General features: G+C 68.3%; 90 protein-coding genes, 1 tRNA gene and 2 pseudogenes. 50 read left to right on the top strand and 43 right to left on the bottom strand.

Translation table 11 applies throughout. From position 1 onward, the window contains the following. Positions 1 to 178, top strand: a pseudogene (locus N177_RS22190) (IS3 family transposase); the annotation flags it as partial. On the opposite strand, the gene N177_RS22185 reads toward N177_RS22190, so the two are convergent. The 3 genes from N177_RS22185 to N177_RS20330 form a co-directional block, all read right to left on the bottom strand. Continuing rightward, positions 124 to 393 (bottom strand): protein NO VEIN domain-containing protein, encoded by a 270-nt coding sequence (locus tag N177_RS22185; RefSeq protein WP_244444327.1) that lies wholly within the window; start codon positions 391 to 393, stop codon positions 124 to 126. The pseudogene N177_RS22190 and the gene N177_RS22185 overlap by 55 nt on opposite strands. Before the next feature lie 204 nt (positions 394 to 597). Next, positions 598 to 954 (bottom strand): hypothetical protein, encoded by a 357-nt coding sequence (locus N177_RS22180; protein ID WP_023434322.1) that lies wholly within the window; start codon positions 952 to 954, stop codon positions 598 to 600. Between the two features lie 389 nt (positions 955 to 1,343). Next, positions 1,344 to 1,433 (bottom strand) — tRNA-Ser (locus N177_RS20330). 339 nt (positions 1,434 to 1,772) lie between these two features. Here N177_RS20330 and N177_RS22290 point away from each other — a divergent pair. From N177_RS22290 to N177_RS20295, 7 genes are all read left to right on the top strand, one after another. Then, positions 1,773 to 2,588 (top strand): septal ring lytic transglycosylase RlpA family protein, encoded by an 816-nt coding sequence (locus N177_RS22290; protein ID WP_051402506.1) that lies wholly within the window; start codon positions 1,773 to 1,775, stop codon positions 2,586 to 2,588. 107 nt (positions 2,589 to 2,695) lie between these two features. Beyond that, entirely contained in the window at positions 2,696 to 3,943 is a 1,248-nt protein-coding gene (locus tag N177_RS20320; protein WP_023434320.1) for a D-alanyl-D-alanine carboxypeptidase family protein, read from the top strand. Positions 3,944 to 3,952: 9 nt separating this feature from the next. Continuing rightward, positions 3,953 to 4,624, top strand: coding sequence for a dTMP kinase (tmk, locus tag N177_RS20315; protein WP_023434319.1), 672 nt, complete (start codon positions 3,953 to 3,955; stop codon positions 4,622 to 4,624). Continuing rightward, complete coding sequence (locus N177_RS20310; RefSeq protein ID WP_051402504.1) at positions 4,614 to 5,666, top strand: DNA polymerase III subunit delta'; 1,053 nt, start codon at positions 4,614 to 4,616, stop codon at positions 5,664 to 5,666. The genes tmk and N177_RS20310 overlap by 11 nt, the downstream gene beginning before the upstream one ends. Further along, positions 5,663 to 7,219 carry a methionine--tRNA ligase gene (metG, locus tag N177_RS20305; RefSeq protein WP_023434317.1) on the top strand — a complete coding sequence of 519 codons (1,557 nt, stop codon included), beginning with the start codon at positions 5,663 to 5,665 and terminating at the stop codon, positions 7,217 to 7,219. The genes N177_RS20310 and metG overlap by 4 nt, the downstream gene beginning before the upstream one ends. After that, positions 7,216 to 8,001 (top strand): TatD family hydrolase, encoded by a 786-nt coding sequence (locus N177_RS20300; protein ID WP_023434316.1) that lies wholly within the window; start codon positions 7,216 to 7,218, stop codon positions 7,999 to 8,001. The genes metG and N177_RS20300 overlap by 4 nt, the downstream gene beginning before the upstream one ends. Beyond that, entirely contained in the window at positions 7,998 to 8,798 is an 801-nt protein-coding gene (locus tag N177_RS20295; RefSeq protein ID WP_023434315.1) for an MBL fold metallo-hydrolase, read from the top strand. Before N177_RS20300 ends, N177_RS20295 begins: the two co-directional genes overlap by 4 nt. Before the next feature lie 253 nt (positions 8,799 to 9,051). Here the strand turns inward: N177_RS20295 and N177_RS22170 are convergent, their stop codons facing one another. Together N177_RS22170 and upp are read right to left on the bottom strand one after the other, a co-directional pair. Beyond that, positions 9,052 to 9,243: a hypothetical protein gene (locus tag N177_RS22170; RefSeq protein WP_023434314.1), complete on the bottom strand. Its 192-nt coding sequence runs from the start codon at positions 9,241 to 9,243 to the stop codon at positions 9,052 to 9,054. A 40-nt stretch (positions 9,244 to 9,283) separates the two neighbouring features. After that, positions 9,284 to 9,913, bottom strand: a complete 630-nt coding sequence (gene upp, locus N177_RS20285) for a uracil phosphoribosyltransferase (protein WP_023434313.1) — start codon at positions 9,911 to 9,913, stop codon at positions 9,284 to 9,286. Between the two features lie 224 nt (positions 9,914 to 10,137). On the opposite strand from upp, the gene N177_RS20280 reads away from it, so the two are divergent. Beyond that, the gene (locus tag N177_RS20280) at positions 10,138 to 10,581 is read left to right on the top strand and encodes a cupin domain-containing protein (RefSeq protein WP_023434311.1); all 444 of its coding nucleotides are present in this window, start codon (positions 10,138 to 10,140) and stop codon (positions 10,579 to 10,581) included. A gap of 18 nt (positions 10,582 to 10,599) precedes the next feature. On the opposite strand, the gene N177_RS20275 is transcribed toward N177_RS20280, so the two are convergent. The 11 genes from N177_RS20275 to N177_RS20225 form a co-directional block, all read right to left on the bottom strand. Then, complete coding sequence (locus N177_RS20275; RefSeq protein WP_023434310.1) at positions 10,600 to 11,850, bottom strand: Zn-dependent hydrolase; 1,251 nt, start codon at positions 11,848 to 11,850, stop codon at positions 10,600 to 10,602. Between the two features lie 144 nt (positions 11,851 to 11,994). Further along, complete coding sequence (locus tag N177_RS20270) at positions 11,995 to 12,264, bottom strand: usg protein (protein WP_023434309.1); 270 nt, start codon at positions 12,262 to 12,264, stop codon at positions 11,995 to 11,997. A 110-nt stretch (positions 12,265 to 12,374) separates the two neighbouring features. Beyond that, a complete protein-coding gene (locus N177_RS20265; RefSeq protein WP_023434308.1) occupies positions 12,375 to 13,997 on the bottom strand; it encodes an NTP transferase domain-containing protein in 1,623 nt (540 codons plus the stop codon). Next, the gene (locus tag N177_RS20260) at positions 13,994 to 14,683 is read right to left on the bottom strand and encodes an XdhC family protein (RefSeq protein WP_023434307.1); all 690 of its coding nucleotides are present in this window, start codon (positions 14,681 to 14,683) and stop codon (positions 13,994 to 13,996) included. The genes N177_RS20265 and N177_RS20260 overlap by 4 nt, the downstream gene beginning before the upstream one ends. Before the next feature lie 5 nt (positions 14,684 to 14,688). Then, on the bottom strand, positions 14,689 to 15,015 hold the full coding sequence (locus N177_RS20255; RefSeq protein ID WP_023434306.1) for an XdhC family protein: 327 nt from the start codon (positions 15,013 to 15,015) through the stop codon (positions 14,689 to 14,691). Then, entirely contained in the window at positions 15,012 to 16,238 is a 1,227-nt protein-coding gene (locus tag N177_RS20250; protein WP_023434305.1) for a vWA domain-containing protein, read from the bottom strand. Before N177_RS20250 ends, N177_RS20255 begins: the two co-directional genes overlap by 4 nt. 6 nt (positions 16,239 to 16,244) lie before the next feature. Further along, positions 16,245 to 17,180 carry an AAA family ATPase gene (locus N177_RS20245; RefSeq protein WP_040486317.1) on the bottom strand — a complete coding sequence of 312 codons (936 nt, stop codon included), beginning with the start codon at positions 17,178 to 17,180 and terminating at the stop codon, positions 16,245 to 16,247. A gap of 90 nt (positions 17,181 to 17,270) precedes the next feature. After that, positions 17,271 to 18,062 carry an FAD binding domain-containing protein gene (locus N177_RS20240; protein ID WP_023434303.1) on the bottom strand — a complete coding sequence of 264 codons (792 nt, stop codon included), beginning with the start codon at positions 18,060 to 18,062 and terminating at the stop codon, positions 17,271 to 17,273. Positions 18,063 to 18,074: 12 nt separating this feature from the next. Continuing rightward, positions 18,075 to 20,471 (bottom strand): xanthine dehydrogenase family protein molybdopterin-binding subunit, encoded by a 2,397-nt coding sequence (locus tag N177_RS20235; protein ID WP_023434302.1) that lies wholly within the window; start codon positions 20,469 to 20,471, stop codon positions 18,075 to 18,077. Between the two features lie 46 nt (positions 20,472 to 20,517). Continuing rightward, positions 20,518 to 21,009, bottom strand: coding sequence for a (2Fe-2S)-binding protein (locus N177_RS20230; RefSeq protein ID WP_023434301.1), 492 nt, complete (start codon positions 21,007 to 21,009; stop codon positions 20,518 to 20,520). Between the two features lie 152 nt (positions 21,010 to 21,161). Next, on the bottom strand, positions 21,162 to 21,656 hold the full coding sequence (locus tag N177_RS20225; RefSeq protein ID WP_244444329.1) for an SRPBCC family protein: 495 nt from the start codon (positions 21,654 to 21,656) through the stop codon (positions 21,162 to 21,164). 135 nt (positions 21,657 to 21,791) lie between these two features. On the opposite strand from N177_RS20225, the gene pcaB reads away from it, so the two are divergent. The 10 genes from pcaB to N177_RS20175 all read left to right on the top strand — a co-directional run bounded on the left by pcaB (position 21,792) and on the right by N177_RS20175 (position 31,135). After that, complete coding sequence (gene pcaB, locus N177_RS20220) at positions 21,792 to 23,153, top strand: 3-carboxy-cis,cis-muconate cycloisomerase (RefSeq protein WP_023434299.1); 1,362 nt, start codon at positions 21,792 to 21,794, stop codon at positions 23,151 to 23,153. Next, on the top strand, positions 23,150 to 23,938 hold the full coding sequence (gene pcaD, locus N177_RS20215; protein WP_023434298.1) for a 3-oxoadipate enol-lactonase: 789 nt from the start codon (positions 23,150 to 23,152) through the stop codon (positions 23,936 to 23,938). The genes pcaB and pcaD overlap by 4 nt, the downstream gene beginning before the upstream one ends. Then, positions 23,935 to 24,324, top strand: coding sequence for a 4-carboxymuconolactone decarboxylase (gene pcaC / locus N177_RS20210; protein ID WP_023434297.1), 390 nt, complete (start codon positions 23,935 to 23,937; stop codon positions 24,322 to 24,324). Before pcaD ends, pcaC begins: the two co-directional genes overlap by 4 nt. 200 nt (positions 24,325 to 24,524) lie before the next feature. Beyond that, entirely contained in the window at positions 24,525 to 25,463 is a 939-nt protein-coding gene (locus N177_RS20205) for an ABC transporter permease subunit (RefSeq protein ID WP_023434296.1), read from the top strand. A 7-nt stretch (positions 25,464 to 25,470) separates the two neighbouring features. Continuing rightward, positions 25,471 to 26,796, top strand: coding sequence for a high-affinity branched-chain amino acid ABC transporter permease LivM (livM, locus tag N177_RS20200; protein WP_023434295.1), 1,326 nt, complete (start codon positions 25,471 to 25,473; stop codon positions 26,794 to 26,796). Next, positions 26,796 to 27,698, top strand: a complete 903-nt coding sequence (locus N177_RS20195; RefSeq protein ID WP_051402510.1) for an ABC transporter ATP-binding protein — start codon at positions 26,796 to 26,798, stop codon at positions 27,696 to 27,698. The genes livM and N177_RS20195 overlap by 1 nt, the downstream gene beginning before the upstream one ends. Next, positions 27,695 to 28,426: an ABC transporter ATP-binding protein gene (locus N177_RS20190; protein ID WP_023434293.1), complete on the top strand. Its 732-nt coding sequence runs from the start codon at positions 27,695 to 27,697 to the stop codon at positions 28,424 to 28,426. Before N177_RS20195 ends, N177_RS20190 begins: the two co-directional genes overlap by 4 nt. A gap of 14 nt (positions 28,427 to 28,440) precedes the next feature. Then, positions 28,441 to 28,788, top strand: a complete 348-nt coding sequence (locus N177_RS20185) for a DUF6867 family protein (protein ID WP_023434292.1) — start codon at positions 28,441 to 28,443, stop codon at positions 28,786 to 28,788. A 143-nt stretch (positions 28,789 to 28,931) separates the two neighbouring features. Next, positions 28,932 to 30,041: a branched-chain amino acid ABC transporter substrate-binding protein gene (locus N177_RS20180; RefSeq protein ID WP_023434291.1), complete on the top strand. Its 1,110-nt coding sequence runs from the start codon at positions 28,932 to 28,934 to the stop codon at positions 30,039 to 30,041. 86 nt (positions 30,042 to 30,127) lie between these two features. Beyond that, positions 30,128 to 31,135, top strand: a complete 1,008-nt coding sequence (locus N177_RS20175; RefSeq protein WP_023434290.1) for a P1 family peptidase — start codon at positions 30,128 to 30,130, stop codon at positions 31,133 to 31,135. Between the two features lie 3 nt (positions 31,136 to 31,138). Here N177_RS20175 and N177_RS20170 read toward each other — a convergent pair whose 3' ends face one another. Then, positions 31,139 to 32,401, bottom strand: coding sequence for an NAD(P)/FAD-dependent oxidoreductase (locus N177_RS20170; protein WP_023434289.1), 1,263 nt, complete (start codon positions 32,399 to 32,401; stop codon positions 31,139 to 31,141). A 143-nt stretch (positions 32,402 to 32,544) separates the two neighbouring features. On the opposite strand from N177_RS20170, the gene N177_RS20165 reads away from it, so the two are divergent. The 4 genes from N177_RS20165 to N177_RS20150 all read left to right on the top strand — a co-directional run bounded on the left by N177_RS20165 (position 32,545) and on the right by N177_RS20150 (position 35,976). Then, complete coding sequence (locus N177_RS20165) at positions 32,545 to 33,513, top strand: hypothetical protein (RefSeq protein WP_023434288.1); 969 nt, start codon at positions 32,545 to 32,547, stop codon at positions 33,511 to 33,513. Positions 33,514 to 33,587: 74 nt separating this feature from the next. After that, positions 33,588 to 34,037, top strand: coding sequence for a hypothetical protein (locus N177_RS20160; RefSeq protein WP_023434287.1), 450 nt, complete (start codon positions 33,588 to 33,590; stop codon positions 34,035 to 34,037). A 56-nt stretch (positions 34,038 to 34,093) separates the two neighbouring features. Beyond that, positions 34,094 to 35,416, top strand: coding sequence for an adenylosuccinate lyase (gene purB / locus N177_RS20155; RefSeq protein WP_023434286.1), 1,323 nt, complete (start codon positions 34,094 to 34,096; stop codon positions 35,414 to 35,416). Beyond that, positions 35,416 to 35,976, top strand: a complete 561-nt coding sequence (locus N177_RS20150) for an RBBP9/YdeN family alpha/beta hydrolase (protein WP_023434285.1) — start codon at positions 35,416 to 35,418, stop codon at positions 35,974 to 35,976. The genes purB and N177_RS20150 overlap by 1 nt, the downstream gene beginning before the upstream one ends. Before the next feature lie 81 nt (positions 35,977 to 36,057). On the opposite strand, the gene N177_RS20145 is transcribed toward N177_RS20150, so the two are convergent. Further along, positions 36,058 to 36,822 (bottom strand): HpcH/HpaI aldolase family protein, encoded by a 765-nt coding sequence (locus N177_RS20145; protein ID WP_023434284.1) that lies wholly within the window; start codon positions 36,820 to 36,822, stop codon positions 36,058 to 36,060. A gap of 8 nt (positions 36,823 to 36,830) precedes the next feature. Next, positions 36,831 to 37,154 carry a DUF1476 domain-containing protein gene (locus tag N177_RS20140; RefSeq protein ID WP_023434283.1) on the bottom strand — a complete coding sequence of 108 codons (324 nt, stop codon included), beginning with the start codon at positions 37,152 to 37,154 and terminating at the stop codon, positions 36,831 to 36,833. A gap of 289 nt (positions 37,155 to 37,443) precedes the next feature. Between N177_RS20140 and purC the strand changes: the two genes are divergently transcribed. From purC to N177_RS20105, 7 genes are all read left to right on the top strand, one after another. Further along, positions 37,444 to 38,208, top strand: a complete 765-nt coding sequence (purC, locus tag N177_RS20135; RefSeq protein WP_040486316.1) for a phosphoribosylaminoimidazolesuccinocarboxamide synthase — start codon at positions 37,444 to 37,446, stop codon at positions 38,206 to 38,208. Positions 38,209 to 38,216: 8 nt separating this feature from the next. Further along, the gene (gene purS, locus N177_RS20130; protein ID WP_023434281.1) at positions 38,217 to 38,456 is read left to right on the top strand and encodes a phosphoribosylformylglycinamidine synthase subunit PurS; all 240 of its coding nucleotides are present in this window, start codon (positions 38,217 to 38,219) and stop codon (positions 38,454 to 38,456) included. Positions 38,457 to 38,621: 165 nt separating this feature from the next. Beyond that, positions 38,622 to 39,311 carry a phosphoribosylformylglycinamidine synthase subunit PurQ gene (purQ, locus tag N177_RS20125; protein ID WP_023434280.1) on the top strand — a complete coding sequence of 230 codons (690 nt, stop codon included), beginning with the start codon at positions 38,622 to 38,624 and terminating at the stop codon, positions 39,309 to 39,311. A 20-nt stretch (positions 39,312 to 39,331) separates the two neighbouring features. Further along, the gene (gene purL, locus N177_RS20120) at positions 39,332 to 41,551 is read left to right on the top strand and encodes a phosphoribosylformylglycinamidine synthase subunit PurL (protein WP_023434279.1); all 2,220 of its coding nucleotides are present in this window, start codon (positions 39,332 to 39,334) and stop codon (positions 41,549 to 41,551) included. Between the two features lie 21 nt (positions 41,552 to 41,572). Then, positions 41,573 to 41,806 carry a BolA family protein gene (locus N177_RS20115; RefSeq protein ID WP_023434278.1) on the top strand — a complete coding sequence of 78 codons (234 nt, stop codon included), beginning with the start codon at positions 41,573 to 41,575 and terminating at the stop codon, positions 41,804 to 41,806. Between the two features lie 59 nt (positions 41,807 to 41,865). After that, on the top strand, positions 41,866 to 42,204 hold the full coding sequence (gene grxD / locus N177_RS20110) for a Grx4 family monothiol glutaredoxin (protein WP_023434277.1): 339 nt from the start codon (positions 41,866 to 41,868) through the stop codon (positions 42,202 to 42,204). 151 nt (positions 42,205 to 42,355) lie between these two features. After that, positions 42,356 to 42,709, top strand: coding sequence for a nuclear transport factor 2 family protein (locus tag N177_RS20105; RefSeq protein WP_023434276.1), 354 nt, complete (start codon positions 42,356 to 42,358; stop codon positions 42,707 to 42,709). A 33-nt stretch (positions 42,710 to 42,742) separates the two neighbouring features. On the opposite strand, the gene N177_RS20100 is transcribed toward N177_RS20105, so the two are convergent. The 7 genes from N177_RS20100 to N177_RS20070 all read right to left on the bottom strand — a co-directional run bounded on the left by N177_RS20100 (position 42,743) and on the right by N177_RS20070 (position 49,747). Beyond that, entirely contained in the window at positions 42,743 to 43,816 is a 1,074-nt protein-coding gene (locus N177_RS20100) for a dipeptidase (protein WP_023434275.1), read from the bottom strand. Between the two features lie 31 nt (positions 43,817 to 43,847). Continuing rightward, entirely contained in the window at positions 43,848 to 44,603 is a 756-nt protein-coding gene (locus N177_RS20095) for an ABC transporter ATP-binding protein (protein WP_023434274.1), read from the bottom strand. Next, positions 44,603 to 45,442: an ABC transporter ATP-binding protein gene (locus tag N177_RS20090; RefSeq protein ID WP_023434273.1), complete on the bottom strand. Its 840-nt coding sequence runs from the start codon at positions 45,440 to 45,442 to the stop codon at positions 44,603 to 44,605. Before N177_RS20090 ends, N177_RS20095 begins: the two co-directional genes overlap by 1 nt. Next, the gene (locus N177_RS20085) at positions 45,439 to 46,371 is read right to left on the bottom strand and encodes an ABC transporter permease (RefSeq protein WP_023434272.1); all 933 of its coding nucleotides are present in this window, start codon (positions 46,369 to 46,371) and stop codon (positions 45,439 to 45,441) included. Before N177_RS20085 ends, N177_RS20090 begins: the two co-directional genes overlap by 4 nt. Then, positions 46,368 to 47,348: an ABC transporter permease gene (locus N177_RS20080; protein WP_244444328.1), complete on the bottom strand. Its 981-nt coding sequence runs from the start codon at positions 47,346 to 47,348 to the stop codon at positions 46,368 to 46,370. The genes N177_RS20085 and N177_RS20080 overlap by 4 nt, the downstream gene beginning before the upstream one ends. A gap of 91 nt (positions 47,349 to 47,439) precedes the next feature. Further along, positions 47,440 to 49,026 carry an ABC transporter substrate-binding protein gene (locus N177_RS20075; RefSeq protein WP_023434270.1) on the bottom strand — a complete coding sequence of 529 codons (1,587 nt, stop codon included), beginning with the start codon at positions 49,024 to 49,026 and terminating at the stop codon, positions 47,440 to 47,442. Between the two features lie 142 nt (positions 49,027 to 49,168). Beyond that, positions 49,169 to 49,747: a biotin transporter BioY gene (locus N177_RS20070; protein WP_023434269.1), complete on the bottom strand. Its 579-nt coding sequence runs from the start codon at positions 49,745 to 49,747 to the stop codon at positions 49,169 to 49,171. Positions 49,748 to 49,984: 237 nt separating this feature from the next. On the opposite strand from N177_RS20070, the gene N177_RS20065 reads away from it, so the two are divergent. Continuing rightward, on the top strand, positions 49,985 to 50,743 hold the full coding sequence (locus tag N177_RS20065) for an NAD kinase (protein ID WP_040486314.1): 759 nt from the start codon (positions 49,985 to 49,987) through the stop codon (positions 50,741 to 50,743). A gap of 5 nt (positions 50,744 to 50,748) precedes the next feature. Here the strand turns inward: N177_RS20065 and N177_RS20060 are convergent, their stop codons facing one another. The 5 genes from N177_RS20060 to N177_RS20045 all read right to left on the bottom strand — a co-directional run bounded on the left by N177_RS20060 (position 50,749) and on the right by N177_RS20045 (position 55,913). Continuing rightward, complete coding sequence (locus N177_RS20060) at positions 50,749 to 51,870, bottom strand: DUF2336 domain-containing protein (RefSeq protein ID WP_051402503.1); 1,122 nt, start codon at positions 51,868 to 51,870, stop codon at positions 50,749 to 50,751. Positions 51,871 to 51,971: 101 nt separating this feature from the next. Beyond that, positions 51,972 to 52,964 carry a transglycosylase SLT domain-containing protein gene (locus N177_RS20835; RefSeq protein ID WP_023434266.1) on the bottom strand — a complete coding sequence of 331 codons (993 nt, stop codon included), beginning with the start codon at positions 52,962 to 52,964 and terminating at the stop codon, positions 51,972 to 51,974. 169 nt (positions 52,965 to 53,133) lie between these two features. After that, positions 53,134 to 55,086 carry a threonine--tRNA ligase gene (gene thrS, locus N177_RS20050; RefSeq protein ID WP_023434265.1) on the bottom strand — a complete coding sequence of 651 codons (1,953 nt, stop codon included), beginning with the start codon at positions 55,084 to 55,086 and terminating at the stop codon, positions 53,134 to 53,136. A 78-nt stretch (positions 55,087 to 55,164) separates the two neighbouring features. After that, complete coding sequence (yidD, locus tag N177_RS21225; protein WP_081718725.1) at positions 55,165 to 55,473, bottom strand: membrane protein insertion efficiency factor YidD; 309 nt, start codon at positions 55,471 to 55,473, stop codon at positions 55,165 to 55,167. After that, positions 55,470 to 55,913 (bottom strand): iron-sulfur cluster assembly scaffold protein, encoded by a 444-nt coding sequence (locus tag N177_RS20045; protein WP_023434264.1) that lies wholly within the window; start codon positions 55,911 to 55,913, stop codon positions 55,470 to 55,472. Before N177_RS20045 ends, yidD begins: the two co-directional genes overlap by 4 nt. A gap of 219 nt (positions 55,914 to 56,132) precedes the next feature. Between N177_RS20045 and folE the strand changes: the two genes are divergently transcribed. Then, positions 56,133 to 56,780, top strand: coding sequence for a GTP cyclohydrolase I FolE (gene folE, locus N177_RS20040; RefSeq protein WP_023434263.1), 648 nt, complete (start codon positions 56,133 to 56,135; stop codon positions 56,778 to 56,780). A 78-nt stretch (positions 56,781 to 56,858) separates the two neighbouring features. Next, complete coding sequence (hisI, locus tag N177_RS20035; RefSeq protein WP_023434262.1) at positions 56,859 to 57,260, top strand: phosphoribosyl-AMP cyclohydrolase; 402 nt, start codon at positions 56,859 to 56,861, stop codon at positions 57,258 to 57,260. 139 nt (positions 57,261 to 57,399) lie between these two features. Here hisI and N177_RS20030 read toward each other — a convergent pair whose 3' ends face one another. From N177_RS20030 to N177_RS20015, 4 genes are all read right to left on the bottom strand, one after another. Next, a complete protein-coding gene (locus N177_RS20030) occupies positions 57,400 to 58,863 on the bottom strand; it encodes a catalase (RefSeq protein WP_023434261.1) in 1,464 nt (487 codons plus the stop codon). Between the two features lie 125 nt (positions 58,864 to 58,988). Continuing rightward, positions 58,989 to 59,993, bottom strand: a complete 1,005-nt coding sequence (gene cydB, locus N177_RS20025) for a cytochrome d ubiquinol oxidase subunit II (protein ID WP_023434260.1) — start codon at positions 59,991 to 59,993, stop codon at positions 58,989 to 58,991. Between the two features lie 2 nt (positions 59,994 to 59,995). Next, positions 59,996 to 61,399, bottom strand: coding sequence for a cytochrome ubiquinol oxidase subunit I (locus N177_RS20020; RefSeq protein ID WP_023434259.1), 1,404 nt, complete (start codon positions 61,397 to 61,399; stop codon positions 59,996 to 59,998). A 111-nt stretch (positions 61,400 to 61,510) separates the two neighbouring features. Beyond that, entirely contained in the window at positions 61,511 to 62,662 is a 1,152-nt protein-coding gene (locus N177_RS20015; RefSeq protein ID WP_023434258.1) for a DUF3616 domain-containing protein, read from the bottom strand. A gap of 134 nt (positions 62,663 to 62,796) precedes the next feature. On the opposite strand from N177_RS20015, the gene N177_RS20010 reads away from it, so the two are divergent. From N177_RS20010 to N177_RS19995, 4 genes are all read left to right on the top strand, one after another. Then, positions 62,797 to 64,575 carry an SLC13 family permease gene (locus N177_RS20010; protein WP_023434257.1) on the top strand — a complete coding sequence of 593 codons (1,779 nt, stop codon included), beginning with the start codon at positions 62,797 to 62,799 and terminating at the stop codon, positions 64,573 to 64,575. Between the two features lie 79 nt (positions 64,576 to 64,654). After that, on the top strand, positions 64,655 to 65,581 hold the full coding sequence (locus N177_RS20005) for an aldo/keto reductase (protein ID WP_051402502.1): 927 nt from the start codon (positions 64,655 to 64,657) through the stop codon (positions 65,579 to 65,581). Position 65,582: 1 nt separating this feature from the next. After that, on the top strand, positions 65,583 to 66,251 hold the full coding sequence (locus tag N177_RS20000) for a DUF6064 family protein (protein WP_023434255.1): 669 nt from the start codon (positions 65,583 to 65,585) through the stop codon (positions 66,249 to 66,251). A 132-nt stretch (positions 66,252 to 66,383) separates the two neighbouring features. Next, positions 66,384 to 66,749 (top strand): hypothetical protein, encoded by a 366-nt coding sequence (locus N177_RS19995; protein WP_023434254.1) that lies wholly within the window; start codon positions 66,384 to 66,386, stop codon positions 66,747 to 66,749. A gap of 41 nt (positions 66,750 to 66,790) precedes the next feature. On the opposite strand, the pseudogene N177_RS19990 reads toward N177_RS19995, so the two are convergent. Beyond that, positions 66,791 to 67,808, bottom strand: a pseudogene (locus N177_RS19990) (serine hydrolase domain-containing protein). 201 nt (positions 67,809 to 68,009) lie between these two features. On the opposite strand from N177_RS19990, the gene N177_RS19985 reads away from it, so the two are divergent. From N177_RS19985 to N177_RS19975, 3 genes are all read left to right on the top strand, one after another. Beyond that, entirely contained in the window at positions 68,010 to 69,623 is a 1,614-nt protein-coding gene (locus tag N177_RS19985) for an alpha-amylase family glycosyl hydrolase (protein WP_040486313.1), read from the top strand. A gap of 21 nt (positions 69,624 to 69,644) precedes the next feature. Beyond that, complete coding sequence (locus N177_RS19980; protein ID WP_023434251.1) at positions 69,645 to 71,288, top strand: alpha-amylase family protein; 1,644 nt, start codon at positions 69,645 to 69,647, stop codon at positions 71,286 to 71,288. 102 nt (positions 71,289 to 71,390) lie between these two features. Continuing rightward, positions 71,391 to 72,212, top strand: coding sequence for a manganese catalase family protein (locus N177_RS19975; protein ID WP_023434250.1), 822 nt, complete (start codon positions 71,391 to 71,393; stop codon positions 72,210 to 72,212). Positions 72,213 to 72,244: 32 nt separating this feature from the next. On the opposite strand, the gene N177_RS19970 is transcribed toward N177_RS19975, so the two are convergent. From N177_RS19970 to N177_RS20830, 6 genes are all read right to left on the bottom strand, one after another. Further along, positions 72,245 to 72,958, bottom strand: coding sequence for a helix-turn-helix transcriptional regulator (locus tag N177_RS19970; RefSeq protein WP_023434249.1), 714 nt, complete (start codon positions 72,956 to 72,958; stop codon positions 72,245 to 72,247). 270 nt (positions 72,959 to 73,228) lie between these two features. Next, positions 73,229 to 74,719: a pyruvate kinase gene (locus N177_RS19965; protein ID WP_023434248.1), complete on the bottom strand. Its 1,491-nt coding sequence runs from the start codon at positions 74,717 to 74,719 to the stop codon at positions 73,229 to 73,231. Positions 74,720 to 74,823: 104 nt separating this feature from the next. Beyond that, positions 74,824 to 75,630: a fructosamine kinase family protein gene (locus N177_RS19960; protein WP_023434247.1), complete on the bottom strand. Its 807-nt coding sequence runs from the start codon at positions 75,628 to 75,630 to the stop codon at positions 74,824 to 74,826. After that, entirely contained in the window at positions 75,627 to 76,124 is a 498-nt protein-coding gene (locus N177_RS19955; protein WP_023434246.1) for a low molecular weight protein-tyrosine-phosphatase, read from the bottom strand. Before N177_RS19955 ends, N177_RS19960 begins: the two co-directional genes overlap by 4 nt. Further along, on the bottom strand, positions 76,124 to 77,782 hold the full coding sequence (gene ettA, locus N177_RS19950; protein WP_023434245.1) for an energy-dependent translational throttle protein EttA: 1,659 nt from the start codon (positions 77,780 to 77,782) through the stop codon (positions 76,124 to 76,126). The genes N177_RS19955 and ettA overlap by 1 nt, the downstream gene beginning before the upstream one ends. Before the next feature lie 169 nt (positions 77,783 to 77,951). After that, on the bottom strand, positions 77,952 to 78,776 hold the full coding sequence (locus tag N177_RS20830; protein ID WP_023434244.1) for a PRC-barrel domain-containing protein: 825 nt from the start codon (positions 78,774 to 78,776) through the stop codon (positions 77,952 to 77,954). A 200-nt stretch (positions 78,777 to 78,976) separates the two neighbouring features. Here N177_RS20830 and N177_RS19940 point away from each other — a divergent pair, with 200 nt between their 5' ends. The 10 genes from N177_RS19940 to N177_RS19895 all read left to right on the top strand — a co-directional run bounded on the left by N177_RS19940 (position 78,977) and on the right by N177_RS19895 (position 90,596). Next, positions 78,977 to 80,677: a phospholipase D-like domain-containing protein gene (locus tag N177_RS19940; RefSeq protein ID WP_244444326.1), complete on the top strand. Its 1,701-nt coding sequence runs from the start codon at positions 78,977 to 78,979 to the stop codon at positions 80,675 to 80,677. Between the two features lie 152 nt (positions 80,678 to 80,829). Continuing rightward, positions 80,830 to 81,081: a (2Fe-2S)-binding protein gene (locus N177_RS19935; protein ID WP_023434241.1), complete on the top strand. Its 252-nt coding sequence runs from the start codon at positions 80,830 to 80,832 to the stop codon at positions 81,079 to 81,081. Positions 81,082 to 81,184: 103 nt separating this feature from the next. Next, positions 81,185 to 81,673, top strand: a complete 489-nt coding sequence (gene bfr, locus N177_RS19930) for a bacterioferritin (protein WP_023434240.1) — start codon at positions 81,185 to 81,187, stop codon at positions 81,671 to 81,673. Between the two features lie 219 nt (positions 81,674 to 81,892). After that, the gene (locus tag N177_RS19925) at positions 81,893 to 82,828 is read left to right on the top strand and encodes a TAXI family TRAP transporter solute-binding subunit (protein ID WP_040486312.1); all 936 of its coding nucleotides are present in this window, start codon (positions 81,893 to 81,895) and stop codon (positions 82,826 to 82,828) included. 131 nt (positions 82,829 to 82,959) lie between these two features. Then, positions 82,960 to 85,062 (top strand): TRAP transporter permease, encoded by a 2,103-nt coding sequence (locus tag N177_RS19920; protein ID WP_023434237.1) that lies wholly within the window; start codon positions 82,960 to 82,962, stop codon positions 85,060 to 85,062. Continuing rightward, positions 85,062 to 85,466, top strand: coding sequence for a DUF1850 domain-containing protein (locus N177_RS19915; RefSeq protein ID WP_023434236.1), 405 nt, complete (start codon positions 85,062 to 85,064; stop codon positions 85,464 to 85,466). The genes N177_RS19920 and N177_RS19915 overlap by 1 nt, the downstream gene beginning before the upstream one ends. A gap of 106 nt (positions 85,467 to 85,572) precedes the next feature. Beyond that, entirely contained in the window at positions 85,573 to 86,844 is a 1,272-nt protein-coding gene (locus tag N177_RS19910; protein ID WP_023434235.1) for an imelysin family protein, read from the top strand. A gap of 52 nt (positions 86,845 to 86,896) precedes the next feature. After that, a complete protein-coding gene (locus N177_RS19905; RefSeq protein ID WP_023434234.1) occupies positions 86,897 to 88,417 on the top strand; it encodes a di-heme oxidoreductase family protein in 1,521 nt (506 codons plus the stop codon). Between the two features lie 3 nt (positions 88,418 to 88,420). Beyond that, on the top strand, positions 88,421 to 89,500 hold the full coding sequence (locus tag N177_RS19900; protein WP_023434233.1) for an imelysin family protein: 1,080 nt from the start codon (positions 88,421 to 88,423) through the stop codon (positions 89,498 to 89,500). Next, complete coding sequence (locus tag N177_RS19895; RefSeq protein WP_023434232.1) at positions 89,481 to 90,596, top strand: DUF1513 domain-containing protein; 1,116 nt, start codon at positions 89,481 to 89,483, stop codon at positions 90,594 to 90,596. Before N177_RS19900 ends, N177_RS19895 begins: the two co-directional genes overlap by 20 nt. A 90-nt stretch (positions 90,597 to 90,686) precedes the next feature. On the opposite strand, the gene N177_RS21800 is transcribed toward N177_RS19895, so the two are convergent. Further along, positions 90,687 to 91,308, bottom strand: a 622-nt coding sequence (locus tag N177_RS21800; protein ID WP_051402501.1) for a hypothetical protein, incomplete at its 5' end; no start/stop codon positions are given.

The raw sequence follows: 91,308 nt of genomic DNA, 5'->3' as shown, positions 1-91,308 counted from the left end.
CTACAACACCGAGAGGCCTCACTCGGCCTTGGGCTACGCCACTCCGGCCGAGTTCGCGACCACCATCACCGCAATCGCCACCGACGCTCCGCCGGATGAAAGCTCCGCGGCGGCGCCGATCGCTCACGCCGCGCCATATGGTGCATCAACAGCCGAGACTCCAGTCGCCGCTGGATGAACCTTCAGTGGCAGGTCATCGCGTGAGAAATTCCACAGGCGGAACAGACGCCATTCCGACCGGCGCTCCTCGGCCACGGCCAGCTCGTTGCGGGTGATGTGGAAGGGCGTGCGCTCCCATCCGTTCGTCGTCTTGACCTCGATCAGCCGAGGTCGCCCCTCCAAAGCGAAGCTGGCGATGTCGTAGCCCGCGCCGTCGCCATCCTCCTCCGACACCCCGCGCACCTTGCGCGCCAGATCGTCCCGTCCCGCTGTCCGCAAGGCCGCGCGCTAATGCGCCAGCACACGTTCCTCGCCCGCGCGCCCGAGGGCCCGGTTGCGCTCGTCCCAGCCCGCCACGTCGAACTTGCGGGCGATGTGCAGCATCTGGTCCAGTTCCTGCGGCGGCGTCTGGTTCGACAGCGTCGGCGGCGGTCCGATCTAGACCTGCGCCGCCTCGCGTAGAGGCCAGCGGCGGATTGCAGCCCCGGTTGGCGCCCGAGCCCAGGCCGGGTTCAGCGCCAGCCGCCGCGCCACGGCATCCACCAAGGTCATCTGGAAGTTGAACGCGCGCTTGTAGCCGGGGATCCAGGCCTCGCCGAGGCCCTTCAGCACCGCACTGATGTTCTGGTGCTTGAACTCGCCGGCCCCCTCGGACCGGTCGTGCAGCAGCGGGAGGAGCACGCGGCGGTGTTCAGCCTTGCTGTAGCGGCGCCCGGAGATGTCGTCGGCCAGCATCGCGAAGTAATCCGCGACGATCAGGTCGTTCTCTTCATCCGTCCAGGGCCCGTTAGACATTGCGGCCCAGGCTATGGGCGCGAAGTCTGTTTGTCATCAGAGACTTCCGGCAGGGTCCTGGCTCGCATTGAACGCTGCCGCCTGTTTTGGGGATCGGCCGCCACGAAGCCGTCCTTCTGACCGCCCTGCGCCTTCGTGTCGGTCTCTGTCACCGGATTATCTCGCGAACGGGGCGACCCCATGACCGCGGCAACCCATTGGAAATACGAGGATGTCTTACGCCGTCCCGTGACCGTCGAGGGGCGCTCGAAGAGAGACACAGGCCATTCGGAGACCCATTCGACGTCAAGCACCCAGTCTCCGAAGGGGGATGGCGCGGCCAACGCCCTTTGAAACAAGAAGAAAAAAGGCCCCACTCGGGGCCCTTGGACGGATTTAGTGTCTGAATGTGGCGGAGGAGGTGGGATTCGAACCCACGAGACGGTTGCCCGCCTGCCGGTTTTCAAGACCGGTGCCTTCAACCACTCGGCCACTCCTCCCGCGCGGGGCGCACCATGGCGCAAGCGGGCTTCTGCTGCAATCCCGGCTCGTCCCTGGGCAGGAAGTCCGGAAGTGTTGCGCCGCCGCACCACTTCGCGCCACTTTTTGGTCCGATTTCGGCTGGATCTATGACACGCGGTCCTGGACCCGCTAGGGGATAATGCGGACAGGGCCTTCAGACGGGGATCCATCCGAGCCCGGGTCGAGGGCGGCGGCAGAGCCGGCCGGTCGGGAGACGGATGCGCGCGGTCGCCACGGACCCGCCTTCCTTTCGCCACGGAGCGTGAGGCGGCGGCCGACGAGGGCGGCGGCGTCGTAGACACGAGAGGGACGGGCGCTTGCAAGGGGCAGCCAACCCATTCCGGCGCATCGCATGTGCCGGCTTCGCACTGACCGGGGCGCTGATGCTGACCGCCTGCAACGGCAGCACGACCGCCAAGGTGGATCCCAAGCTCGGATACGCGGCGAGCGACCCCCTCTTCACGACGGGCCCGATCGCCGAGGCCGACGGCACCTACAAGGTCGGCAAGCCCTACAAGGTCGCCGGCAAGTGGTATACGCCCGCCGAAGATCCGAGCTACGACAAGACCGGGCGCGCCTCGTGGTACGGGCGGGACTTCCACGGGAAGCAGACCGCCAACGGCGAGGTGTTCGACATGGCAGGGCTCTCGGCGGCGCACCCGACACTTCCTCTGCCTTCCTACGCCCGCGTCACGAACCTGGAGAACGGACGCTCCGTCGTCGTCCGGCTCAACGATCGCGGCCCGTTCGCCCACGGGCGTCTGATCGACGTCTCCGCCAAGACCGCCGAGGTGCTCGGCTTCAAGCAGGACGGGGCAGCGGACGTTCGGGTGCAGTTCGTCGGCCTCGCGCCCTCCGACGGAGATGATTCCTGGCTCACGACCACCGTCCGCAACGGGGACGATGGCGTGGCGCCGACCATGGTGGCGTCCGGCGCCCCGGCGGCCGGGGAGGGGCAGGCGACGCAGCAGCCGGACGTTCCCGCTGCGGTTCCGAGCCTCGCCTGGGCCGCGACCGGCGGGCCGGATGCGGACGCCATGCGGAGCTTCTCCTCGATTTCCGGCTATCAGCCCGTGACGGTGACGGGGCGGAACGTCGTCGAGCGCGCCTTCGCCGTCTTCGACGGGTCCTGAGAACGGCCCTGGCCTTTCGCCCGAGATGAACGGTCGGTGGCGCTTTCTTTACCGGCGTGCAGGAGCTTGCTATCACATTCGCTCAACGGCTTAACGACGAGCGAAACATGGCGGCTATGTCTCGGCTGCGCCCCGCACTGACGAGGTGGCGCAAGCGCTTCGCGCGAGGCGTCACCATCTGCGTCGCCATATCGGTCGCGGCGTTCGCGCCGCTCGGGCCCGCCCATGCGGCGGCGTTCGAAACGTCGGCCGAACACGCCTATCTCGTCGACATGGGGACGGGGACCGTCCTGCTCTCCAAGAGTGCGGACGTGCCCGTGGCGCCGGCGAGCATGGCGAAGCTCATGACGCTCGAGATCGCCTTCGACGCGATCGCCAACGGGAGGCTCTCGCTCGACGAGACGCTGGTCGTCAGCGAGCATGCCTGGCGCACCGGCGGTGCGCCCGCCCGCACCGCCACGATGTTCGCCAAGGTCAACTCCACCGTCGAGGTCTCGAACCTGCTGCGCGGCATCATGGTGCAGCAGGCGAACGACGCCGCCATCGCCATCGGCGAGGGCATGGCCGGATCGGAGGCGGCCTTCGCCGAGCTCATGAACGAGCGGGCGAGGGAACTCGGCCTCGAGACCATGCGCTTCGTCAATGCGAGCGGCCTCGCGGGCCCGGACGGGGAGACGGGCGCGGCCTCCATGCGCGACCTCGTCAAGCTGACGATCCACATCATCGAGACCTATCCCGACCTCTACGGGATCTTCTCCGAGCCGGAATTCACCTGGAACAACATCCGCCAGACGAACCGCAATCCCGTCATCGGGCTGCCGATCGGAGCGGACGGGCTCATCCCGGCCTTCCACGAGGGCACGGGCTTCGGGATGGTCGCGTCCGCCGTCGACAAGGGGCAGCGCCTGGTCCTGGCGGTCCATGGGCTGCCGAACGCCAGCGCCAGGCTCTCCGAGGTGCAGAAGCTGATCCTCTGGGGCTTCCGCGGCTTCGAGAAGGTGCGTCTGTTCAACGCCGGCGAGGTCGTCGGCGAGATCGGCGTGTTCGGCGGAGCCAAGGGCAAGGTGCGGCTGGCGGGACGCAGGCCGATCGAGGTCCTCCTGCCCAAGGGGCAACGCGACGCGGTCCGTGCCCGCATCGCCTATGTCGGTCCGCTCGCCGCTCCGGTCGAGGAAGGCGCCGAGGTCGCGGTGCTGCGCGTCGTGGACGGCGACACGGTCGTCGCGGAGATCCCCCTTCACACGATCGAGGGCGTTTCCCAGGGCGCGCTCTACCAGCGCGCTTTCGATGCGGCCGTCGAACTGATGATCGGCCTCGTCCATTCCGGTGTGGAGGCGGCCTCAGCCGCGCGTTAGAAAGCGGCCATGGCACGCGGACGTTTCATCACCTTCGAGGGCGGCGAGGGCACGGGCAAGTCGACCCAGCTGCGGCGGTTGGCGGCGCGGCTGCGCGGCCTCGGGATCGAGGTGCTCGAGACGCGGGAGCCCGGCGGCACGCAAGGGGCGGAGCTCATCCGGCACGCCGTCCTCTCCGGCCGGGTCTCCGAATACGGCGCCTTCGCCGAGGCGCTGCTGATGAACGTCGCCCGCGACGACCACCTGCGTCACGTCATCCTGCCGGCGCTGGAGGAGGGGCGGTGGGTGCTGTCCGACCGCTTCCACGATTCCACCCGTGCCTATCAGGGCGCATCGTGCACGGTCGACGAAGGGCTGCTCCAGGCGATGGAGGAGATCGTCCTCTCGGACACCCGTCCCGACCTCACGGTCGTGCTCGACCTCGACGTCGAGACGGGGCTCGGGCGCGCCCGGAAGCAGACGAAGGCCGAGGCGAAGTTCCTGCGCGACCGGTTCGAGGATGCCGACCTCGATTATCACAGGCGGGTGCGGGAGGTGTTCCTGGCCCGGGCGAGGGCGGAGCCGGAGCGCTGCGTCGTCGTCGCGGCAGACGGCGACGCGGACGAGGTGGCGGAGCTCGTCTGGCGGGCCGTCGCCTCGAGGCTCGGCCTGAAGGAGCGGAGCGGGACCGATGACGGCTGAGAGCGCCGGGATGCCACCCGAGGCGACGCATCATCTCGTCGGACACGCCGAGGCGGAGCTGTGGCTGCTCGATGCGTACCGGGAACGCCGGCTGCATCATGCCTGGCTGCTCGATGGCCCGGAGGGCGTCGGCAAGGCGACGCTCGCCTACCGGTTCGCGCGGTTCCTCCTCGCGCATCCCCGACCCGAGGATCCGGAGATCCATGCGGCCACCGACCTTTCGGTCTCCCCAGACGCGCCGGTGGCGCGGCAGGTCTCCTCCCGCGTGCACCCCAACCTCTTCGTCCTCGAGCGCCCCCGCGACGACAAGGGCAAGCCGACCGCAACCGTCATCCCGGTCGACCAGGTTCGCCGGCTCGGCCAGTTCCTCGGCGGCACGGCGGGTGGGGAAGGCTGGCGCATCGTGATCGTCGACGCGGCCGACGACCTAAACCGCGCCTCGGCGAACGCCCTCCTGAAGATGCTCGAGGAGCCGCCCGGCGACACGATCTTCCTCGTCGTCGCCCACCAGGCGGGCCGCCTCCTCCCGACGATACGCTCGCGCTGCCGCAGGCTGAGGCTCAATCCGCTCACCGACGAGGCGATGCGGGCCGCGCTGCCCGACGTCGAGGGCGACCTCGACCGGCTCGTCGCCCTGTCGAACGGCAGCCCGGGCCGTGCCCGCCGGCTCGTGGAGCAGGAGGAGGACGGCATGCTCGGCCAGCTCACGGCGATCCTCGACGGCCTGCCGCGCACACAGCCGCGCCAGATCCTCGGCTTCGCCGAGAGATATGGGAGGCGCGACCGGGAGGCCTTCCTCCTCGCGCGGGGCATCGTGCTCGACTGGATTGCCGGCCGCGTGCGCCGGCGGGCGGAGGAGGGCGCTTCTGCGGGTGCGCTTGCACCCTGGTCGGAGGTGTGGGAGAAGGTCGAGCACGCATTCGCGCAGGCGGAAATCCTCAATCTCGACCGGACGCAGACGTTTCTCGGCGTCTTCCATGCGCTCAGCGAGTGCGCGGCCGGCGAGGCGAGGGCCCGCGCTTCCACACCGGCCGAGCCATGAAGCCCAAGTTCTACATCACCACCGCGATCTCCTATCCGAACGGCACGCCCCATATCGGCCACGCCTACGAAGCGATGGCGACGGATGCGATCGCGCGCTTCATGCGGCTCGACGGGCACGACGTCTACTTCCTGACCGGGGTGGACGAGCACGGCCTGAAGATGGTGCAGACGGCGGAGAAGCAGGGCATCAGCGTGCGCGAGCTCGCCGACCGGAACACGCCCGTGTTCAAGCGCATGGTCGAGGCGCTCGGCTGCACGAACGACGACTTCATCCGCACGACGGAGCCGCGCCACCACGCCGCGAGCCAGGCGATCTGGCAGAAGATGGTCGATGCCGGCGACATCTATCCGTCGACCTATGCCGGCTGGTACTCGGTGCGCGACGAGGCCTATTACGCCGAGACCGAGACGGTCGTCGGCGAGGACGGCGTGCGGCGGGGGCCGCAGGGCACGCCGGTCGAGTGGACCGAGGAGGACAGCTACTTCTTCCGCCTCTCGAAGTTCGAGCAGCCGCTGCTCGACCACTACGAGAAGAACCCCGACTTCGTGCTGCCGCGCGAGCGGCTGAACGAGGTCCGGAGCTTCGTGCGTTCGGGCCTGCAGGATCTCTCGATCTCGCGGACGACCTTCGACTGGGGCGTGAAGGTGCCCGGCGCCGAGAGCCACGTCATGTATGTCTGGGTGGACGCGCTGACGAACTACATCACGGGCGTCGGCTATCCCGACACCGGGAGCGAGAGCTTCAAGCGCTGGTGGCCGGCCGATCTGCACGTGATCGGCAAGGACATCGTGCGGTTCCACGCGGTCTACTGGCCGGCCTTCCTCATGTCGGCCGGCCTCGACCTGCCGAAACGCGTTTTCGCGCACGGCTTCATGCTGAACCGCGGCGAGAAGATGTCGAAGTCGGTCGGCAACGTGATCGATCCGTTCGACCTGATCGAGCATTTCGGACGCGACCAGGTGCGCTACTTCTTCCTGCGCGAGGCGCCGTTCGGCCAGGACGGCAACTACAGCCCCGAGGCGATCGGGACACGGATCAACGCGGATCTCGCGAACGACCTCGGCAACCTGGCCCAGCGCTCGCTCTCGATGGTGGCGAAGCACTGCAATGCGGTCGTGCCGCAGCCGGGCGAGCTTCGGCCGCAGGACGAGACGATGCTGGCCGCCGCGGACGCGCTGTTCGGCAAGGCCCGCGAGGCGATGAAAACGCAGTCGCTTCATACGGTTCTTGCGGAAACCTGGAGCGTGGTGGCAGACGCGAACCGCTACTTCGCCGGCGAGGAGCCGTGGGCCGTCCGGAAGACCGACGACGCGCGGTTCAGGACAATTCTCTACGTGACCGCCGAGGTGCTTCGGCAGGTCGGGATCCTGGCCCAGCCGTTCACGCCGGAGGCCGCCGCGAAGCTTCTCGACCTCGTGGGGGCGCCGAAGGACGAGCGCGAGTTCGTCCATCTCGGCTCGGGGCACCGCTTGAAGCCCGGCGCGCCGCTTCCGAACCCGACCGCGATCTTCCCGCGCCACGTGGAGGCTCGCCCGGAGGGGCAGGCGTGACGCTCGTCGACAGCCACTGCCACCTCGACTTCCCGGACTTCGCGGCCGAGCTCGACGACGTCGTCCAGCGGGCCCGGGATGCGGGCGTGACGCGCCTCGTGACGATCTCGACCAGGCTCAAGCGCTTCGACGAGATTCGCGCCATCGCCGAGCGGTACGACGACGTCTACTGCTCGGCGGGCACGCACCCGCACAATGCCTCCGAGGAGGTCGAGCTTCTTCCCGAAGCCTATGTGGCCGCCGCCGCGCATCCCAAATGCGTGGCGATCGGGGAGGCGGGTCTCGACTTCTTCTACGACAACGCGCCGCGCGCGGACCAGGAAGCCGGCTTCCGAACCCAGATCGAGGCGGCGCGCCGGACGGGGCTGCCGCTCGTCATCCACAGCCGCGACGCGGAGGACGACACGGCGAGGATCCTGCGCGAGGAGATGGCGGCGGGACGCTTCGACGCGATCCTTCACTGCTTCTCCTCGAAGCGCGAACTGGCGGAGGCCGGCGTCGAGCTCGGGCTCTACGTCTCGTTCTCGGGGATCCTGACGTTCAAGCGCTCCGAGGAGCTGCGGGCCATTGCGGCAGACATCCCCGCGGACCGGCTGCTCGTCGAGACGGACGCGCCGTATCTCGCGCCGATGCCGCACCGGGGCAAGCGCAACGAGCCGGCCTTCGTCGTCGAGACGGCACGCGTGCTGGCGGAGACGCGCGGCGTCGCACCGGAGGAGATCCACCGCGTCACGAGCGAGAACTTCTTCCGGCTCTTTCCGGCCGTGAGCCGGCCGGAATGAGCCTCGTCGCGACGATCCTCGGCTGCGGAAGCTCGGCCGGCGTGCCCCGCCTCGGTTCCGGCTGGGGAGCCTGCGAACCCGCCGAGCCGAAGAACCGGCGCCGCCGCTGCGCGCTGCTGGTGGAGCGCCACGGGGCCGGCGGCACGACGCGCGTCCTGGTCGACACCGGGCCGGATCTGCGCGAACAGCTCCTGGCCGCCGAGGTCGATCGGCTGGACGGCGTTCTCATCAGCCACGACCACGCCGACCACACACACGGGATCGACGACCTCAGACCGCTCGTCATCCACGGCCGGCGGCGCATCCGCGTCCACATGGAGGATGCGACGCGGGCCGTGATGCTCGATCGGTTCCGCTACTGTTTCGAGGCGCCGCCGGACAGCCTGTATCCGCCGATCCTCGACATGGCGGAGATCCGGCCGCCGCACGCAGTGCTGGTGGAAGGGCCGGGCGGTTCCGTCGAGGCGCTTCCCATTCCCGTGGAGCACGGCCCGACGCCGGCCCTGGGGTTCCGCTTCGGCGATCTCGCCTACATGCCGGACGTGAGCCACATCCCCGAGAGCAGCGCCAGGCTGCTCCAGAACCTCGACGTGTTCGTCGTGGACGCGCTCCGGTACTCGCAGCACATCAGCCATTTCTCCGTGGCCGACGCGCTATCCTGGATCGAACGGCTGAAGCCGCGCCGCGCCGTCCTGACGAACCTCCATCACGACCTCGACTACAACGCGCTGAAGGCCGAGCTGCCCGAACACGTGGAGCCGGCCTATGACGGGATGAGGCTGACGCTCTCCGAATAGGTCCATCTCCATCCAGGCGCCCTACTGCGTTTCGTTCCATAATATATCTTATGCGACTCATGGGGGCGGTGTCAGGGGGCTCGCGGCGAGCGGTCTGGGTCGCGCCGCAGACGCCGCCGTCACCTCCGCGTGAAGGCGAGCCACGTCCAGTGAACGCCCTCCGCGCGGTTCGCCTCCTGCAGCGACTGTCGCTCTCGGCGGCGCAGGAGCTGGAGGCCGGATGCCTGCGCCAGCCCGTGGCGCAGCGAGAGGATCAGGAGCCCGGTCGGCGCCAGCAGCGCGGCGAGGCGCGGCCGGTGCCGGCACCGATATCGGCGGCGCGCGCCGGACCAGGCGGGAGCAGATCGCGCACGAGCGCGTAGATCTCGGCCGAAGGAACCGCTTCATAGAGCGCGATAAGCTCCGGCCCTGCGGTGGCGTAGCCTTCCAGAATCTCGCTCTGCATCCGGGGTGCTCCGCCGCGCCGAGACCCTGTCGTGGGAGCTTCACTTCGTGCCGAACATGCGGTCTCCGGCATCGCCGAGGCCCGGCACGATGTAGCCGTGGTCGTTCAGGTGGCTGTCGATCGCAGCTGTGAAGATCGCCACGTCGGGGTGCTTTTGCGCGAGCGCCTCGACGCCCTCGGGAGCCGCGAGCAGGCAGAGAAAGCGGATGTCCTTCGCGCCGGCCTCCTTGAGAAGCGTGATCGCGTGCGCGACGGAATTGCCGGTGGCGAGCATCGGGTCGACGACGATCACCGGCCGGTCGGCGATGTCCGACGGCGCCTTGAAGTAGTACTGGACCGGTTTCAGCGTCTCGGGATCGCGGTAGAGCCCGATATGGGCGATGCGAGCCGAAGGCATCAGCTCCACGAGGCCCTCGAGCATGCCTTCGCCGGCCCTCAGGATCGAGGCCAGGACGAGCTTCTTGCCCTTCAGCTTCGGCGCATCCATGCCGCAGATAGGCGTCTCGATATGCTCCATCGTCAGCTCGAGGTCGCGCGTCACCTCGTAGCCGAGGAACAGCGCCACCTCCTTGATGAGGCGGCGGAAGCCCGCGGTCGAGCGGTTCTTGTCGCGCAGCAGGGTCAGCTTGTGCTGGACGAGTGGGTGGTCGACGACGGTGACCTTGCTCATGCGGTTGCTTCTCCGAAGGACGTTTCAGGCGTCATAGCGGGCGCAGTTGAGATGGCCAAGCGAAACGAGGCCCGACGGCAGAAGGGACGCGCGATGCGGGAGCTTCGCCGAAGCGCCCTGCCCCGGCCGGTTGGCGCGGAGCTGCCAGGCCATTGCCATCGCGCCTACCCGGCGCGATCCTGTCTCGAGCCGCATCGCGCGCGGCACTGCGAGGAGTTCGCGCCATGACCCGTTCGCCCGAGCCGACCTGCCGCGTCATCCGGCCCGGCAGCACCTATGACGGCAAGCAGGGGTTCAGCTATTTCGAGGGCATCGCCACGGAGACCGTCGGATCGACGGGCATCTGCATGCATCTCCTCACGATTCCGCCCGGCGGCCGCGCGAAGGCCCACATGCACGAGAGCCACGAGACGGCGATCTACATGATCGCCGGCGAGGCGCATACCTGGTACGGCGCGCGGCTCGAGGACCACGTCGTCGTGCGCGAGGGGGAGATGTTCTACATCCCGCCCGGGGTGCCGCATCTGCCCGCCAATCTCGGCGACCGCCCCGCCACGGCCGTGATCGCCCGCACCGACCCCAACGAGCAGGAAAGCGTCGTGCTGCTCCCCGAGCTCGACGCGCTCGTGGCGGACAAGCTCGCCATGCCTCTGGCGCCGATCACCTGACGGGGGCGTCCGGCACCCTCACTCGACGATTTCCGCCGTCTCCACGACGGCGTGGAAGAGCACCTCGGCGCCGGCGGTCGCCCATTCCCGCGTGATCTCCTCGTCCTCGTTGTGGGAGAGGCCGCCGACGCAGGGACACATGACCATGGCGGTCGGCGCCACGCGGTTGATCCAGCAGGCATCGTGGCCGGCGCCGGAGACGATGTCGCGGTGCGAATAGCCGAGCCGGTCGGCCGCGGCCCTGATCGTCCGGATGCAGCTCTGGTCGAACGCGACGGGGTCGAAATGGCCGACCTGCTCGACCTGCGCCCCGAGGCCGATCGCATCCGCGATCTCGACGATACCGGCGCAAATGCGATCGTCCATGTCATCGAGCACCTCCTGCCTCGGCGAGCGGATGTCGATCGTGAAGACCGCCCTCCCCGGAATGACGTTCCGCGAGTTCGGGAAGATCTCGACATGGCCGACCGCCCCGACCGCGTGCGGCGCGTGGCGCCAGGCGACCTCGTCCACGAGCTCCATCACCCGCGCCATCCCCAGAGCGGCGTTGCGACGCTTCGGCATGGGCGTGGAGCCGGTGTGGCTTTCCCGGCCGGTGAGGCTCACCTGCAGCCATTTCAGCCCCTGGCCGTGCGTCACGACCCCTATATCGATGTCCTCGTCCTCGAGGATCGGTCCCTGCTCGATATGCAACTCGTAATATGCGTGGATCCTGCGCCGGCCCGCGGGTGCTTCGCCGAGATAGCCGATGCGCCTGAGCTCGTCGCCGAAGCTCCTGCCCGAGGCGTCCTGCCGGGCATGGGCCCAGGCCTCGTCGTGGACGCCGGCGAAGACCCCCGAGGCGAGCATGGCCGGCGCGAAGCGGGTGCCCTCCTCGTTCGTCCAGTTCACGACCTCGATCGGCCGGCGCGTCCTGATGCCGAGATCATCGAGCGTGCGGACGATCTCGAGGCCCGCGAGGACGCCGAGGACGCCATCGTATCTGCCGCCGGTCGGCTGGGTGTCGAGGTGGCTTCCGACCATCACCGGGGCGAGGGTGGGGTCAGTTCCTTCGCGGCGCGCGAATATGCTGCCCATCGTGTCGACGGCGACCTTCATGCCTGCCCCCTCGCACCACGACCTGAAGAGGTCCCTGCCCTCCCTGTCGGCGTCGGTCAGGGCCTGGCGGTTGTTGCCGCCCCGCAGGCCCGGCCCCACCTTCGCCATCGCCATGAGGGATTCCCACAGGCGAAGACCGTCTATGCGCAGATTGTCGGCCGGTGCCGTCATGCTTGCCCTTCTCCCCCGCGCGTCCGGGAACTCCGCGGCACCCTTGCGGCCATGGGCGGCACGCTAGGTGGGCGCCGCGGGGCGGTCAACATCACGAAGGCGGCATGACGACCGATGGCTAGCCGCAGGGCCGGAGGTGCGGCGTCAGTGCAGGCCGAAGCTGTGATCGGCCTTTCGCCATTCGCTGGGGCCGATGAGCTTGTGGTGGGCGATCTGTACCGAGTGGATGGGCCCCTCGATCGACTTGTCCCAGAATTCGAGGAACTTGAAGAGCTCGGGAAAGTCCGGCGCCAGGTCGTAATGCTGCCACAGGAACTGCTGCAGCAGGCCCGGGTGATCAGGGAAGCGGTAGATGATCTCCGCGGTGGTCAGACCATAGCCCTTGAGCTGCGCCTCGAATTCGACTGCGACCATGAGGAATCCCCTTGCCGTTGCCACTCCGATATGAGAAGCCCACGACACTTAACCAATCAATAAAAGAATAGATCCTTCAATGTGTTAGCAGCAGATCGACCGGAGTGCTGCTAAATTCCCCGGTTAAGCCTTTCGTGCAGCTCCGCCAGAGCGTCCGGCGTGTCGACGTCGATAAGCACCGAATCCCGCGGCGCCTCCACCTCGAACACCATGGCGCCCGCCTCGCCGATCAGGTGGCGCGCGCCCACGTCGCCCTTCAGGCTCCTGAGGTCGTCGAAGTAGCGCCGCGCCCAGAGCACGGGGTTCCCCCGCTTGCCCTGATGGACGGGGACGACGATCTGCCGCCCCTCCTCCGGCGCGAAGGCCGCCACGAGCGCATCGATCAGCCCGGGCTCCACGCGCGGCATATCGCCCAGGAGGACGAGGGCTCCTTCGCTGCCGTCCGACAGCGCGCCGATGCCGGCACGGAGCGAGGTCGAAAGCCCTTCGCCGTAGTCCGGGTTCCAGACGAAGCGGACGTCGAGGCCGGCGAGGACCTCCTCCACCTCCTCCCGCTGATGGCCGGTGACGACGACCACCTCGCGGCACGAGCTCGCCAGCGCCGCCTCGACGACATGGCGGACGATCGGCTTTCCGGCGACCGGCTGCAGCAGCTTGTTGACGGCGCCCATCCGTCGCGACTGCCCGGCCGCCAGTATCAATGCGCTGATCCCCGCCTGCGGCGCCTCTTCCTGGGCCCGCGGCTGAGGGCGTGACACGATCTCCTGCAACAGCCCGCCCACCCCCATCTGCCTCAAGTCGGCCGCACCGACATCGAAATCGGCCATAAGCCGGTCGAGCACCCAGTCGAAGCCGTTCTCCTTGGGGCTGCGCGCGCAGCCCGGGGCGCCGAGGACGGGGCACCCGTCGAGCTCGCCGAGGAGCAGCAGGTTGCCCGGATCGACGGGCATGCCGAAATGTTTGATCGCGCCGCCCGCAGCCTCGACGCCCGCGGGGATCACGTCCGCCCGGTCGACGATCGCCGAGGCGCCGAAGACGATCAGCAGCTCAGCCCCCTGCCCCCGCAGCGCCAGCAGCGCGTTCGCTATGGCGTCTTCCTCGTGCGCCACCCGGACCTCGCGGATGATCCGGCTGCCCGAACGGGAGAGCCGCTCGGCCAGGATACGCGCGGTCTTGTCGAGCATCTTGTCCGTCGTGCCCGGGAGCACGGTCGCGACGACACCGACGGAGCGCGGGCGGAACGGGTGGAGGCGCACCGGCGAGCCGTCGCCGGCGATCTTCTCGGCTTGCGTCACGTGGCGCTGCTCCGCCGCGAAGGGGATGATCTTCACGGTCGCGAGCATCGTTCCCGGCTCGACCGGCGCATGGCTCGGCAGCGTCGCGAGGGTGATCGCCTCGTCGACCGAGTTGAAGCCCTCGACCGCGTCCCGGTCGACGACGAGCAGGCCGGCCACCTCCGCGAAGAGGTTCGCGCGGCCGGTGAACGCCTTCTCCGCCCGCAGGCCGGGCCGCACCAGCGCGGCGGCGAGGCGGTTCGCGGCCGTGTCCTCGTGCACGTCGTCCGGACCGAGAGACGCCGCGACGACCTCCTCGACCCCGGCCGCCTGCAGCCGCGCGACCGCCTCGGCGTCGAGGCGGGTGCCCTTCTTGATCGAGCTGCCTTTGCCGAGCCTCGCCGTGTGGGCGAGGATCGCGCCCTCGGCGCGGTCGACGAGGATCGCTCCGAACTTCATCTGGGTTGCGGCTTCAGCCGCCGCACGGCCGTGATCTCGGACAGGATCGACAGCGCGATCTCGGACGGGCTCTGGGCTCCGATCGGCAGGCCGATCGGGGCGTGGATGCGGGCGATCTCGTCGGCTGCGAAGCCCGCCTCCGTCAGGCGCTCGACCCTGCGCCCGTGCGTCTTGCGGCTGCCGAGCGCGCCGATATAGAAGCAGCCCGCGCGCAGCGCGGCGTGGAGGCCCGGATCGTCGATCTTCGGGTCGTGCGTCAGCGCGCAGAACGCCGACCACCGGTCGAGGCCGATCTCGGGCAGCGCCACGTCGGGCCACTCCGCGCGCAGGTCGACGCCTTGGAAGCGCTCCGTGGTGGCGAACGCCTCGCGCGGATCGACGATCGTGACGTCGAGGCCCACGAGGCGCGCCATCGGGGCGAGCGCCTGCGAGATGTGGACGGCGCCGATGCAGACGAGCTTCACCGGGGGCAGGTAGACGCCCGCGAACAGCGCCGTGCCGCCGAGCTCGACGGAGCCGCTCCGGCCGTTGCGCAGGAGCGTCTCGAGCGCCTCCCTCTCGATATGCGCCTCGACCTGCCGTTCGAGCAGGAGATCCTGCCCGCCGCTCGCGAGGTCCGTGAGGACGATCGCCGCCTCGCGCGCGGCTCTCGCCTCGTTCAGGCGCTGGAGAAGCTCGAGCCGCATCGCCGTCAGCTCACCGGCTCGACATAGACGCTGATGCGCCCGCCGCAGGACAGGCCGACCTCCCAGGCCGTCTCGTCTGCCACGCCGAAGGAGAGGGTCTTCGGCTGACCCGTGCCGATCACGTCGATCGCCTCGGCGATCACGGCGCCCTCCACGCAGCCGCCGGAGACGGAGCCCATGAAGTTGCCCTCGCCGTCGATGACGAGATGGCTGCCGACCGGCCGCGGGGCGGATCCCCACGTCTCCACGACCGTGGCGAGAGCCACCTCGCGCCCCTCGCTCCGCCAGCCCTGCGCGATCGCCAGCACGTCGTCCCCTTCGGCTTCGTTCATGCCGCATACTCCTTCAGCCAGTCGCGCGGGCTCCGCGGAGCCGATACGGCCGATCCGTCGAGCGCCGCGACGAGCTCCCGCATCGCCGCCAGATTGTGCACCGGGCGGAACTCGTCGACATGCGGCAGGATCGCCCGTATGCCGCCCGCCCGGGGCTCGAACCGGTCGAAGCGGAGGAGCGGGTTCAGCCAGACGAGACGCCGGCAGGACCGTTTCAGCCGCTCGACCTCGCGCGCCAGATCCGCGTCGGGGTCGCGCTCCAGACCGTCCGTCACCAGGAGTACGACCGCCCCCTGCCCCAGGACCCGCCGCGACCAGTCGTGGTTGAAGCGCCTGATACAGGTGGTGATGCGCGTGCCGCCCGACCAGTCCGATACCGCGCATGCCGTGCGCTCGAGGGCGACCTCCGGGTCGCGGGCGGCGAGCTGCCGCGTGACGTTCGTGAGCCGCGTGCCGAAAACGAAGCTGTGCACCCTGCCGCGCGCCTCGGTGAGGGCGTGCAGGAAGTGCAGCACCATCCGGCTGTACTGCGCCATCGAGCCCGAGATGTCGCAGAGCGCGACGACCGGAGGATGCCGCTCGGCCGGCGCCCGTCGCTCGAGCGTCACGCCGTGGCCGCCGGTCCTCAGGCTCGCCCGCAGGCTGCGCCGCATGTCGATGCGGCCGCCCCTGCCCGAGGGGACCAGCCGGCGCGTCCGCACCTTGTCGTCCGGCATCACCAGCCGCCGGACGAGCTGCCGTGCGACGGCGATCTCGGCGGCGCTCATCGCCTCGAAGTCCTTCGTCTGGAGAAGCTCGGTCTGCGACATCGTGAGACGGGCATCGAGCTCGACCTTCGGCTTCTGCTCCCTTGGAAGCTCCGCCTCGCGCTTGCCGTGCAGCGCGTCGGCGACGCGGGAGCGAACCTCGTTCGACCTGTCGGCGTTCGGCGTCGGCGGCAGGAGCTCGGACATCATCCGCTCCTGCAGGCCCCGCCGGCGGAAGAACAGGCGAAACGTCTGGTCGAACACCTCGTGATCCTCGTGCCGCTTCACGAGGCAGGCGTGCAGCGTCCAATAGACGTCGCCGCGGCCGCCGACGCCCGTCGTCGCGAGGGCCTGAAGCGCATCGGCGATCGCACCGGGCCCGACCCGCATGCCCGCTGCCCGCAACGCCCGCCCGAAGTGGACGACGTTCTCCGCGAGCCGGCCGGATGCGACGCCTGGACCTCCCTGCCCGCTCATGCCGGTTCAGCCTCGTGCCGCCTTGAGGTCGGCCCGCACCTCGTCGAGAAGCTGCTTCGCGCGGCCTTCCTGCATGCGCGCGACGTCCTCCTGGTACTTCAAGAGAACCCCGAGCGTGTCCTCTACGGTGGCGGGATCGAGCGACATGGCGTCGAGCTCCGTCAGCGCCGTCGCCCAGTCGAGCGTCTCCGCCACGCCGGGCGACTTGAAGAGATCCTCCCGGCGCAGCGCCTGCACGTAGGCCACGACCTCGCGCGTCAGGGCCTCGGACGCGCCGGGGACCCGGCTCCGGACGATCCTGAGCTCCCGTTTCGCATCGGGATAGTCGACCCAGTGATAGAGGCAGCGCCGCTTGAGCGCGTCGTGGATCTCGCGCGTGCGGTTCGACGTGATGACGACGATCGGCGGCGTCTCCGACCTGACGGTGCCGAGCTCGGGGATCGTCACCTGGAAGTCGGAGAGGACCTCGAGAAGGAACGCCTCGAACGCCTCGTCGGTGCGGTCGAGCTCGTCGATGAGCAGGACCGGGGCTCCGCCCTCGTGTGGCTCCAGCGCCTCCAGGAGCGGCCGGCGGACGAGGAACTTCTCGGCGAACACGTCCTCCGCCAGGCGCTGGCGGTCGGCGATCCCTTCCGCCTCGGCCATCCGGATCTCGATCATCTGCGCCGCGTAGTTCCACTCGTAGACGGCGGTCGAGACGTCGAGGCCCTCGTAGCACTGCAGGCGGATCAGCCGGCGGCCCAGCGCCTGCGAAAGCACCTTGGCGATCTCGGTCTTGCCGACGCCGGCCTCGCCCTCGAGGAAAAGCGGCCGCCCCATCCGGAGGGCCAGGAACAGCACGGTCGCCAGCGCCCGGTCGGACACGTATCCGTGGTCCGCGAGAAGCACTGACGTCTCGTCGATTGTCGCGGGAAGGCCCCGCGCAGCTTCCGTCTCGGCCATCCCACCACCGCAGTTGACGCTCGCGAAGGAAAGCCCGCCGTGGCCGGACCGCGGCGGACTCCCGAACCTATGCGCCTTCGACGCCGCCTATCAAGCGGCGGACGCGGCCCGCTTCGCCATCACGACGATCAGGTGGGCCCGGTAGTCGGCGCCCGCATGCATGTCGCTGTTGAGCCCGTCCGTCGGGACGGTGACGCCGTCGAGCGACTTCGGCGCGAAGCGGGCGTTCAGCGCGTCTTCCACCTCCTTGCACCGGAAGACGCAAGTTGCGGCGCCGGTCACCGCCGCGCGGACCGTCCCTCCCCGCTTGGCGAGGAACACACCGACGAGCGGATAGCGCGAGGCGGGATTGCGGAACTTCGCGTAGCCCGCCCTGCGCGGCACCGGGAACTGGATCTTCGTGATGATCTCCCCGGGCTCGAGCGCGGTCTCGAACATGTCGACGAAGAACTCGTCGGCGTCGATCCGGCGCCTGTTCGTGACGATCGTCGCCTCGAGCGCGAGGCAGGCGGCGGGGTAGTCGGCGTTGGGGTCGTTGTTCGCCACCGAGCCGCCGATCGTGCCGCGGTGGCGGACATGGGGGTCGCCGATGGAGGCGACGAGCTCGGCGAGCGCCGGGATCGCCTCGCGCACGACGTCCGAGGCGGCAACCTCGGCGTGCGTCATCATGGCGCCGATCTGCAGGGTTCGCCCCTTGAGCTCGATGCCGCGCAGGCCCTCGACCAGGCCGAGATCGATGAGGTCGCTCGGCTGCGCGAGGCGCTGCTTCATCATCGGCAGGAGCGAGTGCCCGCCCGCCAGCAGGCGCGCGTCCTCCGACTTTCCGAGGAGAGCGGAGGCCTGCCGGACGCTCGTGGGGCGGTGATAGTTGAAGGGATACATCGTCCTCGCCTCCTATTCCGCCGCTGCGGGCATCTTGGATTTCTGCAGGGCGCGCCACACTCTTTGCGGTGTCGCAGGCATCGTTATGTCCTCGTGGCCGAGGGCGTCGGTGATCGCGTTGACCAGCGCCGCGGGGGCCGCGATCGCGCCGGCCTCCCCGCAGCCCTTGATCCCCAGGGGGTTCGAGGGGCACGGCGTCACCGTCACGTCGACCTGGAAGTTCGGCAGGTCGTCGGCGCGGGGCATGGCGTAGTCGTTGAAGGAGCCGGTGACGAGCTGCCCCGCCTCGTCGTAGACGCAGCCCTCGAGCAGTGCCTGGCCCACCCCTTGCGCGATGCCGCCATGGACCTGACCCTCGACGATCATCGGATTGATGATCACACCGAAATCGTCGACGGCCACCCAGTTCACGACCTCGGTCTTGCCGGTCTCGAGGTCGATCTCGCACTCGCAGACGTGGCAGCCGGCCGGAAACGTGAAGTTCACGGGGTCGTAGAACGCGCCTTCCTTCAGACCCGGCTCGATCTCGTCGGACGGAAATCCGTGCGCGACGTAGGCGCCGAGCGAGACGGCGCTCCAGTCGAGCGACTTGTCGGTGCCGGCGACCGTGAACTTGCCGTCCTTGAACTCGATGTCGGCCTCGGCCGCCTCCAGGAGGTGGGAGGCGACCTTCTTGGCCTTCGCGACGACCTTGTCGAGGGCCTTCGAGATCGCCGACATGCCGACGGCACCGGAGCGGGAACCGTAGGTGCCCATGCCGAACTGCACCTTGTCGGTGTCGCCGTGCACGATCGACACCTGGTCGAGCGGGATGCCGAGCCGGTCACAGACGAGCTGCGCGAAGGTCGTCTCGTGCCCCTGCCCGTGGCTGTGCGACCCCGTCAGGACCTCGACGGTGCCGACCGGATTGACCCGCACCTCGGCCGATTCCCACAAGCCCACACCTGCTCCCAGGGAGCCCACGGCCTTCGACGGAGCGATGCCGCAGGCCTCGATATAGGCGGAAAGCCCGACACCCAGCAGCTTGCCGCGCTTCAGGGCCTCGCGCTTGCGCTTGCCGACGCCCTTGTAGTCGATCAGCTCGAGCGCCTTGTTGAGGGACGCCGCGTAGTCGCCGATGTCGTAGCTCATGATCACTGGCGTCTGGTGCGGGAACTTCTTCACGAAGTTGCGCTTTCGGAAGCTCGCGGGATCGATGCCCATCTCGCGCGCCGCGACCTCCACGAGCCGTTCCACCACGAAGGTGGCCTCGGGGCGCCCCGCCCCGCGATAGGCGTCGACGGGCGCGGTGTGCGTGTAGACCGCGTCGACCTCCGCGTGGATCGCCGGGATGTCGTACTGGCCGGAGAGCAGCGTCGCGTAGAGATAGGTCGGCACGGCGGACGCGAAGGTCGAGAGGTAGGCCCCCATGTTCGCGGTCGTGTGCACGCGAAGCCCGAGGATCTTGCCCTTCTCGTCCATGGCGAGCTCGGCATCGGTCACGTGGTCGCGGCCGTGGGCGTCGGTGAGGAAAGCCTCGCTCCTGTCGGCGTTCCACTTCACCGGGCGCGCGAGGCGGCGTGCCGCCCAGAGGCAGACGACCTCCTCGGCGTAGATGAAGATCTTCGAGCCGAAGCCGCCCCCGACATCCGGCGCGATCACCCGAAGCTTGTTCTCGGGCGCGATGCCGACGAAGGCGGAGAGGACGAGCCGCGCCACGTGCGGGTTCTGGCTCGTCACGTAGAGCGTGAAGACGCCCGTGCCCGGATCGTAGTCGCCGATCGCCGCCCGCGGCTCCATCGCGTTCGGCACGAGGCGGTTGTTGACGATGTTCAGCTTCGTCACGTGGTGGGCGTTCCGGAACGCCTCGTCGGTCTTCGCCTTGTCGCCGAGCTCCCACTCGTAGACGAGGTTGCCCGTCGCCACATCATGAACCTGCGGCGCCCCGCTCGCCCGCGCCTTCAGCGGATCGGCGACCGCGTCCAGAACCTCGTAGTCGACCTCGACGAGCTCGGCGGCATCGCGCGCCTGGCGCTTCGTCTCCGCGATCACGACCGCCACCTGGTCGCCGACATGGCGGACCGTGTCGCGGGCGATCGCGGGATGCGAGCCCGCCTTCATCGGCTCGCCGTTCTTGGAGTGTATGAGCCAGCCGCAGATCAGGTCGCCGATCGGGCTTTCCTCGAGGTCGTCGCTCGTCGGCACGAACTTCCTGAGGTCGTTGCCGGTGTACACGGCGACGACGCCGGGAGCCGCCTGCGCCTCGGCGATGCCGACGCTCCGGATGCGGGCGTGGGCATGCGGCGATCGCACGAAGTGAGCGTGCAGCTGGCCCGGCCTGTTGATGTCGTCGGTGTAGTTGCCCTTGCCGGTGATGAATCGCCGGTCCTCCACCCGCTGCACGCGGGCGCCGATGCCACTCTCTCCCATGGCGTCTCTCCTCCCAAAGAAGCTCGCTCAGGCGACGGTGAGGGGTCTATTCGGCAGCGATCGGCTGCCCCGCCCCTTGCATCTTCTCCGCCGCTGCCAGGATCGCCTTGACGATGTTGTGGTAGCCCGTGCAGCGGCAGAGATTGCCGTCGAGCTCCTCGCGCACGGTCTTCTCGTCGGGCATGCCATGCCGGTTCACGATGTCGACCGCCGCCATGATCATCCCAGGCGTGCAGTAGCCGCACTGCAGGCCGTGGTGCTCGCGGAAGGCCTCCTGCATGGGATGGAGCACGCCGTCCCTGGCCAGGCCCTCGATGGTGGTGACCTCCGCCTGGTCGCACTGGACGGCCAGGGTGGTGCACGACTTCACGGCCCTGCCGCCGACATGGACGACGCAGGCGCCGCACTGGCTCGTGTCGCAGCCGACATGGGTGCCCGTGAGCCGCAACTGCTCGCGCAGAAACTCCACGAGAAGCGTTCGAGGCTCGACCTCCGAAGTCACTTCCCGACCGTTCACGGTGATGGTGATGCTGGGCACGTTTCCTCCTCCGGCGTTCTGTTCCGGTCGCCACCTGCCTCGGCCGGGCCGAGCTCGGGGTGATACGGGGCTGGAACCCGCCAGAGCCGAGGATTTGCCGTTTCGATTTTTATCTTCGTTGGGGAAAAGTGTTGCTTGAACGCCGAAATCGGTCAAGAGCCCAGATTGGGAGCGCGATCTTTTTCGTCTGCCTCGCGCGCCCGGTTATCCTGCAGGTAGGCGCGGAGGTCACCGAAGATGCGATCCGCGACCGATCGTGCCGCGCCCTCGACCAGCCCCTCCGCCAGGTAGGCGAGCCTGCCTCCGAGCGCTCCCCCTCCCTCGAAGATCAGCCGCGTCGTGCCTTCGCCGGCGGCCTCGAGCCGCACGTGGCTGCTGCCTTCGGCGAAGCCGGCGAGCCCGCCCCGCGCCTTCGCCACCATGCGGTAGGACCGCGGAGGGTCGAGTTCGGACAGCGTCAGCACGCCGCGCAGGCGGACCGTCAGCGGGCCGAGCTTGAGCGCCACGATGCCCTCGAACTCGGTCTCGCTCAGCCTGTCGACGGCCTCGCAGCGGGGAATGCAGCGCTGCAGGACGACCGGATCCGTCAGCGCCTCCCAAACCTCCTGCCGCTCCGCCGGCAGCAGGTACTCGCCCTCGATGATCATCGTCACACCGGTTGTCCTCAAAGCCCGTCGGTTTCCGTTCAAGTGGGGCACCGGCGCGGCGGCCGCCACCGTGACACCGTCCAAACCCGCCACTATGGTCCCGCCCCATCACCACCTCCTCCACGGAACGACCCGATGCAACACCTGCTGCGCTCGCTGTTCTCGACCCCCGATGTGGCGGAGGTCTTCTCGGACGAGGCGGAGCTCCGCGCCATGGCGGCCTTCGAGGTGGCGCTCGCGGCCGCGGAAGCCGAAGCCGGCGTCATCCCTCACGAGGCTGCCCGAGCCATCGCCGAAGCCGCCGAGGGCTTCCGGCCGGATATCGGGGATATCGCCGAGAAGGCCCGCCTCTCCGGCAACCCCGCGTTCCCGTTCGTGGCCGCGTTCGGCGAGGCCTGCAGCCCGGAGGGCCGCCCCTGGGTGCACTGGGGCGCGACGAGCCAGGACGTGCTGGACACGGCGCGAGCGCTGCAGCTCAAGAGCGTCCGCCCGCACGTCCGGAGCGACCTCGAGCGCATTTCCGCCGCTCTCGCGAAGCTGGCCGAGCGTTACAGGACGACGCCCATGCCCGGGCGCACGCTCCTGCAGCCGGCCATGCCGACGACCTTCGGCATGAAGGCCGCCGGCTGGCTCGACCAGATCGATCGCAGCGCCAGGCACCTCGATCTCGCCTTCGAGGAGGCCGCGACGCTGCAGTTCGGGGGAGCCGTGGGCACGCTCTCGGCCCTGGGGGAGAGCGGTCCGGCCGTGCGGGCGGCGCTCGCGCGCCGGCTGGGCCTCCACGAGCCTGACGTGACGTGGCATGTCGGCCGCGACCGCTTCCTCAGGCTGGCGTCGGAAGCCGTGATCCTGATGGCGGGGCTCGCGAAGATCGCCCGCGACATCGCGCTCCTCATGCAGGCCGAGATCGCGGAGGCAGCCGAGCCCGCCGGCCCCGGCCGGGGCGGCTCCTCCACGATGCCGCAGAAGCGCAACCCGGTCGCCGCCCCGGCCATCGTCGCGGCCTACCACGCGGCTCAGGGAGCGCTCGGTGGGCTGCTCTCCGGCCAGCTGCAGGAGCACGAGCGGGGCGTCGGCGGCTGGCACGCGGAGTGGCTGACGCTGCCCCAGATCATGGAGTGCCTCGCCGGCGCCCTTTCCCAGACGGCGGAGACAGTGGAGGGCCTCGAGGTCGACGAGCGGCGGATGCGGCAGAACCTCTCCCTCGGCAACGGCACGATGATGTCGGAGGCGCTGATGATGAGGCTCGCGGGGACGATGGGGCGGGGCGAGGCGAAGACGCTCGTGGGCAAGCTCGCGGCGACAGCCATGGCCGAAGGCCGACCTCTCCGGGAGGTCGCCGTGGCGGACCCGACGGTGACCCGCCACCTCTCGCAGGACGAGATAGAGGCCGCGCTCGCGCCCGAGAACTACCTCGGTGTCGCCCCCCATGCCGTCGATCGGGTCGTCGCGCGTTGGAAGGAGACGGCACGGAACCGGCAGGAGGAGCACCGGTGAGCACGCTCGACATCGAAAACGCGACGATCCACTACGAGTTGTCGGGACGTGAGGGCGCCCCCCTCCTCGTCCTCTCGAACTCCCTCGGCACGAACCTCTCGATGTGGGACGCGCAGGTGGCGCATTTCGGGGACCGCTACCGGATCCTGCGCTACGACCAGCGCGGCCACGGCCGCTCGTCCGCGCCGCCCGGAGAGTACAGCTTCGGCCAGCTGGGTCGGGACGTCGTGGCGCTGATGGACTATCTCGGCGTCGAGAAGGCCCATTTCTGCGGGCTTTCCATGGGCGGGATGACCGGCATGTGGCTCGGCGTGCACGCGCCGCACCGGGTCGACCGGCTGGTGCTCGCAAACACGGCGGCCTTCCTGCCGCCGAAGGAGCTCTGGGACGGCCGCGTCCGCACCGTCACCGAGAAGGGCATGGGCGCCATCGTCGACGCCGTCGTCGAGCGCTGGTTCTCGCCCGAGTTCCAAGCCTCCGATCCCGATGAAGTGGCCAGGGTCCGGGCCATGATCCTCGCGACGCTGCCCGCCGGCTATGCGGGCTGCTGCGCCGCGATCCGCGACATGGACCAGCGCGAGGACATCCGCTCCATCCGGGTCCCGACGCTCGTCATCTGCGGGTCGAAGGACCCGGCCACTCCGCCCGCGCAGGCCGAAGAGATCGTGGGTCACGTCCCGCAGGCCCGCCTCGTCACCCTCGAGGCCGCTCACCTCTCGAACATCGAGGATCCGGCGGGCTTCAACCAGGCCGTCGCGCGATTTCTTTCGGAGGAACAGGGATGAACGAAGACGATCGCCACGCCGCGGGCATGAGGAACCGTCGCAGTGTCCTGGGAGACGCGCATGTCGACCGGGCCGAGGCGAGGAAGACACCGTTCGACGAACGCTTCCAGCACTTCATCACCCGGAACGCCTGGGGCGATATCTGGGAAAGCAGGACGATCGACCGGAAGACGCGCAGCCTCCTCACCATGGCGATGCTTCTCGCCATGGGGCACGAGGAGGAGTTCGCGATGCATGTGCGAGCCTCCGTCAACTGTGGCGTGACCGAAGAAGAGCTGTCGGACCTGCTGATGCAGGCGGCGATCTATTGCGGTGTCCCCGCCGCCAACAGCGGCTACCGCATCGCAAAATCCGTGCTCGCGGAGAGGGCGGCAGACTCCGGCTGAGCCAAAAGTTGCATGCCCTTGCGGCATCCTGCTGCCGCTGCTGCAATGCACAAAAGCGCGTCTGCCAATCTTGTTGTCACAGCTGAAGCTGCTTGCTACCAATTCTCCAAATGGGGCGGCATTCGTGCCGTGATTCCTGCCGCCGGTCCCGAGGTGGGGACCTGGACAAGAGCAGGGTGCGTAAGGGGTACCGGCGCGGGATGGAGTATTTCGTCCAGCAGCTCATCAACGGGCTGACACTCGGATCGATCTACGGGCTGATCGCCATCGGCTACACGATGGTCTACGGCATCATAGGGATGATCAACTTCGCCCACGGCGACATCTTCATGGTGGGGTCGTTCATCGCGCTGATCGCGATCATCGCCTTCGGCCTGACGGCGGGCAGCTCGCTCGCCGTCCTCATCCTGGCCCTCATTCTCGTCCTGCTCATCGCGATGGCGCTCACGTCAGTCTACGGCTGGACGGTCGAGCGGCTCGCCTACCGGCCCTTGAGGGGCTCCTTCCGGCTCGCGCCTCTGATCACCGCGATCGGCATGTCGATCGTCCTGCAGAACTTCGTGCAGATCGCCCAGGGCGCCCGCGTGAAGCCGCTGCAGCCGCTGTTCTCCGGCGGCTTCACGCTGATGGAGCTCGAAGGGCCGACCGGCGCGGTGTTCAGGGTCAACCTCTCCTTCGCGCAGATCCTCATCATCGTCACGACGGTCGTCCTGATGACGGTGTTCACGCTGATCATCGCGAAGACCTCTCTCGGCCGCTCGCAGCGGGCCTGCGAGCAGGACCGCAAGATGGCCGCGCTCCTCGGCGTGAACGTCGACCGGACGATCTCGCTCACCTTCGTGATGGGCGCCGCCCTCGCCGCCGTCGCGGGCCTCATGTACCTGCTCTACTACGGCGTGATCGACTTCTACATCGGCTTCATCGCCGGCGTTAAGGCGTTCACCGCGGCCGTGCTCGGCGGCATCGGCTCGCTGCCCGGCGCGATGCTCGGGGGGCTGCTGATCGGCCTGATCGAGACCTTCTGGTCCGCCTATTTCTCGATCGAATACAAGGACGTGGCGGCGTTCTCCATCCTCGCCATCGTGCTGATCTTCCTTCCGTCCGGCATTCTCGGGCGCCCCGAAGTCGAGAAGGTCTGATCGTCTCGTGGCCACGACATCCCCATCCAGGCGCCCCGCCGCGGAACTCGTCAAGGACGCCGCCTATTCCGCGCTGATCGCGCTGGCCCTCGCCGCCCCGATCATCGGCCTGCAGACGGTGACGGCGCGCGGGGGCCTGGGCCTGAACGCCCGGTGGGACGACGTCTTTCTCATCGTCCTGGCGGTCTTCGCCGGGCGACTCCTCCTGAACTTTACGATCTGGCGGCACCAGGGCGCGCGGCCGATCGGCCAGAAGTGGTTCCAGCGCGCGGGCGGCCGACCCTTCGCCAGGCACGGCCACACCCTCTCGAAGATCATCGGGCCGCTGGCGCTCGCCGTCGCGCTGCTCCTGCCCGCCCTGCCCTTCTCCGACCGCTACGTGATGGACCTCTCCATCATGGTGCTGACCTACATCATGCTCGGGTGGGGCCTGAACATCGTCGTCGGCCTCGCCGGACTGCTCGACCTCGGATATGTCGCCTTCTACGCGATCGGCGCCTACTCCTTCGCGCTGCTCGCGACGCATTTCGACCTCGGCTTCTGGATCTGCCTGCCGCTCGCGGGCATCCTCGCCGCCTTCTGGGGCGTGATCCTCGGGTTCCCGGTGCTGCGCCTGCGCGGCGACTACCTCGCGATCGTGACGCTGGCCTTCGGCGAGATCATCCGCGTCGTGCTCCTGAACTGGTACGAGTTCACCGGCGGGCCGAACGGCATTCTCGGGATCCCCGACCCGACCCTGTTCGGCCTCGAGTTCGCGCGGCGCGGGGACAACACGTTCCACGAGTTCTTCGGGCTGTCCTACAGCTCGATGCACAAGATCATCTTCCTCTACTACATCATCCTCTGCCTCGCCCTGATCACGAACTTCGTCACGCTGCGGCTCCGGCGGCTTCCCGTGGGCCGTGCCTGGGAGGCGCTGCGCGAGGACGAGATCGCCTGCCGGTCGCTCGGCATCAACACGACGAACACGAAGCTCACCGCCTTCGCCATCGGCGCGATGTTCGGCGGCTTCGCGGGCTCGTTCTTCGCCACGCGGCAGGGCTTCATCAGTCCCGAATCCTTCACCTTCATCGAGTCCGCCCTCATCCTGGCCATCGTCGTCCTCGGCGGGCTCGGCAGCCAGGTCGGCGTGGTGATCGCGGCGATCGTGATGATGGGCGGCTTCGAGTACTTCCGCGAGTTCGAGCAGTACCGCATGCTGATCTTCGGCCTCGCCATGGTCTTCATCATGGTGTGGCGCCCGCGCGGGCTGATCTCCACCCGCAGCCCGTCCGTCATCCTGAAGGAACGCAAGGCCATCGGCGCCGACCTCGTGGGACAGGGGCACGGATGATGAGCGAGACAGCCATCGCCGCACCCTCCCCCACGCCGCGCTGGGAGGCGGATCCCGTGCTCGACGTCGAGCATCTCACGATGCGCTTCGGCGGTCTCGTGGCGGTCGACGACCTGAGCTTCGCGGTGGGACGCGGCGACATCACGGCCATCATCGGCCCGAACGGTGCCGGCAAGACCACCGTCTTCAACTGCATCACGGGGTTCTACAAGCCGACGGAAGGCCGGTTGACGATGCGGCGCGCCGAGGGGGAGGAGTTCCTGCTCGAGCGCATGCCCGACTTCCAGATCGCGGCGCGCGCGAAGGTCGCCCGCACCTTCCAGAACATCCGGCTGTTCGGCGGCATGACGGTGCTCGAGAACCTCATGGTGGCGCAGCACAACCCGTTGATGAAGGCCTCCTACTTCACCTTCGGCGGCGTGCTGGGGCTCTCGCACTACCGCCGCTCCGAGAAGGAGGCGATCGGGTTCGCCACCTCCTGGCTCGAGCAGATCCGCCTGATCGACCGCGCGGACGACCCCGCCGCGGACCTTCCCTACGGCGCCCAGCGCCGGCTCGAGATCGCGCGGGCGATGTGCACGCGCCCCGAGATCCTGTGCCTCGACGAGCCGGCTGCCGGCCTCAACCCGCGCGAATCCGCGGAGCTGAACGACCTCCTCCGCCTCATCCGCGACGAGTACCAAACCTCGGTGCTGCTGATCGAGCACGACATGAGCGTGGTGATGGAGATCTCCGATCACGTCGTCGTTCTCGACTACGGCAAGAAGATCGCCGACGGGCCGGCCGACGTGATCCGCAACGATCCTGCGGTCATAGCCGCCTATCTCGGCGTGGAGGACGACGAGGTCGAGGCCGCGGAGGAAGAGGTCGAGGAGATCAAGGAAGAGGCCGAGCGCCGATGAACGCGGCATCCCCCCTCCTCTCGGTCCGCGGCGTCGAGACCTACTACGGCAACATCATCGCCCTGCGCGGCGTCGACCTCGACGTGCATGTCGGCGAGATCGTGACGCTGATCGGCGCGAACGGCGCCGGCAAGTCGACGCTGATGATGACGATCTGCGGCAGTCCGCAGGCCCGCACCGGGTCCGTGACGTTCGACGGCACCGACATCACGCGCATGCCGACGCACGAGATCATGCGCATGGCGATCGCCCAGTCCCCCGAGGGACGGCGGATCTTTCCGCGCATGACGGTGCTCGAGAACCTGCAAATGGGCGCGGGCGTCACCGACCTCTCCCATTTCGACGAGGACCTCCAGAAGGTCTACGAGCTGTTTCCGGTCCTGAAGGCGCGCCGCAACCAGCGAGGCGGCACCCTTTCGGGCGGCGAGCAGCAGATGCTCGCTATCGGCCGTGCGCTGATGAGCAGGCCGCGCCTTCTGCTCCTCGACGAGCCGTCGCTGGGGCTCGCGCCGCTCGTCGTGAAGCAGATCTTCGCGGCGATCGCGGAGTTGAACCGGACGGAAGGGCTGACGGTCTTCCTCGTCGAGCAGAACGCGTTTCACGCGCTGAAGCTCGCGCATCGGGGCTACGTGATGGTGAACGGCAGCATCACGATGAACGGCACGGGCGCCGAGCTCCTCGCGCGCGAGGAGGTCCGGGCGGCCTATCTCGAAGGCGGACGGCACTAGAGGGCGACGAGAGCATGACCGGCATCCTCTACGAAGAGCAGTCCTTCGGCACCTTCCTCCTCGTTACCATCCTGCTCGGGGGCGGTGCGGCGTGGCTGTCCGGGCGCGCCATCGCGATGACGTGGCGCCCCTATCTGCAGCTCGTCGCCTACGTGTTCCTGCTGGCAGCCTTCGTTCGCTTCCTGCACTTCGCGCTGTTCGAGGGAACGCTTCTGTCGCTCCACTACTACCTGGTCGACCTGGTGGTGCTGCAGATCGCCGGATGGCTCGGCTTCCGGCTCAAGCGGGTGAAGCAGATGGTGACGCAGTACCGCTGGATCTACGAGCGCGCGGGCCCGTTCGGGTGGCGCGCGAAAGGTTGATGCCGGAGACGAGGGAAGCACGCGAAGATGATGTTCTTCCTCGTCGACCCGTGCATTATTGGGGACAACCGGACTTCGTCCGGACGAGATCGCGGCGGCCGCGGAAGACGGGCGCTTGCGGGTAGCAGAGAGGGAATAGTTTGATGAAGAAGCATCTCCTTGCGGGCGTGGTACTCGTCGGCCTGGCGGCCGCTCCCGGCGCCGCACTCGCCGAAATCGCGATCGCGACGGCCGGCCCGATGACCGGCCAGTACGCGACGTTCGGTGCGCAGATGAAGGCCGGCGCCGAGCAGGCCGTGAAGGACATCAACGCCGCCGGCGGCGTGCTGGGCGAGCAGCTCGTCCTGCGGATCGGCGACGACGCGTGCGATCCGAAGCAGGCCGTCGCGGTGGCGAACCAGTTCGCCGGCGGCGACGTGGTCTTCGTGGCGGGCCACTTCTGCTCCGGCTCCTCGATCCCGGCGAGCCAGGTCTACGCCGAGGAGGGGATCATCCAGATCTCGCCGGCTTCGACCAATCCGACCTTCACCGAGAACCGCCCCGGCGACGGCATCTTCCGCGTCTGCGGTCGTGACGACCAGCAGGGCCAGGTCGCCGGCGAGTATCTCGCCGAGCACTTCGGCGACAAGAACATCGCGATCGTCCACGACAAGACCGCCTACGGCAAGGGCCTGGCGGACGAGACGAAGAAGTACCTGAACGAGGCCGGCAAGGAAGAGGTCATCTACGAGGCCTACACCGCCGGAGAGAAGGACTACACGGCCCTCGTCTCGAAGCTGAAGCAGAGCAATGTCGACGTGCTCTATGTCGGCGGCTACCACACCGAGGCCGGGCTGATCGTGCGCCAGATGCGCGACCAGGGCATGGACACGATCCTCGTCTCGGGCGACGCTCTGGTGACCGACGAGTACTGGTCGATCACCGGCGACGCCGGCGCCGGCACGCTGATGACGTTCTCGCCCGACCCGCGCAAGAGCGAGAAGGCGGCCCCGGTCGTGGAGGAGTTCCGCGGCCAGAACATCGAGCCTGAAGGCTACGTCCTCTACACCTATGCCGCGATCCAGGCGTGGGTCCAGGCCGTCGAGGCGGCCGGCTCGACCGACTACGACGCGGTCGTCGACGCCCTCAACGAGGGCACGTTCGACACGGTGCTGGGCGAGCTCGAGTTCGACGACAAGGGCGACGTCACCCTGCCGGGCTATGTCTTCTACGAGTGGAAGGACGGCGAGTACGATTACCTCGAGAGCATGTGATCGCCTGACGGACGCGATCTGAGCCTCTAGCCTCTGGGCCCGCGCCGGAATGCGCGGGCCCTTTTCGCATTCTGGGAGATCCGCCCATGCGCCCCGGCCCACGCAACGCCCTCACCGACGTGCACGGCCTCGCCGTCGGTCATGCCGAAGACGCCGCCCTCCTCTCCGGCACGACCGTCGTTCTGTGCGACGCGCCGGCGACCGCCGGCGTCGACGTGCGTGGCGGAGGACCGGGCACCCGCGAGACGGCCCTCCTGGCCCCCGAGATGACGGTTCCGGGGGTCGACGCGATCGTGCTGTCGGGCGGCTCGGCCTTCGGGCTCGACGCGGCCTCGGGCGTGCAGGCCTTCCTCCGCGCGGCCGGGCGCGGCTTCGAGGTGGCGGGCCACCGCGTGCCGATCGTGCCGGGTGCGATCCTCTTCGACCTCGCGAATGGCGGCGACAAGGGATGGGGGCGCTATCCGCCCTACCGGGATCTCGGCTGGCGCGCGGCCGAGGCCGCCGGGGCAGATTTCGCTCTCGGCTCGGTGGGCGCGGGACTGGGGGCCACGACCGCGAATTACCGAGGCGGTGTGGGGAGCGCCTCGCTTGTCCTCGACAATGGATGCACCGTCGCCGCCCTTGCCGTGGTGAACGCTGTCGGCCGCGCGACGGTCGGCGAGGGCCCGCATTTCTGGGCCGGCGCGTGGGAGATCGGCGGCGAGTTCGGCGGTCACGGCCTGCCCTGCCCCGTTCCCGCGGAGGCTCTCCTTCCGCTCACGAAGGGCGAGACGCCCGGCGCCGCCACAACGCTCGCGGTCGTGGCGACCGACGCGGCGCTGTCCAAGCCGGAGACCTCGCGCCTCGCGACGATGGCGCAGGACGGCATGGCGCGGGCGCTTCATCCGATCCACACGCCGCTCGACGGCGACATCGTCTTCGCCCTCGCCACCGGGCGGCGCGAGCTCGTCTCGCCGCTGCGCGACATGGTGAGGATCGGCAGCGCCGCCGCCATCTGCCTCGCCCGTGCGATCGCGCGCGGCGTCTACGAGGCGGGCGCGGCCGGCGCCGGATCGGCCCTGCTGCCGGCCTATCGCGACCGCTTCAGCCGCTGAACGTCAGTTCGGTGCGCCGAACCGGTCGGCCGCGAAGGGCGCCGGGTCCACAAGGGGCGCCTCGCCGGTCATCATCTGCGCGATCAGCTCGCCGCTCACCGGCCCGAGGGTGAAGCCGAGATGGCCATGGCCGAAGGCGAGCCACAGGCCCTCCTGACCAGGGGCGGGCCCCAGAACCGGGCGGGAATCCGGCAGGCACGGCCGGCGGCCGAGCCACGGCTCCTCGGAGATCGCCTCGCCGAGCGGAAAGAGTTCGCCCGCCTTTGCCCGGGCCTTGCGCAGCTGAACGGGGGTCGGCGGCGTGTCCATGTGGCCGAACTCCACCCCCGTCGTGATGCGATAGCCCTTCGCCATCGGCGTCAGCACGTAGCCCTCGTCCATGTCCAGCACCGGGCGGGTCAGAGTGGCATTGCCGCGTGCCTGGTAATGCTGGTGGTAGCCGCGCTTCACGGCGAAGGGAAAGCGCAGTCCGAGCGGCGCCAGAGCCTGCGGCGTCCACGGCCCCAAGGCGACGACCGCCTCGTCCGCGGCAATGCTCTCGCCGTCGGTGACGACCGACCAGCGCTCCCCCTCGCGGCGCAGCGTGCGGACCGACGCGCGGCGGAAACGGCCACCCTCGCGCGCGAAGAGCTCGAACGACGCCTGCGTGACGGCGCCCGGGTCGGAGACCGACGCGTGGCTCGGCCAGTGAAGGGCGCGCGCGAAGTTCGGCTCGAGATGCGGCTCGAGCTCCTGCGCCTCCTTCGGGCTCATCACCTGATAGGGAAAGCCGCGCCCGTCGGCGAGGTCGCGGTCGAAGGCGGAGGCGGCGAAGCTCTTCTCGCTCCGGTAGAGGTGGAGCCAGCCGGTCTCCCGGAGAAGGTCGAGCCGCCCGGCCTCGGCAAGCCGCGCCTTGTGCAGCGCGAGCGCGCTCTCCAGGAGCGTGTTGACGGCATCGCCATTGGCCTTGATCGCCGCAGGCGTCGACTGGCGCGCGAGGGCGAGGAGCCAGGGCGCCACGCGCGGCATCGCGGCCCAGTGGAAGTTGAGGGCGTTCGACTGCTTGAGGCCGTACTGGACGAGCTTGAGCGGGTTCAGGGGAAACGCGATCGGGATGTAGTTGCCGGCCTCGATGATCCCGGCATTCCCGTAGGAGGTCTCCTCACCCGGCTCCCGCCGGTCGATCAGCGTCACCTCCCTCCCCCGTCGAAGGAGTTGGAGCGCGCAGGAGACCCCGACGATACCTGCCCCGAGTACGACGACGGTGCGTCCGCGCGATTCGCCCATTCCACTCCCCCATTGAACGAAAGCACCGATTCCTCGGCCATTCCGGGACACCGCGCAAGCCGGGACCTCCCATGCGCGTCCCCGCCTTGCATCCCCCTCTCGCGATGGAAGATAATGAGAGCCTTGCCCCTCAAGGTCCCGCCGTGCTCGCCTTTCTACGTCCCGTGAGATGGATCGGCCGCCACGGCAGCCGCGCAGTCGCGCTCAGCCTGTTCGTGGGCATGGCGCTGCCACCTCTCTCAGCTCTCGCCAAGCCGCTGCTGCCGTTCGCCGTGTTCCTGCTCCTGCTGCTCGCCTTCCTGCGGATCGGGCTCGATCGCGTGGTGCCGTGGGCGAGGCGGCCACGCCTCGTCATCCTGGCGACGCTGTGGATGCAGGTGGCGTGGCCGGTGCTCATGGGGGCCGGCATCTGGGCGCTCGGCCTCAAGGCCGCCGCGCCGGAGCTCGCGCTCGCGGTCATGATCGTCGCGGTCGCCCCGCCGCTCATGTCGGCGCCGGCCTTCGCGTTGCTCGTGGGGCTCGACGGCTCCCTCTCGCTCGCGGTCCTGCTGGCCGGCCTCGCGGCCGCACCCGTGCTCGCCCCGCTGATGGCGGAGCTCATGCTCGGGGCGGCGCTGCCGCTCGACACGGCCGAAATGGCGCTGCGGCTCGCGGTTCTGGTGGCCGGCGCGGGAATAGGAGCCCTCGTTCTGCGGCGCCGGCTCGGCGAAGCCCGCATCGCCGGCTCGGCCGACCTGCTCGACGGCCTGAACGTGATCGTGCTCTTCGTCTTCGCGGTCGCCATCATGGACGGCGTCGCCATGCGGTTCCTCGTCGAGCCGTGGCTGGTTCTCGGTCTCCTGGGGCTCACGATCGCCCTGGCACTGGCGATGGCGGCGGTGACATGGGCCGTTTTCCGGCCCGCGGGCGCCGATCGGGCGCTCGTCGTCGCGCTCGCGGTCGGCAACCGCAACATGGGCCTCATGGCCGCGGCGATGGCGGCACAGCTTCCCGAGATCGCTTGGATTCTCTTCGCCGTGGGCCAGCTACCGATCTATATGACCCCGCTCCTGGTGCAACTGGCCGGGCGGCGGCTTCGCCGCGCGTCGAGCCGCGGCCGGCATCCAGCCTGACGAGAGACAGGATCAGACCCCTGGCGCACACGAATGCCCTCGACGACAGACCGGCCACGGCACGATCGCGGCCGGTGGGACTCGTCTTCGCTGCCACGAGCCTGCCGCTCGTGACGATGGCCGTGGCGGCTTGCCTCATCGGCGGCGGTTACCCGCCGACGGTGCGGACGGCATGGGCGGTGCTGCTCCTCGCCGCACCCCAGGTTGCCGGGATCTGGCTCGCCGTCCTGTTTCAGTCCCTGGTGCTGCGGCGGGCAGGCGCCTTCCTGAGAGCCGCTGCGGTGGTTCTGGGGGCGACCGTGATCGCCATCCCGCTCGGCGCCGCCGCCTTCGTGGTCCAGCACATCGCGACCTACCCCGAGCCGTTCCCGTTCACCTTCTCCGAGAGCGGCCTATATGTCCTCATGTGGTCGTCCCTCGTCGCGCTCTATCTCTACACCTCCGACCTGCAGCTCTACCTGCCGTGGACGCCGCTCGCGGTCCTCGTTGTCGCCGCGCTCCGCGCCCGGGGTGGACGGCGTTGAGGGTCGTCGGCGCCTCTGCTACCTACCCATTTCGCAATCCACCGGAGAGACGAACGATGATCCCCCGCTACACGCGGCCGCAGATGGCCGAGATCTGGGCGCCCGAGACCCGCTTCCGCATCTGGTTCGAGATCGAGGCGGCGGCGACCGAGGCGATGGCGGATCTCGGCTACGTGCCGCGGGAGGTGGCGACGGTCGTGCGCGAGAAGGGCGACGCGGCCGTCTTCGACATCGACCGGATCGACGAGATCGAGCGCGAGGTGAAGCACGACGTCATCGCCTTCCTCACCCACCTCGCCGAGCATGTCGGGCCGGAGGCGCGCTACGTCCACCAGGGCATGACGTCGTCGGACGTGCTCGACACCTGCCTCGCGATCCAGCTCACCCGTGCGAGCGACCTCCTGATCGACGATCTCGACAGGCTGCTTGCCGCGCTGAAGCGGCGCGCCTTCGAGCACAAGATGACGCCGACGATCGGCCGCAGCCACGGCATCCACGCCGAGCCGACGACGTTCGGCCTGAAGCTCGCCTTTGCCCATGCCGAGTTCGAGCGCGCGAGGAAGCGGCTCGTCGAGGCCCGCGAGGAGATCGCGACCTGCGCCATTTCGGGCGCCGTCGGCACGTTCGCGAACATCGATCCGCGAATCGAGGAGAAGGTCGCGGAGAAGCTCGCCCTCTCGGTCGAGCCGATCTCGACCCAGATCATCCCGCGCGACCGGCACGCCATGTTCTTTGCGACGCTCGGCGTCGTCGCCTCGTCGGTGGAGAGGCTCGCCACCGAGGTGCGCCACCTGCAGCGGACCGAGGTGCTGGAGGCGGAGGAGTTCTTCTCGGAGGGCCAGAAGGGCTCGTCCGCCATGCCACACAAGCGCAACCCGGTGCTGTCCGAGAACCTCACCGGCCTCGCGCGCATGGTGCGGGCCTACGTGACCCCGGCGCTCGAGAACGTGGCACTCTGGCACGAGCGCGACATCTCGCATTCCTCGGTCGAGCGGATGATCGGGCCGGACGCGACCGTGACGCTCGACTTCGCGCTCGCCCGCCTCACCGGGCTGGTCGACAAGCTCGTCGTGCACCCCGAGCAGATGCAGGCCAATCTCGACAGGCTGAAGGGCCTGCCGAACTCGCAGCGCGTGCTCCTCGGCCTCACCCAGGCCGGCATGAGCCGCGAGGACGCCTACCGCAAGGTGCAGCGCAACGCGATGCGCGTGTGGAACGGCGACGGCGCCTTCGTCGATCTCTTGAAGGCCGATCCGGAGGTCACGGCCCTCATCTCCGACGCCGAGCTCGAGAAGCTCTTCGACCTCGACTACCACCTGAAGCACGTCGACACGATCTTCGCCCGCGTCTTTCCGGCGGGGGCGGGCCAGGAGGCCTGATGCGAATCTCCGACACCGACATCCTCATCATTCCGGGCTACTCGAACTCGGGGCCGGAGCACTGGCAGACGCGCTGGGAGGAGAAGATCCGCACGGCGCGCCGCGTCGAGCAGGAAGACTGGGAGCGTCCGGAGGTCGAAACCTGGGCGGCGCGGATCATCGAGGCGGTGGAGGCAGCGGAGAGGCCGGTCGTGCTGATCGCCCATTCCGCGGGGGTGGCGGCCGTCGCGCACGCGGCCGCCCGGCATCCGCTGGACAAGGTGAAGGGTGCGTTCCTCGTCGGGCTGCCCGACGTGGAGGCCGACGAGAAGGTGCCGGAGGCGGTGAAGGTATTCTCGCCGCTGCCGACGGATCCCCTGCCCTTCCCCTCGATGATGATCGCGAGCGAGGACGATCCCTATTGCCGGCGCGTGCGAGCGGAAGACTTCGCCGCCGCCTGGGGATCCGACTTCTACAGCGCCGGCACGGCCGGCCATTTCAACACCGAGAGCGGGCACGGGCCGTGGCCGGAAGGCCTGATGATGTTCGCCCGCTTCATGCAGCGCCTGCCCGCGCGCTGAGGCGCGGTCGCGAGAGCGGGATGAGGAAAAGTGGGGACCGGTTTTCCGCCCGCATCCCGCTCTCAACCTCCAGAACGTGATCTAGGCGCCCTTCAGCGCCTTCAGTGCCGTGGCCGATCCCGCCTGCACCATCGCGAGGTCGGAGCCGTGCGCGATCATCGCGTAGCCCATCTCGCGGTAGCCGTGCGCGAGCTCGGCCGTGTTGGCGAAGATCGTCGCGATCTTTTTCGCCGCGAGCGTCTGCCGGCAGATCTCGGCGACCGCCTCGGCCGTCGAGGCGTCGGCCGGGTCGGGGGCGCGGCCGCCGGTCAGCGCCACGGAGAGGTCGTTCGGGCCGACGAGCACGCCGTCGATCCCCGGCGTGGCGAGGATCTCCGGGAGGTTCGCGATGGCCTCGCGCGTCTCGACCATCGCGAGTGCGAGTAGGCGGTCGTTCGCCTGGCCGATATAGCCGTCGTTCCCGGTGCCCCAGAGCATGTTCGCGCGATGCGGCCCCCAGCTCCTCGTGCCGAGGGGCGGGAACTTCATCGCCGAAGCCAAGCGACGGGCATCCTCGGCCGTGTTGACCATCGGGCAGATCACGCCCTCCGCCCCCATGTCGAGCGCGCGGCTCACCTCGGGCCAGGCCCCGTGGGGCACGCGCACGAGCGGGGCGGATCCCGCCGCCGAGACGGCTGTGACCGCGGCGGCGAGGTCGCGGAAGCCGAAATAGCCGTGCTGCGTGTCGAGGCAGACCGCGTCGAATCCGGCCCGCGCCACGGCCTCAGCGGTCAGCGGGTCGCCGACGACCGACCAGCCGCAATACGCAGTCTCGCCGGCGCGGAGCCGGTCGGCGAGCGGTGCCATGGCGGGCCTCAGACCTCTTTCTGCACCTGCTCGGCCGCCTGGACGAGAAGCTCCTCCATCCTGCGGCGGATCTGATGGTCCGACTGCTCGACGCCCTTCGCGTCGAAGTCCCGGCGCACCTTGCGGAACACGTCCTCGTCGCCCTTTTCCTCGAAGTCGGCCAGAACGACCTCCTTCGCGTAGGCGTCCGCGTCCGGGCCGGAGAGGCCCATCTTCTCGGCCGCCCAGAGGCCCAGCAGCTTGTTACGCCGGGCCGTCGCCTTGAAGCGAAGCTCCTCGTCGTGGGCAAACTTGCTCTCGGCGGCGTTCTTGCGCTTCTCGAACTCGTCCATGGTCTGCAACAGTCCTCTGGGTCATGCGGGTCGGCCGTCTGGTCTCGAGCATTGAATACGCGGGCGCCGATCCCAAATCAATCGAAGCAGGTCAGCCATGCCATCGGCAGCTCGCATTGTGTTGCGGTGCCGGATGCGCTACGGTTTCGCCGTTTTCAGCGGACGGCCCACCTGCCAGACGACCGGGCGGGCCTGTCTTGTTTTTGATGCCACTCGACCATGGGAACGCCCGCACGGCCGATTGGGCCGCCCGCGAGGCGTCGCGTCCTTGATGTCAGGTTATATCCGCATGAATCGCCGCCGCAAGATCTACGAAGGCAAGGCCAAGATCCTCTATGAGGGCCCGGAGCCCGGCACCCTCGTCCAGCACTTCAAGGACGACGCGACGGCGTTCAACAAGCAGAAGCATGCGCAGATCGAGGGCAAGGGCGTCCTCAACAACCGCATCTCCGAGTTCATCTTCCAGAACCTGAACGCGATCGGCGTTCCGACCCATTTCATCCGCCGCCTGAACATGCGGGAGCAGCTGATCCGCGAAGTCGAGATCATCCCGCTCGAAGTCGTCGTGCGGAACGTCGCGGCCGGCTCGCTGTCGAAGCGGCTCGGCATGGAGGAAGGGGTCCAGCTTCCGCGCTCGATCATCGAGTTCTACTACAAGAACGACGAGCTCGGCGACCCGATGGTCTCCGAGGAGCACATCACGGCCTTCGGCTGGGCGAGCCCGCAGGAGATCGACGACATGATGTCGCTCGCCCTGCGGGTGAACGACTTCCTCGTTGGCCTCTTCCTCGGCGTCGGGATCAGGCTCGTCGACTTCAAGATCGAGCTCGGCCGCCTCTACGAGGGCGACATGATGCGGATCGTGCTCGCCGACGAGATTAGCCCCGATTCGTGCCGGCTCTGGGACATGAAGTCGGGCGAGAAGCTCGACAAGGACCGTTTCCGGCGCGACATGGGCGGATTGGTCGAGGCGTACCAGGAAGTGGCGCGCCGCCTGGGCATCATGACGGGCGGCGAAGCGAACCCGCCCCGCGGCCCCGTCCTCGTGAAGTGAGCGCTCCAGTGAAGGCGAACGTGACGATCACCCTGAAGAAGGGCGTCCTCGATCCTCAGGGCAAGGCCATCGAAGGCGCGCTGCACTCGCTCGGCTTCGACGGCGTCGAGAACGTGCGGCAGGGCAAGCTCATCGAACTGGAACTGCCCGAGACGGACCGCGAGGCGGCGCGCGCCCAGGTCGAGGCGATGTGCGAGAAGCTGCTCGCGAACACCGTCATCGAGAGCTATCGCATCGACCTCGTGTGAGAAGCCGCCCGCCGGATGGCCTCCCGGGTCCCGGATCAAGTCCGGGACACGCCTCAGCGGGGCGCGGGGCCGTGCCACGGGAACGAAATCGTGCCTCGGACTTGATCCGGGGCCCAGGGGCGGCACCAAACGGCGCCTGAACATCTTCACGTCGGTCCAGCGCACATGAAATCAGCCATCATCCTCTTCCCCGGCATCAACCGCGAGCGCGACATGGCGCGGGCCTTGAGGCTCGCCGGCAGCGAGGAGCCGGTCATCGTCTGGCACAAGGAGACGAGCCTGCCCCAGGTCGACCTCATCGTCCTGCCGGGCGGCTTCTCCTACGGCGACTACCTGCGCTGCGGCGCGATCGCGGCACGCTCGCCGATCATGCGCGAGGTGGTGGCGAAGGCGGAGGCGGGCACGCCGGTGCTCGGCGTCTGCAACGGCTTCCAGATCCTGATCGAGGCGGGGCTTCTGCCGGGCGCCCTGATGCGCAACCGCGAGCTGAAGTTCATCTGCCGCGACGTCCACCTCAAGGTCGAATCGAACGACACGCGCTTCACCCGGCAGTACGCCACCGGCGACGTGATCCGCGTGCCGGTGGCGCATGGCGAGGGCAACTATTTCGCCGACGACGAAACGCGGCGGCGCCTCGACGGTGACGGCCGGATCGTCTTCCGCTACTGCGAGGCCGACGGCTCGTTCTCCACGGAGGCGAACCGCAACGGCTCCGTCGACAACGTCGCGGGCATCCTCAACGAGCGCGGCAACGTGCTCGGCATGATGCCCCACCCCGAGGACCACGTGGAGCCGCACCAGGGCTCGACCGACGGCGTCGGCATATTCCGTTCGATCGTATCCGCCGCCGCCTGACCGACGAGCTTCCGCGCCCGATGAGCATCCCCAACGACATCAAGATCACGCCCGAGCTCGTCGCAGAGCACGGCCTGAAGCCCGACGAATACGAGCGGATCCTCGAGCTGATCGGGCGCGAGCCGACGATCACCGAGCTCGGGATCTTCTCCGCGATGTGGAACGAGCACTGCTCGTACAAGTCGTCGCGGGTCTGGCTCAAGACGCTCCCGACGGAAGGCCCGCAGGTGATCCAGGGCCCCGGCGAGAACGCCGGCATCGTCGACATCGGCGACGGCCAGTGCGCCGTCTTCAAGATGGAGAGCCACAACCACCCCTCCTTCATCGAACCCCACCAGGGCGCGGGGACGGGCGTCGGCGGCATCCTCCGCGATGTCTTCACGATGGGCGCACGTCCGATCGCGGCTTTGAACGCCCTGCGTTTCGGGGACCCGGATCATCCGAAGACGAGGCACCTCGTGTCGGGCGTCGTCGCCGGCATCGGCGGCTACGGCAACTCCTTCGGCGTGCCGACCGTCGGCGGCGAGGTGAACTTCCATCCCCGCTACAACGGCAACATCCTCGTCAACGCGATGGCCGTCGGCATCGCGGAGACGGACAAGGTGTTTTATGCCGCCGCCTCGGGCGTCGGGAACCCGATCGTCTATCTCGGCTCGAAGACCGGGCGCGACGGCATCCACGGCGCATCGATGGCGAGCCAGGAGTTCGGCGAGGATTCCGAGGAGAAGCGCCCGACGGTGCAGGTGGGCGATCCCTTCGCCGAGAAGCTGCTGCTGGAGGCCTGCCTCGAGCTCATGGAGTCGGACGCGGTGATCGCGATCCAGGACATGGGCGCGGCCGGCCTCACCTGCTCGGCGGTGGAGATGGGGGCCAAGGGCGATCTGGGCGTCGAGCTCGACCTCGACATGGTGCCCTGCCGCGAGGCTGCGATGACGGCCTACGAGATGATGCTGTCGGAGAGCCAGGAGCGCATGCTGATGGTGCTTCGCCCGGGCTACGAGGACCATGCGCGGGCGATCTTCGAGAAGTGGGACCTCGACTTCGCGATCGTCGGTCGCACGACGGACGACCTGCGCTTCCGCGTGAAGCATGGCGGCGACGTCATGGCCGACCTTCCGATCAAGGAGCTCGGCGACGAGGCGCCCTGCTACGACCGGCCCTGGACGGAAACGCCGCTGCCTGCGGAGCTCGGCGCGAGCGACGTGCCGGCGCCGAACTCGCTCGCCGAGGCACTCGTGAAGATGATGGCGTCGCCACACCTCTGCTCGCGCCGCTGGATCTGGGAGCAGTACGACCACCTGATCCTCGGCAACACGATGCAGCGCCCGGGTGGTGACGCGGCCGTCGTGCGCGTCGACGACGGGCCGAAGGCGCTGGCGATGTCGGTCGACGTCACGCCTCGCTACTGCGAGGCGCATCCCGAGACCGGGGGCAAACAGGCTGTCGCCGAGGTCTGGCGGAACATCACCGCGGTCGGCGCCCGGCCGCTCGCCATCACCGACTGCCTGAACTTCGGCAATCCGGAGCGGCCCGAGATCATGGGCCAGCTCGTCGGCGCGATCAAAGGCATGGGCGAAGCCTGCCGCGCCCTCGACTTCCCGGTCGTGTCCGGCAATGTCTCGCTCTACAACGAGACGTCGGGCAAGGCGATCCTGCCGACCCCTGCGATCGGGGGAGTCGGGCTTCTCGACGACATCGACCGGATGGCGACGATCGCGTTCAAGGGCGAGGACGAGGCGATCCTGCTCGTCGGTGAGACGAGGGGACATCTCGGCCGGTCGATCTTCCTGCAGGTGATGCACGACCGCGAGGACGGTGCCCCTCCCACGGTCGATCTCGCGGCCGAACGCCGCAACGGCCAGTTCGTGCGGGCGCTGATCCGCGACCGCTCCGCGACGGCGGTCCATGACCTCAGCGACGGCGGCCTGGCGGTCGCCGTGGCCGAGATGGCGCTCGCCGGCGGGATCGGGGCGACGCTCGACGAGGCGCCGGACGGCGTTTCCTCACACGCCTTCTTCTTCGGCGAGGACCAGGCGCGCTACGTCGTCACCTGCAGCCGGGGAAGCACGGCCCGCATCCTCGAGACGGCCGGCAAAGCGGGCGTGCCCATGTCGGCGATCGGCTGGACGGGCGGCGACGCATTGAACCTTGCGGGCGAAGATCCGATCTATTTGGATGAGCTGAGGCGCCGACATGAAGCCTGGCTGCCCGACTACATGGCCGGCTGGATAGAAGACTAGGAAACCCGGGGGAGCACCGTCATGCCGATGGACGCCAACGAGATCGAGAAGCTCATCAAGAGCCACATCCCCGACGCGAAGGTCACCATCCGCGACCTTGCCGGCGACAACGACCATTACGCCGCCATCGTCGTATCGGAAGCGTTCCGGGGGAAATCCCGCGTCCAGCAGCACCAGATGGTCTATCAGGCGCTGCAGGGGCAGATGGGCGGAGCCCTGCATGCGCTGGCGCTCCAGACGAGCGCGCCGGAATAGCTGCCCGGGGACATTCCGGAGCGGCCCGATGGCCAAGCCAAACGAAAGGTATTCTTGAGATGAGCGATATCAACGCCTGGATCGACAACGCCGTGAAGACGAACGACGTCGTCGTCTTCATGAAGGGGACGCCGAATGCCCCGCAATGTGGCTTCTCCGGCCAGGTCGTCCAGATCCTCGACTATGTCGGCGTGCCCTATCAGGGGGTGAACGTGCTCGAGGACGACCAGATCCGCCAGGGCATCAAGGACTACACGAACTGGCCGACCGTGCCGCAGCTCTACGTGAAGGGCGAGTTCGTCGGCGGCTGCGACATCGTACGCGAGATGTTCCAGTCGGGCGAGCTGCAGTCCATGTTCGCCGAAAAAGGGCTCGTCGCCAAGGAGCAGACGGCCTGAGGCGGGTCTCCGAGACCCGAGTGGAAAAGGGCGCCGCGGCGCCCTTTTTTCATACCCCCATTCCAGCGTTGGGAATGTTGGGATCATCTTCTTCCCGGCTCCTCGTTCCCGCCCTATGTTCCCGCTGCGGAAGATTCCGTAAGGGAAGCATATGCACACCGAGATCGAGCTCGTGGTCCGGGACTATCTGGACGGCATGAGCTATGCGGACGCGGAAAAGCTGCGGGCGGCGTTCCACCCGCGGGCGAGCGTGGTCGGCCGATGGGCGGGGCTGCTCGAGTGGCTCAGCCTCGAGGAGTTCGTGACCGCCTGCCTCGAGGCGCCCGCACTCCCGGCCGGCGCAGGGTACTACTCGCAGATCCTCTCGATCGACATCCTGGAGAACGTGGCCGCTGTGAAGCTCGAGGACGACTATCTCGGAAACCGCTTCACCGACTACCTCACGCTGATGAAGGACGATGGGCGGTGGCTCATCGTCAACAAGGTCTACCACCACCACGCCTGAAGGCGCCTGATGGGGCGGCTGCGACCTCCCCCCTCACGCGCCCCATGTGCGCTCGAGCACGTTCAGCCAATTCTCGTGACAGATCTTGCGGAGCGTCGCCTCGTCGTATCCGTGCCGGCGCATCGCCGCGACGAGCGCCGGGAGGCCCGCCGCATCCTTCATCGCCGCCGGAATCACGGCGCCGTCGAAGTCCGAGCCGAGGCCGACATGGTCGACGCCCAGGCGCTCGATCAGGTGGTCGGCGTGCCGCAGCAGGTCGTCGAGCGGCGTGTCCGCGATCATCCGGCCGTCCTGGCGCAGGAAGGCACAGGCGTAGTTGATGCCGACGATACCCCGCGACTCGCGGATGGCGTCCAGCTGCCGGTCGGTCAGGTTGCGCGAGTGCGGGGTGACGGAATGGGCGTTGGAGTGGCTGGCGACGAGCGGCTTGGTCGACTGCCGCGCGACGTCCCAGAAGCCCTTCTCGGTGATGTGCGAGAGGTCGATCATGATCCCGAGCCGGTCGCAGGCCTTCACGAGCCGCTCCCCCGCCTCGGTCAGGCCGGGCCCGGTGTCGGGGGACGAGGGAAAGCGGAACGGGACACCGTGGCCGAAGATGTTCGACCGGCTCCAGACGGGCCCGATCGACCGGAGGCCGGCCTCGACGAGGACGTCGAGCGCGTAGAGGTCCGGATCGATCGCCTCGGCGCCCTCGATGTGCATGACGGGTGCGAGGACGCCCCGCGCCATGCAGTCGCGGATCCCGGCTGCGGTCGTGCACACCTGCACCTGCCCGCGCGACGCCCGCTCGATCCGCACCAGCAGAGCGGCAAGGGCGAGCGTGACCGGCAGCGCGTCGGGGATCTTCACCTCCGGCGGCAGCGGCATGTCGTACTGCGTCTGCCGCATCGCCGCGTCGCCATCGCTTCCACGTTCCATGCCGGGCACGAAGATCGCGAAGAGCCCGCCCGCAAAGCCTCCCTTGCGGATGCGGGGCAGATCGAGGTGGCCCGTCACCTCGCCGTTCAGGAAGCGCTCCTCCGCGCCGACGGGCCCCTGCCGCCATAGCCGGAGGAGAACGTCGTTATGGCCGTCGAAAACGGGCATCAGGTCGTCGGAAGGCGCCATGAAACACTCCGGCTGAAGGAGATGACGGGACTCATGCGCCGGCGCGGGTGAACCCTTGCGTCGCGCGGATGAGAGTGCGGGTATAGTCGCTCGTGACCTCGCCCGAACGCAGCGCCTCGGCGGAGGTCTCCTCGACGGCGCCGCCGCGCCACATGACGAGCAATCGCTCGCACAGATGAGCGACGACGGCCAGGTCGTGACTGACGAGGATATAGGTCAGACCGCGCTCCGCGCGCAGGCGCTCGAGCAGATTGAGGATCTCGGCCTGCACGGACGCGTCGAGCGCGGAGGTCGGCTCGTCGAGGAGGAGGACGCGCGGCTCGAGGATGATGGCGCGGGCGATCGCGATGCGCTGCCGCTGCCCGCCGGAGAGCTGGTGGGGATAGCGGAAGCGGAAGGACGCGCCGAGCCCCACCTGCCTCAGCGCCTCGACGATCCTGTCCTTGCGGTCGCGCAGCCGGTGGATCGCCAGCGGCTCCGACAGGATCTGGTCGACCGTGTGGCGCGGGTGAAGCGAGCCGTAAGGGTCCTGGAAGACCATCTGGACCTGCGAATAGAAGACCTTGTCGCGCCGCTTCGGAACCTCCCGACCCGCGACACGGATCGTCCCACCGGACACCGGAGCAAGACCGGTGATCGCGCGAAGCACCGTCGACTTGCCCGAGCCCGACTCGCCGACGAGACCGAAGCTCTGGCCCTCCGCGACCCCGAAGGACACGCCGTCGACGGCGACCGTCCGCAGTGCGCCGGCTCCATAGACGACCCTCAGATTCTCGATCTCGATCATCACCGGGCCCAGGCGGGGTCGCGGGTGAGGACGGGAAGCGGATGCCGCGACACGTGAAGGTCTGGCAGGCAGCCCATCAGGCCGCGCGTATAGGGGTGCTGGGCGTTGCCGAGCTCCCCGGCCGCGAGCTCCTCCACCACCCTGCCCGCATACATTACGAGGACGCGGTCGCAGAACGAGGACACGAGACGAAGGTCGTGGCTGATGAAGATCAGCCCCATGCCGCGCTCCGCCACCAGCCGGTCGAGGATGCGAAGGATCTCGAGCTGCACCGTCACGTCGAGCGCCGAGGTTGGCTCGTCGGCGATCAGCAGGTCGGGATCCGTCACGAGCATCATCGCGATCATCGCGCGCTGGCCCATCCCGCCCGAGACCTCGTGCGGATAGAGCCCGAAGACCCGCTTCGGCTCGTGCATGCGCACCGCCTCCAGCATGTCGAGCGCCTTCTCCTCGGCTTCCCGCCATCCCGACCGGATGTGCGCCCGGTAGGCCTCGACGATCTGCTCGCCGACGGTCATCACCGGGTTCAGCGAGAATTTCGGGTCCTGCATGACCATCGTCATCCGCTGGCCGCGGAGCTGACGGAGGTCCCGCCGGCGCATGGACAGAAGGTCGCGCCCGTCGAAGGCGAGCTTCCGGGCGATCACCTCTCCCGGCGGCGGCGTCAGCCCGAGGATGGACCTGCCGGTCTGCGACTTGCCGGACCCGGATTCGCCGACGATCCCGAGGCGTTCGCGCCCGAGGCTGAAGGTGACGCCCCGCACGGCGTCCACCGTGCCGGTCGGCAGGTGAAAGCGGACGTTGAGATCCTCGACCTCCAGGAGCGGGCTGTCGCTCATTTCGCAGCCTTCGGGTCGAGAACGTCGCGCAGGCCGTCGCCCAGGAGGTTGAACCCGAGCGAGACGACGAAGATCGCGACGCCCGGCATGGTGGCGACCCACCACTGGTCGACGATGTAGCGCCGGCCGGAGGCGATCATCGCGCCCCATTCCGGCAGTGGCGGCTGTGCGCCGAGGCCGAGGAAGCCGAGGCCGGCCGCGGTCAGGATGATGCCGGCCATGTCGAGCGTCACGCGCACGATCACGGAGGACAGGCACAGCGGCACGATGTGCTTCCAGATGATGCGGCCCGAGGAGGCGCCCTGCAGCTGGACCGCGGCGATGAAGTCGGAATTGCGCACCGTCAGCGTCTCGGCCCTGGCGATGCGGGCGTAGGGCGGCCATGCGGTGATCGCGATGGCGATGATGGCGTTCTCGATCCCGGGCCCCAGCGCCGCGACGAAGGCCAGAGCCAGGACCAGCCTCGGAAAGGCGAGGAAGATGTCGGTGATCCGCATCAGCAGCGCGTCGATCCAGCCTCCCATGTAGCCGGCGACCGTGCCGACCAGAAGCCCGATCGGCATGGCGATCACCGTGACGAGTACGACGACGAGCAGCGTCAGCCGCGAGCCGTAGACGAGGCGCGAATAGATGTCGCGCGCCTGGTCGTCGGTGCCGAGCCAGAACTCGTCCCCGGGCGGCAGAAGACGCTGGGTCCTCAGGTCGCCGCCGACGATGGGATTGTGGGTCGCGAGCCAGGGCGCGAAGGCCGCCGCCAGAAGCAGCAGCACCACGATCGTGAAGCCCACCATCGCCAGCGGGTTTCGAACGAAGCTGCGCCAGCCGCGGTAGAGGTTGCCGATCCGCGCCTGCGTCCTGGACGTCGGCTCGGGATCGGTGAGCCAGCCGCGGATCCCCGGTTCGGCGGCAGGATCGTTCACGATCGTCATCGCTTGCGCGTCCTCGGGTCGAAGAGCCGGTAGAGAAGGTCGGAGAAGAGGTTGAGGGCCACGAATGCCGCCCCGATGACGAGCGTGCCGCCGAGCACGGCGTTCATGTCGGCGTTCTGGAGCGAGTTCGTGATGTATCGGCCGAGGCCCGGCCAGGCGAAGACCGTCTCGGTGAGCACGGAGCCCTCCAGGAGGTTCGCGTAGGAAAGCGCGATCACGGTGATGAGCGGCACCGCCGCATTCCTCAGCGCGTGGCGCCAGATCACGCGCCGCTCCGACAGCCCCTTCACCCGCGCCGTCGTGACATATTCCTGCGCGAGCTCGTTCAGCATGAAGGAGCGCGTCATCCGGCTGATATAGGCGAGCGAGAAGTAGCCCAGGATGCCCGCCGGCAGCACGATGTGCGAAACGGCGTTGCGGAACACGGCCATGTTGCCCTGAAGGAGCGAGTCGACGAGCACCATGTTGGTGACCGCCTTCAGCTGGTATTCGTAGACGACGTCGAGCCTGCCGGGACCGGCGGCCCAGCCGAGCTTGGCGTAGAAGAGCAGGAGCGCAAGCAGGCCGAGCCAGAAGATCGGTGCTGAATAGCCCACGAGGCCGATCACGCGCACGACCTGGTCGATCAGGCTGCCGCGCTTCACCGCCGCCAGCACGCCGAGCGGTACCCCGAAGATCGTGCCGATGAGCGTGCCCAGCGTCGCGAGCTCGATGGTGGCGGGAAAGAAGCGCGCGATGTCCTCGACGACGGGCTTCGTCGTCAGCACGGACCTGCCGAAGTCGCCTTTCAGGACATCCCCGAGATAGATGAAGAACTGCTGCCAGAGGGGCAGGTGGAGCCCCATCTCCTCGCGGACGCGGGCGTAGACCGACGGCGAGGCGCGATCCCCGACCACGGCCAGCACCGGATCGATGGGCACGACGCGGCCGATGACGAAGGTGACGGCGACGAGCCCCAGGAGGGTCGCCAGCACCATACCGACGAAACGGGCCACCGCCGTGGAGGTGGACAGGAGGGCGCGGCCGCGCCCTCCCCCCGTTGCCGTGTCGACCGAAGCCATCCGCCCGTCAGTTCTTGCTGGTCTGGGCGAAGGAGTTGGAGTCGAAGGACGGGCCGAGCACGAAGTTCTCCACCTTCGTGCGCATGGCGGCGTTCTCGATCTCCTGGAACATGATGACGAACGGCCCCTCGTCCATCACCGTGCGCTGCAGCTCCTCGTAGATCTCCGCACGCGCATCGGGGTCGCTTTCCAGCACGGCGCTCTGGGTCTTCTCGGTGAGCTCCGGGATGTCCCAGGCGTTGCGCCAGGCGAGCGGTTTCGCGGACGCATCGTCGGAATTGTCCGGATTGGCCGCGAACGTATCGGCGTTCGTGTGAGGGTCCTGATAGTCGGGGCCCCAGCGGCCGATATAGATGTCGTGCTGGCGCGCCCGGTACTTCGTCAGCGTCTGCTTGCCGTCGCCGGGGATGATCTCGAGGTCGACGCCCCCTTGCGCGAAGGTCTGCTGGATCGCCTCGGCCATGCCGGTGATGTCCGGCGTGTTGCGCGTGTCCATCGTCACGCTGAAGCCGTCGGCGAGGCCCGCCTCTGCCAGAAGCTCCTTGGCCTTGTCGACGTCGAGCGCGAACGGGGTTTCGTTGACGGCACCCAGGAAACCTTCCGGGAGGAAGGCCTGGTGGACCTTCACACGGTCCTTCATGATGGTGTCGGCGATGGCCTCGTAGTCGACGAGGTACTTCAGAGCCTGGCGAACTTCGGGCTTCGCGAGGTTCTCGTTCTTCTGGTTGAGCCCGAGATAGTAGACCGCGCCCTTCACGTTGCTCTCGACCTTGATGTCGTCGCGAGAGGCAACCGACGCGAGATCCTCCGGGCTGAGGTTGCGCGCGATGTCGACGTCGCCCTGCTCGAGCAGCAGGCGCTGCGTGGAGCCTTCGGGGACGTGCTGGTAGATCACCCGGGCGAGCGGCGCAGGCTCGGAATAGTTGTCGTTCCGCTCCAGCACGACCGCCTGGTTGGCGCTCCAGTTGACGATCGCGTAGGGCCCGGAGCCGGCGTAGTTCGTCTTCATCCACTCGTGGCCGAGGTCGCCATCCTGCTCGTGCTCCATCACGAGGGCCTTGTCGACGACGGAGGCGACGGTCGCCGTCATGCAGTAGAGCACGAAGGTCGGCGCATAGGCCTGGTCCATCTCGAAGGTGAGCTCGTAGTCGCCCGTCTGCTGGATCTTCTCCTCGACATTCTCCTTCGTCAGGCCGAACTGACCCAGGATGAAGGCCGGCGACAGGTCGAGCTTCACGGCGCGCTGGAGCGAGAAGACGACGTCCTCGGCGGTCAGGTCATTGCCGGACGCGAATTTCTTCCCTTCGCGGATCTTGAAGGTGATCGTCTTCCCGTCCTCGGAAACGTCCCAGGATTCGGCGACGACGCCGAACATGTCCGAGACGTTCTCAAGGTCGTATCCGATCAGGCGCTCGTAGGAGTTGCCGATCATCTCCGCCGAGGAGAATTCGAAGACCTCGGCCGGATCGAGCGAGATGATGTCGTCGAACTGCCACGCGATCACGAGTGTGTCGTCCGGAGTTTCTGCCTTGGCGCCGGGCACGGCGGCCGCGAAAAGCGCGGCAGCCAGTGCGAGCGAACGGAAATGCTTCATCTACCCTTGCCTCCCAATGACGCATGGTGCCGGATGCGGCAGATGCGACTATGGGGGTCTCCCCCGACCGGTGTCCAGATGCCGCCGGGGGAGCTCGTCGAAGCTTCCGATCCGTGGAGCGCAGGCCCGGATCGCGGCGGCTCTAGCGCCGCGAGAGGGCCTTCCAGGCGAGCGGCAGGCTCGCCATGGCCAGGGCGACCTTCAGCGCCTCGCCCGGAAGGAACGGCACGAGCCCCCCGGCGATGGCCTTCTCCACACCGATCAGCGTCGCGAGCCAGCCGAGGCCAAGCGCGAAGATGGCGATGTTTCCGAGGAGGAACATGGCGAGCGCCGAAACGAAGCGCCGCCCAAACCCGCGATCGGCGAGGACTCCGGTGACGGCCGCGGCCGCGAGGAAGCCCAGGAGATAGCCGCCGGTGGGGCCGGCCAGGTAGGCGAGCCCTGCGCCGCCCGCGAAGACGGGCAGGCCGATCGCGCCCTGGGCGAGATAGGCGGCGACCGACGCAGCGCCGAGCCGGAAGCCGAGCACGGCGCCGAGCATGAGCGCGACATAGGTCTGCATGGTGATCGGCACCGGCCAGAACGGCACCTGGATCTTCGCCGAGATCGTCATCAGCGCGCTGCCGACGAGCACGATCGCGATGTTGCGCATGACCCGGCCGTCGGCCCGCGCCGGCCAGATCCGGTCGATGAGTGTCGTTCCCGTCGCGTCGATCGCCATCACGTGTCTCCTGCTCTCGGCAGCCGCCGGCACGGCGGCGCCCAATACCGTCCATCCTGCTCTATGCCCCGAGCGGGCCCTGCCGCAAGCCGATACCGACAGAGGCGTGCCCCCATGAACGACCAGGACGTCGTCACGCGGTTCTCAGCCACCTGCTGCCGTGTATAGTCGCGGGCCCCGACGCCTGGCTCCCGAGAGAGGCCGACAGTGACATCCGAATCCGAGCCCTCCAGCCCGATGAAGCTCGCCTTCGTGGCCAGCCCCATGCCGGAGGCCATGGAAGCCGCGCGGCATCTCGAGGAACGATACGGCGCGTCCTCACCCGAGGAGGCCGACGTGATCGTGGCGCTCGGTGGCGACGGGCTGATGCTGCAGGTCCTCCACCGCTACATGGACGGCGGCCGACCGATCTACGGCATGCACCGGGGCTCGGTCGGCTTCCTCATGAACGACTACGAGGAGGACGGCCTGATCGACCGCATCCGGCAGGCCGAGCGCAGCATCATCCACCCTCTGCTCATGCGCGTGACCGATCTCGAGGGCGAGGAGCACACCGCCCTCGCCATCAACGAGGTCCACATGCTGCGCCAGACCTTCCAGGCCGCCAAGCTGCGCGTGATGGTGGACGGCAAGGTCCGGCTGCCGGAGCTCATCTGCGACGGCATACTGGTGGCGACGCCGGCAGGCTCGACGGCCTACAACCTCTCGGCGCACGGGCCGATCATCCCGATCGACGCCCCGATGCTCGCCCTCACGCCCATCAGCCCCTTCCGGCCGCGGCGCTGGCGCGGCGCGCTCCTGCCGAACGAGGCGAAGATCGCCATCGACGTGATGGAGGCGGACAAGCGCCCGGTGAACGCGGTGGCCGACCACACCGAGTTCCGCTCGGTCCTGCGGGTCGAGGTCCAGGAATCGCACGCCCACAAGGCGATCATGCTGTTCGACCACGGCCACAACCTGCGCGAGCGCATCCTCGCCGAACAGTTCGGATACTGAGCCGCTCAGGCGGCGTGGAAATATCCCCCGGTTCCGGCACGTGCGGCCATAAGCGCATGCTCGTGCGCCAGCCGCGAGAGCGCGTGGCGCACCATTTCGCTGCCCTCCTCCACGGCATCCCGGCAGAGATGCAGGGCCGCCTCCACGTCCGCCTCCCCCGGCCTCGCGCCGCGCTGGCAGGCCTGCAGGAGCCGCGTGAAGGGCGGGAGAGCGAAGGCCGGCAGGCCGGCGCGCCGCCAGATCGAGCGGAGCGAAGCGTCGCTCGGATCCTGCAGCAGGGCCTGAACGCGGCGCAGCGGCAGGTCCGCCAGGAGGCTGAGGGCTTCCGCGACGAGCGGCAGGTTCCCGCCCGCCAGGGCCCGGATCAGGACCGTGGGGCCGAGACGGTCCGCATCGTGAAGGGCAGCGACGTGCTGGCGCAGCGCCTTCTCGCCGCAGGAGCCGGCAAGCTCGACCGCGGCCTTGTCGCGCGCGTCCGACAGGATCCGGCGGGTCTTGTCCCTGGAGAGGTAGGCGAGGATGAGCGGGCTCTCCTGCAGCTCCTCCGAAAGGCCGTCGACGAGCATCTGGCGGAGCACAGGCGGCAGGTCGTCGCGCTCGAGCAGCGCGTTGCGCACGCTGCCGTCCCGCCGGTGGCGCTCGACGAGCCGCCGGAAGCTCGAACTGGCGATCATCGCGCCCGGGTTCTCGAGGAGCGCGAGGCAGCAGCGGGGCCCAGACACCTCGATCAGCGCCGCCGACAGCGGCACGCCGACATGCGGACGCCCGGCGACCGCCATCCGCTGCGCCTCGTCGAACCCGTCGACGAGCGCGACGAGGTCCTCGTCCGCCAGGAGAGGCGAGGAGCGCAGGAGCGGCTCGGCGATGTCCGGGCGGTCGGCGAGAAGCGCGCGCACCAGGCTGCGCGGCGCCCGGCTCGCCGGGGCGATGGCCTGGGCGAGCGCGCGCCTGACGCGCGGGGCGGGATCGTCGAGGATGACGAGGAAGGTGCGCTCGATATCGGTGCGCTGCTCGTCGTCGAGCTCCACCTCGACATAGACCCGAGCGAGAGCCCTGACGATCTCGGCACGCTCCTCCGGGCTTCCCTGCGCCAGCCTGTCGAGAAAACGCCTAACGAGCATGCTCATCCGCTCCGTCACCCTCGGAAGCTCTTCCGTCTCCGGAGAATGGTGACGCGGCAAGGCTTAAGGAAACGTTCACCATGCCCCGCCGGAGCACGGACGCGCGCCTAGAACAGCCCCCCCACCATGGGCCCCTGCCCATCCGGGCCGATCGGCAGCGGCTTTCCGTCGGATCGGGCGAGAGCCTCCTGCAGCCGCGCCATCTGAAGGCGCGCGGCCTCCGAGGGCTGCGGAGCCGCAACAGCCTCCGCGGGTTCGGCGGAGGCCGTATCGTCATGGCCCTCCGATCTCCACATGCTCGTCACGGCGCCGGCGATCGGGCCCATGCCGCGACTCACGTCGGAGAACATGCTGTGGAACGGCTGCGACGGGTTGTTGCGCGCCGTGAAGAGGCCGTGCCCGGCGGGAGGCGACACAGGCTCGGCATCGCCGCCCTCTCCCGTGGCGGCGACCGCCTGGGGGAGCTGCGTGAGCGCCTGATAGACCTCCGAGGCCGAGCGGGGCCGTCCGTCGGGGGCATAGAAGATCGTGTGGTTCGCCTTGGCCGCCTGCGGGAATGCCTCGGCTGCGTTCGCCCCCGGCTGCCTGTCGGCGAGCCTCACGAGATCCACCGCCCCCTTCGAGCCGAGGAAATGCGCGATATAGAGCTCGCCCCGCGTCGGGGTTCGCCCGATGCCGTCGGACATGGCATCCGCGTTCTGCTGCGCGAGCGCCGCCGCCATCATGGCGGCTGCCTGCGGATCGTCGCGCAGGCGCAGGATCTCGTCCCGCGCGGCCTGGTCCTTCACGACAGGTCGGCCGCTCCGGTCGCTGCCGATCTTCTCGGCATACTCGGCATAGCCTAGGGCGCTGCCGGCATCCCTCACCGTCGCGAGCCAGGTCGACTCGATGAACTGGAAGAGCCCCCGCGCCGAGGAGGTCGGCGCCTTCGCGGTCGTGTTCAATCCCGATTCCCGCTGGGCCGTGCCCAGCAGGTAGTCGAAGTCGACGCCGGTGCGGCGGCTGGCCTGCTGCAGCGCCTGACGCACATCGCCCGTGCCCCCACCCGGAGCCGGAAGATGGGTGCCGGTCGGGCGGGTGAGAGTGGTGAAGAACTTCATCGCTGGCGGCCGCGCCCCGGGGTGGGTGAACGCGAGAGAGTAACGGCCCGTTATGGTTAACCACAGGTTAACAATCCGGTGCGGTTCCCCCGATGCCGGGGCCACGCGGCAGCAAAAAAGGGCTGCCGATATTCCGGCAGCCCCTGGACGGCACTGGCAGTTCGCCGCGCTACTCCGCAGCGACCGCCACGTCCGACCCCTCGCGGCGCCTGTCCGGAGGCATCGCCTCCTCGACCAGCCGGGCGATCGCCTCGTCGAGCGGCATCAAGACCTGGTCCTTGGAGCCCAGGCGACGGATGGACACTGTCCGCTCCTCGGCCTCCCGCTTTCCGCACACGAAGAGCGCCGGCACCTTCGCCAGCGAGTGCTCGCGGACCTTGTAGTTGATCTTCTCGTTGCGAAGATCGATGCCAGCTCGAAGCCCGGCGGCCGTCAGCGCCGCCTGCACCTCGCCGGCGTAGCCGTCGGCATCGGACGTGATCGTGGCGGCGACGACCTGCACCGGGGCCAGCCACAGCGGCAGGTGACCGGCGAAGTTCTCGATCAGGATGCCCGTGAAGCGCTCGAGCGAGCCGAAGATTGCCCTGTGCAGCATCACGGGGACGTGCTTCTCGCCGTCCGCGCCGATGTAGAAGGCGCCGAGGCGGCCCGGCAGGTTGAAGTCGACCTGGAGGGTGCCGCACTGCCAGTCGCGACCGATCGCGTCGCGCAGCACGTATTCGAGCTTGGGCCCGTAGAACGCGCCCTCGCCCGGGTTGAGCTCCGGCTCGATGCCGGCCGCCCGGCAGGCGTTCATCAGGGCTTCCTCGGCGCGGTCCCACACCTCGTCGGTGCCGACCCGCTTCTCCGGCCGGTCCGAGAACTTGATGCGCACCTCGTCGAAGCCGAAGTCCCTGTAGATCGACAGGAGCAGCGCGTTGACCTCGAGGCACTGCTCGGTGATCTGCTCCGGCGTGCAGAAGAGGTGGGCGTCGTCCTGCGTGAAGTGGCGCACGCGCATGAGCCCGTGCAGCGCGCCGGACGGCTCGTAGCGGTGAACCTTCCCGAATTCACCAATTTTCAGAGGCAGTTCGCGGTAGCTCTTGAGGCCGTGCCTGAAGATCTGGACGTGGCCGGGGCAGTTCATCGGCTTGCAGCAGTACACCCGCTCGTCGGGCGTCTGCGTGGTGAACATGTTCTCCCCGAACTTCTCCCAGTGGCCCGATTGCTCCCAGAGCGAGCGCTCCATCATGTCGGGGCTGTTCACCTCGAGATAGCCGGCCGCGTTCTGCCGCCGGCGCATGTAGTCGATGAGCGCCGTGAAGACCGCCCAGCCCTTCGGGTGCCAGAAGACGGAGCCGGGCGCCTCCTCCTGGAAGTGGAAGAGATCCATCTCGCGTCCGAGCCGGCGGTGGTCGCGCTTCTCCGCCTCCTCGAGCATATGGAGGTGGGCCTTCAGGTCGTTGTCGTTGGCGAAGGCCGTCGCGTAGATGCGCTGGAGCATCGGCCGGTTCGAGTCGCCGCGCCAGTAGGCGCCCGCGAGCTTCAGGATCTTGAAGGCCGTGCCGATCTGCCCGGTCGAGACGCCGTGGGGACCGCGGCAGAGGTCGAGCCATTCGCCCTGCCGGTAGATCTTCACGTCCTGATCCTCGGGGATCGCGTCGACGAGCTCGACCTTGAAGGCCTCGCCGCGCTTCTCGAAGAAGTCGCGGGCCCTGTCGCGCGGCCAGACCTCGCAGGTGAAGGGCGCGTTGCGCTGGACGATCTCGCGCATCTTCGCCTCGATCGTCTCGAAGTCGTCGGGCGTGAACGGCTCCTCGCGCCAGAAGTCGTAGTAGAATCCGTTCTCGATGACCGGCCCGATCGTGACCTGCGTGCCGGGGAACAGCTCCTGCACCGCTTCCGCCAGCACGTGGGCCGCGTCGTGGCGGATGATCTCGAGGGCTGCGGGATCGTCACGCGTGATGATGGCGAGCGAGGCGTCCTGGCGAAGCGGCTGGCTCATGTCGACGAGGTTGCCGTCGACCCGGGCGATCATCGCCTTCTTGGACAGCGACTTCGAGATCGACGCGGCGACATCGGCCGGGGTCACGCCCTCGTCGTACTCGCGCACGGCGCCATCGGGGAATGTCAGGGAAATCATGGTGTCTCTCCGGCTCAACTCCTGCCAACCAAGCAGGTAAGCGGTTAAATCCCGCGGAACGGCCTCGCCGCCCGCCGTTCAGTCGCGGTCGGGGCGCAGCGTGATGTGCCGTCCGCTCCATCGACCGTAGCGCCACGGTCTATACCACCGCCCGGTCTCCGGCAACGCATCCGGCACCGGATCGAACCCGGCGGAGCCCAGCGGATTGCAGCGGGCGATGCGGGCGAGGCCGACCCAGCCGCCGGCCCAGAGGCCGTGGCGGCGGATCGCGGTCGCGGTGTAGTCCGAGCAGGTTGGGAGATGCCGGCAGCCGCGCCCGACGACTGACGAGAGGGTCAGCTGGTAGAGGCGGATCGCGGCGACGGCGCCGCGCTGCGCGAGGCTCAGGCGCTCTCGGTCTGGCTCTGCAGGGCCTTCTCCATCGCCTCCACCGTCGCGTCGAAGGTCAGGAGCGTCGAGGCGTGACGGGCCTTGAAGTCGCGGACGGGCTCCAGCACCTGAAGGTCCGCCCACCTGCCCGTGGGCGCCGGCCCGTTCTCCTTCAGCATCGCGTGCATCGTCTCCCGCAGCTCCTTGAGCTCGGGGAGGGTCGATCCGATCACCTTCGACGCCATCACCGACGACGATGCCTGGCCGAGCGCGCATGCCTTCACCTCGTGCGCGAAATCCGTCACTCTCTCGCCGTCCGTATCGACGTCCACCGTGACCGTCGAGCCACAGAGCTTCGAGCGCGCCGTCGCCGTGCCCGCCGGGTGGGAGAGGCGCCCGGCACGCGGGATATTCCCCGCGAGCTCTAGGATGCGCTTGTTGTAGATATCGTTCAGCATGGAATAAGCGCCTACCTTCGGGCCTCAATTGGGGACGCGGCCCAGTTGCGGCGAGAGCCTGTGTGACTATATATCGAAGCGGACCAGACGGTTGGCAAGCCGTCGGCATCGCGTGCGGCGCATGGGCGGAATGATCCGGGAGTTGATCCGTGCGCTGCGCCCGAGCGTATTTTCGCACGGGCAGCCCAGATATTCCCCGTTACGAAGGGTAGAAGGTTCATGGTCGAGCGCTCCGGGAGCAAGTCGGCGGAAGCGACGGTCCACGCGCTGGTTCCGCCGGGCGAGAGGACGCCTCTGAAGCGCCCGACACGTGAGGAAGCCGAGGCCGCCGTCCGGACGCTGATCGCGTGGACCGGCGACGATCCGCTGCGCGAGGGCCTGCTCGAGACGCCGAAGCGCGTGACGAAGGCCTTCCAGGAGTTCTACCGCGGCTACGACGACGACCCTGTCGAGGTGCTGTCGCGCACCTTCGAGGACGTCGGCGGCTATGACGACATCGTGCTCCTGCGCGACGTGCCGTTCAACTCGCACTGCGAGCACCACATGGTGCCGTTCATCGGCAAGGCGCACGTCGCCTACCTGCCGTCCGGGCGCGTCGTCGGCCTCTCCAAGCTCGCCCGGGTCGTCGAGATCTACGCGCGCCGGCTGCAGACGCAGGAGAACCTCACGGCCCAGGTGGCCGCGACGATCGACGAGGTGCTGAAGCCCCGCGGCGTCGCCGTGATGATCGAATCCGAGCATATGTGCATGACCCTGCGCGGCGTGCAGAAGAACGGCTCCTCGACGGTCACGACGATGTTCACGGGCGAGTTCCGCGACGACCGCGACCAGAAGCGGCGCTTCCTCGAGCTCGTCAACGGCCGCTAGGGGCACCAGACAGTCGCCACGCCGCGTAAGCGGGCCCTCTCAGGTGGGCGCCGCCATCGAGCTTGCCGAGGCACAACCATGCCGTTTCCCCCTCCCCCCGCCGACAAGACGGAGATCGAGGAAGGCGCGATCTTCGCGCCGCGCTTCGACGAGAAGGGCCTGATCACCTGCGTCACGCTCGACGCGTCGACGGGCGAGGTGCTGATGGTCGCCCACATGAACGACCAGGCGCTCGAGGCCACGCTGACGACCGGCATCGCCCATTACTGGAGCCGCTCGCGCGGAGAGCTCTGGAAGAAGGGCGAGACCTCGGGGCAGATCCAGCGCGTGAAGGAGATGCGCGCCGACTGCGACCAGGACGCGATCGTCCTCAGGGTCGAGGTCGGTGGCGACGGCGGCGCCTGCCACACGGGACGCAAGAGCTGCTTCTACCGCGTCGTCGATCCAGACGGCGGTCTCCGGATCACTCCGGACGAATAGGCCGAATACGGCCTTTCGGGCCGCGCGGCCACGGCGCGATCCCTCTCCAGCGACAGTCGGTCCCAATGAAGAAGGGCCGGCCCCTTGCCGGAGCCGGCCCCCTCGGGCGAGCGGCACGAAGGCTGCTCTTGGCTACCCCTTACTCCGCGGCTTCCGCGGCGCTCATCTCAACGCCCACGGCCTTGGCCACGCCCTCTCCATAGGCCGGGTCGGCCTTGTAGAAGTGGGCGAGCTGGCGGCGGATGATCTCCTCCGGCACGCCCTGCATGGCGCCGGCGATGTTCCTGAAGAGCTGCGCCTTCTGCTCCTCGCTCATCAGGCGGAAGAGATCCCCCGGCTGGCGGTAGTCGTCGTTGCCGTCGCGGTGGTTGTAGCGGTCGGCGTCACCGGAGATCTTCAGCGGCGGCTCGCGGAAGGCCTCGTCCTGGGCGGGGCCGCCCATCGTGTTCGGCTCGTAGTAGTGGTTCGGGTTCGCCGGGCCCTGAAGCCGCATCGATCCGTCCATGTGGTAGGTATGTGCCGACGTCGCCTTCGGCTGGTTCACCGGGATCTGGTGGTGGTTGATCCCGAGACGGTAGCGATGGGCGTCGGCGTAGGAGAAGATGCGTGCCTGCAGCATCTTGTCGGGCGAGTGACCGACACCCGGGATCACGTTAGCCGGCGTCAGGCCCGCCTGCTCGACCTCGGCGAAGTAGTTCTCGGGATTGCGGTTCAGCTCGAGGACGCCGACCTCGATCAGCGGATAGTCGCCGTGCGGCCAGACCTTCGTCAGGTCGAACGGGTTGTACCAGTGCTTGTCGGCATCGGCCTCCGGCATGACCTGCACGCAGAACTTCCAGCGCGGATAGTCGCCCTGCTCGATCGACTCGAAGAGGTCGCGCTGGGCCGACTCCCGATCGGCGCCGACGACGTCGTGGGCCTCATCGTTCGTCCAGTTCCGGATGCCCTGCATGGACTTGAAGTGGAACTTCACCCAGAAGCGCTCGCCGTCCTTGTTCCAGAACGAATAGGTGTGCGAGCCGAAGCCGTGGATGTGGCGATAGGTCTGCGGCAGGCCGCGATCCGACATCAGGATCGTCACCTGATGGAGGCTCTCGGGGCTCAGCGACCAGAAGTCCCACATCGCAGTGGCGGAGCGCAGGTTGGTCTTCGGATGGCGCTTCTGCGTGTGGATGAAATCGGGGAACTTCAGCGGATCGCGGATGAAGAACACGGGCGTGTTGTTGCCGACGATGTCCCAGTTGCCCGCATCCGTGTAGAACCGCAGGGCGAAGCCGCGCACGTCGCGCTCCGCGTCCGCCGCGCCGCGCTCGCCGGCGACCGTCGAGAAGCGCAGGAACGCCTCGCACTCGTTGCCGACCTTCGAGAAGATGCTGGCGCAGGAATATTTCGAGATGTCGTTCGTGATCGTGAGCTTGCCGTAGGCGCCCGATCCCTTGGCGTGCACGGTCCTCTCGGGGATGCGCTCGCGGTTCTGGTGGGCGAGCTTCTCGAGGAGGTGGAAGTCCTGCATCAGGACGGGGCCACGCGGACCGGCGGTCTGCGAGTTCTGGTTGTCGGCGACCGGCGCTCCGCTCGCGGTCGTCATGGTGGGCTTCGACATCGACCCTCTCCCTGGAAGAATTCTAAACAGGGGTCGTATAGCTTCTTCCAGGGTACGGTGGCAAGCCTCGGGAACCCGATAGTGGCACTTTTTTTGAAGGATTCAAATCTGGGGGTTCAAGCGCCCTAGTGATAGCCCTCACCCGGCCGAACCTTGCCGCGGAACGTGTAGTAGACGAACACGATGTAGCCGAGGATGACGGGCAGCAGGATCAGCACGCCCCACAGCATGAACATCTGCGTCGACGGCGAGGAAGCCGCCTGCACGATCGTGATGTCCGGCGGCACGATGTAGGGGTAGGTCGATATCCCCAACCCGACGAACGCCAGCAGAAACAGGCCGATGACCGCGACGAACGGCCACGCCGACCATTCGAGCCTCAGCTTCGCCCAGGCGAACCACGCGAGCGCCGCCGTCGCGAGCGGCACCGGCCAGAGCCACAGGATGCGCTCCATCGCGAACCACCGTCCGGCGATGCGTTCGGAACTCAATGGCGTCCACACGCTGACGATCACGATGAAGGCGAGCACGATCAGAAGCAGGATCTGCGACTGCTTGACCGCCCGCTCCATGACGCGGCCCTCTGTGCGCATGATGAGCCACGTGGCGCCGATGAGCGCGTAGCCGGCGACGAGGCCGAAGCCGCACATGATGGAGAATGGCGTGAGGAAATCGAGCGCGTTGCCGGAGAAACGCTCGTCCGTGACGCTGATGCCCTGCAGGAAGCCGCCGAGCACGAGGCCCTGGCAGAAGGTCGCCACGGTCGAGCCCGCCCAGAACGCGAAGTCCCAGGCCTTGTGGTTCGGCTTGGAGACCCACCGGAACTCGAAAGAGACGCCGCGGAAGATGAGCGCGAGCAGCATCAGGATCAGCGGCACGTAGAGCGCCGGCATGATGATCGAGTAGGCGAGCGGGAACGCGACGAGAAGCCCGCCTCCGCCGAGCACGAGCCAGGTCTCGTTACCGTCCCAGAAGGGGGCGACGGAGTTCATCATCACGTCCCGGTCCTCCTCGTCGGAGGTGAAGGGAAAGAGAATGCCGATGCCGAGGTCGAACCCGTCCGCGATCACGTAGAACACGACGGCGAGACCGATGATCCCCGCCCAGACGAAGGGCAGCCACTCCTCCATGATCACGCCTCCCCTGCCCGCGTGAGCTCGTTGCCCGGCCGCCCCGCGCCGGTCAGCGGCCGGCTCGGGGTCCCGCCCGTATCATAGGGCTTGGGTCCGGTCACGATGAGCCGGTTCATGTAGTAGATGCCGGTCGCGAAGACGACGCTGTAGACGAGCACGAACATGACGAGCGAGGTGAGCACCGTCGCGAAGCCGAGATTGGACGCCGCGTCTTCCGTCCTCAGGACCTGCCAGACGACCCATGGCTGACGCCCCGTCTCCGTCGTGATCCACCCCGCGAGGATGGCGATGAAGCCGACGGGCCAGGACCATGAGGCAAGGCGCAGGAAGCGGGGGCTCGTCGTCAACCTGCCTCTCCACCAGAGCCAGGCACCCCACCAGGAGATCCCGATCATGAGGAAACCGAGCCCCACCATCAGGCGAAAGCCGAAGAACGGCCACCACAGTGGCGGCCGGTCCTCCGGCGCGAACTCCTTGAGGCCGGGAAACTGGCCCGTCCAGCTGTGGGTCAGGATGACGCTGCCGAGATTCGGGATCGCCACCTCGTAGTCGTTCGACTCCGTCTCGGCGTTCGGCAACGCGAAGAGGACGAGAGGAACGCCTCCCTCTGCCGCCTCCTCGCCGCCCCAGTGAGCCTCCATCGCTGCGATCTTGCTCGGCTGGTATTCGAGCGTGCTGAGCCCGTGGAAGTCGCCGATCACCGCCTGCAGCGGGGCGAGGACCGCAGCCATGCCGAGCCCCATTCGGAGCATCGTCCACGACTGGCGCGGATGCTCGTTCTTCAGCGCGTAGCGGGCGCCGACCCCGATGACCACGAAGGCGGTGGTGAGGTAGGCCGCGGTGACCATGTGGGCGAAGCGGTAGGGAAAGGTGGGATTGAAGATCAGATCCCACCAGTCGGTCGGATAGGCCACCCCGTCCACAATCTCGTGCCCGGCAGGATATTGCATCCAGCTGTTGGCCGACAGGATCCAGAAGGCGGACATGAGGGTGCCGACGGCGACGCAGATCGCCGCCGTCACATGGAGCCAGGGCGGCACCCGGTTCCAGCCGAACAGCATGACGCCGAGGAAGGTCGCCTCCAGGAAGAACGCCGTGAGCACCTCGTAGCCCATCAGCGGCCCGATCGTGTTGCCGACGGCGCGGGAGAACTCGCTCCAGTTCGTGCCGAACTGATAGGACAGCACGATGCCCGACACCACGCCCATGGCGAACGAAACCGCGAAGATCTTCGTCCAGAACTGGGCGAGATTCCGGTAGCGGTCGCGCTCGGTGATCCGCCACATCACCAGGAGCGTCGCGATCCAGGCGGAGAGGCCGATCGTGAAGGCGGGAAAGATGATGTGGAACGAGATGGTGAAGGCAAACTGGAGGCGCGCCAGAAGCGTCGCATCGGCATCCATCGCTGAGCCCCTCCGCTGGCGGCCCCGGAAGGGACCCGGCATTCCTCCTGCAGAAGGATAGGTCGTTCGCGCCGCACCTCAACCGTGCGATGCGCCGCGGGGCACTTCGTCTCACCCGCGAGGCCGCGGCGGCACGTCCACGAGATCTGCCCAGAGGGCAAAATCTCCCTTATCCAGCCGATGCTCTGCCGGCGCGTCATGGACGACGAGGAGCATCGTCCTGCCTCCCTCCCGCCAGGTCTCGATGCCTTCCGGGTGGTCCCGGTCGAGGCCGTACTCCAGCTCGAAGAGGTCCTCCACCCGATCCGCGTGCACGACCCCCGACGTCGCGTGCGCCGTGGCATCCAGCCAGCGCAGGACGTGGCAGTGACCGTCGAGCGCCATCGTCGGGCCGATCAGCATCAGCATGTCCTGCCCGTCGCGGCGAAGGTCGCGGATCCCGAGGCCACGCGTGTCGAAGAAGTGCTTGCGATACCTGCGCTCCCCGTCGATCCGGCGCGCCTTCAGGACACCCTCCGACTTCTCCTTGAGCTCGAGCTCGAGGATGACGCCGTGCCCCCGGAAGACCGGCCCGCGCAGGCCGAGCCAGACCCGGTTCTCCTTCACGGCTATGCCTTCGATGTCGAACCCGTTCTCCTTCGAGGGGATGTCGAAGAACGGGGCGAGATGCGGGTCGTCGTGCAGCCATTCGATGAGGATGCTCTTTCGTCTCGAGAGCTTGAGCGAGGCAGCCCGACGGCCGCCGGCCTCCCTCACCGGCGCATACAGACCCGGCGACTCTTCCAGGAGGGGCACCCGGCCGAGAAAGTAGCGGTTCGGCTCACGTTCGATCTCCGTCATGCGATCGAGCGCGTCCGACGCATCCTTCTTCTCCCGTTTCGGCTTCGTGCGCTTCAGCGAGTGCGATCCGACGATCCAGAGGTAGCCCGAATCGGTGGCCAACCCCTCGATGTCCATCTCGCCTTCGGGCCCTGCGGGAAGGTCGAAGATGTCGCCGAGGGAGAAGCTGCGGTGATTGCCGAAGCGGTCGTCGTCCAGCCGCACGACCCGCTCCACCGTCGCAGTCTCGTCGCAGGCGAGAAACAGGCTGTTCCCCGCCTTGGCGACGGCCGAAATGTCCTCGTGGAGCGGGTCGTCCACGTGGCGAAGATGCTCCTTCGAGGCGAGCTCGAGCTTGACCTGCCGCCTCGCCACGGCGGTCTCGGCGGGCACCGTGGTCTCGTTGTCCCGTCCGCCGGGCGTGTCGGCTCCCGCGTCATTCATGTCTTGCATCCCTCGCACGAACTGGATTTGCTCGCCGACCGGGCTTCCCGAGTCAACGGCGTCGCACCGCCCTCTCGGGGCGGCGTTCCCCACGCGGCCACAGCGGCTCCGGACAGACGAGGATAACGAGGCGCATGCCCTTCATCGAAGGTTTCGAGGCCTATATCGGCCTCGCGCTGCTGATCGCGCTGTTTGCGCTCTTCGTGACGGAGCAATTTCCCCCGGCGGTCGCCGCCTCGACCGGCGCCATCATGTTCCTGTTGCTCGGCATCGTCTCGACGGAAGATGTCATGTCGGTATTCTCGAACAGCGCGCCGATCACGATCGCGGCGCTTTTCGCGATCTCCGGCGCGTTGATCCGGACCGGCACGATCGACTGGGTGGCGAAGTTCGCCATCGAGCACTCCTCGAGCCGGCCGACGCTGGCTGTCCTGCTCGTTCTCGGGGGCACGCTCGTCGCCTCCGCCTTCATGAACAACACGCCGGTCGTGATCGTCATGATCCCGATCATCATCCGCCTCGCCTCCGCGATCGGCTTCGCGCCTTCGCGCCTCCTGATCCCGCTCTCCTACGTCTCGATCCTGGGCGGAACCTGCACGCTGCTCGGGACATCGACGAACATCCTGGTCGACGGCGTCGCGCGCGGCGCCGGGCTCGAGCCGTTCTCGATCTTCGAGATCACACCCGTGGGCCTCGTGACGGCGACGACGGGGACGGTGTTCCTGCTGCTCGCCGGCCGGTATCTGTTGCCGGACCGCACGACGTTCGGCGAGGCGCTTTCGGGGCCGGATCAGCAGTTGTTCCTCACCGAGCTCGTGCTGCAGGAGGGCTCGGACTTCACCGGACGCCGGGTCGCCGACATCGCCGCCTTCAAGCGGCAGGGGATCAAGGTCCTCGCGGTCCGCCGCCGCCGCGAGACGATGAGGGTCCGGCTGGGGGAGATCGAGCTTCAGACCCACGACCGGATCGTTCTGAGCGCTCCCGCCCCGGAGATCCTGACGCTGCGGGGGCGGCCGGGGGTCACCGTCGGCACGGCCCAGCGCCCGCAGGAGGGGGCGGACCGCGTGGTTGTCGAGGCGCTGATCGCGCCGAGCACGCGCGGCACGCTGCGCACCCTCAACGAGTATGCGCTGAGAACGCGGTTCGGCGTCACCCCGATCGCCGTGCATCGCCACAACCACACGCCGGGGCCCGATCTCGGGAACACGAGGCTGCGGCCGGCGGACAGCGTGCTTCTGGAAGGATCGGCATCCGGCCTTGCGGCGCTCGCGGCAGAGCCCGAGTTCGTCAATATCAGCCAGAGCCGCTTCCGGGCATTCCGACGGTCCAAGGCGCCGATCGCGATCGGCGCGCTCGTCGGTGTGGTCGTCCTCGCGGCGTTCAACGTCATGCCGATCGGCGGGCTCGCCCTGATCGCCGCGGCGGCCATTCTCGCGCTCGGCTGCGTCGATCTCGACGAGGCACTCGGGTCGCTCGACGGCAACATCCTGCTCCTGATCTTCGCCATGCTCGCCTTTGCCATCGGCCTCGATCGGGCGGGCACGATCGAGCTCCTCGTCGGCTGGCTCGGGCCGTTCCTGACGAACGCCCCGCCGGTCGTGCTCCTGTTCGGCGTCTATCTCCTCACCTCGCTCCTGACCGAGACGATCACGAACAACGCCGTCGCCGTCATCCTGACGCCCATCGCGATTGGCCTCGCGGTCCAGCTCGGCCACGATCCCCGGCCCTACGTCATCGCCGTGATGTTCGGGGCGAGCGCGACCTTCGCCACTCCCATCGGATACCAGACGAACACGCTCGTCTACGGCGCGGGCAACTACCGCTTCGTCGACTTCGTGAAGGTCGGCCTTCCCATGAACATCCTGGTCGGCATCGCCACCTGCCTCGCCATCATGATGTTCTTCGGGATCTGACGCGCAGGAGCAGCGGCCGGGCTTGCCGTCGGCGGACGAGGTCCCAGATCCCGGGCATCTGCAACGCGACGAGGATTCCATGACGAACCGTCACCCGACGCGCCGCGCGGTCGTCGCCGGGGCCGCCGCCGTCGCGGCCGCCATGCCCCTCCGCACGGCAGGCCCGGCCCATGCGGCGGAACCACTCCGGCGAGTGATCCCGTCGTCCGGCGAACCGGTGCCGGCGGTGGGGCTCGGCACGTGGATCACCTTCAATGTCGGCAACGATCCGATGCTGCTCGACCGGTCGGCCGCCGTCATGGCGGCCTTCTTCGCGGCGGGAGGACGGATGATCGACTCCTCGCCCATGTACGGCTCGTCGCAGGACACGGTGGGACACGGCCTCGAAAAGCTAGGCCCGCCCGAGCGGCTCTTCGCGGCCGACAAGGTGTGGACATCGTCCGGAAACGAAGGGCCGACCCAGATCGAGGCGTCCCGGCGGAAGTGGAACGTCCCTCGATTCGATCTGATGCAGATCCACAACCTCCGCGCCTGGAGCGAGCACCTGCCCACGTTGTTGGTCATGAAGGAGCGGGGCGAGATCCGCTACATCGGCATCACCACCTCGGAAGGGCGTCGGCACGACCTCTTCGAGGAGATCATGCGGAACGAGCCGCTCGACTTCGTACAGGTGACCTACAACGTCCTCGACCGCGAGGTCGAACGGCGGATCCTGCCGCTGGCGGAGGACCGGGGCATGGGCGTGATCGTCAACAGGCCGTTCCGGCAGGGCGCGCTGACGCGGTCGCTCGAGGGCCGGCCCCTGCCGGGCTTCGCGGCCGAAATCGGTGCGCGGACCTGGGCGCAGTACATCCTGAAGTTCATTCTCTCCCATCCGGCAGTCACCGTCGCCATTCCGGCGACCACGAGGCCGGATCACGCGACGGAGAACCTGGCCGCGGCGTCCGGTCCCCTGCCCGACGCAGCGCTTCGCGAGCGCATGTCGGACCACGTGCGTTCGCTGTGACATGTCGGAGTGGTGGACCTACCGGCCGGAGGACTTTCTCCTGTTCTCCGAGACCGTTTACTGGCGGCTCTTCGAACTGCACAACGAGGCGTTCTGGCCGGCCGCGCTCATCGCGCTGCCGGCGGCCGCCTGGGTGCTCCATCGGCTCCTCGCTCCGCGGCCGGGAACGGCGCGCGGCATCGGGTTCCTCCTGGCGGCTGCCTGGTGCTTCGTGGCCTGGGCGTACCTGTGGAACCGGTACGCGGCCGTCAACTGGGCCGTCGTCTACGTCATACCCGCCTTCCTGGCAGAGGCTGCTCTCCTCATCGGGATCGGCCTGGGCGGATGGCTCCGGCTCGGGCCGGAGCGGCGTCTTCACGCCCGAATTGGCATCTCGCTCTTTGCCTATGCGCTCCTCCTCCACCCGCTCCTGCCGCTTCTGGGAGACCGGTCGATCAGGACGGCGGAGATCCTGGGCCTGGCACCCGATCCCAACGCCATCGCGACGCTCGGCGTGATCGCCGCCAGTCGCGGGGCCGGCCGGTGGGTGCTCCTGCCCGTTCCGGCGCTGTGGTGCCTGGTGAGCTGGCTCACGCTTCGGACGATGGGAGCTTGGGAGGCGTGGATACCGCTTGCGGCGTTCGTGCTGGCGTTGGCGGCGGTCGCGACCTCGCCGCGCCGGAGCCGCTGACGCGCCGAGGCACTCCGCACGGGAAACATTGTTTCCGGGGCCGGGACATCGCGGGGAAATCCGGAAACGGCAGGGTCTCTCGCCATGAAGCACCCCGGAGCGACCGGCGTGCCATCTCGTGGAGACCGACAGATGATCCGCAAAGTTCTTCTCGCCGCTGCCGCTGCCAGCACGCTCGGCTTCGCCCCCTCGGAGGCTTCCGCGGAGGCGATCACCCTCACAGATCCTCTCGCGGGCGCCTCGCTCCACACGGCCGGCATCGACATGGCCGTCTATTTCACCGAAGCCGACGGCCTCTTCCACGTCGTCGGCACCTATGCCCCACGCGACCTGTCCGCGGCACCGGCGCGGCTCCGCATGGAGCTTGCCGATGGCGACAGGACGAGATTCAGCCTGCCCGGCCGGCAGGGCGTCCGCTACTCGTTCACGCGCGGCGGTTCGGCGCTCCACGTCGAGGCGGAGGAAGTCGGGCGCGAGACGGCGCGGCTCGAGAAGTAGACCCTATCTCGAGGCGAAGCGGCGCGCGCGACCTGGATCGCTCAGCGCCGCTCCTCCGCCACAGGAACGATCCTCTCCGCCACGAGCGCGTGCAGCGCTTCGTCGAAGCCCGTCCGACCGGAGGGCCTGTCCGGATCGGAGGTGATCGCAACGGTCAGCGCGAGGTCGGGCAGGACGTAGATCATCTGCCCGCCATAGCCCCAGCCGAAATAGGCGCGGTGCCCGGCCAGATCGCGCACGAACCAGCCATAGCCATATTCGCCGTTCCCGAAAGCCGACCGCGTCCGCGGCTGCCACGACTGCTCGATCCAGGATTCCGGGATGATCTCCTGCCCGTCCTCGGTGCGTCCCCCACGGCGGTAGAGCTCGCCGAAGGCAAGGAGCGAGCGCGGGCTCATCGCCATCTGGTTGCCGCCGAGATAGATCCCCTGCGGGTCGCGCTCCCAGCTCGAGACACGCACCCCCGCCGGACCCAGCCAATCGTTCAGAAGGGCGAGCGTGGAGCGGCCGGTCTCCTTCGTCAGGATCGCCGAGAGGAGGTGGCTGTTGCCGGTGGAGTAGAGCATCCTCCCGCCGGGATCCTCGACGAAGGGCTTGTCGAGCGCGGCCGCCACCCAGTCGCGGCTTGCGAATCCAGGCGCCGTAATTCGCGCCGGACGTTCGTTCCAGTCCCGCCTGCATCGAGAGCAGGTTGCCGATCGTCACCTCCCTAAGCCGCGGATCGGGATCCGCCGGAAGGCTCTCTTCGAGAAGCGGGGCGATCCGCTGGTCCGGGCCCTCCAGCACCCCCTGTTCGATGGCGATGCCGATAAGGGCCGAGATGACCGATTTCGACGCGGATTTTATGTTCGTCGCCCCCGTCGTCTCGTGCCCGCGAAAGCCGCGGTCGACGAGAATCTCACCCTCCTGCGCGACCATGAGCGTGCGGAGCTGGTCGTAGCTCCCGGCCCTTTCGATCGCCGCCGCGAAGGGCCCGTTCGCCTCCTCGCTCGCAGCGATCGCCGGCGCCGGCGCGAGGTGAAGAAGAAGTGCCAGTCCTATGGCTTTGACGACGGTCATGGTCGATGCGGGTCTCCCGTGCCCGGGGGGCGAGCGTGGAACATCTGTCCGACACGGACGGACGACAAGAGCGGTGAAAGCGGAGGCCCCTCACAACGGGGTGAGCGCTATCGTGCCGAATCTGGGCGGTTTGCCCGAACCGAAGGCCGCGACGGCGGTTTTCCGTCAGGAGCCCGACGGGAACGCGACGAGGGGCACGCGATGAGCGGCGCAGTGTGGTGGAAGAGCGGCACGATCTACCAGATCTACCCCCGCTCCTTTCAGGATTCGAACGGCGACGGCATCGGCGACCTTCAGGGTATCCGCCGGCGTCTGCCCTATCTCGATTGGCTGGGCGTCGATGCGATCTGGCTGTCACCGATCTTCCCCTCTCCGATGGCGGATTTTGGCTACGACGTCGCCGACTATTGCGGCGTAGACCCGATCTTCGGCTCGATGGCGGACTTCGACGCGCTGATCGGGGACGCTCGCGCATCCGGCCTGAAGCTGATCCTCGATTTCGTGCCCAACCACACGTCCGACCAGCACGCGTGGTTTCGCGAGAGCCGGTCGTCACGCGAGAACGCGAAGCGCGACTGGTACATCTGGCGCGATCCCGCCCCCGACGGCGGGCCTCCGAACAACTGGATCTCGAATTTCGGCGGGCCCGCCTGGACCTTCGACGAGGCGACCGGCCAGTACTACCATCACGCCTTCCTCAAGGACCAGCCCGACCTCAACTGGCGCAATCCCGAGGTTCGGGCGGCCATGTATGACACGTTGAGGTTCTGGCTCGACAAGGGCGTCGACGGCTTCCGGGTCGACGTTATCTGGCACCTCATCAAGGACGCGAACTTCAGGGACAACCCTCCGAACCCGGCATACGAGGAGGGACAGCCGGATATCGCTCGCCTTCTTCAGGTCCATTCCTGCGACCAGCCGGAGGTGCACGATGTCGTCGCGGAGATGCGCTCCGTTCTCGAGGAGTATGAGGATCGCGTCCTGATCGGCGAGATCTACCTGCCGATCGAACGGCTGATGGCGTATTACGGCGAGGATTTGCGGGGCGCGCACCTGCCGTTCAACTTCCAGCTCCTGCAGGCTGCCTGGGACGCGCGGCATATCGATGGGCTCGTCCGTGAGTACGAGGCTGCGCTGCCCGACGGCGGTTGGCCGAACTGGGTGCTCGGCAATCACGACCGTCAGCGCATCGCGGGCCGTGTCGGGCCGGACCAGGCGCGCGTCGCGGCCATGCTGCTTCTCACGCTCCGGGGCACACCCACCCTCTATTACGGAGACGAGATCGGCCTGCCGGACGTTCCGATCGCCGAGCACGAGGTGCAGGACCCGTGGGAGAAGAACGAGCCGGGCCTCGGCTTCGGCCGCGACCCGATGAGAACCCCCATGCAGTGGGAACCGGGGGAGACTTTCGGCTTCACCACCGGCAAGCCGTGGCTGCCCGTCGATCGGCGGGAACCCTCCCGGACCGTCGAGACGATGAGGGAGGACCCCCACTCCATCCTGTCGCTCTATCGCCGGCTGATCGACATGAGACGGTCGCACGAGGCCCTCTCTCAGGGGGACTACGAGGCCGTCGAGGCGGAAGGCGGGCTGATCGCCTACAGGCGGGTGCTCGGTGGCGAGAGGTTCCTGGTCGTCCTGAACCTCGAGGCGGAGCCGCATATCTTCGATCCCGCCCCTGCCGATCGCGGCGGCCGGATCCTCCTCTCCTGCCGCGCGGAGCGCCAGGGCGAGGAAGTCGGCAAGACCCTCGAGCTCGAAGGGCATGAGGGGCTGATCGTGGCCCTGCCCGCACATCGGCACATCAGGCCCTAGAGCCGTTCGAAAGGAGCTCAGATGCTCGACCTCTGGTACAAGAACGCCGTCATCTACTGCCTCGACGTCGAGACCTTCATGGACGGCAACGGCGACGGGTGCGGCGACTTCCGGGGTCTCGCCGACCGGCTCGACCACATCGAGCGCCTGGGCGCCACCTGCATCTGGCTCCTGCCCTTCTATCCCACGCCCAACCGCGACAACGGCTACGACATCACCGACTTCTACGGCGTCGACCCGCGCCTCGGAACGCTCGGAGACTTCGTCGCCTTCACCCGCGCGGCCGCCGACCGGGGATTGCGGGTCCTCGTCGACCTCGTGATCAACCACACCTCGACCGACCACCCCTGGTTCCAGAGCGCGCGAAGCGACCCGAACTCCCCCTACCGCGATTGGTACGTGTGGTCGAAAGAGAAGCCCGAGAACATCCACGAGGGCGTCATCTTTCCGGGCGTGCAGGACGCGATCTGGGACTACGATCGCAAGGCGAAGGCGTGGTACCTGCACCGGTTCTACGACCATCAGGCCGACCTGAACATCGCGAACCCGGAGGTGCGCGAGGAGATCGACAAGATCATGGGCTTCTGGCTGCAGCTCGGCGTCTCGGGCTTCCGGCTCGATGCCGTTCCCTTCGTGATCGAGTATCTGGGCCTCGAGAACCCGCCGGACCGTGCGCCGGAGGACTACCTCTCGGACATCAGACGCTTCATGTCGTGGCGGAAGGCCGAGTCCGTTCTCCTCGCCGAGGCCAACGTCTCGATGAAGGAGATCACGGACTATTTCGGCGTCGAGGGAAACAGGATGCACATGGTGTTCAACTTCATGTTGAACCAGTACATGTTCCTCGCCTTCGTCCGACACGACGCCGAGCCCATCCGCCGGATCATGGACATCATGCCCGACCTGCCGGTCGAGGGGCAGTGGGGCAGCTTCCTCAGGAACCACGACGAGCTGGACCTCGGGCGACTGTCCTCGCACGAGCGGCAGGAGGTCTACGATGCGATGGCTCCGGATCCCGGCATGATCGTCTATGACCGCGGGATCAGGCGGCGGCTCGCGCCGATGCTCGCGAACGACCAGCGGCGCCTCAAGCTCGCCTACGCGCTGATGTTCGCGCTGCCCGGCACGCCCGTGCTCTGGTACGGCGAGGAGATCGGCATGGCGGAGGACCTGAGCCTCGACGAACGCGATTCGGTGCGCACGCCGCTGCAGTGGTCGGAGCGGCCGAACGGAGGCTTCTCCGACGCAAACCCGGAGGATCTGGTGCGGCCCGTCCTGACGGCGGGGCCGGGCGCCTTCGACAAGGTCAACGTCCGGGCGCAGGCCGAGGACCAGGACTCGCTGATGAACTTCATTCGCCGGCTCATCACCGCGCGGCGATCGGCGCCGGAGATCGGCTGGGGCCAATGGAGCGTGATCGAGATCGACAGCCGGGTCCTCGGGCTGCGGGTTTCGTGGCGCGGCAACGAGATGCTGACATTCCACAACTTCGCCTCGGAGGCCGTGGAGATCGAGATTCCTGCCTCGCCCGACTCGGAAGATGTCTGCTACGCGCACCACCTCGAGGCGGCCAACTCCGCCGGCAACGGGCTCAGGCCGGGAGACAGGTTGGAACTGGGGCCCTACGGCTTCGCGTGGCTGCGGCCCGACCGCGAGAGAAGGTGAGGAGCTGTACGTTCTCGTACTGCCGGAGCCGACCAGAAACGAAAACCTGACTTTTATTGTTGAGGATCCGTCCAAAACGCAACCGCAGGAACGGACCTCCAGATGTTCTACCACTCATCCAAGCTCCAGTACGAAGTGCGCGTGGAAAAGCCGAACCCACTCTTCGCCAAGATGCTCCAGCAGGCGATCGGCGGTGTCGAGGGCGAGATCCGCGTCGCCATGCAGTACTTCTTCCAGGCAATGGGTGCGCGAGGGCCCGTGAAGTACCGCGACCTGCTGATCGCGACGGCCACGGAAGAGCTTTCGCACATCGAGTTCCTCGGCCACGCGGTGGCGCTGAACCTCGAGAAGGCGCCGACCTCCATGCAGGAGGAAGCGGCGAAGGATCCGGTCGTGAACGCGATCCTGGGCGGCATGAACCCGCGCCACATCCTGTCCTCGGGGCTGTCGGCCATGCCGGTCAACTCGAACGGCGTGCCGTTCGACATGAGCCACATCTACGCGACCGGCAATATCGGCGCCGACATGCTGGCGAACGCGACCGCCGAAGCCGGCGGACGGGTGCTCGCCGAGCGCCTCTACAACATGACCGACGATCCCGGCATGAAGGACATGCTGTCCTTCCTGATCGCCCGCGACACGATGCACCAGCAGCAGTGGCTTGCGGTCATCGAGGAGCTCGGCGGCCTCGAGGCGGCGCTGCCCATCCCCAACTCCGTGCCGGAGAGCCACGAGGCGACGAAGCACTCCTACGTCTTCCTCAACACCTCGCTCGACAAGCCGGCTCCGGAAGGCCGCTGGACGTCGGGGCCGTCGCTCGACGGGAAGGCGAAGTTCTCCCAGGCGAAGGCCGAGCCGATGGGCCAGGAGCCGGCGCTCGGCAAGGCGCGGCCGGACAGCGCCGCCCAGAAGGAGCAGATGTAGTCCGCCCGCCGAGCTTCGGCGGGAGCGCTAACTCACTGACGCGCGTATTCGGCGGCCATCGCGGCCGCCGAATGCCCGTCGGCCTTCAGGAAATCGTGCAGTGTCTTCCCGGGCTCGGGCCGGAAGCGCTGATCGAGGACCACGAGATCGATGATCCGGTCGAGCCTGAAGGTGCGGAAGTCCTTCCTCAGCTCGCACCAGCCGGACATCGTCCAGACCGGGCCGAAGAACGAGATGAGCAGCGGCCGCACGATGCGCGCCGACGACCTCCCCTCCTTGTTGCAGTAGCTGAAGGCGATCTTGAAGCGCCGCTTGATCGCCCCCCGAAGCTCCGCGATGTCGACGCAGACGGGCTCGCTGAAATGGTTGTCGGGCGCGAACAGCGCGATCTCGTTCATGTATTCGCGGAGCTCGGCGGGAAGCACGGCCTCTACTTTCGCCAGCGCGTCCGCCGCCGCGTCGGCCAGAGCGCAGTCGGCCCACGACCTGACGATGCGCGCGCCCAGAACGAGCGCCTCGATCTCCTCCGGCGTGAACATGAGGGTCGGTAGGTCATAGCCGCCGCGCAGTACGTAGCCGACACCGGCTTCACCCTCGATCGGCACCCCCGAGGCCACGAGATCCTGCATGTCGCGGTAGATCGTGCGCTCGGATACCTCGAGCTTCTCGGCCAGTTCCCTGGCCCGGAAGAGCTTCTCCCGGCGCAGCATCTGAATGATCGCGAAAAGGCGGTCTGCGCGGCGCATGGCTCATCCCCATCCGTTGAGACGGCAGCATATCCCATCGCTCCTGACAGGTCCTGTCAGTGGCAACAAATTCTGCTGACGCCACGTGCCGAAACCGCGGCCCCATCATCTCGCCATGGGACCTTGGTATGATCATGCCGCGCTCGCCGCCTGGAGGCGATCCGAAACACGCAACCGGGACGGGCGCGAGTTCGCGCCCCCGCGCCGGCCAACGGGCGCTCCCCCGGCGCGCGCCCCGACAGCCGCCGGCCAGTGGATCCGGCAACCGCTTCACCAGCTTGTGAGAGCCCTGAGGCGCGGCGTCTTCTTCGTCTGATGCTCGGCCATCCGCACGAGGAGCCGGTCGAGCATGTTCACGGCCTCGACGACATTTGGCCCCTTGTTGAGCATGACGCATTCGGCTCGGGCGGACATGGCCGCGTCCGTCATGTCGCCGCGAGTCGGCAGCCCCTTCTTCACGAGGCTTTCCAGCACCTGCGTCGCCCAGACGACCGGCACGTGCGCCGCCTCGCAGAGCCACATCATCTCCTCCTGCATCTCCGCCAGGCGCTCGAAGCCCAGTTCGACGGCCAGATCGCCGCGGGCGATCATCACGCCGAACGGCTGGCAGGAGGCGGCCGCCACGATGATCTCCGGCAGGTTCCTCACCGCGTGCGGCGTCTCGATCTTCGCGATCACGCCGATCCGATTCCAGTCGTTTGGCCGCCGGACGGCGAGCTCGCGCTGGAGCACACGCACGTCGTCCGCGCTCTGGACGAAGGAGTAACCGACGACGTCGGCATGTCCGGCAACGAAATCGAGATCCGCCCGATCCCGGTCCGTGAGGGCGACGACGCCGAGATCCGTGGCGGGAAAGTTCAGACCCTGGTCGGGCTTGAGCTTCCGGCCCTTCGCCGTCGCACGCGTGACGCGGATGCGGGCACCCTCCGCCGACACGGCCTCGACGACCCCGCCGAGCTTGCCGTCGTCGACGAACACGGGATCACCGCTTCTCAGGCGATCGACCACACCGGGAAGGCCGCATGCCGCCTGGAACGGGGCCTGCTCCAGTGGAACGAAAGCGCCGTCGCGCACGAGCAGGACCACGTCCCCCTCGGCGATGCGCCCGCGGTCCGGCGGATGGCGCACCTCCGCCGTGCGGCACTTCGGCCCCCCGAGGTCCATGAGGATCCGCATGCGCCGGCCGACCGCCACCTCCGCGTGCCTGATTCCGGCGACCATGCGCTCCCACCGCTCGGCATCATCGTGCGCGCAGTTGATGCGGACCGCCTCGGCACCCGCACGCGCAAGCGCCAGAAGAAGGTGCGGCTCGTCCGCCGCCTCGCTCGGCAGCGTCACCATGATGCGGACGTCCCGCCCCGGGCGAGCCTGCGGACCGAGAAGTGCCTCGGCATGGCTCGCCAGGAGGCGCTGCCCGCGGAAGAAGGCGTGTGGCCGCGGGTAGTGGGCTGGCGCCTCGCCCGCCATGGCGCGAAGTGCGCCGCCGACCGCATCGAGGTTGGCGAGCACCCTGCCCTCCAGCCGTCCGAGGGACGAGAGGCCGTAGACCATCAGCTGAGATTGCAGGCCCCGGAGATCTCGCCGACGCAGCGCGAGATAGTGGGCGAAGTTCAGGGCGCTGACCTGGAAGCTCCGGCGGACGATGCCGGGCCGCCACGCCTCGAAGATCCGCCTGCCCTCCTCCGCCACGCCGGAGCGCAGCACCGTCACCTCGTCCAGCAGTTCCTCGGGCCGTCTGAGCTCGCCGATGGCGTCTTGCATGAGGATCCCCGATGCACTGACCCGAATGGTCCGCGGATCAGCGGTACGGTCGGCGGATGACGAATTGAAGACACGGACGCTCGAACGCCCTGCGGCCTAAGGGCTCAGGCGCCGGCCGCCTCCAGCAATCCTTCCGCCATCCGGCGATACCCGGCGCCGAAGAGCCTGAAATGAACGAGGGCGGGCCAGAGCTGGTAGATCGGGCGGCGCTCCCCGTGGCCTGGCTCGAGAGGGCCGTAGGCCTCGAAGAAGGCGCGTCCCGGGTTGCCGAACAGGGTCAGCATCGCGAGGTCGACCTCGGCGTGCCCGTGATAGCAGGCGGGATCGATCAAGCCCGTCACCGCGTCACCTGAGGCGACGACGTTCCCGCTCCACAGATCGCCGTGGAGCAGGGACGCGGGCGGACTATGGGGGAGCCGGTCGGGCAACGTCGCCGCCAGCCGGTTGACGCGCCGGGTGAGGTCCGGGGGGAGATGGTCGACATGGGCGAGCAAGCGCCGCTCGGCCCAGAAGACGGGCCAGTCGTCCGACTCACCGTTCTCGATCGCCACGCGTCCGAAGGCATAGTCGCGGTCCCAGCCATAGCGCCGGCCGACCGTGGCGTGCAGCGTGCGCAGGGCCCCGCCCAGGCTTGCCCCGGCCCGGCCGAGCGTCCCGTTCTCGCGCAGCCGCTCGAGGACGAGAACCTCGTCACTCACCGCGAGCACGGCCGGAGCCGGCGCCCCGGCGGCCGCGATCGCCTGAAGCATGGCGGCCTCGGTCCGCGGGGCCGGGCCGCCCTTTACCACCGCCTCCCGGCAGTCGTCGAGCGTGATCAGGACGAGCTCGGAGAGGTCGCCGCCGCCGAGCGGATGCGAGAGCCTCACGCTTCCGCCGAGCAGCGCCGCCCCGGCCGCGGCGAGGTCGGTCATCGTTCCTCCGCGATACGGCGCGCGAGTGCGCGCGCGCCTGCCGTCACGTCGGCCCATGTGGTGTCGAAGCCCGACGCGTCGCCGAAATAGGGGTCGGCCACGGCCTCTCCCGCCCGTCCCTCGACGTGGTCGAGGAGCAGGCTCAGCTCAGCGGTGGCGTCGCCCGGGCGGCGCAGCCGCAATGCCTCGAGGTTCTGCAGGTCGAGAGCCACGACGTGGGTGAAGCGGCGAAAGTCCTCCTCCGTCACCTGCCGAGCCGCATATGTGCTGATGTCGACACCGTTGCGCCGCGCGACCGCCTGAGCCCTCCGGTCCGGCGGCTCGCCGACATGGTAGTCGCCCGTGCCCGCGGACTCGACATCGACATCGAGACCGAGCCGCGCCGCCTCGAGCCTGAATGCCGCCTCGGCCAACGGCGAACGGCAGATATTCCCCAGACAGACGAAGAGGACGGCCGCGCTGGCCGCGGCGTCCCCGTTTCGCGGTGCAGCCATCAGTTGCGCGTCAGCCGCTTGTACTTGATGCGCCTCGGCATCAGCGAATCCGGCCCCAGTCGGCGCTTCTTGTCCTCCTCGTAGGCCTGGAAGTTGCCCTCGAACCATTCGACGTGGCTGTCGCCCTCGAAGGCGAGGATGTGCGTCGCGAGCCGATCGAGGAACATGCGATCATGGCTGATCACGACGGCGCAGCCGGCGAAGTCCTCGAGCGCGTCCTCGAGAGCGGTAAGCGTCTCGGTGTCGAGGTCGTTCGTCGGCTCGTCGAGCAGGAGCACGTTCGCCCCCGACTTGAGGACGCGCGCCAGGTGGACCCGGTTGCGCTGGCCGCCGGAGAGCGAGCCGACCGGCTGCTGCTGATCCCCGCCCTTGAAGTTGAAGGCGGCGACATAGGCGCGGCTGTTCACCTCCCGCTTGCCGAGCTGGATCACCTCGTTGCCGTCGGAGATCGCCTGCCAGACGGTCGCGTTGGGGTCGAGCACGTCGCGGTTCTGGTCGACATAGCCGAGGTGAACGGTCTCGCCGACGCTGATCTCGCCGCCGTCCGGCTTGTCCTGCCCGGTGATCATGCGGAACAGCGTCGTCTTGCCTGCGCCGTTCGGTCCGATGACGCCGACGATGCCGCCGGGCGGCAGGGAGAACGACAGGTCGTCGATGAGCAGCCGCTCGCCGAAGCCCTTCGCGACGTGCTCTGCGCTGATGACGTTCTGGCCGAGCCTCTCGCCGGGCGGAATGATGATCTGGGCCTGACCGCTCGTCACGCGCTCCTCGTTGCGCTTGAGAAGCTCGTCATAGGCCTGGATTCGCGCCTTCGACTTCGTCTGACGGGCCTTGGGCGACGCGGAGATCCACTCGCGCTCGCGGGCGATCGCGCGCTGTCGGGCGGCGTCCTCCCGCTCCTCCTGCTGGAGGCGCTTCGCCTTCTTCTCGAGATAGACGGTGTAGTTGCCCTCGTAGGGGACGCCGCGCCCCCGATCGAGCTCGAGGATCCAGCCGGTGACGTTGTCGAGGAAGTAGCGATCGTGGGTGACGATCAGAATGGCGCCGGGATACTCCCGCAGGTGGTTCTCGAGCCAGTGCACCGTCTCCGCGTCGAGATGGTTCGTCGGCTCGTCGAGAAGCAGGAGATCCGGCTGGCTGAGCAGCAGCCGGCACAGGGCCACGCGGCGCCGTTCGCCACCCGACAGCCGGGTCACGTCGGCGTCCGGCGCTGGGCAGCGCAGGGCGTCCATGGCCTGCTCCACCTGGCTGTCGAGATCCCACAGGTTGAGGCGGTCGATGTCGTCCTGGAGCTTCGAGGCCTCCTCGGCCGTCTCGTCCGAGTAGTTCATCATGAGCTCGTTATAGCGATCGAGGATCGCCTGCTTCCCGGCGACGCCTTCCATCACGTTGCCCCGGACGTCCTTCGCTTCGTCGAGCGCCGGCTCCTGGGGCAGGTACCCCACCGTCGCGCCCTCGGCCACCCAGGCTTCGCCGGTGTACTCCTTGTCGGTCCCCGCCATGATGCGCAGCAGGGTCGACTTGCCCGAGCCGTTCGGGCCGAGGACGCCGATCTTCGCGTCCGGATAGAAGCTGAGATTGACCCCGTCGAGCACCTTCTTGCCGCCGGAGTAGGCCTTGCTCAGGCCCTGCATGTGGTAGATGAACTGCCGCGCCATGGGGCCACGTTCCTCTCGAGAACTGTTCGATTTCGGAGATGTGGCGCCGTTCTAGGGCATGGCTCGGTGCCATGCAACGAGATGCGGCACCCGCTCGGGGGTGCCGCATACGAAAAGGCGCCCGGCCTGTCGGCCGAGCGCCTCGTCGTCAGGGACGTCCGTCGGGCGCTTACTGCGCGGTGCCGGTCGTGCCCGTCGTCGAAGAGCCGGAGCCCATCGTGTCCGTGCCCATCGTGCTCTCGTTCTGGGCGGCCTCGGCCTGCTGGCGCTCGGCCTCCTCGCGCTCCTCGAGCGAGACGAACTGCGGTGCGTTCTCCAGCTCCTCGCGGGTCGCGTTGAGCGTGAGCACCAGCTCGCCGTTCTCGTCACGGCTGCGCTCGACCTGGTCGTAATTGATGGCCACGTCCTTCTCGCCGATTCCGAGGAAGCCGCCGATGCCGATCACGACCGCCTGCACGCCACGATCCTCGGTGATGAGGACGTCCTTGATGCTGCCCAGGTTCTCGCCCTCGGCGTTCTGAACGTTCACGCTCATCAGGTCGCTGGCGAGGAGCTCTTCCTCGCTCTGCTGGCCGATATACATCTCGCCCGAGGCCTGCTCCATCGGGGCGGCGTCGGTCGTCGCTTCCGTCTCGGCCGTGTCCATGGCGGCGTCGTCACCTTCCATGGTCTCGGTCGCCGTGACGGCGTCCTGCTCGGTCTCGAGCGTGTCCGTCTCCGCCGTCGCCGGCTCGTCCGTGGTCAGCGTCTCGCTCTCGGCGGCGTCCATCTCGCCGGCGTCCGGCGTCTCGACGTCCTGGGCGGTGTCCTGCGTCTCGATCGCCTCGCCCTCGGCCTCGGCGGTGCCCTCGGCAGGAACCGTGACGGTTGTGGAGTCGGTCGAGTCGGTCTGGGCCTGCGGCTCCTGCGTCGTCGCGTTGTCGGTCTGGGCGGCCGCAGGGGTCACCGCAAGAAGAAGAGCCAGCGCGCTTCCGGTCAGAAGTTCTTTGGTCATCCGTCCATCTCCTCGTTTAGCCGGCTCCCTCCCGGTGCCGGTGAAAGAAAGGCCCCCTTCTCGAACATGAAAGGCCCGGTCCCGGACCTTCGGCATCACAACGCCTGTTCTTGAAGGTGGTTCCACATCACGCCGTTGGCGCGACCCTCTTCCTGACACCACCGGTGCGAGCTGGGTGTCATGAAGAAGTTGAGCTAGAAATGTCGGGCGGCGGCAAAGGTTCCTCGCTTCTGGAGACGGTGACGGGAGGCTTCGCTCGCAGCACGAGCGCCTGTCGCGGCAGGAACCGATGCCACTCGCTCGGTCTTCCCAAGGCGATGCCGGTGGAGCGGCCGGCACTCGACCACGGGCCTTTCGGCAAGGAGCGCGACATGGAGATGCAGGCGCGAGAGCGTCCCGCGCGGGACGAGCGGGCGGGCGAAGCCACCCCGGCGCCGGCAGGGGCGCGGGAGCAGATCCTCGTTCAAGGCCAGACGTGCTGGCGCATCGAGCGGGCCGACAAGTTGGCGGTGATCATCGACGCGGCCGAGTACTTCCGGCACGCGAAGGCCGCGATGTTGAACGCGGAGCGTTCGATATTCCTGATCGGCTGGGACTTCGACACGCGTATAGAGTTCGAGCCGGGACAGAAGACGCTGGAGGGGCCGAACGCTCTCGGCCGGTTCCTGACCTGGCTCAGTCGGCGCCGCAAGCGGCTCGAGATCTTCGTCCTGAAATGGAACCTCGGCTTCCTCAAGAACCTGCCGCGCGGGACGACGCCGCTGTTCATCCTCGACTGGATCACGAGCCGCCGGATCCACTTCCGGCTGGACGCCAAGCATCCCCCGTCGGCGGCGCATCATCAGAAGGTCGCCGTCATCGACGATTGCCTGGCCTTCTGCGGCGGCATCGACATGACCGTCGGCCGGTGGGACACCCGGGAGCACATCGAGCAGGACGAGCGGCGGCGCATCCCCCGGGGCGGCCTGTCCAAGCCATGGCACGACGCCGCCGTGGCGGTCGACGGTCCCGCCGCTGCGGCCCTGGGCGACCTCGCGAGGGAACGCTGGGGGCGCGCGACGGGCAACTGGATCAAGCCACTCGAGTCGGACCGGAAGCTGTGGCCGGAGAAGCTCGAGCCGACCTTCCGCGACATCGACATCGGGCTCGCGCGGAGCTGGCCGGAGCGCGACGAGGCCGAGCCCGCATACGAGGTCGCCGCGCTGACCTTCGCGGCCATCGCCGCAGCGCGGAAGACCCTCTTCATCCAGTCGCAATATCTCGCGTCGCGGCGGATCGCGGAGGCGCTCGCCGACCGCCTGCAGGAGCCCGACGGGCCCGAGATCGTCATCGTGCTCCCGGCCGAAGCCGATGGCTGGCTCGAGATCAAGACGATGGACGCGGCCCGCACGCGACTTCTCTCCCATCTCCGCTCCCGGGACCCGTACCGGCGCTTCTCGGCGTACTACCCCACCAACGCCGCAGGGACGCCGATCTACGTGCATGCGAAGATCCTGTTCGTCGACGATCGCCTCCTGAGGATCGGCTCGTCGAACCTGAACAACAGGTCGATGGGCTTCGACAGCGAGTGCGACGTGGCCATCGAAGCGTGTCCCGGCACGGCGCGAGAGGCCGAGATCCGGGAGGAGATCCTTTCCATCCGCGACGATCTCATCGCCGAGCATATGGGCTGCGGGTTGGAGGAGGTGCGCGCAGCGATCCGCGACGCGGGCTCGATCGCCGGCGCCGTCGACCGGCTGCGTCGGGACGGCGCGCCGTGCCTTGTCCCGATGCCGAACGGCGAGAACGACCTGATCGACACCGCCCTGGCCGAAGGCGAACTCGTCGACCCCGAGAGGCCGGAAATCCTGCGGCGCGGGCTTTCGCGTGTCTTCTCCGGCTGGTTCGGCCGCGGCCGCTAACAACCCGCGGGGCGCGGGAAATCGCCGCAGGTGAGTGGCACTGGCGGCAGATCCGCATTAATCTGTATGTTGCTTGCAGGTTTTGCGTGCTATGCACTCATCCACCTGCACGAACTCCAGCTTATTCAGCCTCACAGCAAGCGCCTGCCGCCATGATCGTCTGCCACTGCAACGTCATCACGCGCAAAGAGATCGAGGAGGTGGTCGACCGGCTGCTGGCCGCCGATCCCTACTGCGTCGTCACCCCGGGCCGCATCTATCACCGCCTCGGGAAGCGCGGCCGGTGTTGCAACTGCTTTCCTCTCGTCGTCCAGATTCTCGTGGAGCGCGTGGAGCGCACCCATCGGGAAGAAGGCCTGCCCGCATGCGACGGGCCCGCCCCCGGCCTTTCCAAGGTCGCGTGAGCCATGCGGCTGAAACATGCCCTCCCCACGCGCCGGAACTTGTGCTAGGTCTCCAGATTAGAGTAATTCGAAACAACCCGGCGACCTGTACAGGAGGAGGAACATGAAGGGCGATCCCAAAGTGATCGACTGCCTCAACGAGGCCCTGAAGATGGAGCTGGGGGCGGTCAACCAGTACTGGCTGCACTACCGTCTGACGGAGGACTGGGGCCTCGCGAAGGTGGCCGCGAAGGAGCGGGCGGAATCCATCGAGGAGATGCACCACGCCGACAAGCTGGTGCAGCGGATCATATTCCTCGAGGGGCACCCCAACCTGCAGACGATCGCCCCTCTGCGTGTGGGACAGAACATCAAGGAAGTGCTCGAGGGCGATCTCGCCGGCGAGTACGAGGCGCAGCGCGCCTACACGAAGTTCCGCGACGTGTGCGAGCAAGCCAAGGACTACGTCTCCAAGGACCTGTTCGAGGAGTTGATCGCCGACGAGGAGGGTCATATCGACTTCCTCGAGACGCAGCTCGAGCTCCTCGAGAAGATCGGCGTCGAGCGCTACATGCTCCTCAACGCCGGCTCGGCCGACCAGCCCGAGGCCTGAACGACCGGCCATCGCGTCATCAAGGCATTCCGGAGGGGCCGCGCACCGAAAGGGCGCGGCCCTTCCGCCATTTCGCGCCTCATCTCCCGCTTGGTCTTTCGGCTATTGGAATTTCCGGCGGCGTCAACCTAGACTGCCGCCCATCGACCGCCCCCAAGGGGCGGATTCTTGCTGCCAAAGAAAACGGGAGGAAAGCCAGTGACATTCAGTGCAAGGCGGATGCTAGTGGCAGGTGCCGCGGCGGCCAGCATGGCGCTTACGCCAGCCGCGGCGGGCGCACAGGAGTTCATCAACATCCTGACGGGCGGCCAGGCGGGCGTCTACTATCCGCTGGGCGTCGCGCTCGAGAAGGTGTTCGCCGACAACATCGAGGGCGCGCGCCCCTCCGTGCAGTCGACGAAGGCATCCGTCGAGAACCTGAACCTCCTGCAGGACGGCCGCGGCGAGATCGCCTTCTCGCTCGGCGATTCGGTCAAGGCGGCCGGCGAAGGCGACGAGGAAGCCGGTTTCGCACAGCCGCTCGACAAGCTGCGGGTGATCGCCGCGATCTACCCGAACTTCGTCCAGATCGTCGCCTCGGCGGAGTCTGGCATCGAGAGCCTCGATGATCTCAAGGGCAAGGCCCTCTCCGTCGGCGCGCCCCGGTCGGGCACCGAGCTCAACGCCCGGCAGATCTTCCAGGCCGCCGGCATGTCGTACGACGACCTCGGCAAGGTCGAGTACCTGCCCTTCGCGGAATCCGTGGAACTGATGAAGAACCGGCAGATCGACGCGACGCTCCAGTCGGCCGGTCTCGGCGTCGCCTCGATCCGCGATCTCGCGTCCGCCATTCCGATCAAGGTCGTGGCGGTGCCGCAGGAGATCGCGGAGACGCTCGGCGCACCTTTCGTCTCGGAGCCGATCCCGGCGGGGACCTATGAGGGCCAGGACGAGGATGTGCAGACCGTCGCAATCGTCAACTATCTGGTCACGCATTCCGACGTCTCCGACGACCTCGCCTATGCGATGACGAAGGCGATCTTCGAGAATCTCGACCAGCTGAAGGCCGCTCACGCCGCGGCCAACGCGATCAGCATCGAGACGGCCGCCGAAGGCGCGCCCGTTCCGCTGCACCCCGGAGCCGAGCGCTACTACAAGGAAGCCGGCGCTCTCTAGAGCCCGCTTCTCACTGGCCGGCGCCTCAGCGGCGCGCGCCACGTGCCGGCCGGATCGGGAGGGCCCATGTCCTCCCGATCCTCACACGGCGTTCTGGATCCCTGTCCCACGCATCCATCCGGAGACCTGGCATGAGCGCGTCCGCCCCCGCGAACGGCAGCCTTCCGCCCGACGAGGAGCCGATCCAGCACGAGTATGGCTGGGGCACCGGGCCCTTCGCCCGCGTGCTGATGGGCGTGGCGATCGCGTTCTCCCTGTTCCAGCTGTGGACCGCCGCCTATTCGCCGATCGCGAGCCAGATCACGCGGGCGGTCCATGTCGGCTTCCTGCTCCTGCTCCTGTTCGGGCTCCTGGCGAACCAGAAGCCACATAACAAGGCGCGCTTCGCGGCCTTCCTCATTCTCGGGATCGTCGGCTTCTCCATCGGGCTCTACCACTGGGAGGGCTATCACCGGATCATCCTGCAGGCCCGCCCGACCGAGCTCGACATCATTTTCGGCACCGTGGCGATCGGGCTCGTGTTCCTGGCGGGCTACATGATGATGGGGTGGGCGCTGCCGATCATCTGCGGCGTCTTCGTTCTCTACGGCCTTTACGGCCATCTCCTGCCGCCGCCACTCATCCACCGGCCTTATGCCTACGACCAGATCGTCGACATCCTGTTCCTCGGCACCGAGGGGATATTCGGAACGCCGATCTACGTCTCGTCGACATATATCTTCCTGTTCATCCTGTTCGGCTCGTTCCTCGAGCGGGCCGGGATGATCCAGCTCTTCACCGACCTCGCCATGGGAACGGTCGGGCACACGAAGGGCGGGCCGGCGAAGGTCTCCGTCGTCTCCTCCGGCCTCATGGGCACGATCAACGGCTCGGGCGTCGCGAACGTCGTGACCACCGGCCAGTTCACGATTCCGCTGATGAAGCGCTTCGGCTTCCGTCCGGCCTTCGCCGGCGGCGTCGAGGCGACCGCCTCGATGGGCGGCCAGATCATGCCGCCCGTGATGGGCGCCGTCGCCTTCATCATGGCCGAGACGATCGGCGTGCCGTACGTCTCGGTCGTGTGGGCGGCGATCGTCCCGGCCATGCTCTACTTCGCCACCGTCTTCCTGATGGTGCATCTCGAGGCCGGCCGCCTCGGCCTGCAGGGCCTGCCGCGCGACGAGCTGCCGAGCGCCTGGAGGGCCCTCGTCGACCGCTGGTATCTCCTCCTGCCGCTCGTCGCCCTCGTCTATCTCCTGTTCTCCGGCTACACGCCGCTCTTCGCCGGCACGATCGGCCTCGCCTTCACCCTGCTCCTGATCCTCGGCACGCCGATCGCGGGCATCCTCGGCCCGGTTCCCCTGCGCATCGTCTTCTGGATCGCGCTGGGCATCGGCGCCGCCTGGACGTTCCAGTCCTACGGCATTACCCCCGTCGTCCTGCTGATCGTCGCGCTGATGGCGTTCAACCTCGTCAACCGCGGCGGCCGCGAGACGTTGCGGCTGACGATCGAGAGCCTCGCGCTCGGCGCGAAGAACGCCCTCCCCGTCGGCGTCGCCTGCGCTCTCGTGGGTGTCCTCATCGGCATCCTCGCCCTGACCGGCACCGCCACGACCTTCACCCGCGTGATCGTGAGCGTCGGCGAGAGCTCCCTCTTTTTCTCGCTTTTCCTGACGATGATCACCTGCCTGATCCTCGGGATGGGGATCCCGACGATCCCGAACTACATCATCACCTCCTCGATCGCCGGCCCCGCCCTGCTCGATCTCGGCGTCCCGCTGATCGTGAGCCACATGTTCGTCTTCTATTTCGGCATCATGGCGGACCTCACGCCGCCGGTCGCGCTGGCCGCCTTCGCGGCCGCGCCGATCGCGAAAGAAGGCGGCATGAAGATCGGCGTGCAGGCGATGCGCGTCGCCATCGCCGGCTTCGTCGTGCCCTACATGGCGGTCTACGCGCCCACTCTGATGCTCCAGCCGGGCGGGCCGCTCGCCGACGCGATCGGCTTCTGGCCCGCCGTCGCCTACAATATCGGAAAGGCGCTGCTCGCGATCGGCCTGTGGGGCGCGGCCTCCATCGGCTTCTTCGGCGTGAGGTTGCGCTGGTGGGAGCGGATCTGGGCCTTCCTCGCCGCCTCGACCCTCATCGTCGCCCTCCCCGTCACCGACGAGATCGGCTTCGCGGCCTGCATCGCCTTCATCGGCTGGGTCTGGTGGCGCATCCGCCGCACGCGAACCGAGCCGCTGCCGGCCTGATGCCGCTCTGCGTCCTCGGGGCCGGCAAGATCGTCACGCTGGCGGTCGCCGGCTTCGCCCTTTCCTGGACGCACACCGTCGAGCGCGTTCCCTGGCAGGAGGAGTGGCGGGTCGAAGGCGATCGCCTCGTGCTCGAGACCTCGCGCATCAAGGGCTCGGGCGCCGGCATGGAGCCGCCGCCCGAGGCCCGTCTCGTCGATGGCTGGTATGTCTGGCATCCCGAGGAGCCGCGGCCGGAGATCGTGCTGCGGCGCGCCACGGAGCCGGGGGTCGGGGACTGGACGCTCTGCACGCCCGGGGACGGCGAGCCTCGCCGCGCCTGCCGTCCCCTCGGCGAGATCGTCGACGCGGATCCCGTGACACTGAGGCCTTGCGGCGGTGGAGCGACCGACGCTTCCCGGTGATCCCGCGCCTGCAGATCGAGGCTTGCAATCGCTCCGGGGATGAGGGATCAACTATACCTGCAGAGAAAAGTGTAGTTTTGAACCCTTCGAAAACGGGGAGACCGCGATGACGGGACCAGGCAGGTACGTGCTCGCCGGGGGATTGGCGATGCTCGTCGCGACGGCCGCTCATGCGCAGCCGGCACTGGATGAGGTGGCCGCGACTTATGCCGACATCGCGCAGGCCGGCTACGAGGATTCGCTCACCACGGCCGAGACGCTGAAGGACGCCGTGGCGGCACTGGTCGCGGACCCGAGCGAGGAAACGCTAGCGGCGGCGAGGCAGGCGTGGATCGACGCCCGGGTGCCCTATCAGCAGACGGAGGTCTACCGCTTCGGCAATCCCCTCGTCGACGAGTGGGAGGGCAAGGTGAACGCCTGGCCCCTCGACGAGGGGCTGATCGACTATGTCGACGCGTCCTACGGGACCGAGTCGGACCAGAACGAGGCCTATGCCGCGAACGTCATCGCCAACCCGCAGCTGAAGGTCGGCGGGCGGGAGGTCGATGCCTCCACGATCGACGCGGACCTGCTCGAGGGCACGCTGCAGGAACTGGGCGGCGTGGAAGCGAACGTCGCGACCGGCTACCACGCGGTCGAGTTCCTGCTCTGGGGCCAGGATCTCAACGGCACCGATGCCGGGGCCGGCGACCGGCCGCATACCGACTACGTGCAGGGCGACGGCTGCACGGGCGGCAACTGCGACCGGCGCGCGCAGTATCTGACCGCGGCGACGGAGCTTCTGGTGAGCGACCTCCGCGAGATGGCGGAGATGTGGGCCGAGGGCGGCGAGGCGCGCGCGGCGGTGACGGAGGATCCTGAGGCCGGTGTTCGCGCCATCTTCACCGGCATGGGGTCGCTCTCCTATGGCGAGCTCGCCGGCGAGCGCATGAAGCTCGGGCTCATGCTGCACGATCCCGAGGAGGAGCACGACTGCTTCTCCGACAACACCCACAACTCGCACTATTACGACGCCCTCGGCATCAGGAACGTCTATGTCGGCCGCTACGTCCGCACCGACGGCTCGGTGGTCGAGGGGCCTGCGCCCGCGGATCTCGTCGAGGCCGCAAAGCCCGAGACCCACGCCGAGCTTCTCGCCAAGCTCGACGAGACGCTGGCGGCGATGGACGCCATCAGGGAGCGGGCCGAGGGTGGCGAGGCCTATGACCAGATGATCGGCGAGGGCAACGAGGAGGGGAACGAGGTCGTCCAGCACGCCGTCGACGCGCTCATCGCGCAGACCCGGTCGCTGGAGCGGGCCATCGCGGCGCTCGACCTGGAGCAGATCGACCTCGAGGGGTCCGACAGCCTCGACAATCCGAACGCCGTCTTCCAGTAAAGACCCTGGGCGGGCGCTTCCGGCGCCCAGCCCTCCACAGGCGTCTTCCGCCATGACCTCCGCCCGCCTCATCGCCCTGAGCTTCGGCGTCTCGACCGCCATGACCCTCTTCGCCTACGCGGCCTCGGAGGGTCCGCTTGCCCATCGCGCGGATCTCAGCGAGGCGGACCGGGCGCGCATCGCGGGCGTCACCGCTTCCACCGGGGATTTCACGAAGGCGGAGCCCTTCGAGGTGAACCAGGGCGGCGCGACGACGGTCGAACGCTTCGACCGGGATGCCTTCTCCCAGTTCTCGGCGAACCTGCCATTCGAGGGGCGGTCGGACTTTGCGGTCGGGAACGGCGTCTTCCGCAAGCTGTGGACGCCCGCCCCCTCCTCCACGACCGCCTCCGACGGCCTCGGTCCGCTGTTCAACTCCCGGGGCTGCCAGAACTGCCATTTGAAGGACGGGCGCGGTCAGCCGCCCCGCGATGGGGCGGCCGGCGCGGAGTCCTTCGTGCTGGGCCTCAGCGTGCCGGCGCCGGAGGGCGAGCCCGAGTTCCCCCAGACCGTCTCGGAGCTCGTCGTGCCGGAGCCGACCTACGGCTCGCAGCTTCAGGACCTGGCGGCGGCCGGCCACGCCGCCGAGGGGCGCGTCGTGGTCACGTATGGCGAGCGGGCGGTGCAGCTGTCGGGCGGGGAGACGGCGAGCCTGCGCGTGCCGCGCTACGAGATCGCCGAGCTGGGCTACGGGCCGCTTCACCCAGACACGATGATCTCGCCGAGGGTCGCCCCGCAGATGATCGGGCTCGGCCTTCTGGAATTCGTCCACGAGGGCGACATACTCGCGCTCGCCGACCCGGACGACGAGGACGGAGACGGGATATCCGGCCGTCCGAACTGGAATGTCGACGTGTCGACCGGCGAGCCGGCCCTCGGGCGCTTCGGCTCGAAGGCGATCCAGCCGACCGTCCGCCAGCAGGCGGCCTTCGCCTTCGTGACCGACATGGGGCTCGGCAACCCGGACGTGCCGGAGCCCCACGGCGACTGCACCGAAGCCCAGACGTCCTGCATCGACGCGCCGGTCGGGCAGGACTACGACGGGCACGAGGTGCCGGAGGAACTGCTGGCGCTCGTGACCTTCTATTCCCGGCACCTGGCCGTGCCGGCGCGCCGCGACGTCGAAGACCCCGAGGTCCTGCGCGGCAAGGAGCTCTTCTACCAGACGGGCTGCGTCGGCTGCCACCATCCCAAATACGTCACGCGCGACGATGACGAGGTGCCGGTGGCGCTGCGCCGGCAGCTCATCTGGCCTTACACCGACATGCTGCTGCACGACATGGGGGACGGCCTCGCCGACCGCCGGCCGCAAGGGGCCGCCTCGGGGCGCGAATGGCGCACGCCGCCGCTCTGGGGCATCGGCTTGACGCAGGCGGTGAGCGGCCACACGCTGTTCCTGCACGACGGGCGCGCCCGCAGCCTGCTCGAGGCCGTGCTGTGGCATGGCGGCGAGGCCGAGGCCACCCGTGATTCCGTGGCGGCCATGACGCCCGACAACCGCGCCGCCCTCATCCGGTTCCTGGAGTCTCTCTAGATCATGCGGTTCGCGCTCGCCGCCCTCGCGATGGCCGTCATGGCCGCCTCCCCGGCTCACGCTCAGCCGGGTGGCGAGGCCCTGCAGGGTTTCGCCGACCGGGCACTCGCAGGCTATGTCCGCCCGGCGGCTGCCGATTTCGAGGCGGCGACGGCCTCTCTTTCGGCGGATGTCGCGACCCTGTGCGAGACACCGGGCGAGGCGTCGCTCCAGACGGCGCAGGCCTCGTTCCGGAAGGTCGCGGAGGCCTGGGCCGGCCTGTCCTTCCTGGCGCTCGACCCGCTGCGGCAGGACGACCGACAGGCTCGCGTGTTCTTCTGGCCCGACCCGCGGGGCGTGACGCTGAGACAGGTGCAGGGCGTTCTGGCCGAGGAGGACCCGGCGGCGACGTTGCCGGCAGAGCTGAGGCAGAAGAGCGTCGCCGTGCAGGGCCTGGGCGCGCTGGAGTTTCTGATGTTCGGCAGCGGATCCGAGACGCTGGCCGAGCTCCCCATGAGCTTCCGTTGCCGCTATGCGCAGGCGATGGGCGAGAACGTCCACCAGGTCGCGCAGGAACTCCAGGTCGCTTTCGCGGAAGACGGTGCGTTCGCGTCGGAGTTCTCCGCCCCTGGAGCGGACAACCCGCTCTACCGCGGGCCAAGCGAGCCCGTCCGGGACCTTATCGGGAGCGCCGCGACGGGCCTCGAGCTCGCGGCGGAGCGGATCGTCCGCCCGGCGATGGGAGAGTCGGTCGAGACGGCACGTCCGAAGACCGCGCCCTTCTGGCGAAGCGGCACGACGCTCGGCTATGTCGGCCATATGGTCGGGGGGACCGGCGCCCTGCTGCAGGCGGGCGGGATCGAGGCTATCTTGCCGAAGGACCTGTCATGGCTCGAGCGCTCGATCGGCTTCGAGATCGCGAACGCGAGGGCCGTGGCGGGCCGGATCGCCGAGCCCATCGAGGAAGCCGTCGTCGACACCGACGGGCGGCGGGACCTGACGGCGCTTTTCTATTCGCTCGACAATGCCCGGAGCCTCGTCTCCGAGCAGCTCATGTCGGCGGCGGGATTGAAAGCGGGGTTCAATGCGCTCGACGGCGATTGAACGGCGCGCCTTCCTGCGGGGAGCGGGCGCCGCGGGGCTGATGCTGTTCGGCGCGCTCGGCCGCCGCGCCGAGGCAGCAGGAGCCGAGCCGCTCTATCTCAGCGGCTGCCGGAAGCCGGACGGCAGCTTCGCGGTCGCCGTCTTCCGCCCCGAAGAGGGCATCGTCCGCACCGTTCCCCTGCCCGACCGCGGCCACGACATCTGCGTGTCGCCCGGCGGAAGGCGAGCGATCGCCTTCGCGCGCCGGCCCGGCACATTCGCCTGCGCCATCGACCTGAGGCGCGAGACGGAGCCGACGGTCTTCCACACGCCCGAGGGCCGACACTTCTACGGCCACGGCGACTTCAGCCCGGACGGCCGGCTGCTCTTCGCGACCGAGAACGACTACGACAACGCGCGCGGCACGATCGGCATCTACGACGCCCGAGGCGGATATGCCCGCCTGGGCGAGATCGAGTCCTACGGGGTCGGGCCGCACGAGGTCGTCCTGATGCCGGACGGCCGCACGCTGGCCATCGGGAACGGCGGCATCGAGACCCATCCGGCCGCGGGCCGCACGATGCTGAACGTCGACTCCATGCAGGCGAACCTCGCCTTCGTCGACTGGCGCTCCGGAGACCTCATCGCGCGCCACGCGCTGCCGCCGGAGGTCCACAAGCTGTCGATCCGGCATGTCTCGCTCGACGCCGACGGGCGATCCTGGTTCGGCTGCCAGTATGTCGGGCCCGAGGCCGACAGGCCGCCGCTCGTCGGCTATGCCGGGCCGCAGGAAGCGCCGCGCCTGCTCGCCGCGCCCAATCACATCCAGAACAGCCTCATGAACTATGTCGGCGCCATGGCCACGAGCCGAGACGGGCAGTTCGTCGCCGCGTCGTGCCCGCGGGGCGGCAAGGTTCTCGTCTGGAACCTGCGGGGCGAACTCGTCGCCGCGCGCGATTTCGAAGACAGCTGCGGCATCGTCTCCGGGACGGCGCCGTCGGGCTTCCTCGGCACGAACGGTCTCGGCGAGATCCGCGAGTTCACGGCGGGCGAGACGCTGCTGGCGCGACGCCACGATCTCGCCTTCGACAATCACGTCGCCCTCGCGCGCGGCTGATCCGCAGGACAGCCGCTCCACCCGGTTCAGCCTGGGTTCATGTCACTCCGCCTTAACTCCGGCAAACCGAACCGGGGCGTTGCGCGTTGGCTAGGCACCGGGGAGCACCGGCAGAAGACGGAGCAGACAATGAAGAGACTGAAGATAATCCTGACGCTCGGCACCGCCGTGCCCGCGCTCTTGGCGGCCGGCCTTGCGGCGCCGGCGTCGGCGGAGGAACCGCGCCCCCTCGTTCTCGCGCAGGGAGGACCCGATCAGGGCGAGGGCCAGGGTCCGGGGGACCAGCTCCGCCGCATGCGCGAGCAGCTGCGTGAGCAGGCTCAGGAGCAGCGCCGCCAGGTTCAGGAGCAGCGCCAGCAGGCGCAGGACCAGCAGCGTGAGCGCAACGAGGAGCATCGGCGCATGCTCGAGCAGCAGCGCGATCAGGAGCTCGGGCGGCAGAATGACCGTCAGGGCGACCGTGCCGAGGAGCGCCGCCGCCAGGTGGAGGAGCAGCAGCGCCAGCACGCCGAGGAAGAGCGTCGGCAGGCCGAGGAGCAGCAGCGCCAGCGCGCCGACGAACAGCGCCGCCAGGTCGAGGAACAGCAGCGCCAGCGCGCCGAGGAAGAGCGTCGGCAGGCCGAGGAGCAGCAGCGCCAGCGCGCCGAGGAAGAGCGTCGGCAGGCCGAGGAGCAGCAGCGCCAGCGCGCCGAGGAAGAGCGCCGCCAGGCCG

This window comes from Lutibaculum baratangense AMV1, assembly GCF_000496075.1.
GTDB classification, from domain to species: domain Bacteria; phylum Pseudomonadota; class Alphaproteobacteria; order Rhizobiales; family Tepidamorphaceae; genus Lutibaculum; species Lutibaculum baratangense.
The sequence above is the reverse complement of the archived record's forward strand: the minus strand, read 5'-3'. Positions and strand labels throughout refer to the sequence as shown.

Excerpts from the sequence above, each read along its gene's own strand:
- N177_RS22180 (WP_023434322.1), bottom strand. The coding sequence starts at position 954 with ATGTCTAACGGGCCCTGGACGGATGAAGAGAACGACCTGATCGTCGCG.
- N177_RS20320 (WP_023434320.1), top strand. The coding sequence starts at position 2,696 with ATGGCGGCTATGTCTCGGCTGCGCCCCGCACTGACGAGGTGGCGCAAG.
- tmk (WP_023434319.1), top strand. The coding sequence starts at position 3,953 with ATGGCACGCGGACGTTTCATCACCTTCGAGGGCGGCGAGGGCACGGGC.
- N177_RS20310 (WP_051402504.1), top strand. The coding sequence starts at position 4,614 with ATGACGGCTGAGAGCGCCGGGATGCCACCCGAGGCGACGCATCATCTC.
- metG (WP_023434317.1), top strand. The coding sequence starts at position 5,663 with ATGAAGCCCAAGTTCTACATCACCACCGCGATCTCCTATCCGAACGGC.
- N177_RS20295 (WP_023434315.1), top strand. The coding sequence starts at position 7,998 with ATGAGCCTCGTCGCGACGATCCTCGGCTGCGGAAGCTCGGCCGGCGTG.
- N177_RS22170 (WP_023434314.1), bottom strand. The coding sequence starts at position 9,243 with ATGCAGAGCGAGATTCTGGAAGGCTACGCCACCGCAGGGCCGGAGCTT.
- upp (WP_023434313.1), bottom strand. The coding sequence starts at position 9,913 with ATGAGCAAGGTCACCGTCGTCGACCACCCACTCGTCCAGCACAAGCTG.
- N177_RS20280 (WP_023434311.1), top strand. The coding sequence starts at position 10,138 with ATGACCCGTTCGCCCGAGCCGACCTGCCGCGTCATCCGGCCCGGCAGC.
- N177_RS20275 (WP_023434310.1), bottom strand. The coding sequence starts at position 11,850 with ATGACGGCACCGGCCGACAATCTGCGCATAGACGGTCTTCGCCTGTGG.
- N177_RS20270 (WP_023434309.1), bottom strand. The coding sequence starts at position 12,264 with ATGGTCGCAGTCGAATTCGAGGCGCAGCTCAAGGGCTATGGTCTGACC.
- N177_RS20265 (WP_023434308.1), bottom strand. The coding sequence starts at position 13,997 with ATGAAGTTCGGAGCGATCCTCGTCGACCGCGCCGAGGGCGCGATCCTC.
- N177_RS20260 (WP_023434307.1), bottom strand. The coding sequence starts at position 14,683 with ATGCGGCTCGAGCTTCTCCAGCGCCTGAACGAGGCGAGAGCCGCGCGC.
- N177_RS20255 (WP_023434306.1), bottom strand. The coding sequence starts at position 15,015 with ATGAACGAAGCCGAAGGGGACGACGTGCTGGCGATCGCGCAGGGCTGG.
- N177_RS20250 (WP_023434305.1), bottom strand. The coding sequence starts at position 16,238 with ATGAGCGGGCAGGGAGGTCCAGGCGTCGCATCCGGCCGGCTCGCGGAG.
- N177_RS20245 (WP_040486317.1), bottom strand. The coding sequence starts at position 17,180 with ATGGCCGAGACGGAAGCTGCGCGGGGCCTTCCCGCGACAATCGACGAG.
- N177_RS20240 (WP_023434303.1), bottom strand. The coding sequence starts at position 18,062 with ATGTATCCCTTCAACTATCACCGCCCCACGAGCGTCCGGCAGGCCTCC.
- N177_RS20235 (WP_023434302.1), bottom strand. The coding sequence starts at position 20,471 with ATGGGAGAGAGTGGCATCGGCGCCCGCGTGCAGCGGGTGGAGGACCGG.
- N177_RS20225 (WP_244444329.1), bottom strand. The coding sequence starts at position 21,656 with ATGATCATCGAGGGCGAGTACCTGCTGCCGGCGGAGCGGCAGGAGGTT.
- pcaB (WP_023434299.1), top strand. The coding sequence starts at position 21,792 with ATGCAACACCTGCTGCGCTCGCTGTTCTCGACCCCCGATGTGGCGGAG.
- pcaC (WP_023434297.1), top strand. The coding sequence starts at position 23,935 with ATGAACGAAGACGATCGCCACGCCGCGGGCATGAGGAACCGTCGCAGT.
- N177_RS20205 (WP_023434296.1), top strand. The coding sequence starts at position 24,525 with ATGGAGTATTTCGTCCAGCAGCTCATCAACGGGCTGACACTCGGATCG.
- N177_RS20195 (WP_051402510.1), top strand. The coding sequence starts at position 26,796 with ATGAGCGAGACAGCCATCGCCGCACCCTCCCCCACGCCGCGCTGGGAG.
- N177_RS20190 (WP_023434293.1), top strand. The coding sequence starts at position 27,695 with ATGAACGCGGCATCCCCCCTCCTCTCGGTCCGCGGCGTCGAGACCTAC.
- N177_RS20185 (WP_023434292.1), top strand. The coding sequence starts at position 28,441 with ATGACCGGCATCCTCTACGAAGAGCAGTCCTTCGGCACCTTCCTCCTC.
- N177_RS20180 (WP_023434291.1), top strand. The coding sequence starts at position 28,932 with ATGAAGAAGCATCTCCTTGCGGGCGTGGTACTCGTCGGCCTGGCGGCC.
- N177_RS20175 (WP_023434290.1), top strand. The coding sequence starts at position 30,128 with ATGCGCCCCGGCCCACGCAACGCCCTCACCGACGTGCACGGCCTCGCC.
- N177_RS20170 (WP_023434289.1), bottom strand. The coding sequence starts at position 32,401 with ATGGGCGAATCGCGCGGACGCACCGTCGTCGTACTCGGGGCAGGTATC.
- purB (WP_023434286.1), top strand. The coding sequence starts at position 34,094 with ATGATCCCCCGCTACACGCGGCCGCAGATGGCCGAGATCTGGGCGCCC.
- N177_RS20150 (WP_023434285.1), top strand. The coding sequence starts at position 35,416 with ATGCGAATCTCCGACACCGACATCCTCATCATTCCGGGCTACTCGAAC.
- N177_RS20145 (WP_023434284.1), bottom strand. The coding sequence starts at position 36,822 with ATGGCACCGCTCGCCGACCGGCTCCGCGCCGGCGAGACTGCGTATTGC.
- N177_RS20140 (WP_023434283.1), bottom strand. The coding sequence starts at position 37,154 with ATGGACGAGTTCGAGAAGCGCAAGAACGCCGCCGAGAGCAAGTTTGCC.
- purC (WP_040486316.1), top strand. The coding sequence starts at position 37,444 with ATGAATCGCCGCCGCAAGATCTACGAAGGCAAGGCCAAGATCCTCTAT.
- purQ (WP_023434280.1), top strand. The coding sequence starts at position 38,622 with ATGAAATCAGCCATCATCCTCTTCCCCGGCATCAACCGCGAGCGCGAC.
- purL (WP_023434279.1), top strand. The coding sequence starts at position 39,332 with ATGAGCATCCCCAACGACATCAAGATCACGCCCGAGCTCGTCGCAGAG.
- N177_RS20115 (WP_023434278.1), top strand. The coding sequence starts at position 41,573 with ATGCCGATGGACGCCAACGAGATCGAGAAGCTCATCAAGAGCCACATC.
- grxD (WP_023434277.1), top strand. The coding sequence starts at position 41,866 with ATGAGCGATATCAACGCCTGGATCGACAACGCCGTGAAGACGAACGAC.
- N177_RS20105 (WP_023434276.1), top strand. The coding sequence starts at position 42,356 with ATGCACACCGAGATCGAGCTCGTGGTCCGGGACTATCTGGACGGCATG.
- N177_RS20100 (WP_023434275.1), bottom strand. The coding sequence starts at position 43,816 with ATGGCGCCTTCCGACGACCTGATGCCCGTTTTCGACGGCCATAACGAC.
- N177_RS20095 (WP_023434274.1), bottom strand. The coding sequence starts at position 44,603 with ATGATCGAGATCGAGAATCTGAGGGTCGTCTATGGAGCCGGCGCACTG.
- N177_RS20090 (WP_023434273.1), bottom strand. The coding sequence starts at position 45,442 with ATGAGCGACAGCCCGCTCCTGGAGGTCGAGGATCTCAACGTCCGCTTT.
- N177_RS20085 (WP_023434272.1), bottom strand. The coding sequence starts at position 46,371 with ATGACGATCGTGAACGATCCTGCCGCCGAACCGGGGATCCGCGGCTGG.
- N177_RS20080 (WP_244444328.1), bottom strand. The coding sequence starts at position 47,348 with ATGGTGCTGGCGACCCTCCTGGGGCTCGTCGCCGTCACCTTCGTCATC.
- N177_RS20075 (WP_023434270.1), bottom strand. The coding sequence starts at position 49,026 with ATGAAGCATTTCCGTTCGCTCGCACTGGCTGCCGCGCTTTTCGCGGCC.
- N177_RS20070 (WP_023434269.1), bottom strand. The coding sequence starts at position 49,747 with ATGGCGATCGACGCGACGGGAACGACACTCATCGACCGGATCTGGCCG.
- N177_RS20065 (WP_040486314.1), top strand. The coding sequence starts at position 49,985 with ATGAAGCTCGCCTTCGTGGCCAGCCCCATGCCGGAGGCCATGGAAGCC.
- N177_RS20060 (WP_051402503.1), bottom strand. The coding sequence starts at position 51,870 with ATGAGCATGCTCGTTAGGCGTTTTCTCGACAGGCTGGCGCAGGGAAGC.
- N177_RS20835 (WP_023434266.1), bottom strand. The coding sequence starts at position 52,964 with ATGAAGTTCTTCACCACTCTCACCCGCCCGACCGGCACCCATCTTCCG.
- thrS (WP_023434265.1), bottom strand. The coding sequence starts at position 55,086 with ATGATTTCCCTGACATTCCCCGATGGCGCCGTGCGCGAGTACGACGAG.
- N177_RS20045 (WP_023434264.1), bottom strand. The coding sequence starts at position 55,913 with ATGCTGAACGATATCTACAACAAGCGCATCCTAGAGCTCGCGGGGAAT.
- folE (WP_023434263.1), top strand. The coding sequence starts at position 56,133 with ATGGTCGAGCGCTCCGGGAGCAAGTCGGCGGAAGCGACGGTCCACGCG.
- hisI (WP_023434262.1), top strand. The coding sequence starts at position 56,859 with ATGCCGTTTCCCCCTCCCCCCGCCGACAAGACGGAGATCGAGGAAGGC.
- N177_RS20030 (WP_023434261.1), bottom strand. The coding sequence starts at position 58,863 with ATGTCGAAGCCCACCATGACGACCGCGAGCGGAGCGCCGGTCGCCGAC.
- cydB (WP_023434260.1), bottom strand. The coding sequence starts at position 59,993 with ATGGAGGAGTGGCTGCCCTTCGTCTGGGCGGGGATCATCGGTCTCGCC.
- N177_RS20020 (WP_023434259.1), bottom strand. The coding sequence starts at position 61,399 with ATGGATGCCGATGCGACGCTTCTGGCGCGCCTCCAGTTTGCCTTCACC.
- N177_RS20015 (WP_023434258.1), bottom strand. The coding sequence starts at position 62,662 with ATGAATGACGCGGGAGCCGACACGCCCGGCGGACGGGACAACGAGACC.
- N177_RS20010 (WP_023434257.1), top strand. The coding sequence starts at position 62,797 with ATGCCCTTCATCGAAGGTTTCGAGGCCTATATCGGCCTCGCGCTGCTG.
- N177_RS20005 (WP_051402502.1), top strand. The coding sequence starts at position 64,655 with ATGACGAACCGTCACCCGACGCGCCGCGCGGTCGTCGCCGGGGCCGCC.
- N177_RS20000 (WP_023434255.1), top strand. The coding sequence starts at position 65,583 with ATGTCGGAGTGGTGGACCTACCGGCCGGAGGACTTTCTCCTGTTCTCC.
- N177_RS19995 (WP_023434254.1), top strand. The coding sequence starts at position 66,384 with ATGATCCGCAAAGTTCTTCTCGCCGCTGCCGCTGCCAGCACGCTCGGC.
- N177_RS19985 (WP_040486313.1), top strand. The coding sequence starts at position 68,010 with ATGAGCGGCGCAGTGTGGTGGAAGAGCGGCACGATCTACCAGATCTAC.
- N177_RS19980 (WP_023434251.1), top strand. The coding sequence starts at position 69,645 with ATGCTCGACCTCTGGTACAAGAACGCCGTCATCTACTGCCTCGACGTC.
- N177_RS19975 (WP_023434250.1), top strand. The coding sequence starts at position 71,391 with ATGTTCTACCACTCATCCAAGCTCCAGTACGAAGTGCGCGTGGAAAAG.
- N177_RS19970 (WP_023434249.1), bottom strand. The coding sequence starts at position 72,958 with ATGCGCCGCGCAGACCGCCTTTTCGCGATCATTCAGATGCTGCGCCGG.
- N177_RS19965 (WP_023434248.1), bottom strand. The coding sequence starts at position 74,719 with ATGCAAGACGCCATCGGCGAGCTCAGACGGCCCGAGGAACTGCTGGAC.
- N177_RS19960 (WP_023434247.1), bottom strand. The coding sequence starts at position 75,630 with ATGACCGACCTCGCCGCGGCCGGGGCGGCGCTGCTCGGCGGAAGCGTG.
- N177_RS19955 (WP_023434246.1), bottom strand. The coding sequence starts at position 76,124 with ATGGCTGCACCGCGAAACGGGGACGCCGCGGCCAGCGCGGCCGTCCTC.
- ettA (WP_023434245.1), bottom strand. The coding sequence starts at position 77,782 with ATGGCGCGGCAGTTCATCTACCACATGCAGGGCCTGAGCAAGGCCTAC.
- N177_RS20830 (WP_023434244.1), bottom strand. The coding sequence starts at position 78,776 with ATGACCAAAGAACTTCTGACCGGAAGCGCGCTGGCTCTTCTTCTTGCG.
- N177_RS19940 (WP_244444326.1), top strand. The coding sequence starts at position 78,977 with ATGTCGGGCGGCGGCAAAGGTTCCTCGCTTCTGGAGACGGTGACGGGA.
- N177_RS19935 (WP_023434241.1), top strand. The coding sequence starts at position 80,830 with ATGATCGTCTGCCACTGCAACGTCATCACGCGCAAAGAGATCGAGGAG.
- bfr (WP_023434240.1), top strand. The coding sequence starts at position 81,185 with ATGAAGGGCGATCCCAAAGTGATCGACTGCCTCAACGAGGCCCTGAAG.
- N177_RS19925 (WP_040486312.1), top strand. The coding sequence starts at position 81,893 with ATGCTAGTGGCAGGTGCCGCGGCGGCCAGCATGGCGCTTACGCCAGCC.
- N177_RS19920 (WP_023434237.1), top strand. The coding sequence starts at position 82,960 with ATGAGCGCGTCCGCCCCCGCGAACGGCAGCCTTCCGCCCGACGAGGAG.
- N177_RS19915 (WP_023434236.1), top strand. The coding sequence starts at position 85,062 with ATGCCGCTCTGCGTCCTCGGGGCCGGCAAGATCGTCACGCTGGCGGTC.
- N177_RS19910 (WP_023434235.1), top strand. The coding sequence starts at position 85,573 with ATGACGGGACCAGGCAGGTACGTGCTCGCCGGGGGATTGGCGATGCTC.
- N177_RS19905 (WP_023434234.1), top strand. The coding sequence starts at position 86,897 with ATGACCTCCGCCCGCCTCATCGCCCTGAGCTTCGGCGTCTCGACCGCC.
- N177_RS19900 (WP_023434233.1), top strand. The coding sequence starts at position 88,421 with ATGCGGTTCGCGCTCGCCGCCCTCGCGATGGCCGTCATGGCCGCCTCC.
- N177_RS19895 (WP_023434232.1), top strand. The coding sequence starts at position 89,481 with ATGCGCTCGACGGCGATTGAACGGCGCGCCTTCCTGCGGGGAGCGGGC.